102 protein-coding genes and 3 pseudogenes (1 of these 105 running past the window's edge) are annotated in these 113,252 nt (G+C 71.4%); 46 read left to right on the forward strand and 59 right to left on the reverse strand.

The window, feature by feature from the left end; translation table 11 throughout:
- Positions 1-99: 99 nt before the first annotated feature.
- The 4 genes and pseudogenes from ETD86_RS01270 to ETD86_RS01285 all read right to left on the reverse strand — a co-directional run bounded on the left by ETD86_RS01270 (position 100) and on the right by ETD86_RS01285 (position 2,859).
- A complete protein-coding gene (locus ETD86_RS01270; protein ID WP_138664206.1) occupies positions 100-996 on the reverse strand; it encodes an ABC transporter permease in 897 nt (298 codons plus the stop codon).
- Positions 997-1,083: 87 nt separating this feature from the next.
- Positions 1,084-1,671 carry a TetR/AcrR family transcriptional regulator gene (locus tag ETD86_RS01275; protein ID WP_138664207.1) on the reverse strand — a complete coding sequence of 196 codons (588 nt, stop codon included), beginning with the start codon at positions 1,669-1,671 and terminating at the stop codon, positions 1,084-1,086.
- Positions 1,672-1,829: 158 nt separating this feature from the next.
- A pseudogene (locus ETD86_RS59875) lies at positions 1,830-2,027 on the reverse strand (LysR substrate-binding domain-containing protein); the annotation flags it as partial.
- A 13-nt stretch (positions 2,028-2,040) separates the two neighbouring features.
- Entirely contained in the window at positions 2,041-2,859 is an 819-nt protein-coding gene (locus ETD86_RS01285; RefSeq protein WP_211369745.1) for a hypothetical protein, read from the reverse strand.
- 101 nt (positions 2,860-2,960) lie between these two features.
- Between ETD86_RS01285 and ETD86_RS58935 the strand changes: the two genes are divergently transcribed.
- On the forward strand, positions 2,961-3,083 hold the full coding sequence (locus ETD86_RS58935; protein WP_281286852.1) for a hypothetical protein: 123 nt from the start codon (positions 2,961-2,963) through the stop codon (positions 3,081-3,083).
- Between the two features lie 21 nt (positions 3,084-3,104).
- On the opposite strand, the gene ETD86_RS01295 is transcribed toward ETD86_RS58935, so the two are convergent.
- Complete coding sequence (locus ETD86_RS01295) at positions 3,105-3,689, reverse strand: helix-turn-helix domain-containing protein (protein WP_138664208.1); 585 nt, start codon at positions 3,687-3,689, stop codon at positions 3,105-3,107.
- Between the two features lie 92 nt (positions 3,690-3,781).
- Here ETD86_RS01295 and ETD86_RS01300 point away from each other — a divergent pair, with 92 nt between their 5' ends.
- Positions 3,782-5,434, forward strand: a complete 1,653-nt coding sequence (locus tag ETD86_RS01300; RefSeq protein ID WP_246147486.1) for an FAD-dependent oxidoreductase — start codon at positions 3,782-3,784, stop codon at positions 5,432-5,434.
- 83 nt (positions 5,435-5,517) lie between these two features.
- Here the strand turns inward: ETD86_RS01300 and manA are convergent, their stop codons facing one another.
- The 5 genes from manA to ETD86_RS01330 all read right to left on the reverse strand — a co-directional run bounded on the left by manA (position 5,518) and on the right by ETD86_RS01330 (position 11,271).
- Complete coding sequence (gene manA / locus ETD86_RS01305) at positions 5,518-6,681, reverse strand: mannose-6-phosphate isomerase, class I (protein WP_246147487.1); 1,164 nt, start codon at positions 6,679-6,681, stop codon at positions 5,518-5,520.
- Positions 6,682-6,888: 207 nt separating this feature from the next.
- Complete coding sequence (locus tag ETD86_RS01315; RefSeq protein ID WP_138664210.1) at positions 6,889-8,115, reverse strand: cytochrome P450 family protein; 1,227 nt, start codon at positions 8,113-8,115, stop codon at positions 6,889-6,891.
- Positions 8,116-8,118: 3 nt separating this feature from the next.
- Positions 8,119-9,207 carry an NAD(P)/FAD-dependent oxidoreductase gene (locus tag ETD86_RS01320; RefSeq protein ID WP_138664211.1) on the reverse strand — a complete coding sequence of 363 codons (1,089 nt, stop codon included), beginning with the start codon at positions 9,205-9,207 and terminating at the stop codon, positions 8,119-8,121.
- A 58-nt stretch (positions 9,208-9,265) separates the two neighbouring features.
- On the reverse strand, positions 9,266-10,210 hold the full coding sequence (locus ETD86_RS01325) for a cucumopine synthase-related protein (RefSeq protein WP_138664212.1): 945 nt from the start codon (positions 10,208-10,210) through the stop codon (positions 9,266-9,268).
- A gap of 53 nt (positions 10,211-10,263) precedes the next feature.
- Positions 10,264-11,271, reverse strand: coding sequence for a hypothetical protein (locus ETD86_RS01330; protein WP_138664213.1), 1,008 nt, complete (start codon positions 11,269-11,271; stop codon positions 10,264-10,266).
- A 243-nt stretch (positions 11,272-11,514) separates the two neighbouring features.
- Between ETD86_RS01330 and ETD86_RS01335 the strand changes: the two genes are divergently transcribed.
- The gene (locus ETD86_RS01335) at positions 11,515-12,684 is read left to right on the forward strand and encodes an SRPBCC family protein (RefSeq protein WP_170222817.1); all 1,170 of its coding nucleotides are present in this window, start codon (positions 11,515-11,517) and stop codon (positions 12,682-12,684) included.
- A 193-nt stretch (positions 12,685-12,877) separates the two neighbouring features.
- Positions 12,878-15,820 (forward strand): NB-ARC domain-containing protein, encoded by a 2,943-nt coding sequence (locus ETD86_RS01340; RefSeq protein ID WP_138664215.1) that lies wholly within the window; start codon positions 12,878-12,880, stop codon positions 15,818-15,820.
- A gap of 34 nt (positions 15,821-15,854) precedes the next feature.
- Here ETD86_RS01340 and ETD86_RS01345 read toward each other — a convergent pair whose 3' ends face one another.
- The 3 genes from ETD86_RS01345 to ETD86_RS58940 form a co-directional block, all read right to left on the reverse strand.
- The gene (locus tag ETD86_RS01345; RefSeq protein WP_211369746.1) at positions 15,855-16,280 is read right to left on the reverse strand and encodes a MarR family winged helix-turn-helix transcriptional regulator; all 426 of its coding nucleotides are present in this window, start codon (positions 16,278-16,280) and stop codon (positions 15,855-15,857) included.
- Positions 16,281-16,457: 177 nt separating this feature from the next.
- Entirely contained in the window at positions 16,458-17,624 is a 1,167-nt protein-coding gene (locus ETD86_RS01350) for an NAD(P)/FAD-dependent oxidoreductase (RefSeq protein ID WP_246147504.1), read from the reverse strand.
- A 5-nt stretch (positions 17,625-17,629) separates the two neighbouring features.
- The gene (locus ETD86_RS58940; protein ID WP_281286853.1) at positions 17,630-17,758 is read right to left on the reverse strand and encodes a hypothetical protein; all 129 of its coding nucleotides are present in this window, start codon (positions 17,756-17,758) and stop codon (positions 17,630-17,632) included.
- Positions 17,759-17,944: 186 nt separating this feature from the next.
- Between ETD86_RS58940 and ETD86_RS01355 the strand changes: the two genes are divergently transcribed.
- Positions 17,945-18,505 (forward strand): TetR/AcrR family transcriptional regulator, encoded by a 561-nt coding sequence (locus ETD86_RS01355; RefSeq protein ID WP_211369748.1) that lies wholly within the window; start codon positions 17,945-17,947, stop codon positions 18,503-18,505.
- Positions 18,506-18,532: 27 nt separating this feature from the next.
- Here the strand turns inward: ETD86_RS01355 and ETD86_RS01360 are convergent, their stop codons facing one another.
- Positions 18,533-22,696 carry an HAD-IC family P-type ATPase gene (locus ETD86_RS01360; protein ID WP_138664217.1) on the reverse strand — a complete coding sequence of 1,388 codons (4,164 nt, stop codon included), beginning with the start codon at positions 22,694-22,696 and terminating at the stop codon, positions 18,533-18,535.
- Positions 22,697-23,089: 393 nt separating this feature from the next.
- On the opposite strand from ETD86_RS01360, the gene ETD86_RS01365 reads away from it, so the two are divergent.
- Positions 23,090-25,006, forward strand: coding sequence for a S41 family peptidase (locus ETD86_RS01365; RefSeq protein ID WP_138664218.1), 1,917 nt, complete (start codon positions 23,090-23,092; stop codon positions 25,004-25,006).
- A 5-nt stretch (positions 25,007-25,011) separates the two neighbouring features.
- Here the strand turns inward: ETD86_RS01365 and ETD86_RS01370 are convergent, their stop codons facing one another.
- Together ETD86_RS01370 and ETD86_RS01375 are read right to left on the reverse strand one after the other, a co-directional pair.
- On the reverse strand, positions 25,012-25,818 hold the full coding sequence (locus ETD86_RS01370; RefSeq protein ID WP_138664219.1) for a peptidoglycan recognition protein family protein: 807 nt from the start codon (positions 25,816-25,818) through the stop codon (positions 25,012-25,014).
- A 91-nt stretch (positions 25,819-25,909) separates the two neighbouring features.
- Positions 25,910-26,908 (reverse strand): NAD(P)-dependent alcohol dehydrogenase, encoded by a 999-nt coding sequence (locus tag ETD86_RS01375; protein WP_138664220.1) that lies wholly within the window; start codon positions 26,906-26,908, stop codon positions 25,910-25,912.
- 156 nt (positions 26,909-27,064) lie between these two features.
- On the opposite strand from ETD86_RS01375, the gene ETD86_RS01380 reads away from it, so the two are divergent.
- On the forward strand, positions 27,065-27,751 hold the full coding sequence (locus ETD86_RS01380; RefSeq protein WP_246147490.1) for a DUF2306 domain-containing protein: 687 nt from the start codon (positions 27,065-27,067) through the stop codon (positions 27,749-27,751).
- Here ETD86_RS01380 and ETD86_RS01385 read toward each other — a convergent pair.
- From ETD86_RS01385 to ETD86_RS01415, 7 genes are all read right to left on the reverse strand, one after another.
- Positions 27,741-28,385: a response regulator gene (locus ETD86_RS01385; RefSeq protein ID WP_281286856.1), complete on the reverse strand. Its 645-nt coding sequence runs from the start codon at positions 28,383-28,385 to the stop codon at positions 27,741-27,743. The two genes, ETD86_RS01380 and ETD86_RS01385, sit on opposite strands and share 11 nt — an antisense overlap.
- Before the next feature lie 113 nt (positions 28,386-28,498).
- Complete coding sequence (locus ETD86_RS01390; protein ID WP_138664222.1) at positions 28,499-29,638, reverse strand: sensor histidine kinase; 1,140 nt, start codon at positions 29,636-29,638, stop codon at positions 28,499-28,501.
- Between the two features lie 109 nt (positions 29,639-29,747).
- Entirely contained in the window at positions 29,748-31,733 is a 1,986-nt protein-coding gene (locus ETD86_RS01395; protein ID WP_138664223.1) for an ATP-binding protein, read from the reverse strand.
- 68 nt (positions 31,734-31,801) lie between these two features.
- Entirely contained in the window at positions 31,802-34,114 is a 2,313-nt protein-coding gene (locus tag ETD86_RS01400) for an ATP-binding protein (protein ID WP_138664224.1), read from the reverse strand.
- Positions 34,115-34,233: 119 nt separating this feature from the next.
- On the reverse strand, positions 34,234-35,625 hold the full coding sequence (locus ETD86_RS01405; RefSeq protein ID WP_138664225.1) for an amino acid permease: 1,392 nt from the start codon (positions 35,623-35,625) through the stop codon (positions 34,234-34,236).
- A 202-nt stretch (positions 35,626-35,827) separates the two neighbouring features.
- Positions 35,828-37,006 carry a glycosyltransferase family 4 protein gene (locus tag ETD86_RS01410; RefSeq protein ID WP_138664226.1) on the reverse strand — a complete coding sequence of 393 codons (1,179 nt, stop codon included), beginning with the start codon at positions 37,004-37,006 and terminating at the stop codon, positions 35,828-35,830.
- Between the two features lie 115 nt (positions 37,007-37,121).
- Positions 37,122-37,901 (reverse strand): phytanoyl-CoA dioxygenase family protein, encoded by a 780-nt coding sequence (locus tag ETD86_RS01415; RefSeq protein WP_138664227.1) that lies wholly within the window; start codon positions 37,899-37,901, stop codon positions 37,122-37,124.
- A gap of 106 nt (positions 37,902-38,007) precedes the next feature.
- On the opposite strand from ETD86_RS01415, the gene ETD86_RS01420 reads away from it, so the two are divergent.
- Entirely contained in the window at positions 38,008-38,880 is an 873-nt protein-coding gene (locus ETD86_RS01420) for an AraC family transcriptional regulator (RefSeq protein ID WP_138664228.1), read from the forward strand.
- A 76-nt stretch (positions 38,881-38,956) separates the two neighbouring features.
- Positions 38,957-40,225: an ABC transporter substrate-binding protein gene (locus tag ETD86_RS01425; protein WP_138664229.1), complete on the forward strand. Its 1,269-nt coding sequence runs from the start codon at positions 38,957-38,959 to the stop codon at positions 40,223-40,225.
- A 5-nt stretch (positions 40,226-40,230) separates the two neighbouring features.
- On the opposite strand, the gene ETD86_RS01430 is transcribed toward ETD86_RS01425, so the two are convergent.
- From ETD86_RS01430 to ETD86_RS01440, 3 genes are read right to left on the reverse strand one after another with little or no spacing between them, the layout of a single operon-like run.
- Positions 40,231-41,445: a winged helix-turn-helix domain-containing protein gene (locus ETD86_RS01430; protein WP_138664230.1), complete on the reverse strand. Its 1,215-nt coding sequence runs from the start codon at positions 41,443-41,445 to the stop codon at positions 40,231-40,233.
- A gap of 37 nt (positions 41,446-41,482) precedes the next feature.
- On the reverse strand, positions 41,483-42,604 hold the full coding sequence (locus ETD86_RS01435; protein WP_138664231.1) for a retropepsin-like aspartic protease: 1,122 nt from the start codon (positions 42,602-42,604) through the stop codon (positions 41,483-41,485).
- Entirely contained in the window at positions 42,601-43,176 is a 576-nt protein-coding gene (locus ETD86_RS01440) for a helix-turn-helix domain-containing protein (RefSeq protein WP_138664232.1), read from the reverse strand. The genes ETD86_RS01435 and ETD86_RS01440 overlap by 4 nt, the downstream gene beginning before the upstream one ends.
- A gap of 111 nt (positions 43,177-43,287) precedes the next feature.
- Here ETD86_RS01440 and ETD86_RS54740 point away from each other — a divergent pair, with 111 nt between their 5' ends.
- The 5 genes and pseudogenes from ETD86_RS54740 to ETD86_RS01460 all read left to right on the forward strand — a co-directional run.
- Entirely contained in the window at positions 43,288-43,611 is a 324-nt protein-coding gene (locus ETD86_RS54740; protein WP_170222819.1) for a hypothetical protein, read from the forward strand.
- Positions 43,608-43,856, forward strand: coding sequence for a TetR-like C-terminal domain-containing protein (locus ETD86_RS54745; protein WP_170222820.1), 249 nt, complete (start codon positions 43,608-43,610; stop codon positions 43,854-43,856). Before ETD86_RS54740 ends, ETD86_RS54745 begins: the two co-directional genes overlap by 4 nt.
- Before the next feature lie 10 nt (positions 43,857-43,866).
- Positions 43,867-44,901 carry an alpha/beta hydrolase gene (locus ETD86_RS01450; RefSeq protein ID WP_138664234.1) on the forward strand — a complete coding sequence of 345 codons (1,035 nt, stop codon included), beginning with the start codon at positions 43,867-43,869 and terminating at the stop codon, positions 44,899-44,901.
- 78 nt (positions 44,902-44,979) lie between these two features.
- Positions 44,980-45,591: a carboxymuconolactone decarboxylase family protein gene (locus tag ETD86_RS01455; RefSeq protein ID WP_138664235.1), complete on the forward strand. Its 612-nt coding sequence runs from the start codon at positions 44,980-44,982 to the stop codon at positions 45,589-45,591.
- 181 nt (positions 45,592-45,772) lie between these two features.
- Positions 45,773-46,965 (forward strand): annotated as a pseudogene (locus ETD86_RS01460) (RNA-guided endonuclease InsQ/TnpB family protein); the annotation flags it as partial.
- Between the two features lie 35 nt (positions 46,966-47,000).
- Here the strand turns inward: ETD86_RS01460 and ETD86_RS01465 are convergent.
- The 14 genes from ETD86_RS01465 to ETD86_RS01530 all read right to left on the reverse strand — a co-directional run bounded on the left by ETD86_RS01465 (position 47,001) and on the right by ETD86_RS01530 (position 60,239).
- The gene (locus ETD86_RS01465; protein ID WP_138664237.1) at positions 47,001-47,303 is read right to left on the reverse strand and encodes a MarR family winged helix-turn-helix transcriptional regulator; all 303 of its coding nucleotides are present in this window, start codon (positions 47,301-47,303) and stop codon (positions 47,001-47,003) included.
- 32 nt (positions 47,304-47,335) lie between these two features.
- On the reverse strand, positions 47,336-48,157 hold the full coding sequence (locus ETD86_RS01470; protein WP_138664238.1) for an endonuclease/exonuclease/phosphatase family protein: 822 nt from the start codon (positions 48,155-48,157) through the stop codon (positions 47,336-47,338).
- A complete protein-coding gene (locus ETD86_RS01475; RefSeq protein WP_246147492.1) occupies positions 48,154-49,719 on the reverse strand; it encodes a glycoside hydrolase family 13 protein in 1,566 nt (521 codons plus the stop codon). Before ETD86_RS01475 ends, ETD86_RS01470 begins: the two co-directional genes overlap by 4 nt.
- Entirely contained in the window at positions 49,716-51,047 is a 1,332-nt protein-coding gene (locus tag ETD86_RS01480; RefSeq protein ID WP_246147494.1) for a Gfo/Idh/MocA family protein, read from the reverse strand. The genes ETD86_RS01475 and ETD86_RS01480 overlap by 4 nt, the downstream gene beginning before the upstream one ends.
- A 5-nt stretch (positions 51,048-51,052) precedes the next feature.
- Positions 51,053-51,892, reverse strand: coding sequence for a carbohydrate ABC transporter permease (locus tag ETD86_RS01485; protein ID WP_138664241.1), 840 nt, complete (start codon positions 51,890-51,892; stop codon positions 51,053-51,055).
- Entirely contained in the window at positions 51,889-52,845 is a 957-nt protein-coding gene (locus ETD86_RS01490) for a carbohydrate ABC transporter permease (protein WP_138664242.1), read from the reverse strand. Before ETD86_RS01490 ends, ETD86_RS01485 begins: the two co-directional genes overlap by 4 nt.
- Positions 52,842-54,206, reverse strand: a complete 1,365-nt coding sequence (locus ETD86_RS01495; protein ID WP_138664243.1) for an ABC transporter substrate-binding protein — start codon at positions 54,204-54,206, stop codon at positions 52,842-52,844. The genes ETD86_RS01490 and ETD86_RS01495 overlap by 4 nt, the downstream gene beginning before the upstream one ends.
- Positions 54,203-54,925 carry a GntR family transcriptional regulator gene (locus tag ETD86_RS01500; protein ID WP_138664244.1) on the reverse strand — a complete coding sequence of 241 codons (723 nt, stop codon included), beginning with the start codon at positions 54,923-54,925 and terminating at the stop codon, positions 54,203-54,205. The genes ETD86_RS01495 and ETD86_RS01500 overlap by 4 nt, the downstream gene beginning before the upstream one ends.
- 56 nt (positions 54,926-54,981) lie before the next feature.
- Entirely contained in the window at positions 54,982-56,100 is a 1,119-nt protein-coding gene (nagA, locus tag ETD86_RS01505) for an N-acetylglucosamine-6-phosphate deacetylase (protein WP_138664245.1), read from the reverse strand.
- Positions 56,097-56,990, reverse strand: a complete 894-nt coding sequence (locus ETD86_RS01510) for an ROK family protein (protein ID WP_138664246.1) — start codon at positions 56,988-56,990, stop codon at positions 56,097-56,099. Before ETD86_RS01510 ends, nagA begins: the two co-directional genes overlap by 4 nt.
- Before the next feature lie 234 nt (positions 56,991-57,224).
- On the reverse strand, positions 57,225-58,388 hold the full coding sequence (locus ETD86_RS01515; RefSeq protein ID WP_138664247.1) for a DUF5685 family protein: 1,164 nt from the start codon (positions 58,386-58,388) through the stop codon (positions 57,225-57,227).
- Between the two features lie 132 nt (positions 58,389-58,520).
- Positions 58,521-58,751, reverse strand: coding sequence for a hypothetical protein (locus ETD86_RS01520; RefSeq protein ID WP_138664248.1), 231 nt, complete (start codon positions 58,749-58,751; stop codon positions 58,521-58,523).
- A gap of 190 nt (positions 58,752-58,941) precedes the next feature.
- Positions 58,942-59,976 carry an NAD(P)-dependent alcohol dehydrogenase gene (locus ETD86_RS01525; protein ID WP_246147495.1) on the reverse strand — a complete coding sequence of 345 codons (1,035 nt, stop codon included), beginning with the start codon at positions 59,974-59,976 and terminating at the stop codon, positions 58,942-58,944.
- 26 nt (positions 59,977-60,002) lie between these two features.
- Positions 60,003-60,239: a hypothetical protein gene (locus ETD86_RS01530; protein ID WP_138664249.1), complete on the reverse strand. Its 237-nt coding sequence runs from the start codon at positions 60,237-60,239 to the stop codon at positions 60,003-60,005.
- Between the two features lie 98 nt (positions 60,240-60,337).
- Here ETD86_RS01530 and ETD86_RS01535 point away from each other — a divergent pair, with 98 nt between their 5' ends.
- From ETD86_RS01535 to ETD86_RS01550, 4 genes are all read left to right on the forward strand, one after another.
- Positions 60,338-62,518 carry a winged helix-turn-helix domain-containing protein gene (locus ETD86_RS01535; RefSeq protein ID WP_246147508.1) on the forward strand — a complete coding sequence of 727 codons (2,181 nt, stop codon included), beginning with the start codon at positions 60,338-60,340 and terminating at the stop codon, positions 62,516-62,518.
- A 487-nt stretch (positions 62,519-63,005) separates the two neighbouring features.
- Entirely contained in the window at positions 63,006-63,626 is a 621-nt protein-coding gene (locus ETD86_RS01540; RefSeq protein ID WP_138664251.1) for a TetR/AcrR family transcriptional regulator, read from the forward strand.
- Positions 63,623-63,814 carry a ferredoxin gene (locus tag ETD86_RS01545; RefSeq protein WP_138664252.1) on the forward strand — a complete coding sequence of 64 codons (192 nt, stop codon included), beginning with the start codon at positions 63,623-63,625 and terminating at the stop codon, positions 63,812-63,814. The genes ETD86_RS01540 and ETD86_RS01545 overlap by 4 nt, the downstream gene beginning before the upstream one ends.
- 10 nt (positions 63,815-63,824) lie before the next feature.
- On the forward strand, positions 63,825-65,096 hold the full coding sequence (locus tag ETD86_RS01550; RefSeq protein WP_138664253.1) for a cytochrome P450: 1,272 nt from the start codon (positions 63,825-63,827) through the stop codon (positions 65,094-65,096).
- Between the two features lie 12 nt (positions 65,097-65,108).
- Here the strand turns inward: ETD86_RS01550 and ETD86_RS01555 are convergent, their stop codons facing one another.
- The 3 genes from ETD86_RS01555 to ETD86_RS01565 all read right to left on the reverse strand — a co-directional run bounded on the left by ETD86_RS01555 (position 65,109) and on the right by ETD86_RS01565 (position 68,464).
- On the reverse strand, positions 65,109-65,885 hold the full coding sequence (locus tag ETD86_RS01555) for an ABC transporter permease (protein ID WP_170222821.1): 777 nt from the start codon (positions 65,883-65,885) through the stop codon (positions 65,109-65,111).
- 83 nt (positions 65,886-65,968) lie between these two features.
- Positions 65,969-66,895, reverse strand: coding sequence for an ABC transporter permease (locus tag ETD86_RS01560; protein WP_138664255.1), 927 nt, complete (start codon positions 66,893-66,895; stop codon positions 65,969-65,971).
- Between the two features lie 18 nt (positions 66,896-66,913).
- On the reverse strand, positions 66,914-68,464 hold the full coding sequence (locus ETD86_RS01565) for an ABC transporter substrate-binding protein (protein WP_138664256.1): 1,551 nt from the start codon (positions 68,462-68,464) through the stop codon (positions 66,914-66,916).
- A gap of 91 nt (positions 68,465-68,555) precedes the next feature.
- Between ETD86_RS01565 and ETD86_RS01570 the strand changes: the two genes are divergently transcribed.
- The gene (locus ETD86_RS01570) at positions 68,556-69,407 is read left to right on the forward strand and encodes a hypothetical protein (protein ID WP_138664257.1); all 852 of its coding nucleotides are present in this window, start codon (positions 68,556-68,558) and stop codon (positions 69,405-69,407) included.
- A gap of 3 nt (positions 69,408-69,410) precedes the next feature.
- Here the strand turns inward: ETD86_RS01570 and ETD86_RS01575 are convergent, their stop codons facing one another.
- Positions 69,411-69,596 (reverse strand): DUF5708 family protein, encoded by a 186-nt coding sequence (locus tag ETD86_RS01575; RefSeq protein WP_138664258.1) that lies wholly within the window; start codon positions 69,594-69,596, stop codon positions 69,411-69,413.
- Between the two features lie 79 nt (positions 69,597-69,675).
- The gene (locus ETD86_RS01580; RefSeq protein WP_138664259.1) at positions 69,676-71,274 is read right to left on the reverse strand and encodes an AMP-binding protein; all 1,599 of its coding nucleotides are present in this window, start codon (positions 71,272-71,274) and stop codon (positions 69,676-69,678) included.
- A gap of 85 nt (positions 71,275-71,359) precedes the next feature.
- Here ETD86_RS01580 and ETD86_RS01585 point away from each other — a divergent pair, with 85 nt between their 5' ends.
- A complete protein-coding gene (locus ETD86_RS01585; protein ID WP_138664260.1) occupies positions 71,360-72,205 on the forward strand; it encodes a LuxR C-terminal-related transcriptional regulator in 846 nt (281 codons plus the stop codon).
- On the opposite strand, the gene ETD86_RS01590 is transcribed toward ETD86_RS01585, so the two are convergent.
- Positions 72,171-73,148, reverse strand: a complete 978-nt coding sequence (locus tag ETD86_RS01590; RefSeq protein WP_170222822.1) for a serine hydrolase domain-containing protein — start codon at positions 73,146-73,148, stop codon at positions 72,171-72,173. The two genes, ETD86_RS01585 and ETD86_RS01590, sit on opposite strands and share 35 nt — an antisense overlap.
- A 163-nt stretch (positions 73,149-73,311) precedes the next feature.
- On the opposite strand from ETD86_RS01590, the gene ETD86_RS59560 reads away from it, so the two are divergent.
- From ETD86_RS59560 to ETD86_RS01660, 15 genes are all read left to right on the forward strand, one after another.
- Entirely contained in the window at positions 73,312-73,770 is a 459-nt protein-coding gene (locus tag ETD86_RS59560; protein ID WP_425465607.1) for an alpha-L-rhamnosidase-related protein, read from the forward strand.
- A 93-nt stretch (positions 73,771-73,863) separates the two neighbouring features.
- The gene (locus ETD86_RS01600; protein ID WP_138664262.1) at positions 73,864-75,099 is read left to right on the forward strand and encodes a Tm-1-like ATP-binding domain-containing protein; all 1,236 of its coding nucleotides are present in this window, start codon (positions 73,864-73,866) and stop codon (positions 75,097-75,099) included.
- Positions 75,096-75,917, forward strand: a complete 822-nt coding sequence (locus ETD86_RS01605) for a phosphoenolpyruvate hydrolase family protein (protein ID WP_138664263.1) — start codon at positions 75,096-75,098, stop codon at positions 75,915-75,917. The genes ETD86_RS01600 and ETD86_RS01605 overlap by 4 nt, the downstream gene beginning before the upstream one ends.
- A gap of 11 nt (positions 75,918-75,928) precedes the next feature.
- Positions 75,929-76,336 (forward strand): cupin domain-containing protein, encoded by a 408-nt coding sequence (locus ETD86_RS01610; protein ID WP_138664264.1) that lies wholly within the window; start codon positions 75,929-75,931, stop codon positions 76,334-76,336.
- Positions 76,336-76,944, forward strand: coding sequence for a gamma carbonic anhydrase family protein (locus tag ETD86_RS01615; RefSeq protein WP_138664265.1), 609 nt, complete (start codon positions 76,336-76,338; stop codon positions 76,942-76,944). The genes ETD86_RS01610 and ETD86_RS01615 overlap by 1 nt, the downstream gene beginning before the upstream one ends.
- A 74-nt stretch (positions 76,945-77,018) precedes the next feature.
- On the forward strand, positions 77,019-77,150 hold the full coding sequence (locus ETD86_RS58950) for a hypothetical protein (protein ID WP_281286854.1): 132 nt from the start codon (positions 77,019-77,021) through the stop codon (positions 77,148-77,150).
- 34 nt (positions 77,151-77,184) lie between these two features.
- Positions 77,185-77,505 carry a hypothetical protein gene (locus tag ETD86_RS01620; RefSeq protein WP_246147497.1) on the forward strand — a complete coding sequence of 107 codons (321 nt, stop codon included), beginning with the start codon at positions 77,185-77,187 and terminating at the stop codon, positions 77,503-77,505.
- Positions 77,506-77,632: 127 nt separating this feature from the next.
- Entirely contained in the window at positions 77,633-79,141 is a 1,509-nt protein-coding gene (locus tag ETD86_RS01625; protein WP_138664294.1) for a glycoside hydrolase family 43 protein, read from the forward strand.
- Between the two features lie 413 nt (positions 79,142-79,554).
- A complete protein-coding gene (locus ETD86_RS01630) occupies positions 79,555-81,984 on the forward strand; it encodes a beta-xylosidase/alpha-l-arabinosidase (RefSeq protein WP_138664266.1) in 2,430 nt (809 codons plus the stop codon).
- Between the two features lie 114 nt (positions 81,985-82,098).
- Positions 82,099-83,094 carry an ABC transporter permease gene (locus tag ETD86_RS01635; protein ID WP_211369750.1) on the forward strand — a complete coding sequence of 332 codons (996 nt, stop codon included), beginning with the start codon at positions 82,099-82,101 and terminating at the stop codon, positions 83,092-83,094.
- On the forward strand, positions 83,088-83,966 hold the full coding sequence (locus ETD86_RS01640; protein WP_138664267.1) for a carbohydrate ABC transporter permease: 879 nt from the start codon (positions 83,088-83,090) through the stop codon (positions 83,964-83,966). Before ETD86_RS01635 ends, ETD86_RS01640 begins: the two co-directional genes overlap by 7 nt.
- Positions 83,967-83,993: 27 nt before the next feature.
- Complete coding sequence (locus ETD86_RS01645) at positions 83,994-85,628, forward strand: ABC transporter substrate-binding protein (protein WP_138664268.1); 1,635 nt, start codon at positions 83,994-83,996, stop codon at positions 85,626-85,628.
- Between the two features lie 4 nt (positions 85,629-85,632).
- Positions 85,633-85,956, forward strand: a complete 324-nt coding sequence (locus ETD86_RS01650) for a GH39 family glycosyl hydrolase (protein ID WP_211369751.1) — start codon at positions 85,633-85,635, stop codon at positions 85,954-85,956.
- Between the two features lie 219 nt (positions 85,957-86,175).
- Positions 86,176-86,985 carry a GH39 family glycosyl hydrolase gene (locus tag ETD86_RS01655; RefSeq protein WP_138664269.1) on the forward strand — a complete coding sequence of 270 codons (810 nt, stop codon included), beginning with the start codon at positions 86,176-86,178 and terminating at the stop codon, positions 86,983-86,985.
- A complete protein-coding gene (locus tag ETD86_RS01660) occupies positions 86,982-87,668 on the forward strand; it encodes a DUF624 domain-containing protein (RefSeq protein ID WP_138664270.1) in 687 nt (228 codons plus the stop codon). The genes ETD86_RS01655 and ETD86_RS01660 overlap by 4 nt, the downstream gene beginning before the upstream one ends.
- Here the strand turns inward: ETD86_RS01660 and ETD86_RS01665 are convergent.
- From ETD86_RS01665 to ETD86_RS01680, 4 genes are all read right to left on the reverse strand, one after another.
- The gene (locus ETD86_RS01665; protein ID WP_246147499.1) at positions 87,665-89,680 is read right to left on the reverse strand and encodes an alpha-glucuronidase; all 2,016 of its coding nucleotides are present in this window, start codon (positions 89,678-89,680) and stop codon (positions 87,665-87,667) included. The two genes, ETD86_RS01660 and ETD86_RS01665, sit on opposite strands and share 4 nt — an antisense overlap.
- A gap of 113 nt (positions 89,681-89,793) precedes the next feature.
- Complete coding sequence (locus ETD86_RS01670) at positions 89,794-90,168, reverse strand: FixH family protein (protein ID WP_138664271.1); 375 nt, start codon at positions 90,166-90,168, stop codon at positions 89,794-89,796.
- An 8-nt stretch (positions 90,169-90,176) separates the two neighbouring features.
- A complete protein-coding gene (locus ETD86_RS01675; RefSeq protein WP_138664272.1) occupies positions 90,177-91,487 on the reverse strand; it encodes a hypothetical protein in 1,311 nt (436 codons plus the stop codon).
- Positions 91,484-92,617 carry a hypothetical protein gene (locus tag ETD86_RS01680; RefSeq protein WP_246147501.1) on the reverse strand — a complete coding sequence of 378 codons (1,134 nt, stop codon included), beginning with the start codon at positions 92,615-92,617 and terminating at the stop codon, positions 91,484-91,486. The genes ETD86_RS01675 and ETD86_RS01680 overlap by 4 nt, the downstream gene beginning before the upstream one ends.
- A gap of 288 nt (positions 92,618-92,905) precedes the next feature.
- On the opposite strand from ETD86_RS01680, the gene ETD86_RS01685 reads away from it, so the two are divergent.
- Entirely contained in the window at positions 92,906-94,219 is a 1,314-nt protein-coding gene (locus ETD86_RS01685) for an FAD-binding oxidoreductase (RefSeq protein ID WP_138664273.1), read from the forward strand.
- A 30-nt stretch (positions 94,220-94,249) separates the two neighbouring features.
- Here ETD86_RS01685 and ETD86_RS01690 read toward each other — a convergent pair whose 3' ends face one another.
- The gene (locus tag ETD86_RS01690) at positions 94,250-94,774 is read right to left on the reverse strand and encodes a luciferase domain-containing protein (RefSeq protein WP_211369753.1); all 525 of its coding nucleotides are present in this window, start codon (positions 94,772-94,774) and stop codon (positions 94,250-94,252) included.
- 35 nt (positions 94,775-94,809) lie between these two features.
- Positions 94,810-96,921 (reverse strand): carbohydrate-binding protein, encoded by a 2,112-nt coding sequence (locus ETD86_RS01695; protein ID WP_211369754.1) that lies wholly within the window; start codon positions 96,919-96,921, stop codon positions 94,810-94,812.
- Between the two features lie 292 nt (positions 96,922-97,213).
- Here ETD86_RS01695 and ETD86_RS58955 point away from each other — a divergent pair, with 292 nt between their 5' ends.
- The 4 genes and pseudogenes from ETD86_RS58955 (at position 97,214) to ETD86_RS01715 (ending at position 98,919) form a co-directional block, all read left to right on the forward strand.
- Entirely contained in the window at positions 97,214-97,870 is a 657-nt protein-coding gene (locus ETD86_RS58955; RefSeq protein WP_170222823.1) for a TetR/AcrR family transcriptional regulator, read from the forward strand.
- A pseudogene (locus ETD86_RS01705) lies at positions 97,867-98,277 on the forward strand (ATP-binding cassette domain-containing protein); the annotation flags it as partial. The gene ETD86_RS58955 and the pseudogene ETD86_RS01705, both read left to right, overlap by 4 nt.
- 1 nt (position 98,278) lies before the next feature.
- Positions 98,279-98,692 (forward strand): hypothetical protein, encoded by a 414-nt coding sequence (locus ETD86_RS01710; RefSeq protein WP_138664277.1) that lies wholly within the window; start codon positions 98,279-98,281, stop codon positions 98,690-98,692.
- Between the two features lie 29 nt (positions 98,693-98,721).
- Positions 98,722-98,919, forward strand: coding sequence for a hypothetical protein (locus ETD86_RS01715; RefSeq protein WP_138664278.1), 198 nt, complete (start codon positions 98,722-98,724; stop codon positions 98,917-98,919).
- Between the two features lie 30 nt (positions 98,920-98,949).
- Here ETD86_RS01715 and ETD86_RS01720 read toward each other — a convergent pair whose 3' ends face one another.
- Together ETD86_RS01720 and ETD86_RS01725 are read right to left on the reverse strand one after the other, a co-directional pair.
- Positions 98,950-99,612, reverse strand: coding sequence for a class I SAM-dependent methyltransferase (locus ETD86_RS01720; RefSeq protein WP_246147502.1), 663 nt, complete (start codon positions 99,610-99,612; stop codon positions 98,950-98,952).
- Between the two features lie 133 nt (positions 99,613-99,745).
- A complete protein-coding gene (locus ETD86_RS01725; protein WP_138664279.1) occupies positions 99,746-100,537 on the reverse strand; it encodes a hypothetical protein in 792 nt (263 codons plus the stop codon).
- A gap of 1,198 nt (positions 100,538-101,735) precedes the next feature.
- Between ETD86_RS01725 and ETD86_RS01730 the strand changes: the two genes are divergently transcribed.
- The gene (locus ETD86_RS01730; protein WP_138664280.1) at positions 101,736-102,167 is read left to right on the forward strand and encodes a hypothetical protein; all 432 of its coding nucleotides are present in this window, start codon (positions 101,736-101,738) and stop codon (positions 102,165-102,167) included.
- Here the strand turns inward: ETD86_RS01730 and ETD86_RS01735 are convergent, their stop codons facing one another.
- On the reverse strand, positions 102,168-102,959 hold the full coding sequence (locus ETD86_RS01735; RefSeq protein ID WP_138664281.1) for an ATP-binding protein: 792 nt from the start codon (positions 102,957-102,959) through the stop codon (positions 102,168-102,170). It abuts the gene before it with no gap.
- A 187-nt stretch (positions 102,960-103,146) separates the two neighbouring features.
- On the opposite strand from ETD86_RS01735, the gene ETD86_RS56630 reads away from it, so the two are divergent.
- A complete protein-coding gene (locus ETD86_RS56630; RefSeq protein ID WP_211369755.1) occupies positions 103,147-104,397 on the forward strand; it encodes a hypothetical protein in 1,251 nt (416 codons plus the stop codon).
- 22 nt (positions 104,398-104,419) lie between these two features.
- On the opposite strand, the gene ETD86_RS54750 is transcribed toward ETD86_RS56630, so the two are convergent.
- Positions 104,420-104,563 carry a hypothetical protein gene (locus ETD86_RS54750; RefSeq protein ID WP_170222824.1) on the reverse strand — a complete coding sequence of 48 codons (144 nt, stop codon included), beginning with the start codon at positions 104,561-104,563 and terminating at the stop codon, positions 104,420-104,422.
- Between the two features lie 181 nt (positions 104,564-104,744).
- Between ETD86_RS54750 and ETD86_RS01755 the strand changes: the two genes are divergently transcribed.
- Positions 104,745-104,924: a hypothetical protein gene (locus ETD86_RS01755; RefSeq protein WP_211369756.1), complete on the forward strand. Its 180-nt coding sequence runs from the start codon at positions 104,745-104,747 to the stop codon at positions 104,922-104,924.
- A 57-nt stretch (positions 104,925-104,981) separates the two neighbouring features.
- Here ETD86_RS01755 and ETD86_RS01760 read toward each other — a convergent pair whose 3' ends face one another.
- The 3 genes from ETD86_RS01760 to ETD86_RS01775 all read right to left on the reverse strand — a co-directional run bounded on the left by ETD86_RS01760 (position 104,982) and on the right by ETD86_RS01775 (position 109,556).
- Positions 104,982-106,481, reverse strand: a complete 1,500-nt coding sequence (locus tag ETD86_RS01760; protein WP_138664282.1) for an Ig domain-containing protein — start codon at positions 106,479-106,481, stop codon at positions 104,982-104,984.
- Positions 106,482-106,491: 10 nt separating this feature from the next.
- Positions 106,492-108,426, reverse strand: a complete 1,935-nt coding sequence (locus ETD86_RS01770) for an Ig domain-containing protein (protein ID WP_211369757.1) — start codon at positions 108,424-108,426, stop codon at positions 106,492-106,494.
- A gap of 98 nt (positions 108,427-108,524) precedes the next feature.
- The gene (locus ETD86_RS01775) at positions 108,525-109,556 is read right to left on the reverse strand and encodes a LacI family DNA-binding transcriptional regulator (RefSeq protein WP_138664283.1); all 1,032 of its coding nucleotides are present in this window, start codon (positions 109,554-109,556) and stop codon (positions 108,525-108,527) included.
- Between the two features lie 126 nt (positions 109,557-109,682).
- On the opposite strand from ETD86_RS01775, the gene ETD86_RS01780 reads away from it, so the two are divergent.
- The 3 genes in view from ETD86_RS01780 to ETD86_RS01790 are tightly spaced (at most 12 nt apart) and all read left to right on the forward strand, a layout consistent with a single transcriptional unit that may run on beyond the window.
- Positions 109,683-111,569, forward strand: coding sequence for a glycoside hydrolase family 127 protein (locus ETD86_RS01780; protein ID WP_138664284.1), 1,887 nt, complete (start codon positions 109,683-109,685; stop codon positions 111,567-111,569).
- A gap of 12 nt (positions 111,570-111,581) precedes the next feature.
- Complete coding sequence (locus ETD86_RS01785) at positions 111,582-112,949, forward strand: ABC transporter substrate-binding protein (RefSeq protein ID WP_138664285.1); 1,368 nt, start codon at positions 111,582-111,584, stop codon at positions 112,947-112,949.
- A protein-coding gene (locus ETD86_RS01790; RefSeq protein ID WP_138664286.1) for a carbohydrate ABC transporter permease crosses the window boundary here: on the forward strand, positions 112,949-113,252 show its 5' end (the start). The gene runs 578 nt beyond the window's last position; only the first 304 of its 882 coding nucleotides appear in the window; it begins with the start codon at positions 112,949-112,951; its stop codon lies beyond the right edge, outside the window. The genes ETD86_RS01785 and ETD86_RS01790 overlap by 1 nt, the downstream gene beginning before the upstream one ends.

The raw sequence follows: 113,252 nt of genomic DNA on the forward strand, positions 1-113,252 counted from the left end.
GCTCGTGACGGCCGCCATCACCGGCGGCTTGTGACAGCGGCCATCACCGGCGGCTCGTGCCGGCCGCCACGGACGGCGGCCGGTCCAGGCCGGTCGCCGTCACCCCCGGCCGTACCGGTCCTCGGCGCGCCAGAAGTACCAGAAGCCGGCGAAGAGCGCGAAGACCGCCCAGCACAGGCACGACACCCACACCATCCGCGGCGGGGTGTGGCTGCCGATGAGCAGGTCGCGCATCCACTCGATGTAGGAGGCGGCCGGGTTGAGGTACATGGCGGTGGCCACCCACTCGGGCAACCCGGCGCTGTTGACGACCTTGTCGTGGATGGCGAAGAAGACGCCGGACGCGTACAACCAGGTGCGCATGATGAACGGCAGCAACTGGTTGAGGTCGCGCATCGACGCCCCCAGCCTGGCCATGATGAGGCCCGCCCCGATGTTGAACATCGTCTGTAGCACCAGCACCACCGGGATCATGAGCCACAACCACGTGGGGAGCTCCCCGGTGATGACCACGATGACGAGGAGCACGCCCATGGAGATGACCAGCTGCTGCAGCTCCTGGATCGTGTACGCCAGCGGCAGCGAGGCCCGCGGGAAGTGCAGGGCCCGGATCAGCGACAGGTTCCCGGAGATCGACTTGGCCCCCGCGGTGACCGTCCGCTGCGTGTACGTGAAGACGAACATGCCCGTCAGGAGGAAGGCGGGGTAGTTGGGGATGTTCTTGCTGCCGCCCAGGATGAGGCCGAACATCACGTAGTAGATCGCCGCGTTCAGCAGGGGCGTGATGACCTGCCACAGCTGGCCCAGAGCCGAGCCGGAGTATTTCGAGACATTGCGCGAGGTGGCGTACGTCAGGATGAAGTGCCGCCGCTCCCACAGCTGGCGCAGGTAGACGCGGAAGCGCGGGCGCGCGATGGCGGGGCGGAGCCCGTGCTTCTTGGCGAGTTCGGCCAGCGACCCGCTGTCAGGTGAAGTGTCTTCCACTTGGCTGCTCATGGCACCTCGATGCTTGATGGGTCGTCAGCAGTCCGATCATCCCTTGCCGCCGCGGGCTTTGGTGGGCGTCCACGAGGTTTTCGCCCGTCAGCGTGGCAGGTGTGGCCGTAACGTCTCGTCGAGGGCGTCGCGCATCGCGGCCCCGAGCGGGCCGTCGCCGGTCAGCGCCCACAGGATGAGCACGCCGTTGTAGGTGATCTGGACCGCCTTGGCCAGCCGCCCGGCGTCCGCGCGAGCCGTCAGCTCGCCCGCCGCCACCGCGTCGGCCAGCAGGCCCGCGATCTCGTCCCGGGTGCGGCGGGCGTGCTCGGCGGCGTGGGCGCGGAACTCCGGGTCGGTCAGGTCGAGCTGCAGGAAGGCGAGGCTGTTGGCCAGCTCCTCCGGCGTCGACACGCCCGCCGACAACTCGGCGACGGCGGCGTGCAGGGCGGCCAGCGGCGAGTCGTGCGCCTCGCGGGCCCGCAAAAACGGCTCGCGTACGGTCTCGGCGGAGTGGCCGGCGAGCGCCAGCAGCAGCCCTCGCTTGGACCCGAACCGCTGCACCAGCGTGGCGGGCGACACCCCGGCCTCCTGGGCGACGGCGGCGAGCGTGAGGCCCTGCGGGCCGTGCCGCCCGATCGCGCGGGCGGCCGCCTGGAGTATCGCCTCGTCGCTGGTCGTACGCGGCCTGCCCATGACGGCCTCCCTCCCCGGTTAATGAATCGCGGTTCGTAAATTATCAGCCGAGGTCCGGGATTCGGCGCCGGGCGTGGCCGGGCAATGCCCGCGCGGCCGGACTCCTCGGCGCGTCCGACTGGCGGGATCCCCCTGCCGAGCCCGCGCGCCGCCGGCTCGTGATCCCGGTGTACGGCCGCCACGAGCGCCTGGTCCCCGACGACCTGCCCCGCCACGCCGCGCGGCAGCTCAGCGCCGAGCCCGAGCAGGCCGAGATGGTACCGGACGGTCTGGAGACCGTCGACGAGCGTGTCCGGCGCGGTCTCCACGAGCGAGATCTCCACGGGCGGGTGGAGCTCGTGGAAGGAGGCGAGCATGCGGCTTCTGGACTTACCGTGCCATGGTCACGCCTGTCACCGCGAAACGCTCCACCTCGGCGACATGGCCGCCGGTCGAGGCCACGATGGTCAGCGTCCGGCCCGGCGCCGGGGTGAACGAGACCCGGCCCGACCAGGGCGTGTTCTCGCCGCCGGCGGGCAGGCAGCACTGCTCGCCCAGGACGGACGTCCCGCGTACCTGGATTCTGATGCTCTCGTCCACGCCCGTGACGCGCCCGCCGACCGTCAGCGGCGAGACGACCGCGGCGCCGTACTTGGGGATGGTCAGCGTGAGCGAGGTGTCGTCGGTGCCGACCACCTCCCATGGCGCGTCCTGGCCGGAGCCGTATCTGACCAGGTGGACGACGGCGGCGACCAGCGGCCGCGGCCCCTCCTCGGCGCGGTAGCCGACGTGCACGCGCGCGTGCCGCCCCTCGCGCACGGTCTTCACGGCCCGGTCGATCTCTTTGAAGCCGAGATGGTCGCGGGTGAAGGCGAGCGCGGTACGGGCCGGGTCCAGATGCCAGGCGCCGCGGCCGTCCGCCCGGTGGGCACGCTGCCACTCCTGCGCCTCGGCCAGCGTGGCGAACGGCCACAGCGGCTGGTAGTGGCCGGCGACCAGCCGCTCCTCACTGCCGGGCGGCGCCGTCGTGCTGGGCGGCGCTGTCGTACCGGGTGGTGGCGAGGTCTCCGGCAGCGTGGGCGGCGGGGCGGTCGGCGGCGGGGAGGCCGTCACGGCAGGCGTCTCCTGTGGGGGCCGGCCGCCGCAGCCCGCGACCGCCAGCCCGAACGCGATCAGCAACGGCAGGGCGCGCTCGATGCGTGGTCTCATGCGGGGCCTCCTGGGGGTGAGGATCGCGTCCTGCTGAGAGTAGGACGAATCCGAAGCCGGCCGCGGACCATCGCGCAAGTCGCTCGCCGGCGAGCCGCCACATGGCCGAGCGGCGCGAGTTGCAGCGGTTCAGAACCGAGCAGCCGCCGTACTCGCCGCTCGCCCGCGGCATCGAGCCGTCCCGGTCAGCCGCCGGTACGGGGTGGGACCGCTCCGCCGCGTGAGCCGCCCGGGCGGCAGGAGAATTATTTGGCGGCGGCGGCGGGGCGGGCCCTGACGTGCATGCGCTCGCCCTGCAGCCCGAACAACCCCAAGACCTCGGCCGGCTCGTCGTCCGGGTTGACGAAGGCGTGCGGCGTGCGCGTGTCGAACTCCGCGGCCTCGCCCGGCTTCAGCACCACGTCATGCGTGCCGAGCAGCAGCCGCAGCCGCCCCGACAGGACGTACAGCCACTCGTAGCCCTCGTGGATCTGCTGCTCCGGCTCGTAGCCCGGCCAGTGCGGCGGATAGATCTGCTTGTACGCCAGCGGCCCGCCGGCCCGCCGGCTCAGTGGGATGAACGTCGTGCCGTTGCGTTTGAACGGCCGCAGGTGCACGCGCGGGTCGCCGGTCACCGGCACGTCGATCAGCTCGTCGAGCTGGACCTGGTGGGCGCGGGCGAGTTGGAGCAGCAGTTCCAGGGTCGGCTTGCGCTGCCCGGACTCCAGGCGTGACAGGGTGCTGACGGAGATGCCGGTGCTCTTGGACAGCTGTGCCAGCGTCGCGCCGCGCTCTTGGCGCAGCGCCCGCAGCCGCGGCCCCACCGACTGGAGTGTGGTCTCGAGGTCCATGCGGCCACTTTGCCATTACGGCAACGATATTTGTCAAACGAGCAGCAGACGACGCACAGTGGCGCATCGGATGGATGGAGAGGAGTCGCGCTGTGGACACGAAGTACGACGTGGTGGTCGTGGGCGGCGGGGCCGCAGGGCTGAGCGGGGCGCTCACCCTCGGCCGGGCGCGCCGCAAGGTGCTGGTGATCGACGCGGGCGAGCCGCGCAACGCCCCGGCGGCGGGCGTGCACACGTACCTGACTCGCGAGGGAACACCGCCGCACGAGTTGCTGGCCGCCGGACGCGAGGAGGTCATCGGGTACGGCGGCGAGATCGTGACCGGCACCGTCGTGGCCGCCGAGCGCGGCGCCGACGGCTTCCGGGTGGTGCTGGACGACGGGTCGGCGGTCGTGGCGGACCGGCTGCTGCTGGCCACCGGCCTGGTCGACGAGCTGCCCGACGTGCCCGGTCTGGCCGAGCGGTTCGGGCGCGACGTGCTGCACTGCCCGTACTGCCACGGCTGGGAGGTACGCGACCAGGCCATCGGCGTGCTGGCCACCGGGCCGCTGGCCGTGCACCAGGCGCTGCTGTGGCGGCAGTGGAGTCACGATGTGACCCTCTTCCTGCACACCGGGCCCGAGCTCGGCGCGGAGCAGCGCGAGCAGCTGGCCGCCAGGGACGTCACGGTGGTGGAGGGCCCCGTGGCCGGACTGGAGGTGACCGGGGACGGGCTCGCCGGAGTGCGGCTCGCCGACGGCACGGTGGTGGCCTGCAGGGCGCTCGCCGTCGCCACCCGCCTGACCGCCCGCACGGACCTGCTCGCCGGGCTCGGGCTGGAGAGCGAGGATCAGGAGATGGCCGGGCACGTGATCGGCACCCGCATCCCGGCCGACGCGATGGGCGCGACGAACGTGCCCGGCGTCTGGGTGGTGGGGAACGCGGCCAACGTGACGGAACAGGTCATCGTCGCGGCCGCGGGGGCCGTACGGGTGGCGGCGGCCATCAACGCCGACCTGATCGCCGAGGAGACCCGCCGCGCCGTCGAGGCCCGCCGCGCCCGCGCCACGCCCGGCGCCGGCTCGCATCATCACGGTGAGTCCCAGGGACGGCATGGGGCGTCCGGCTGGGTTCCCGACTCCCCGGAGGAGTTCTGGGACGCCCGCTATGCCGAGAAGGCGCAGATCTGGAGCGGCAACCCGAACGTCGCTCTTGTCCGTGAGGCCGCTGACCTCACCCCCGGCCGGGCGCTCGACCTGGGCTGCGGGGAGGGAGCCGACGCCATTTGGCTCGCCGGCCGCGGCTGGCAGGTCACGGCCGTCGACATCTCCCGCGTGGCACTCGCCCGCGCCGCAGAGCACGCCGCTGGGCACGCCAACGCCGCGGAGGTCGCCGGCCGCATCGACTGGCAGCGCCACGACCTGGGCACGTCCTTCCCGGAGGGCGTCTACGATCTGGTCTCCGCGCAGTATCTGCACTCGCCCGCCGAGCTGCCGAGAGAGAAGGTCCTGCGCGCCGCCGCCGCGGCCGTCGCGCCCGGCGGGGTGTTGCTGGTCGCAGGGCACGCGGGCTGGCCGTCCTGGGAGCACACCCCACCCGCCGACCTGCACTTCCCCACGCCGCAGGAGGTCCTCGACGCGCTGGACCTCGCGGAGGGGGAGTGGGAGGTGCTGCTGAGCGAGGAGTTCGAGCGCGCCCAGGCCGCCCCCGACGGCAGCCCCTGCATCCGGACGGACAACGTGCTCAAGCTCCGCAGGCTCCGCTGACCCCGCCCGCGGGTCGGCCGGCGGAAGCCCGGGCGTGCCCGCGGGCAGAGCCGCTCAGTGCGGCGAGCCCCGGGACCGTCGCCCTAGGCGGCGGCCCCGGGAAGCGCGCGGTAAGCGGTGCCCTTGCCGCCGAGCGGCGTCGAGGGCACGCTCGCCGGAATGAAGGCGGACTCTCCCGGCCGCAGCGTCAGCGCGTCGCCCAGCACGGCCTCGCCCTCGATGCACACGACGATCTGCGGCAGGCCTCCCGGCAGCTCGTGCGCGCCCTCCCCGTCCAGGTCATGACGGCTGAGTGCGAACTCGGGCGCGGGCGGCCGGTAGTGGTGCGCGCCGCGCCCCACGGGCTCCGGCCGGACGAGGTGCGGCTCGCCCGGAGTGAAGTCCACGACCCGCATCAGCTCGGGCACGTCCACGTGCTTGGTGGTGAGCCCGCACCGCAGCACGTTGTCGGAGTTGGCCATGATCTCCACGCCGACGCCGCCGAGATAGGCGTGCGGCACCCCGGCGCCGAGGTAGAGGGCCTCGCCGGGGCGCAGGCTCACGTGGTTGAGCAGGAGCCCCGCGACCACGCCCCGGTCGCCGGGGCAGGCGCGGGCGAGGTCGGCGTAGACCGCGAGATCCGCGTCGTCCGCGTCGAGCAGGGCCCGCTCGACCTCCGCGCGCAGCGCCAGGGAGGCGTCGTCGAGCATCTCGGCGAACACGCCGCGCAGCGCCTCCTCGGGCGGCCCGGTCATGAGCGTGTCGATCCAGGGGCGCAGGCCCGGCACGCCGAGCCGGTCGAGGAGGCCGGCGGTGGCGGCGGGGGAGCGGAAGCCGCACAACCCGTGGAACGGGGTGACCGCGCAGACCATCTCGGGTTTGTGTGAAGCGTCCTTGTACGTCCGGGCGAAGTCGTCGAGCGCGATGCCACGCGCCGTCTCGTCGGCGAACCCGGCCCGCGCCTGCTCGGTGGTGGGGTGGACCTGCAGCGACAGTGGCCGCGCGACCGCGAGGACCTTGAGCAGATAGGGCAGGGCGGGGCCGAAGCGGGCGGCGGACGCCTCACCGAGCGTGCCGGCGGGGTCGGCCGCGATGAGCTCGCCGAGCGGGACGCCGCCGACGGTCGACGGGGAGCCCGGGTGGGCGCCCATCCAGAGCTCGGCCTGGGGCTGCCCGGTCGGCTCGGTCCCGAAGAGCTCCGGCAGAGCGGTCACCGACCCCCAGGCGTAGGGGCGGATGGTGGTGGCGAGGCGCATAGGGGCGGACACGACGTAAGAATATCGGCGTCTCGCTCGGCCTGGTGCGCCACCACTTCGGCTCCGAGCAGGCCCTGCGCGATGCCTGCGACGCGCCGCTGTTCGACGAGATGGTGGCGGTCGGCGAGCACGCGGGAGGGCGAGGCCGAGCACCCGGGCGCTGAACGGGCTCGGCCTCGCCGTGCGCACCGGCGAGGCGCTCCACGTCCGGCGCGCGAGCTAGCGGGCCCGCGGGCCGAGAATGACGGGCATGCTGCGGGTGCTGTTGCCCAGCAGCGTGTCCAGCGGGCGCAGTTCCTCGGGCGGGGCCGCGGCCCTGATGCCGGGGAACGCCGTGAACAGCGCCTTCAACGCCACTTCCGCCTCGACCCTGGCCAGCGGCGCGCCCAGGCAGAAGTGCGGGCCGTGCCCGAACGCCAGGTGCGAGGCCGGCGGGTCGCTGATGTCGAAGCGGTCCGCGTCGGGCCCGTACTGGTCCGGGTCCCGCCCCGACGAGGCGAAACAGGCCAGCACCGGCTCCCCGGCCCGCAGGTGCACGCCGTCGATCTCGACGTCGCGCTTGGCGTACCGGAACGGGAAGTAGGCGATCGGCGAATCCCAGCGCAGCGTCTCCTCCACGGCCGCGCTGAACGGGCACTGGCCCGAGCGCAGCAGATCGAGCTGCCCCGGCACGTTGAGCAGGGCGCCGATGGCGTTGGTGATGAGGTTGACGGTGGTGACGTGCCCGGCGATGAACAGCAGGTCGATGGTGGCGAACAGCTCCGACTCCGACAGCCGGCCGCCGTCCTTCTCGCGCAGCGTGATCAGGTCGGTGATCAGGTCCTCGCCGGGCGTGCGCCGGCGCTCCTCGATGATCCGGTGGAGCAGCGCGTGCAGGGCGCCGCGTACCTCCGGGCCGTCCTCGAGGTCGCTGCTGACCTGCGCCACCGCGTCGGTGAGCTCGTGCAGCCGGTCCTGGTGCTCGCGCGGGATGCCGATCATCTCGGAGATGACCTCGCGCGGCAGCGGGTAGGCGAAGTCCCGGCGCAGGTCCACCGGCTCGTCCGGCGGCAGCTCCGCGAGCCGGTCGATCAGCTCGGCGGTGATCGCGGCGATCTTGGGCCGCAGCTGCTCGATCCGGCGCGGGGTGAACCCGGCGGCCAGCGGGGCGCGGAGCCGCCGGTGGTCCTCGCCGTCGGCGTTCAGCATGGAGATGTCGGTGACGATGCGGGTGATCGCGGTCCCCGGCGGGGCGTTGTCGCGTTCCATCGGGTCCCAGTACTGGATCTCCCGGGTCATGTCCGGATGGGTCAGCACGGTGAGCAGGGTCGCGTACCGGGTGGCGGCCCAGGCGTCCACGCCCTCGGCCGTCACGGGCACGAGCGGCCCCGCCTCGCGCAGCCGCTCGTTGTCGGCGTGCAGGTCGCGGGTCGCCGGGTCGATGATGAAGCGGATCAGCTCGGTCATGGGTCATCCCGTCCGTTGCCGGCCGACCGCGAACGCGGTCACGTCGATGCCGGGGTCCTGGTCGAGGTAGAGGTCGCGGACCAGCTCGCCGGCGGCCGGCGCGTTGCACAGGCCGTGGCCGGAGAACCCGGTCGCGTACAGGAACGCCGGAGGCCCCGGCAGGTGCCCGATGAAGGCCGTCTTGTCGGGGCTGGCGTCCCGCAGGCCGGTGACGGCCGTGTGCAGGGCCAGTTCGGCCAGGCTCGGGTACGTCACCGCCAGCTGGGCCGCCACGCCGCGCCGCCAGGCCTCCCTGTCGGGGCCCGGGTAGCCCATGCCGATGAGCAGCCGGTCGCCGCGCACCCGTACCAGCAGGCCGCTGGCGGCGTGCAGGGTGCACGGGATGTCCGGCGTGCCGGGCGGCAGCGGGTCGGTGACCAGCAGCTCCTGTTCGATCGGCTCGATCAGCGGCATGTCCACGCCCGCGCAGCGCACGAGCGAGGCCGACCAGGCGCCGGCGGCGCACACGATCGCGTCGGCGGTGAGCTCGCCGTCGGCCGTGAAGACGCGGCCGCCCTGTGCGTCGAGCCCGGTGACCGGGCAGCTGGTACGGAGCGTGGCGCCCGCCCGCTCGGCGGCGTCGGCGTAGGCGTTGACGATGGCGGTGGTGTCGGAGACGTAGGCCTGCGGCGAGTACGCGGCGGCCAGCAGTGGCAGGTCACCGATGAGCGGATTGTGCTCCCTGGCCTCCTCCACGCTGATCAGTCCCACGTCCACGCCGGCGTCGAGCTGGGCGGGCAGGTCTGCCTCGAAGGCCGTCACCTGCTCGGGCTCGCTGAACAGCACCAGGTAGCCGACCTGCGTCAGAGGCAGGTCGGCGCCCGGCCTGGCCGGGAAGGCGCGGTAGGCGTCGAGGCTGCGCACGGCCAGCGCCGAGCTGACGGCGTTGCCGGCGAAGTACGAGCGGACCACGTCGGCGGTGGCGCGCGAGGCGCCGGAGCCGAGCGCGCCGCGTTCCAGCAGCGTGGTCTCGACCCCGGCCTCCGCCAGGTGGAAGGCGATCGACAGCCCGATCACGCCGCCGCCGATCACCGCCACACGAGTGTCGCTCATGCGCCCTCCTTCGTCGGTCGCACGAGCGACAGGCGACTGTGGTGATTTGGTCGCCCGCTCATACCGCCGCCTCCACGCGGCGTAGGTCGTCCCCGGCCTGCCACGGGAACAGGTGCAGGTTCCACCCGCCGAGGCAGTTGCAGTAGAGCGCCATGTGCGCCATCGCCGAGATGAAGTCGGTGTGGCTGTTGAGGCGCTCAAGACCGTCCATGAGCCGCCTGGTGAAGCCCCACAGCGTGTCCAGGCCGCAGTAGCCGAGGAACTCCGCCGGGGTGTGGGCGAGCTGATGCGTCATCTGGCGCAGCCACGGCAGCGGCATGCCGTCCAGGGCGGCGCGCACCAGGCCGCCGTAGCAGCTGTAGCCGAGCGGGCGGGTCTCGCCGTTGACGAACAGCAGCGTGGTCAGGACCGTTTCGTAGCTGCCGGCCCGTGACGGGATCCGGCCCGCGTGCAGGTCGACCAGCTCGCGCGGCGGGTCGAGCCAGATGCGCTCGGTCTCGGCGTGCACGTCGCCGATCAGGTCGTTGAGTTGCGGATCGCCGACGGGCAGGCGGGGCAGCACGTGGCCGCCAGGCCCGCCGACCCTGCGCACCTCGGCGATGACCGGCTCCTTGGTGGTGTAGACGGACCGCCACACCTCGTGGCCGGCTTCGACCAGGGCGTCCAGGTCCTCCGGGACCACTTGGCCGATCGGCGTGGCGGTCATGGGTTCGGTCAGCTCGCCGTACTTGATGCCGAGATGCTGGAGCCGCGAGCAGAACAGGGTCCCGTCAGGGACGGTGCGCCGGTCCACGCGGTACGCCGCGGGTGTGTGCAGCAGCGAATGGACCGGTGCGACGTGGTAGAGGTGATTGCCCGCGACCAGGGCATGGCCTTGCAGGCTGCGGTACGGCAACGCGTCCCAGAAGCACTGGGCCAGGGCCGGGTTGCGCTGGTCGAGTTCGGCGCCCACCGTGATGCCGAGGGCGGGCCAGGCTATTTCCACACGCTTCGAGTCGTTCACACTTCGTCACTCTAACGTCACGCTTTGTGTGGATTCGGGCGGGGGTGGGTGCTTTACCAGCTCATGACCGCGTCTGGGGGATTGAGCAGGGCCCAGCTCCGGTCCTCGCCCCAGATCGAATCCTCGTCCACGTACGGGCGGAGCAGCGCGGTGAGCGCGGGGTCGCCGCGGCCGTTCAGCTCGTCGGAGGCGAGCTTGCGGGCCGCCCCGGCCAGCACGTCGGCCACCTGGACCCGGGCGTCCAGGTACGACTCCACGAGCCGCACCCCCGCCAGGCCGGGCAGGAGCCGCCGCAGCTCGGCGATCCGCTCGTCGGTCAGCGTCGTCTGGCGGTCGTGGACCACGGAGACGGACCGGCCGCCGCGGCCCCAGTGGCCGACGGCCTGGCGAATGCCCGGGATGAGCGGGTCGAGCGACGGGAACGCCTGGAGATCGGCCAGCAGGCGGGCGCGGAATGCCGCCACGCGCGGCCTGGCCGCCCACAGCAGCTCCATGATCTCGCCGGCCCGGCCGCCCGCCCGCCGCAGCTCGTCCACCAGGAGGAAGACGTCGTCCACGGTGACGGCGATGCCCTGGCCGTTCTTGGCGCGCAGCAGGTAGTTGAACGCGTCCAGGAAGGCCGCCCACCGGCCCGCCCCGAACGCGCGCGGCCCCTCACGGTAGAGCGCGACGGCCATGTCCCTGGCCTCGGGGCTCAGGTTCAGTCCCGGCCCCTGCGCGGCCTCCTCGGTCGTCAAGCCGACGACCTTGCCGACGACCAGGAACGTCTTGTCGGTCAGGTAGACGTGGACATGGCCGAGCACCGGACCCGACGGGCTCAGCAGCCACCGCAGCGCCGCCCGGTGCTTCTCCCGCAGGATGTGCCCGGCCTTGTACTGGGTCGCGGGGGACGGCGCACGGGCCCGCAGCTCCCGTATGCACTCCTCGGCCGCGGCGAGGTCCATCAGCACGCTGGCATGCGCGAACACGTCGGTGTTGCCGCCGACGAGCTTCTCGCCCTCCGCCCCCGACTCGTCGCACGCGATCTCGAGGGGTCCCTGGACGCCTGCTGACTGGCTCACTGGCTGCGAATCTAGCCAAGGCCCAGGCCTTCCGCGAGGCATTTTCCCGCGGGGCTCACGACGGCAGCGGGTGACTAGGGCGGTGGCGAGGCGAGCGCCCCATCCCATGGCCGAGTCCGCGCCGATCCCGCGAGGAGAAGGCGGAGCAGGTGGCGAGCCGTTAGGGGGCGAGGGCGACGGGTAGCCGACCTGCTCGAAGGCGATGACGAGGGGTAGATCGCTATGCGCGCGAAAAATGCGGACATGACAGCCGGAGAGCGGCAAACACATCTGGCGGAGGAAGCGGTAGCGGCCGGGTTGGGCTTCTGCGCCGGAGCCGCGATCGCGTACCTGTTCGACCCGGCGCGGGGACGCTCGCGCCGGGCCAAGGGCCGCGACAAGGCGGCGCACGCGCGGCACGAGCTGCGCGACGGCCTGGGCGTCCTCAGCCGGGACCTGACCAACCGCAGCAGGGGTTCGGCCGCGGCGGTGCGCTACCGCGTCGCCGGCCGCTCGGCCGACGACCGGATCCTGTACGAGCGCGTACGAGCCGAGCTGGGCCGCCACGTCAGCCACCCGCACGCGGTGGAGGTTCACGTCCAGGACCGGCACGTGACGCTCACGGGCGCCGTGCTCGCCGCCGAGGAGGAGCGGGCTCGGCGGGCCATCCGCCGCATCCCGGGCGTCAAGCACGTCGAAGGGGGCTGGGTCGTCCACGATGACGCGGCGGAGTCCCCGCGGCTCCAGGGCCCGGGCAGGCGCCGCGAGCCGGTGCCCGAGCTGTTGCAGCAGCAGTGGTCGCCGACCGCCAGGTTCCTGGCCGGCGCGGCCGCCGCCGGCCTGCTGGCGCTCCCGGGCGGGCTGCCCCGGCCGGTCGCCTGGGCCATCCGCGCCGCCGGCGCGCTGCTGGCCGCCCGCGTGGCGACGAACCTGCCGGTGCGGCGCCTGACCGGGCTCAACGCCGGCCGGCATGCGGTCGACATCACCGAGGGCATCTCGATCGACGCGCCCGTCGCGACCGTGTGGGCACTGGTGAGCGACTACTCGGTCTTCCCCCGCTTCATGCCGGACGTGCTCGAGGTACGCCGCTCCGCCGACGGCCGCACCTCGCACTGGACGATCAGCGGGCCCGCGGGGACGCCGATCAGGTTCGACGCCACCGAGACCGGGCGCGAGGAGGGCAGGGAGATCGCGTGGCAGTCGGCCGAGGGTGAGCTCATCGCCCACACCGGCGCGCTGCGCCTGGCCGAGCAGGACGACGGCGGGACCCGCGTCCAGGTGCGGCTCGCCTACAACCCGGTGGCGGGCGCCGCCGGGCACGCCGTGGCGCGGCTGCTCGGCGCGAACCCGGCTCGCAAACTCCGGCAGGACCTGATGCGGCTGAGGTCGTACGCCGAGAGCCGGCGTCAACCGGTTGGCTCGGGTGGCGTCTGACGCCTCACTACAAGAGGCGACACGTCACCATAAGATGCGGCGCGTCACCATAAGAGGCTGGGTGTAAGAGGGAGCGAAGCGATCAGCCCGCACCCGGCACGCACGGGGCGAAACTTTCCCCTCCGGTCTGACGTTCAGCGGTGCACAGGGGGATCCAGGGGGATCAAGGGGGCGCAGGTTGCATCGTGCGGACATGCTCGAGGATCTGGTCGCGGCGCTCGTCTCGGGCAAACACCTGATCGTCACGCTCGTGCCCGAGGTGGCGGGCGCTGAGGGCTTCGGCACCACCACGCTGGCCGCGGCCGCCTGCAGGCGGCCGGAAGTGCGGGAACACTTCCGCGACGGGATCGAGTGGGTGAGCCTGGGCGACGATCCGGTGCACCTGCTCAGGCACCGCGTGACCACTCGCCTGAGGCTGGATCCCGAGATCAGGGCCCGGGACATCCTCGCGCTGGCCGTGCCGCGGTGGATGAGGCCGGTACGCCGGCTGGTCGTGCTCGACGACGTACGGCCCGAGGCGGCGGAGCTCATCATGCGGGTGGCCGCGGACAAGGCCGTGGTGCTGGTGACCGGCGGCCAGGCGCCGCCGGCCGGCCACGTGTTCGAACTGCCCGCGAACGCCGGCGGGAGCCAGGGCTGGCCCCTGCTGCGGACCTTGATGCGGTCGCTCGACGCCGCCCCCGACGAGCCGGTCGACCTGACGGATCCCCGCGGCCGGGCGCGGGCCGTGAACCAGGTCCTCGGCTCCGGGCTGGCCGGGACACTCGCCCCCAGGACCAGGGAACGCCTGCTCGAGCTGGGTGCGTTCAAAGGGACCCGGCCGATCCCGCTCGAACTGACCGCCCGCCTGTGGTGGGAGACGGCGGGCCTGACGCGGGCGGAGAGCGAAAGCCTGCTGGCCGAGCTGGCCACGCTCGGCCTGTTGTCCCGCGCGCCCGACCGGGACGCCATCCTGATGCCCGGCGTCGTACGCGACCACATCCGCGCGGCCATGGGCCCGGCCCGCGCGAAGCGGGCCGACCTGGCGATCGTGGAGATCGGCCCTCCGGAGGGCGACGGCTGGTCCGACGAGGCGCTCGTGTACTTCTTCGAGTGGTTCGCCGACCATCTGGAGGCGGCCGGCGGCGACCTGGAAGAGCTGGTCTGCCGGGGATCGTGGCTGGCCACCAGGCTCCTGCAGGCCGGACCGGAGCCGGTCCTGCGCGAGCTGGCCAGAGCCGGCACGGACGAGGCCGAGCTGCTGCGCCGGACCCTCTCCCAGAGCCTGCACCTGCTCGGCCGGCCGCCGTACACCGACGTGACCGTCATCGCCACCCTCGCCTGCCGGCTCCACCACCTGCAGAAGACCGCTGATCAGCTGCGCGGCCTCCTGGATGATCTGGGACGGCCCTGGCTGGAGTGCCTGTGGACGCCGCCCGATCTGCCCCATCCCACCCTGCGGGCGACGCTGGCGGCGCACGAGGGGGAGGCGACCAGCGTCGCGATCAGCCCGGACGGCGCCTGGCTCGCCACGGCCGGCCAGGACGGCCCGGTCCGGCTGTGGAACCGCGACGGCACCGTACGAGGCGTGCTGGAAGGGCACCTGGGCCAGGTCAACCGGGTCGCCATCGCGCCCGACGGCACCTGGCTGGCCACGGGAGGCAGCGACGGCACCGTCTGCCTCTGGTCGGCCGGCGGCGAGCGGCTGCGGGAGCTCGCCGCCGGGTTCGGGGCAGGGCACGACGTGGCCATCGCGCCCGACGGCGCCTGGCTGGCCACGCTCGACCTGTTCGGGGGAGTGACCGCCTGGAGCAGGCGGGGGCGCCGGCTGTGGAGGGTGGAGGGGGACTCCGGCGACGTGTCGCTGTCCACGCTCGCCATCGCCGCCGACGGCTCCTGGCTGGCCCACGTCGTCGACGGCCACATCCAGGTCTGGAACGCCGACGGCACCGCGCGGGCGCGCTTCCCGCACGAGAAGCTGATGACCATGGTGGCCGCCCACCCCACCCGCGACGCGCTCATGACCAACGACGGGACGCTGTACAGCCCCGACGGGCGGCTCCTGGAGAAGGTCCCGATCGAGGACTCGCTGTACGCCCGGCTCACGGTGGCGACCGACGGCGGCTGGCTCGCCACCGGAGTCCACGACGACGTGCTGGTGGCCCGGCTGGACCGGCCCGCGATCGAACGGCTCGCCGGCCACGAGGACTCGGTCGCTGACGTGGCCATCAGCCCGGACGGCACGTGGCTGGCCTCGGTGAGCGCGGACGGCACCGCCCGCATCTGGACCCATGAGGAGCTGCCCAGACTCGACGACCGGTCGCCGCGCGGGGTGCAGACGTCACCGGCCGTGGCGCCCGGCGGCAGCGTGGTCACGGCGGGCGCCGAGCTGACCTACTGGGACGACGCCGGGAACCCGCTGCGTACCGTTCCGGGGATGTCCGGCGTCACGAGCGTGGCCGCCTGCGATTCGTGGCTCGCCGCCTGGGACGATCACGACCGGCTGTGGCTCATCGACGGCGACGGGACCGTACGCCGGAGGCTGCGGACCCACCACTCCCGGCCGTACGCGCTGGCCGTCGCGCCCGACGGGAGCTGGTTCGCCACCTGCGGCGAGGAAGGCACGATCGGCCTGTGGTCCGGCGACGGCGGCGAGATCGGCCGGCTGCGTCCCGAAGCCGGGCCGGTGCGATTCCTGGCCGTCTCCGGTGACAGCCGCACCTTGGTCGCCGCCTCCACGACGGCTGTCCAGCGGTGGACGAGACAGGGCCGCCAGACCGGCCGCGTCCGGCGGCTGGGGGCCACGGTCCGGGGAGTGGCCGCCTCGCCCGACGGGTCGCGGACGGCCGTCGTCCTCGCCTCAGGAGCCATCCGCCAGTGGGACGGCCGGGGGCGGCGGGTCGCCACCCTCATGGGGTCCGCCAACTACACGGCCGGGCTCGCCTACAGCCCGTCCGGCACGTTACTGGCCGCGGCCTACGATTCGACCCTGCAGGTGTGGGACGTCCCGGCCCGCCGTCCCATGGCCGGCCTCCGTCTCGGCGCCTTGCTCAGGGGCTGCGCCTGGTCCCCGGACGGCACCCGCCTGTACGCGGCGGGCGACGCCGGCCTGTACGGCTTCACCCTCCACGTCCCCATCGGACCGGCCCCCGCCTGACCGTCCCCTCACGGCGCCGCCGGCGGCCGGCCGGTCAGCGCTCGATGCTGGCGTTGAAGTGTGCCAGGCCCTCGGCGAACGACGTGAGCTCCTGCGGGCTCCAGTCCTGCAGCACCGTGGCCAGCCCGTCGAGTCGGTAGTCGCGCTCGGCCGCCACCCGCCGCAGCCCTTCCTCCGTGATGCGGAGCTTGCGCGCCATGCCGCCCTCGGGATCGGGGATGCGCTCGGCGAGCCCGCCACGCAGCAGGACGGCCGTCTGCCGGTTGACGGTGGACGTGTCGAGGGAGAACGCCTGCGCGAGCTGGCCGATCGACATCGGCCCCTCGGCCTCCAGCCGCCTGAGCAGGATGTAACTGCTGCGTTCGAGCCGAAGCTCCGCGGGCCCTCCGGCGGTCGCCAGCTCCTTGTAGCGCCCGATGAGCATGAGCTCGAGCTCGATGTCGGCGATCTCTTTGCGCACGAAAGCCTCCCGTCGGAGGTCAGAACAGCCCTCCCGACAACATGCATGATACACATCACATGCACCATGCATGTTGTCGGGAGGCAGGGGACCGGGGCGCGGAATCGCCGCCGGAACCGCCGGCGTCCCCGCCCGGACGGACGAGTAGGCCGCCGCCGGGGGCGGCGGCCTGCTCGTTCACGGTACGGGCCGCGCCTGCATGGCCTCGGCCACGCGCTGCCGGTGCAGGCGGGCGGCCTTGGCCATGTTCCAGCCCAGGACGCCGGTGACCGCGCCGCTCCGGCGGTAGAGGGCGACGAAGCGGTTCTGCTCCGGGTCGCCCTCGATCACCTCCACGTCGGCGTCAGGGTGCGGGAGCCCGTGGGCCTGGATCTTGACGTCGTACTGGTCGGTCCAGAAGTACGGGACCGGGATGTACGGCCGGTCGTCGCCGAGGATGTTGGCGGCCACGATCTGGGCCTGGTCGACGGCGTTGGTCCGGTTCTCCAGCCGCAGCCGGCGGCCGAGCGTCTCGTGGTGCCAGGAGGCGAGGTCGCCCACGGCGTACACGCCGTCCGCGGCGCGGCAGCGGGAGTCGCACTCGACGCCGTCCCCGACGGTCAGCCCGCTGCCCTCGAGCCACCCGGTGGCCGGGCGGGAGCCCGTGGCCACCACGACCGTGTCGGCGGGCAGCAACTCGCCGGAGGTCAGCCGCACGCCCGTGACGTGCCCGCCGGAGCCGGTCAGCTCCGCGACCGCGACGCCCAGCCGCAGGCGGACCCCGCGCTCGGCGTGCAGCCGGGTGAGCAGCGTGGACACCGGATCGCCGAGCTGGGCGGCCATGACGGCGGGCCCCATCCCGGCGAGGGTGACGTCGAGCCCCATGCCGCGCGCGGTGGCGGCCACCTCGGCCCCGAGCACGCCCTCGCCCACGACCACCAGCCGCGGCCCGGCGAGCAGGGCGGCACGCAGCGCGAGCGCGTCGTCGAGCGTCCGCAGCACGTGTACGCCGGCCAGTCCGTCCTGGCCCGGCAGCCGGGCCGCGGTCAGGCCGGTGGCCAGCACGACGGCCTGCGCGCGGAACGCCCGGCCTGAGGCGGTGACGACCTCGCGCGCCGCGGTGTCCAGCCGGACGGCGGCGTCCCCGAGGACGAAGGCGGCGTCCAGCTTGGCCAGCTCGCTCTCCGGCCGCAGGTGCGCCCGCTCGCGTTCCCAGGCGCCCGCCAGGATCTGCTTGGACAGCGGCGGCCGGTCGTACGGCGGGTGCGGTTCGGCGCCCAGCAGCGTGATGCCGCCCTGATGGCCCTTGCGGCGCAGCGCCTCCGCGACGGCGAGGCCGCCGGCGGAGGCGCCCACGATCAGCACGTCGCTCAAGGCCGCTCGCCCAGGGCGATCGCGCCGGCCGGCCGCACACTGGCGGACTCAAGGACAGCGGCGTGCGACTCCCCGGTGGGCGGGGGCTCCAGGGTGAGGAAGGGGTGATCCTGGATCACATTCACGTGGGTCTCCTTGGGTCGGTGAGGCAGGCGGCGGACCGGCCGCCGTGCACGGGGACGATCGCTCGAGAGCTCCTTCTTCCGGTCAGCGAGCCGCCGGCGGCGCAGGTGAACGACATGATCCCGGCCATGGCCAGGATGCCCCCGACAGCAACCGGACAACTCTGTCCGGTTGTTACGATACCCACCGTGCAGGAGTCGCGTAAACCGAACAGGGGCCCGAGCGCCGCCGCGGAGAACCGGGCGGCGCTGATCGCTGCGGCCCGTGAGGTCTTCGCGGGCGCCGGGTTCAACGCGCCGCTCAGCATGGTCGCCCGCGCCGCCGGGGTCGGGCAGGGCAGCCTCTACCGGCACTTTCCCGACCGGGTCAGCCTCGCGATGGCCGTGTTCGAGGAGGGCGTCGCCGAGCTGGAGGCGCTGGCGGCCGAGCCCGGCACGACCCTGGCCGACGTGCTGACCCGGATGACCGAGCAGACCGTCGCCTCGACGGCGTTCATCGAGATGGTGAGCGCGGCCCCGGTGGACCTCGACACCCGCATACTCGGCCTGCGTACGCGCGTGGCGGACCTGCTGGCCGGACTGCTCGCCGACCCCGGGAAGGCCGGCGGCTTCCGCGCGGACCTCACGGCCGACGACCTGGTCCTGGCCATCGGCATGCTCGCCGGCGTGCTCGCCAAGACCCCGGCCCCCCGCCGGCGCGAGACCGCCGCACGTGTGTGGACCCTGCTCCGGGCGGGCATCGAGGCCTGACCGGCCGCCCCGCCGAGCTCGGTGGCGCTACTTCTGCATGAACCTGTCCATGATGGTGTTCAACGGACGCTCGGCGACCTTGTCGAAGACCAGCGCCGCGGCCACCGCGAAGAGCGCGATCGGCCACGCCACCGGGCCGAGCGGCGTCGAGCCGAAGAAGTGGCTGACCCCGGGCGTCTGGACGATCGCCGCCAGCGCCGCCGCCGAGCCGAGCGCGCTGAGCAGCACGGTCCGGTCCCGTCCCGCGGTCTGCACCGTCTGGGCCAGCTGGGTGCCGACCAGGGCCACCAGCCCGACCGTACGCGCTCGCGCCGCCCTGCCGGTGAACGTGGCCAGCGTCCAGGCGAGCCCCGCGCCGAACGAGGTGACCACGGCACGCCGGACGATGTCCCGCGTGAGCGCCTGGCCCAGCGAGCTCTCCGGGCCCTCTTGCAGCAGGTTCGCCGCCTCCTCGGGCGAGGGCGCGCGCAGCGCGATGGCCAGCGCGGGCGCCAGGTCCGTGAGCAGGTTGACCAGCAGCAGCTGGCGGGCCGACAGCGGGGAGGTGCCCGTGGTGAGCGCGCCGACCACGGTGAAGCCGATCTCGCCCAGGTTGCCGCCCACCAGGATGGCCAGCGCCTCGCGGACCGAGGCCCACATGGCGCGGCCCTCGGCCAGCGCCGAGACGATGGTCTCCAGCCGGTCGTCGCTCACGACCATGTCGGCGGCGGCCCGCGCCGCCGGGGTGCCGACGCCGCCCAGGGCGATGCCGACGTCGGCCAGACGGATCCCGGCGGCGTCGTTCGCGCCGTCACCCGTCATCGCCACGACCTTGCCCAGCCGCTGGAACGAGCGCACGACCCGGACCTTCTGCTCCGGCGTGCAGCGGGCCACCACGTCGATCCCCGGCAGTCGCGCGTCCAGCCGGGCGTCGTCCAGCTCGTCGAGCTCGGCACCGGTGAGCACGCGCGGCTCGGCCTCGATCAGCTCGGCGGCGATGGCGCTCGCCGTGCTGGGGTGATCCCCGGTGATCATGACGATCTGCACGCCGGCCGCCCGCAGGCGGGTGACGGCCGGGCTGGCGGTGTGGCGCACCACGTCGGCCAGGCCGAGCAGCCCGACGAAGGTCAGGTCCGTGACGTCATCGTCGTCGAAATCGTTCAGCCCGGCGGGCCGGCGTTCGGCCACGGCCAGCACACGGTGGCCCGAGGCGGCCAGGCTTTCCACGCGCTCGTCGATGCGGCGGCGTTCCTTGTCGTCGAGGGGGCGGTCCTCGCCGTCCACGCGCACCCGGGAGCAGCGTGGCAACACGATCTCGGGCGCCCCCTTGACGCTGAGCAGCCGCGTCCGGCCGGACCGGCCGAGGGTGGCGTGGAATCCCCTGGACGGCTCGAACGGCAGCGCCGCCAGCTCGCGCCAGCCCGGCGCGCCCGTCTTGCGGCTCACTCCCGCGTCCTTGGCCCCGGTGGAGACGGCCGCGTCGGTCAGATGGCTGTGGACGCCGTTGCCCTCCCGGTGGGGCGTCGCGCGCTGTCCGGCGGCCAGCACCGCGGCGAGGTCGCCCAGCTTCCCCACCGGCACCTCGCGGCGGGCGTCGCAGACGCGGGTCAGGCGGATCTCACCGGCGGTGAGCGTGCCCGTCTTGTCGAAGCACAGCACCTCGACCCTGCCGAGCGCCTCGATGGTCCGCGGGTCGCGTACGTGCACGCCGTGCGCGGACAGGCGGCGGGTGGCAGCCAGCTGGGCCGCGCTGACCAGCAGCGGAAGTCCTTCGGGTACGGCCGCCACGGCGAGGTTGACGCCTTCGGCGAGCGTCTGGCGCAGGGGCCGGCCGCGCGCCAGGCCGGCAAGAGTCAGCGCCGCCGCCGCGCCGCCCGCGATCGGCGTGGTGGCCCGGGTGATCCGCGCCAGCCGGTCGGCCACCCCGCTGCGCGGGGCACGCTCCTCCGCGGCGGCCAGGGCCCGGCCCGTCTCCGTGGCCTCGCCCACGGCCACCACCACGGCCGTGACCTTGCCCGCCGCGATCGAGGTGCTCTCGTACAACATGGAGCGCCGCTCGGCCACGTCCCTGGCGAAGACGGGCGCGGCGTTCTTGGACACCGGCAGGGACTCGCCGGTCAGCGCCGACTCGTCGGCCTCCAGCCCGTCGGCCGCCACGATCCGGCAGTCGGCGGGCACCACCTGGCCCGCGGAGAGCACCACCACGTCGCCGGGGACCAGGTCGTGGGCGTCGACCTCGTGTTCCGCGCCGTCACGCAGCACGCGGGCGTGCACGCGTACGTGCCGGGCCAGCTCGGCCAGCGTCCGGGCGGTGGCCACTCGCTGCACGCCGCCGGCCAGCGCCGACAGCCCCATCACGCTGGACACCAGCGCGGCGTCCACGAGCGAGCCCACCGCGGCCGAGCCCACCGCGCCGGCCGCGAGCACCGGCGTGAACGGGTTGGCCAGCTCCGCCGCCGTCTCGCGGAGCAACGACAGCCGCCGGCCCTTGGCGGCGAGCGGCGTCCGCCGGCGGGCGGCCTCGGCCTCGCTCAGCCCGCCGGGGCCGGTGTCCAGCTCGCGCAGCACCGTCTCGACCGGCATCGCGTGCCACGGCCGCGGGTCGGCCGGGGTGAGGGCGGGCGTCAGCGTGGTACGCCAGGCGCGCCAGGCGCCGTGCGCCATCGACAGGCAGGTCGCGATGTGGAGCGCGGTCAGGGCGTTGCCCGCCGAGCTCGCGGCGGGGGAGGTGAGCGCGAACAGGGCACCCACGCCGGTGCCGCCGCGGGCCAGCCGCACCCCGCCGACGGACACCTCGCGTGCCGCCGGGATGGCGGCGATCAGCGCGACCAGGGGCCGCAGATCGTCGTCGAGCAACAGATGGGCCCCCCACGGTGGAGGACTGGGGGCTTTGCGGCCGTTCTGCGCGTCCGCGGTGACCCCGGCTCCGCAGTCGGCCTGGGCCAGGGCCTGGGGGGAGGAGGAGACCAGCAGCACCGCCGCCCCGCCCGCCTGCAACTCCCGCACCTGGTCCGCGTCCACACCGGGCCGCACGATCACGTTCAGCCCGCTCTTGTGCGCGGCGGCGACGGCGGCCTCCGCGTCGGGTGAACGCTGCCGCACCGTCTCGGCGGTCGCCTGCTTCTCGCCGTCGCGGGTCAGGGTGAGCCGCCGGCCGCGGGCTCGCAGCCGCCACGGCCCCTCCTCCTGCGCGGCCGCCGGCCGGTCGGGGTCGAACAGCCGGTACAGCCACGTGGCGATCTCCTCGTGGTCGGCGCCGGACGCGGGCCGTACCTGGCCGATCGCGCTGCGCGGCGACAGCAGGACGTCCTCGTCGAACACCACGGTGTCGATCCGGTCCAGCCGCCGCAGTGCCGCACGGTCGGCGACCACCACGCCCCGGCGCGACAACACGAAGCCGAGCTCGGCGGCGAACGTCTCACGTCCCGCGAACGCCGGCTTGGGCGTGCAGATCATCGCCGTCTGCAGACCGCGCCGCGCGTTCATGCTCATCAGCGCGCCGACCACGCCGCCCGCCGGCGCACCGGCGAGCAGTTGGTCGGCGTACCGGTCGGCGGGGCCGGGCGGCAGCGGGACGGGCCGCTCCGCGGGCACCGCCGAGGCCGCGGCCTGCTCCGGCGTCCCGGTCAGCCGCTCGTGCACCGCCTGCCACGCGCTGTCCGCGGCGTGGTTCTCCCTCAGTTGCACCAGACGCTGGGTCGTGTCGACCACCAGCCCCGTCAGGCCGGGCGCCAGTCCCTTCACGGCGGCGCTCGCCACGGGCAGCCACGTCCTCAGCGCGGGCAGGGGGATCGCGTCGTCGATCGCATCCCGTAGCCGCGGCAGGTTGTCGACCAGCGACACCAGGCCGGCGACCTCCGCGGGCAGCGGGGTGCGGTGGACGAGCCACTCCACGCCGGTCGCCACGATGCCGCCCAGGTCCGCCGCCAGGACCAGCCCGGGCGGCGGCTCGGCGGCCACCCGCGACTCGGCCTTGGCCTCCGCCTCGTCCAGGGCCCTCATCAGCTCGCCGGTGTCGGCCGGCGGGTCGTCCAACGCCACGATCGCCCGGCCCAGCGGCACGTTGACCCGCGCCCACCGCACTCCCGGCACCGCCTGCAGCCGGCTCTCGATCTCGGCCTCCAGGACCGGCTCGCGCAGCAGCTCCAGATGGATCCGGCCCGGATATTTCCAGGTGGAGCGCCCGCCGAGAGCGCCGACCGCGTCCGTCATGCGGTGCAGGGTACGGGTGATGTGTCCGAGCATGGGTTTTCCCGTACCCCGCCAGTCGGGATCAGTCGGTGGCGCTGCTTAAATCTCCATGAACATCTCCGTGAACAACGCCTTACCGCGTCATGCGGGAGGGCGGAAGTCGAGCATCCCCGCGGCCTCGCGTTCGCCGGGGCGGTGCTGCTGACGTTCCTGGCCAGGATCACGGGTTTGGCATCTTGCCGTACCTGATCCTGTGGTTGCATCCCGATCGTCGGGCGGCTGGGGGTCGCCTAGGGAAAGCCCTAGGGCGGATCCTGAGGCGGTCGGGGTCCCTTCCATGCCAGCCTGCGGGTAATCGGACCCGCGCGGCCGAAGGGGCGAGCCGCGCCATGAAGCCTGGGGGTGGGCAGAGGCATGACGGAGTCATCAGAGACGATGGCCAAGCGACTGGCCGACGCGGTGGAGCTGCGGGACTTCCTGCGCACGGCGGGCACGTTGACGCTCGCGGACCGGCGCGTGCTGGTCCAGCAGGCGCTCGTGCTCATCGAGCAGAACTACGTGCACCTTCCGCTCAAGGTCGCGATGCACGCCGTGCACCCGGTCCAGCGGCTCAGGCTGCTCGGCCTGCGGCTCAGCCGGCAGACCGAGCAGAGCATGGACCCGGAGTGGCGCTTCCACCAGGAACTGTCGGAGATCTTCCACTCCGTGCGCGACCTGCACACCAACTACCTGCTGCCGGCGCCGTTCTCCGGCAAGATCGCGTACCTGCCGTACCAGATCGAGGAGTACTTCGAGGGCGACGCGCCGCACTATGTGGTGACCAGGGTCGTCGAGGGGTTCTCCGCTCCGGGGTTCGGCCCCGGCGTGGAGGTGACGCACTGGAACGGCGTGCCGATCGAGCGGGCGGTGGCGGTCAACGCGACACGCTTCGCGGGCGGCAACGCCGCGGCGCGGCACTCGCGCGGCCTGCAGTCGCTCACCCTCCGGCCGCTGCGCATCCACGTGCCGCCGGACGAGGACTGGGTGGTCGTCACCTACGTCAACGGCGACGGGATCTCCAGGGAACTGCGCGAGAAATGGCGCATCACCGAGAACGTGCCGCCCTTCGTGGACGCGGACGAGCTCAGCACCGCCGCCATGGCCCAGGGACTCGACCTCGGCACGGACGAGATCGGCCGCGCCGTCAAGATGTTGTACGTGCCCGAGGCGGTCACCGCGCGGGAGTCCGTCGACGTCGCGGACCTCACGACCGAGCCCGCGGCGCCCGGAGCGGACGTCCCGACGTCCATGCCGGCCGTGTTCCGGGCCAGGAGCGTGGACACCGCGTCCGGCACCTACGGCCACATCCGCGTGTTCACGTTCAACGTCAACGACCCCGAGGGGTTCGTACTCGAGTTCGTCCGGCTCATCGGGCTTCTGCCGCAGAACGGGCTCATCGTGGACGTCCGCGGCAACGGCGGCGGGCACATCTTCGCCAGCGAGTTCCTCCTGCAGACGCTCACCCCTCACCCGATCTCCCCGGAGCCGACGCAGTTCATCGCGACGCCGCTCAACCTGCGTATCTGCGCGCAGCACAAGAACAACCCGACCGGCCAGATCGACCTCACCCCGTGGTGCAGGTCGATGGAGCAGGCGCTGGAGACGGCCGCCGTCTACTCCGGCGGCTTCACCATCACGCCCCTCGACGGCGCCAACGCCATCGGCCAGCAGTACCACGGCCCGGTCGTGCTGATCACGGACGCCCGCTGCTACTCGGCGACCGACATCTTCGCCGCCGGCTTCCAGGACCACAGGATCGGCCCCGTCCTCGGCGTGGACGACAACACCGGCGCGGGCGGCGCCAACGTGTGGACGCACGAGCTGCTCAAGACGCTGCTGGAGCTGCCCGAGCCGAACCCTGACACGCCGTACAGGCCGCTGCCGGGGCAGGCGAACATGCGGGTGTCGATCCGGCGCACCCTGCGCGTGCACGACCTCGCGGGCACCCCCGTCGAGGACCTCGGCATCGCGCCCGACCACCGCCACCGCATGACGCGCAGGGATGTGCTCCAGGGCAACACAGATCTGCTCGAACGGGCCGGACAGTTGCTGGCCGGTCAGCCGGCTCGCCGCCTCGACGCGGAGATCGCCGCGGCGAGCGGCGAGCTGACCCTGCGAAGCCGGCTCGTGGACCGGGCCGACGTCTACCTCGACGGCCGGCCGCGGTTGTCGGTGGACCTGACGCAGGAGTCGGTGACGTTCTCCGTCCCGGGGATCGGCGTCGCCGAGGTCGTCCGGGTGGAGGGCTTCAAGGAGGGGGAGCTCGTCGCCGCTCGTACGATCGTCCGCTGACCCGCCTACACGCGCAGCAGCGACGGCCAGGTCTTGGGCCCGACGAAGCCGTCTTCGTCGAGGCCCTCGGCCCGCTGGAAGCCGCGGACGAGCTCGACCAGGCCGGTGTCGCACCGAGTCGACTTCAACCAGCCCTCCAGCCCCTCCGCGACGCCGGCGTAGGCGGCCGGCGGCACGTGGCCGCGGGCGAACAGGCAGCCTCTCACCGTCTTGACGTCGAAGTTGTCGTCACCGAGGCGGATCTGCGGCAGGTTCTTCACGAGGTTCTCCGTCCAGGATGGGTCCGGTTCGCCCTTGACGGCAGCGGCGACGGACGCCCGGAAGTCGTTCATGTCGAGGGAGTGGGGGTCCGGCTTGGCGGTGTTGACCTCGCGGTGCGCCTTCACCCGCGAGGCCGGCAGCCCGAACTCGCGGCACAACTCCGCGCACAGCCGGATGTACGCCGCGATCTGCGCCGCGGGCCAGGGTTGGACGCCGTTGTTCTCGGCCTCGATGCCGATCGAGCTGGAGTTGTCGTGCCGTGGCGAGGTCGAGGGGGCGTTGTGCCAGCACCGTCCGGCGGCGATGACGTAGATCGTGCCGGATCTGCCGATCCCGAAGTGCGACAGCGGCCCGTCCAGTCCTGGGCGGCCGTCACGCACCACCGCCAGCGACGGGTAGTCGCCGCCGCCGGCCGGGCCGGCGGTGTGGTGGCAGACGATGCCCTGCACCTCGGGTTGCGGTCCGTGACCGCGGGTCTTCCATCCGGCCACTTCGGTCACCGGTCCGCCGGTGCGGCGGGCGACGTCGGCAAGCTGGGTCAGGAACGGCATGTGTCAGGAACCTTCATCACAATCGTCGCGGGCATCTGCTTACAGATCCATAGCATGCCCTATCGCTGCGTGATCGTGAGAATCAGACGATCTACGCCGCCACCGTGACGACGACCTTGCCCGGGGCCCGGCCCTCCTCCTGATACCTGACGGCCGCGGGGATCTCCTCGAACGGGTACTGCCGGTCGATGACCGGGCTGACCTGGCCGTCCTCGATGAGCTCGGTCAGCGTGACCAGGTTGCGCCTGTTCTCCTCCGCCGTGCACGCGACCACGTCCGCCCGGGCCACCTTGTGAGGCAGGAACGGACCGGCCGCCAGCGTCGCGAACATCCGCCCGGCCGGCTTGAACCAGCGGCCGCCGGGCCCGCCGACGAGAACGTGGACGCCCCTGGGCTTGAGGATCCGCCGGTAGTCGGACGCGCGCCGGCTGCCCGCGTTGTCCACCACGAGGTCGAAGCGGCGGCCGAGCCGGGTGAAGTCCTCCTTGGTGTAGTCGACGACCTCGTCGGTGCCGAGCGAGCGGACCAGGTCCACGTTCCTGGAGCTGCAGACGCCGGTGACGTGCCCGCCGAACGCCTTGGCGAGCTGCACGGCGAACGTCCCCACGCCGCCCGATGCCCCGTTGACCAGGACCCGCTGTCCGGGCTGGAGCCTGCCCTGGTCGCGGACGGCCAGCAGGGCGGTGTTGGCCGCCATCGGCACCGCCGCCGCCTGCTCGAACGACAGGTTCCGCGGCTTCGGCACCAGTTCCTCCGCCCTGACGCGGACGTACTCCCCGAACCCGCCCTGCTTGGACATCGCGAACACCTCGTCGCCGGGCGCGAACTCGGTGACGTCCTTCCCGACCGCCGCGACCTCCCCGGCCACGTCGGCGCCGAGGATGGGGATCGCCGGCTTGCGCAGCCCGAGGCCGCCGGGCATGACGCGCGCGACATAGGGCTCCCCGCGCATCCCATGCCAGTCGTAGGGCTGGACGGACGTGGCGCGCACCCGCACCAGCACCTCGCCGGGGCCGGGCTCGGGCCGGTCGACGTCCACGAGCTGGAGCGCGGCGGGCGGGCCGTACGAGTGTAGGACGTAAGCCTTCATCACAGTTCTCCTCCGTGAGTGGATGAACGCCAGTGTGGTCAAGGCCCGCCCGCCGGCCAACAGCCGAAAGTACGACCTTGCGATGGCTCATAGGCCGACCAGGAACGGGCCCTTCCGCCGATGAGCCGGGACCGCCCCGGCGGCCACGATCGACGCATGACGCTCGAGACCAACGGGACCGGGACAGGCCCCGAGAGCAGCGCCAGGCCAAGGCGTCAGTCCACCGGCGCCAGGGCGGGATGGCTCATCCCCGCCGGTCTCATCGCCCTCGGCTTCGTTCCCGTGCTCGCCGGCGCCCTCCGGCTGACCGAGCTGACCGGCGGCGCGGACGTCATGCCCGCGAACGCGCGCTTCGCCGCCATGCCCCTGCCGGTGGTGCTGCACATCGCCGCGGCCATGCTGTACAGCGTCCTGGGGGCGTTCCAGTTCGGCCGCCGGCGGCGCTGGCACCGTCCCGCGGGGCGGATCCTGATCCCGGCCGGGCTCGTCGTGGCGCTCTCCGGCCTGTGGATGACCCTGTTCCTGGACCGGCCGCCCGGCGACGGCGACCTGCTGGCGGCCTTCCGGCTCGTGGTCGGCACGGCCATGGCGGTCTCGCTCGTGCTCGGCCTGCGCTCGATCCTGCGGCGCGACATCGCCCGGCACCGCGCCTGGATGACCCGGGCCTACGCGCTCGGCATGGGCGCGGGCACGCAGGCGTTCACCCAAGCCGCCTGGCTCGCCGTGCACGACGGCGCGCAGGACGAGGTCACCCGCGCGCTGGTCTTGGGCGCCGGCTGGGCGATCAACCTGGCCGTCGCCGAATGGGTCATCCGCAGGCGGCGGGCCAGGGTCAGCGCTTGACGCGCTTGGTCTCGTACGCCCACATCGCGATCTCGACGCGGTTACGCACCGCCAGCTTCGTCATGAGGCTGGCGATGTGGCTCTTGACCGTGCTGAGCGAGATGTGCAGCTCGGCGGCTATCTCGCTGTTGGTCCGCCCGCGTGCCACGGTGAGCAGGATCTGCTCCTCCCGGTCCGTGAGCGCCTCGATGGGCTGCGCGGGCGGCGCGGCAGGACCGACGCCGGCGAACGCGCCGAGCAGCCGCGCCGTGATGCTGGGCGCGATGAGCGCGTCGCCGCCCGCGGCCGCCCGGATGGCCTGGCCGAGCAGCTCCGGGCCCGCGTCCTTGAGCAGGAAGCCCCTGGCGCCCGCACGCAGCGCGGCGTAGACGTACTCGTCGAGGTCGAACGTGGTGATGACGACGACCGCGAGCGGGTCGCCGACGTCCGGGCCGGCCAGCAGGCGGGTGGCCTCGATGCCGTCCAGGCGCGGCATGCGGATGTCGAACAGGCACACGTCGGGGCGCAGCCGCCGGGCGAGCTCGACGGCCCGCCGCCCGTCGCCGGCCTCGCCGACGACCTCGATGTCGGGCTGCGCGTCCAGGATCATCCTGAGGCCGGTGCGGGCGATCTCCTGGTCGTCGGCGACGACCACCGTGATGTTCTTGTCGCGGATGTTGTTGTCGCGGATGTTGTTGTCGCGGATGTTGTTGTCGCGGATGTTGTTGTCGCCGATGCTCTTGTCGCCGATGCTCTTGTCCCGCATGCTCATGTCACCGCCCCAGCGCGCGGCAGCACGGCCGTCACGGTCCAGCCCCGGCCCGGGTTCGGGCCCGCCTCGCAGGTGCCGCCGAGCAGGCCGGCGCGTTCGATCATGCCGATGAGCCCGTATCCCGCCGACGAGATCGTCCGGGAGGCGCTGCTGTCGCCGTCGTCGCTCACGCGCAGGCGCACCGACGTGTCGTCCGCGGCCACGCTCACCTCGATGCGCGTGGCGTGCCTGGCGTGCCGCCTGGCGTTGGTGACCGACTCCTGGGCGATGCGGTAGATCGCGGCCCCGACCGACGGCGGAAGGCCGTCGAGGTCGCCGCGGAGCTCCACGTCGACGGACGGGCCGACACGGGCCTGGCCGGCCAGCTGCTCGAGATCGGCGATGTGCTTGCCCGGCGCCAGCTCCGCGGGCTCGTTCCTGCGCAGGACGCGGACCATGGCCCGCATCTCGGCCAGCGTGCGCGACGCCTCGGCCTCGATCACCCGCAGCGCGTCGGCCGCGGCGCCCGGGTCCGCCGCCGACGTCGCCAGGCCCGCCTGCGCGCGGATGGCCATGGCCGAGACGTGATGGGCGACCGTGTCGTGCAGGTCGCGGGCCAGCTGCTCGCGTTCGAGCAGCTTGACCTGGTCGAACTCGCGCATCCTGGCCCGCGCCCGGAACCGGGCGGCCATGCCCAGCGCGAAGGCCGAGAACATCACGGCGAACGCGCCCACCACGTCGGCGGATCCGATGCGGCCGGCGGCGACCGAGAGGGAGACCGACGCCACCATGGTCGCGAACCCGATCGCAACCTCGCGCCCCGACCCCCAGCGGAACAACGCGTACAGCACCACCAGCACGTAGGCCAGCGTGTACGTCTCGACGGTGGCGCCGCCCGCGAACAACGGCGCCAGGCTCGTGACGGCGAAGACGATCAGGACCATGAGCAGCGGCCTGGTGCGCCGCCACAACAAGGTGAACACCAGCCCGGCGGTGACGACGACCGAGACGGCCCGCCACGGAAGGTCCGGCCGCAGGATTCCTTCGAGCACCGCGACCGGCACGAGCACCCCCACGAGCGCCCAGTCCCGCCACACGCGCCGTGGGGCGTCGGGGGGACGTGGCTCGTTCCATAAGGAGCGGAGAAGGCCGCGCACCCCATCATCGTACGAGACCCGGACCCTTGTGATCGCCCCCGCAGCGGTCCGGCCGCGCGATCGCCGGGAGCCTCGGCCGCGGCCGGTCGCGTGGATCATGGAGGCAGCCTCAGCGGCGGCCGGTCGCGTAGGCGACGGCCCGGTCCAGGCCGAGCCGCTCCCCGGCGCGGAAGGCCTCCGCGAACGCCCGCCCGCCCAGCGCCCGGCGGGTCTGCTCCGCGCAGTTCTCGTGCCAGCCCGCGTGGTAGCTCAGCCGCTCCGGCGCGGCGCCCACGGCCCGCCACATCACATGTGCCGCGCCCAGCAGCTCCGCCGACCGCTCGTGATCCCCGTGCACGCACGCCACCCACGCCAGCACCTCCAGGCATTGGGTGAGGCACCACTTGTCGCCGATCTCACCGGCGAACTCGATGGCCGCCGTCACCAGCGCCTCCGCCCGCGAGCAGTCGCCCAGGTTCCACCGCGCGACGCCGAGCGACATCTGGGCGTAGGCGCGGGAGACCAGCGCGTGGTGCCGCTCGCACAGGTCCAGCAGCTCCTCGGCGAACTCGGCGGCCTGGCGGGGGTCCTCGCTCGAGCCGTACGCGGCGCCGAAGTACAGGCTGTACAGCACGCCGTCCACGTCGTCCATGGCCCGGTGGAGCTCCAGGGACTCGCGCAGCAACTCGAGTCCGTGGCCGCGGTCGCCGGTGGAGAACGCGGCCACGCCCTCGGCCATGAGCGCGCGCGGCAGGATTCGCTCGTTCCCGGCTTGACATGCGAGGACGTGGCATTCCCCGAGCCGCGGCGCGGCCGCCGCCACGTCGCCCTGGCGCAGCGCGAGCAGGCCGTACGCCCACAAGGCATGGCCCCGCGCGCCGGTGTCGTCCGGCACCACCCGCAGGCCGCGTTCCAGCCAGTAGCGGCCCTCGGTGAGCGAGCCGGCCAGCAGCCAGTAGCACCACATGGCCGATGCGGTGCCCAGCCCCAGGGGTGCGAGCGCGGGCTCGCCCATGCACGCGTCGAGCGCCGCCCGGACGTTGGGCAGCTCCCCATGCAGCAGCCGATAGCGTTCGAGCTGGTCGGGAACCAGCCGGTCGAGCCGGTGCCGCTCCGCCAGGTCCCGATAGTGCCGGACGTACCTGGCGCGCAGGAGCCGCCGGTCGGGGGAGGGCAGCCGCTCGTTCCCGTACGCGCGCAGACTCTCCAGCATGCGGTACCTGAGCCCGCCCTCCCGCAGCTCGCCGGCCACGACCGACTTGTCCACCAACCCGGCCAGCAGGTCGAGCACCTCCATGTCGTCGATGCCGTCGCCGGCGCACACCGACTCGGCGGTGTGCAGATCGACCCCGCCGGGGAACATCGACAGCCGCGACCACAACCGCCGCTCGCCGGCCGAGCACAGGCCGAAGCTCCAGTCCATGGTGGCGCGCAGCGTGCGATGGCGCGGCAGCACGGCCGGGGCGTCGGCCGCCAGCACGTCCAGCCGCTCGTCGAGCTCGCGGGCCAGGTCCTCGAGCGACGACGTGCGCAGGCGGGCCGCGGCCAGCTCGATCGCCAGGGGGATGCCCTCCAGCCGCCGGGCCAGCCGCGCCACGCACGCCTTGTTCCCCGCGTGCAACGAGAAGCCGGGCAGGATCCTCGCCGCACGCTCCACGAACAGGCGGACGGCGTCGTGGCGGGCGGTCTCCCGCAGGCCGTGCCCCGGCTCGGGCACCGGCAGCGTGGGCACGGCCAGGACCTGCTCGCCGTACACGCCCAGGGTCCGCCTGCTGGTCACCAGGATCCGCAGCCGGGGAGCGGCCCGCAGCAGCCGGTCCACGAGGCGGGCGCAGACCTCGTGCACATGCTCGCAGTTGTCCAGCACCAGCAACATCCGCCGGCTCGACAGGTAGTCCACCAGCACCGTCGCGGTGTCGGGGCCCGCGTCGCGCAGCCCCAGCGTCGCGGCGACCGTCGGCTCCAGCAGGTCGCCGGTCTCCAGCGCGGCCAGCTCGACGACCTCCACACCGTCACGGAACCTGTCCCGCACGGTCTCGGCGAGCCTGAGCGCCAGCCGGGTCTTGCCGACACCGCCCGGGCCGGTCAGGGTGAGCAGCCGGCCGGTGCTGAGCATGCGCCTGCATTCGGAAAGCTCACGCCTGCGTCCGACGAAGGCGGATCTATCCGACGGCTGGGCAGTGGTCATGACGAGTCCCCCTGCTGCTCGCCGACCCAGGCGGCGATCTGGGTCCGCGAGGTGAACCCGAGCTTGCACAGGATGTGCTCCACGTGCGCCTCGGCGGTACGCTGCGCGATCACCAGGGAGGCCGCGATCTCCTTGTTGCTCATGCCCTGCGCGACGAGCGCGGCGATCTCCCGCTCGCGCCTGGTCAGCGGTGAGGTGTCGCGCGACTGTTTGGCACGCGGCGCGCCGCGGCCCATGGCGTACGCGAGCGCCTCGGCGGGGTTCATCTCGGTGCCCTTGTGGAAGGCCGCGTCGAAGGCCTGCGCGCCAAGGTGATCGCGCGCCACCGTCTCGGCGGTGTCGTGGTAGCCGGCGAGGTAACCGAACAGCGGCCCGCCGAACGAGCGCCAGCTCTCCTGCGAGGCTCCGAGCAGCACCGCGGCCCGCTCGGTCCCGTCGGCGGCGGCCATCCAGGCCAGCGCCTCCATGCACAGGGCGATGCCGAGGCGGTCGTCGAAGGGTTGCTTGAGCCGGATGGCCTCGCGCTCCATCTCGACGGCCCGCGCCGTGTCGCCCTGCTTCCACGTCTCGATCCCGAACATCCACAGCGTGTACGACCTGAACCAGTGCTCGAGCTGGGCCTCGCAGATCGTCAGGCACTCCTTGTACAGGCTCGCGGCCTGCTCGGCGTGGCCCAGCAGCGAGTGCGCGGTGGCGAGGTACATCAGCGCGTTGACGACGCCCATCTGGTCGCCCGCGGCGCGGTGGTTCTCGACCGCCTCGCTGAGCAGGGCCACGGCCTCGGCCGGGTCTTGCTGGATCAGGGCGGCCAGGCCGCAGACGTAGTCGGCGCCGGCGAGGACCACCGCGTCCGCGTGCCGGCGGCCCAGATCCTGCGATTCCCGCAGCATCGCCGCCCCCACCTCGAAGTCGCTCTGCAGGACCGCGAGCCTGGCGTTGACCAGCAGGGCTCTGGCGCGTGTGAGGGTGGGCGCGGGCTCGGCCGCCAGCAGGCGATCGAGCCAGCTGCGTCCCTCGCGCAGTGCGCCGGCCGCGATCCAGTAGAACCGCAGCGCCGTGGCGATGACCTGGCCGGTCTCCGCCTCGCCTGGCGTGGTGAGGCAGTAGTCCAGGGCCGTGCGGAGGTTGCCGTGCTCGGCGCGCAGCCGGGCGAAACAGTCCACCTGGTCCGGTCCGAACCACGCCTGCTGCGCGCGGGCGGCGAGGGCCCCGTACCAGTCGCGGTGGCGGGCCTTCAGCTCCGCCTCCTCGCCCGACTCCCGCAACCGCTCGCGGCCGTACTGGCGGATCGTCTCCAGCAGCCGGTACCGCACGCCGGTCTGCTGCTCCTCGCGGGCCAGCACGGACTTGTCCACCAGGCCGTTCACCAGGTCGATGATCTCTTCGGGGTCGATGCCGGGCCCGGCGCAGACGTGCTCGGCCGCCTCCAGGTCCAGGCCACCGGAGAACACCGAGAGCCGGCTCCAGAGCAGCCGCTCCTGATCGGTGCAGAGGGTGTAGCTCCAGTCGATCAGCGCCCGCAGCGTCTGCTGGCGCGGCATCGCGGTCCGCGACCCCGTCGTGAGCAGCCGGAAGCGGTCGTCCAGCCGGGCCAGCAGCTGCTGTACGGAGATCGCCCGCAGCCGCACGGCGGCCAGCTCGATCGCCAGCGGCATGCCGTCCAGCCGCCGGCAGATCCACGCCACGCTGTCCCTGTTGGCGTCGGTGATCTCGAAGCCGGGCAGTACGGCCTTCGCCCGCTCGATGAACAGCCGCACCGCGTCGGAACGCCCCATCGCCTCGGCCGACGGCGCCATCCCGTCGGCGTCGGGCACCGACATCGGCGGCACCGGCATCGACCGCTCGCCCTCGACGCCGAGCGCCTGCCGGCTGGTGGCCAGGATCCGCAGGCCGGGGGCGGAGCGCATCAGGGTCTCCACCATGGCCGCGCACTCGTCCAGCAGGTGCTCGCAGTTGTCCAGGAGCACCAGCATGTCCTTGTCACGCAGGTGTTCGATGAGCACCTCGATCGGGGATCGTACGGAACGGTCCTGGATCCCCAGGGTCTCCAGGACGGAGGAGACGAGCAGCTCGGGGCTCTCCAGCGCGGCGAGCTCGACCAGCCACACACCCGCGTGGAAGGAACGCCGCAGGTCGGACCCGACGCGCAGCGCGAGCCGGGACTTGCCGACGCCGCCCACGCCGACCAGCGTCACCAGCCTTGCCTCGGACAGCAGCCGCTTGACCTCGGCTATTTCGTGCCGGCGGCCCACGAAGGTGTTGAGCTCCGACGGCAGACAGCTCGAGACGTTCGGCGCGGCCATGGTCATGATTGCTCCAACGACTCAGGCGCCCGGGTCACCATGCCCCTTGTGCCGAGCCCCCACAACCTCAGGTTATGTCCGGACCCTTATGTGATTTTCGATCCTTGGTAAAACCCTGGCCGAGGTCAGGTGTTGAGCGCGGAATGCCGGCGGCTGTACGCGAAGTAGATGATCAGCCCGAGCGCGAACCAGATGGCGAAGCGCAGCCAGGTCGTCGGGTCCAGGAAGGTGATCAGCCAGAGGGAGAACAGCACGCCGATGGCCGGCACCACCGGCATGCCGGGCGTCCGGAACTCCCGGTGCAGGTCGGGGCGGCGGTAGCGGAGCACGATGACGGCCGCGCACACCACCACGAAGGCCAGCAGGATGCCGATGTTGGTCAGCTCGGCCGCCTCCCGGATGGGCAGGAACCCCGCGATCAGCGCGGAGGCGATGCCCACGATCCAGGTGACGCGCGTGGGCACGCGCCGCACCGGGTGCAGGCGGGCGAACCACTGGGGCAGGAGCCCGTCCCTGCTCATGGCGAACCACACCCGGGTGACGCCCAGCATGAACGTGAACATGACGGTCAGGATGCCGATGATGGCGCCCGCGGCGATCACACTGGCCAGCCCGGACAGCCCGACGGAGGCGAACGCTGAGGAGAACCCGCTCTCCGGGTCGATCTCCCGGTAGTTCTGCATGCCGGTGAGCACGAGTGTGGCGAGCACGTACAGGACCATGGAGATGGCCAGGGAGTAGACGATGGCCTTGGGCATGTGCCGCCGGGCGTCCTTGGACTCCTCGGCGGCGGTGCTCATCGCGTCATAGCCGAAGACGGCGAAGAACACGGTGGCCGCGCCGGTGATGGCCCCGCTGATCCCGAAGGGGAAGAACGGCGTGTAGTTGGCCGGGGTGATGTAGAAGAACCCGACCACGATCACCAGCAGCACGACGGCCACCTTGATGGCGACCACGGACGTCTCGAACCTGGCGGCCGCCCGGATGCCCAGGTTGAGCAGGTAGGCGATCAGCAGGCACAACACCACCGCGAACAGGTCCACCACGTGCCCGTCACCGGTGCCCGGCGCGCCGAGCATCCAGGACGGGAGGGTGATCCCCAGCTGCTGCACCAGGAAGCCGAAATATCCGGATATGCCGATGCCGACGACGGCGACGATGGCCGTGTACTCCAGCAGCAGGTCCCAGCCGATGAACCAGCCCACGAGCTCGCCGAGCACCGCGTAGCCGTAGGTGTAGGCGGACCCCGCCTTCGGGATCATGCCGGCGAACTCGGCGTACGAGAAGGCCGCCGCCGCGCTGGCCACCCCGGCCAGCAGGAACGACACGAGCACGGCCGGCCCCGCCGTCTGGTTGGCCACCGCTCCGGCCAGGGCGAAGATGCCCGCGCCGATGATGCCGCCGATGCCGATCGCGGTGAGCTGCCACAACCCGAGCGTCCGGGACAGCTCGCCCTCGTGCTCCTCCGCGATCTGCTCGACCGGTTTGCGACGGAACACACTCTGTGACGAAACCATCACGTCTCCTTGCTGCCCGCAGGTCTCCTCTACACGCCCCTTTCCTGTTCGGCCCGCGCCATACTGCCCGAGTCCGGGATTTGACGACTTCGAGAAGGTGGTGGCGGCTCTCAGGCAGGCGGCTGGGAGCGCATGGATCGCACGGGTCTTGGCGGTGCCGGGCGCGGACGTGCCGGCGAGCCGAAGGCTCTGGCGCCGATCCTCACGGACTTCCGGTGAGGCTCGCGGGGATCGGCCGGCCGCCGGCCAGCGCGGTGAACAGCTCCTCCCACAGCGGCATCACGACGTTCGGCGTGTAGGCGTGCGCCGTCTCCGCCGCGGCCGCCCCCAGGCGCGCACGCAGCTCGCGGTCGCCCATCAGCCGGGCGAGGGCCTCGCCCAGCTTCTCGACGTCGCGGGGCGGCACCAGCACCCCGTCCTGGCCGGGCGTCAGCACGTCCGCGGGCCCCGTCGGGCAGTCGAAGGCGACGATCGGCAGGGCATGGCCCATCGCCTCGATCATCGCCATCGGCAGCCCCTCGATCCGCGAGCTGAGGGCGTAGATCGAGGCTTTGGCCAGCTCCTCGTGAATGCGGTCGGTGCGGCCCATGAGCCGGATCCGCCCGCCCATCCCGTGCTCGTCGATCCGCTCCTGCAGGCGCTGCTGCGACGGCCCCGTGCCGAAGATCCGCACCGTCCACTCCGGGTAGGCGTCCGCGACCTCCGCGAACGCCGGGATGAGCATGTCGAAGCCCTTCTGCGGCACGAGCCGGCCGACCGCGATCACGATGGGGTTGTCGTGGTCGGAGTGCTTGCGGTGCTCCATGTGCACGGCGTTCGGGATGCGCACGATCGGCGTGCGGTTCAGCAGCGCCCGGTACTCGGCCCGGCTGGTCTCGGTCAGCACCGCGATCGCGTCGAAGGCGCCGTAGTGGCGGGCGATCTGCTCGCGGACGGCCGGATGGTAGGCGGCCAGGTTCATGTGCTCCTGCGCCACCCGGATGACCTTGCCGGACGCGCGGCGGGCGGAGATGAGGTTCAACGCCGGGCGGGTGGTGACCAGGATGCCGTCACGCAGCTCGGACACGTAGTCCATGGCCGCGGCCTCCACCCGTTCCGTGAAGTATTCGGCGGCGAACTCCCCGTACGGGACGATCTTGCCGCGGGCTCGCCGCCACACCTTGCGCGCCAGCGAGTCGGCCGCGACCCCGTCGCGCTGGTCCACCAGCGCCGACAGGCGCACCCGCGGGTCGATGGCGAACTGGGGCTTGGTGCGGCGCCGCACCAAGCTGACGATCTCGACGTCGTGACCGGCTTCGGCCATCGCACCGGCCTGATTGACCACCGTGCGGATGGTGCCGCCCATGCCGTAGGCGTGCAGCAGCATGTACCGGATCTTCACGTCTGGTACTCCCACTTCATGGTGGCTGAGAGTACTGGCCAATTCTGGGGATTGACTGGGAATGGAACATCCTCGGCATCAGTGGATGCGGCGCTCCTGACCGGCCCTGGCCGGGTCAGGTCCACTTCTCGGCGTCGGCGAACCGCATGTGCTCGCCGTCGACGTACCTCGGGAACGGCTGGTAGACGTTCACGCCCGGGGCGCCGCGCAGCAGCAGCGCCGACACGAACGGCTGCTGCTCGCTGGTGATCCGGGTCGACGTCGGGATGTACCTGATCGTCAGGCCGCAGCGGCGCCGGGGCGAGGTGTTGGCGTTGGAGGCGTGCAGGATGTTCGGGTGGTGCACCTCGACGTCGCCGGGCGAGAGCACCAGGTCCACCGCCTTCGACTCGTCCACCGTCACCGCGCTCTCCGAGCCGAGCACGTTGTCGATGTCGTCGCGCTGCCGCAGCGCGTGCAGGTCCTCCTGGTGCGAACCGGGGATCACCCGCACGCAGCCGTTCTCCGGCCTGGACTCGTCCACCGCCAGCCACAGCGTGACGACCCGCATCGGCTCCAGCGGCCAGTACGCCCCGTCCTGATGCCACAGGACCGGCATGCCGGAGAACGGCGGCTTGCTGATGTAGTGCGAGGCGAACAGCGCGATGTCCGGCCCGACGAACAACTCGGCGATGTCCAGCAGCCGTTCGTCGCTCACCAGCCGCACCCAGAACGGGTCCCCGGCGACCAGTTCGGTGGCCAGGTCCTCCCCGAGCCGGTCCGGATGCTTGGCCTGGAGCCAGGCGACGTGCTCGCTCGCCTCGGCGATCAGGTCGCGGCCGATGACGTTCCGGAAGATCGTGTAGCCGTCTCGGTCGTAGTCCTGGAGGGTCCGGTCGACTTCCGTGATCACCATGTGCTCCTCTGCGGGGGCGGCGGGGGAAGGGCGTCGATCCGGATTCTTCGGTCTCCGTGCCCCGAGTTACTAGTACTCGCCACTCCATAACTATTAATTTTCTGACATGCCGACCATCCTGCGGTGGGTCGAGTTCGCGGCCGGGTTGCCGTACCACGCGGCCCTGGTGCCGGTGAGCGGCAGCCGCCGCGACCGGCCCGAGCCGCACACCCACGCCGACTTCCACGAGCTGGTGTTCGTCACGGCGGGGGAGGGCACGCAGAGGGTGGGCGACACCGAGATGCCGCTGCGGGCCGGTGACGTGGTGCTGGTACGGCCGCACGACCGGCATGAGTTCGCGGCCACGACCGCCAGAGGCATGCGGTTCGTCAACATCGCCTTCCCGAGCGAGCGCTGGCGGGCCTTCGCCGACCTCGCCGGGCTGGCCGGCACCGTGGACTGGGACCGGCGCGAGCTGCCGCCGGCGGCCCGTGCCGACCTGGACGGGCCGGTCGCGGCCGAGTTCGCCCGCGTGCTGGGGGCCGGTTCCGGCGTGCCTCGCGTGCTCGACCTGGTGCGGCTCTGGACGGCGGTCGTGCCGATGCTGGAGCGCGCCGACGGCACGGCCGTGGACCGGCGGCCCGGCTGGCTGGTGTCGGCCTGCGTCGCGATGAGCAGCGAGGAGAACCTGCGCGAGGGGCTGCCCAGACTGCTCGCGCTGGCCGCGGTGAGCTCCGGGCATCTGGCCCGCTCGATGCGTACGCACTACGGCTGCACGCCGGTCGCGTTCGTGGCGAGGCGGCGGCTGGAGCACGCCGCGCTGCTGCTGACCACGACGACCGAGGGCATCGGCAGGATCGCGCAGCGGTGCGGGTTCTCCGGGCAGTCGTACTTCGGGCGGCTCTTCCAGCAGAAATACGGCATGGCGCCGCGGGATTACCGGGAGGCCACGCGGCGGGCTGTGGTCCCGGCGGCTATGGACACCCAAGATATCAAGTGATTAGATGACTCGCCTCGGGGCCGAGTTCATTCATCTCACCGCCAGCAGGACCACAAGTGAAACAGGAGGGCCGGGCATGATCCGGTCGCGTCCACTGCTCATCGCCGCCGTCACCTCCCTCTTACTCGCCGGCTGCGGCTCCGGCGGCGACAGCGCCGCGCAGCAGCCCGCCAAGACCGAGCTGAAGCTCTACAACGACAAGGGGGCCTGGAGCAAGTACTTCGACGAGATGGGCGTCCTGTCCAAACAGCAGATCGGCCTGTCGATGAAGTCGGTCGGCTACACCGACGAGCCGACGTACCAGGCGTTCATCAAGGCGTCCTTCCGCACCGATGTGAAACCCGACCTGTTCACCTGGACGACGGGCGGGCGGCTGGCGGAGATCGTCGCCCAGAAGCAGGTGGCGGAGACGACCGCGATCTGGCAGGAGGCCATCAAGAACGGCGACCTGTCCGCCGACCTGGCCCCCTACTACACCATTGGCGGCAAGCAGTATTGTGTGCCGCTCAACGCGGCCTACTGGGGCATGTTCTACAACAAGAAGCTCTTCGACGAGCACGGGCTGAAGCCGCCTGCGACGTGGGACGAGCTGATCGGGATCGCCGACACACTGAAGAAGAAGGGTGTCCCCGCCTTCTACCACACCTCCGTGCTGTTCTCCTTCGTCTGGTTCGAGCAGCTCCTCGCCGGCACCGACCCCGACCTGTACGACCGCCTCTCCACCGGCCAGGCCAAATACACCGACCCCGGCGTGGTCGAGGTGATGAAACGCTGGAAGTCGATGATCGACGCCGGCTACTTCAACAACCCCGGCGACAAGACGGACCCGGGCGACGTGCTCAAGACCGGCAAGGCGGCGATGGTGTCGTTCGGGACGTGGTTCAACACGAGCATGACGCAGCGCGGCATGAAGGCGGGCGCCGACTACGGCTTCTTCGTGATCCCGAACGTCAACGCCGCGCTCCCCAAGACCTCGATGATCTTCGAGAGCGGCCCGCTCTGCTCACTGGCCAAGGCGCCCGACCCCGAGGCCAGCATGAAGTACCTCAAGTGGTGGGTGGGGGCCGGCGCGCAGGAGAAGTGGGCCACCGCCAGGGGAGACGTCTCGGCCAACCCCAAGGTCGCCATGGCCGACCAAGCCATCGCGGAGGTCGGCAAGGCGGCGGGCAGCGGAGAATACCGCCTGGTCAACCGATATTTCGAGGCCACGCCGCCGCCCGTGCTCACCGCCGCGCTCGACGGCTTCAGCGGCTTCGTCGCCAAGCCCGACACCTACGAGAAGGTGCTCGCTGACATCCAGGCGGCCGCCGACGAGTACTGGGCCACGCACAAGCAAGGAGACTGAGCGCGTCACGGGGACAGGGCGGCCCGCCACGGCTCAGGCACCTTGTCCCCGCAGGCGATCTCGCGGGCCCCGGCGAACGCGGCCAGCTCGGCGACCGCCCGGCCGACGGCGGTCGCCGCGCCCGCGGGCGTGCCCGGCTCGGGGAACAATCCCTCGATCTCCAGCCGCGCCCGGCGCCGGTCCAGGCGCGGCACCAGCCTGCCGGCCAGCCGGTCGCCGTGCAGGATCGGCATGATGTAGTGCCCGTACTGCCGCTTGGCCTTGGGCACGTACATCTCCGTCCGGAACGTGAACCCCCACAGGCGCTCGGTCCGCTCCCGGTCGCAGATGAGGTTGTCGAACGGCGACAACAGCGTGGTGCGCGGCTCCCAGGCCCGCTCCAGCAGCCCGAGCACGTCACGATGCACGTACCACCGCTCGGCGCCGCCCTCGACCTCGGCCGGCAGCACCCGGCCCGACGCCTCCAGCCCGGCCAGCACCTCGGTGAGGCCGGGGTAGCGGTCGCGGATGAAGTGCCGCTCGACGTCGGCCGCGCGGGCCACGCCGAGCGCGCGCAGCGCGTGCTCGGCCGCCCGCGTCACCGCCTCCTCCCGCGGCAGCGGCTCCGTCTCGGCCCACTCGGGAAGCCGGCGCTCGGGCAGGTCCCACAGACGCGTACGCCCCTGCCGGCCCGCCACCATGACGTGGCCCTGGAACCACAGGAAGTCCAGCATCCGCTCGACGTTGCGCCCGTTGGTCCACCCGCTCGACCGCCACGCCACCGCCGCCAGGTCGTCGAACCCGCCGACCGGCAGCGGACCCTTCTCCCGCAGCCGGTCGAGCACGTGCTGCCGTAACGCGGCGTTCGCCGCCAGCCAGTCGCGGACCTGCCGCGCGTAGCCGGACTCGCCCCCCGGATAGACGCGCATGGTGACCTGGTGGATCGGGTAGTCCTCGGCCAGCACGATCGACGCGGCGTGCGCCCAATACTCGAACAACCACCGCTCGTGCCACAGCAGCACGTCCACGTCGGCCGGATCGTAGCCGCCGACCCTGCTCCAGAGCACCAGCAGATGACTGCGTGCCACCACGTTGACCGGGTCGAGCTGCAGGCACCGCAACGTCCGCAGCACCTGCCGCAAGCCGTCGAGGTCGTTGCCTGGGCGGGGACCGGCCAGATGCTGGCAGGTCAGGGCCAGCCGCCTGGCGGACTCCAGGCTGAGCGTCAGGGGGCGTGACATGGTCGTCAAGCGTACTCGAAAAAGAGTTCGACCGGAGCTATTGAAAAGTGTATTCCTGGCGGTCGAAGTCCAGCGTCCAGGCGTACTCGGAGAGGAAGGCCTGCGAGATCAGCCCGTCGATCCTGACGCCGCCGAAGTCGGACCACGGCGCTGTCCTGCCCGGCGCCACGGACAGAAGGTGCGCCGGCTGCTCCAGCGGTCCGAGGCGCAGCGGGTGCGGTGCCGTGAGGTGAGTGGCCGCGAGATCGGCACGGGGGATGCCCCAGGTGCGGTACTGGGACCTGGTCGCCAGCACGGCCGCCTGCCTGATCCTGCCGTCGTCCTCGATCAGGTGCACCAGGCCGGAGTCGACGAAGAAGGTGAGATCGCGCGGGCCGTGGCCGCCCTTCGCGAACATGTAGTGGTCGGCCCAGAGGCAGAACGGCACCCGGACGCCGTCCGGCGGAGGGTGGTGCCCGCGCGGGGCCAGGAGGAGATGACCGGCCGGAACGTCGATGGTGGCCAGAAAGCGCCGCAGCAGGCAGGTGCCCATGATCACGATGTCCTGGGGGCCGGTCAGCGTGGGGAGGACGTCCACCGGCACGTTCGTCAGCGCCGCGCCCCCGAGGTCCAGCTCCCGGACGAGGCCGGTGCGGACCGGTGTGCGGGTGACGCCGTGGAAGCGGCGGCCGGCCGGCACGGCCTCGAGGCCCACCGCCGCCGCCCGCTCCAGGCCCATCACCAGGAACGCGCCTCCGGTGTCCAGGTGGATGAGCGTGTGGCGCCCGTTCAGCGTGCCCTCGACGGCCGGCAGGTACGGCGCCAGCGGATGGTCGGCGAACGGCAGCTTGACGGGCCCGTCCGCCTTGACCGTCATCGGGTGGTCGCGCCGCAGCGCCAGACCGGGCGGAAGGCGGCGGCGCCGGCGGCGTAAGTGCTCGCACGCCTTGTCCACCTGGTCCAGGTGCACCCAGGCGTGCGCCACCGGCACGTCCAGCGCACGCGGCGGGCGCCGGAGCGCCTGGTAACGGGCCAGCCCCTGCTCGAACCGCCCGCGCACCAGGTCGGCCAGGACGAGTAACCGCTCGGCACCACGGTGCGGTCGCGCCAGGCGGGCGGCCTCGTCCACGTCTCCCGATCGCCAGGCCCGCCACGCCGCGCGGTGCCGTGGCGTGATCATTCCGGCTCCGTCTCGGACGGTGGGGCGGGGTCGTCGACCCCCGGCGAGCCGGGGCCGACGTCGAGGGCGGCGGCCAGGATGGCGAGGAGCGGGATGAGGGCCCGCCCCACGATCTCGTACGTGCCGCGCCGCGGCTGCCGGATCAACCCGCCCCGCTGCAGCTCGCGCAGGTGGTGGTACAGGTGCCCGGTCGAGCTCTCGCCGCCCAGCGCTTCCTGCAGCTCGGCCCGCCCGCGCGGCCCGCCGGCGAGCGCCGCGAGCAGCGCCAGCCTGGCCGGGCTGCCCATCGACTCCAGAGTCGCCGCCGCGGCCGTCCAGTCGGCCGCCATCAGGTCGTCGACCTGGTGCTCGCCGGTCCACAGGAACTCGAACCCGCAGACGAACGCCGCCCCGCCGTACGCCACCGTGCCCCCCGTGCCGCCTTCCGCGGCCTGGTTCCGATAGTGGTGCACCAGGTCCAGCGCCGCCGACCCCACGCCCCGCCGCCCGAGGGCGGGCGTGCCGGCGGACGCCGCCCCCTGCTGCTCCAGTTGATCCATCCGCCGCTCCAGCGCGGCCAGACGCTCCTCCACTGCACACCTCTCATCTTTCCGGAATTACGGAAAAGCGTACGTATGTGGGGGGCGGAACGTCAATGGGCCATCTCGGCGGCCTGCGTGGCGCCATGCTCGGTGGCGCGGGGCGTGCCGGTCCTGGCCGCCGAGGTCTACGAGCGGGGGCGCAAGGCCGCTGAGTTCCCGCCGGCGGCCGGTCCCGCGGCCACGCCACTCGCCCTGAGCCAGGACCGTACCGAGCGGCTGCTCGTCGAGGGCCTGGCCGACCGCGGCCACGCCCTGGAATGGAACACCGAGCTGCTGTCCTGGGACGGCGCCGCCGCCGTCCTGCGCGGGCCGGACGGCGCCGAGGAGCGTCTGGCGGTCCGCTGGCCGGTGGAAGCCGGCCGCCTGCGGCTGTTCGGCGCGATCCCGCCCGGCATGACGGTCTCCCAGGACGCGTACGCGCGGTGATAGTGCACGAGCTCGCCGAGTTCGGGGACGTCATCGTCGGCCTGCTGGGCGAGCTGCGCCGCACCCCCCTCCTCGCCACCGCGATGGAGGAGCACTTCATCGCCTCGCGACGTGCGGCTGTGACGAGCGTGTTCGAGCGGGCGCGCGACAGGGGCGAGCTGACCCGGCGCCTCGTAGACTACGTGATCATGCCGCTGGGAATCCCGGCCCACCCCGCACGCGAGCCTGATTCCGGCGCACGATAGAAGAGGGGCCATGCCGTTCGACCCCTACCTCGCCGACAAGCTGGCTTTGGTACGTGGCCTGTCCCGGGAGGACCTTGCGACCGACCCGGCGGCCCAGCAGAAGATGACCGACTACCTGCGGGATCCGGCGGAGTGGACCCTGCCCCCGGATGTGGTGGTCGAGGATCTCTTGATCGCCGGCCCGCACGGCGACATCCCCATCCGCACGTACCGGCCGCGCGACACGTCTGCGACCGTCGCCCTGCTATGGGCGCATGGCGGCGGCTTTTCCGGCGGCGACCTGGAGATGCCCGAGGCCCACGTCGTGAGCGCCGAACTGGCCGCCCGGGCCGGCGCCTTCGTCGCCTCGGTCGGCTACCGGCTGGCCCGGAACGGGGTGCGTTACCCCGTACCGCTGGACGACGTCGACGCGGCCTGGCACTGGCTCACGGCGGAGGCCGTGCCAGGTCGGCGCGCCGCGCTAGGCGGCGCCAGCGCGGGAGCGGCCCTCGCCCTCGCGACCGCCCTGCGCGCCCGCGACCGTGCCCGGGACCGCGCCCACGACCGCGCCCGCGACCGTGCCATGGACCGGGACCGCGACCGTGCCCGGGACCGGGCTCAGGACCGGGGCGGTGATGGCGATCGCGACCGGGGGGCCGTCGACCTGCTCCTCCTGGCCTATCCCTTCACGCACTACCCCAACCCTGCCCTCGACGACGCGACCACCGCCGAGATGGCCGCGTTGCCCCCGTTCATGCGTTTCCCCACGGCGGCGATCGAAGGCATGGTCCGCAACTACGTGGGCCGGATCAGCGACCTGCCGCCCGACGCGCTCCCCGGCGCCGCCCGCCTTGACGGCCTGCCGGCCACCCACATCCTGCTGTCCGAGTACGACGACCTCCGAGCGTCCGGCGAACTCCTCCAACGCCAGCTATGCGAAGCCGGCGTCACGGTGAGCACGTTCCTGGCACGCGGAATGCCACACGGGCACCTCAACCGCACCCCGTCCCTCCGCGAGGTGGACGCCTCGCTCGACTACTTCGCCACCGCCCTCGGCACGCTCTGACCGCCGCCTGACGCGGGCGGGACGGCAGGCCAGGGCCGAGCTTGACCATGGTTCACGTCACTGAAAGCGTTAGCGACCATGAACCCAGCGAAAGAGCGCCTGCCGCAGCTCACGCCGGGCGACCTCGACGAGGCTCAGCGCGCGCTCTACGACCGCATCGCAGCTGGCGACCGGGCCAAAGGTGTCCAGCACTTCCCGCTCACCGCCGAGGACGGCTCGCTCAACGGCCCCTTCGGCGTGATGCTGCACGCGCCGGACGTCGGCGCGCCGCTGCAGGAACTCGGCGCGACCATCCGGTTCCGCACCGCCCTGTCGGCTCGGGTCCGCGAGATGGCGATTCTGCAGGTGGCACACGCCGTCGGCAGCGAGTTCGAGTGGTGGGCCCACGAGCGGGTCGCCCGCGCGGTAGGCCTCACCGATGCGGAGATCACCGACCTTGCCTCGGGCTGTTTCCGCAGTGAGGATCCGATCGAGGCCGCGAGTGCCGCTTTCGTCGCAAACCTGCTGAACTCCAGCACGGTGACCGACGAAGAGTTCGCTGCGGCCTCGGCCGTGCTCTCCGACCGGCAACTGATCGACCTGACCGTGTTGGTCGGGTATTACCGCACCCTGGCCCAGCTGATGAGCGTCTTCGACATCGGCGTTCCGGACGGCGGGCGGTCCCTGCCAGGGGAACATCGGCACGCGTAGTGAGCGCCACCGGCCCGCGCCGACGGGTCCGCGGCAAGATGGGCGGCTCGGACCGGCCTCCTCATCGAATTTCCTTGAGCGTGGAGACCCCGTCCTTGTGGGCGGGGAGGAAACGCGGCACGGTGCCGCAGGATCGAACAAACGCACGACGCTTAGCTGATCCTCCGGCAAAATGTGAGACGTGGCGCAGATCGTGAAGCGGGCGTACAAGTACCGCTTCTACCCGACCCCCGAGCAGGCCCAAGAGCTTGCCCGCACCTTCGGCTGCGTCCGCCTCGTCTACAACAAAGCCCTGGAAGAACGCACCCGCGCCTACACACTGCACGGACGTCGCGTCTCCTACGTGGAGTCCTCCGCGGCCCTGACGGCCTGGAAGCGCAGCGCAGAATACGATTTCCTGTCCGAGGTGTCGTCGGTGCCATTGCAGCAGGCACTGCGGCATCTGCAAGCGGCGTTCGCGAACTTCTTCGCCAAGCGGGCCAAGTACCCGACCTTCAAGAGCAAGAAGAAGGCGCGAGCGTCGGCGGAGTACACCCGCTCGGCGTTCCGCTGGCGAGAGGGCCGGTTGACGTTGGCGAAGATGGACGCGCCGCTGGCGATCGTGTGGTCGCGTCCCCTTCCGGAAGGTGCGCAGCCGTCCACGGTCACGGTGTCGAGGGACGCGGCCGGGCGCTGGTTCGTTTCCCTCCTCGTGGAGGAGAAGATCAGTCCACTGCCTCCGGTCGAGCAGCGCGTGGGTGTGGACGCGGGCATCACCGCCCTGGCGACGCTCTCCACCGGGGAGAAGATCGTCAACCCGCGGCACGAACGCCGGGACCGGCGCAAGCTGGCCAAGGCTCAGCGGGCCCTGGCCCGCAAGGAGAAAGGGTCGAGCAACCGGGCCAAAGCCCGGCTGAAGGTGGGCCGCGCCTACGCCCGGATCGCCGATCGCAGGAGGGATCACCTGCACAAGGTCACGACACGGCTTGTTCGCGAGAACCAAGTGATCGCCGTGGAAGACCTGACCGTCCGCAACATGGTCAAAAACCACTCGCTGGCCCGCGCCATCTCGGACGTGTCCTGGCGGGAGTTGCGGTCGATGCTGGAGTACAAAGCACAGTGGTACGGCAGGGAGCTGGTGGTCGTGGACCGCTGGTTCCCCTCCTCGAGACTGTGCTCGGCCTGCGGGACTCTGCAAGACAAGATGCCGCTGAACGTGCGGTCGTGGGAGTGCGCCTGCGGGGCGGTCCACGACCGGGATGTGAACGCGGCCAAGAACGTGCTCGCCGCCGGGCTGGCGGAGAGCTGAAACGCCTGTGGAGCTGGTGTAAGACCTCAACGAGAGTCCTCTCGGACGGGCGACCGGCGGTGAAGCAGGAAGCCCCACGGGCGACCGTGGGAATCCCCCTCGTTTACCGAGGGGGAGGATGTCAACCCCGTTGGTGGTGCGTGAGCAGGCGGGTCAAGATCTGCTTGTCCTCGGCTGGAAGCGGTCCGAGTAGGTCGTCCTGCACCTTGTCAAGTGCCCGGTCCATCCGTCGCAGTTGCCGATCACCCGCTTTGGTGAGGGTCACCATGTTGCGCCTTCGGTCGTCCGGGTCCGGCGTGCGCTCGACGAATCCCTGCTCGGCCAGTTCGTTGATCGCCGCCACGACGTCGCTGCGGTCCATGTTGCACCGGCGGCCTAGCTCGGCCTGACTGGCCACTCCGAACTCGTCCAGCGTGGACAGGATGCGGTAGTGGTACCCCGCGCGTCACCTGGACATCAAGCAGGTGACGGCAGCTCGACGTCGACCACGACGGGGAAGTGATCCGAGGCGTCGGTGTTCACCACGGTGGCCGAGGTCGCCCTGACGTCGCGCGAGGACATGACGTAGTCGATGCGCGTGCGCGGGTTGTCCGTGCTGTAGGTGAGACCGTCGCCCTGGCCGGCCATGTCCCAGGCGTCGGCCAGGGACTCCTTGAGCGTGACCATCTCGGCGGAGCCCGGCAAGGCGTTGGTGTCGCCGGTGAAGATGATGGGGTCGGGCGACCCGGCGAGCAACTCCCGGATGGCGGCCACCTGGGCGATGCGCTCGACCTGGGAATTGTGCTGGAGGTGCGTGGTGAGGACGCGGACGTCGACGCCGCGCACCTTGATCCGCGCCTCCAGCAGACCCCGCTGCTCCCCGCCTTCCGGCCGGGGGAGCAGGGTGTTCCGCCAGTCCCGGATCTTGTAGGTGGACAGGATGGCGGTGCCGTACTGCTGCCTTTCCGCGCCGGGCTCGGGGGGATCGCGGTCGATGTTCGCGCCGAAGACGGCGTGCATGCCGAGCCGGGTGCCCAGCCACTTCGCCTGGTCCACGAAGTCGGAGCGCACGCTGTGGTGGCGGTCCACCTCCTGGAGGCCGATCACCTGGGCGCCGGAGTCCTGGAGGACCTGCGCGATCCGTTCGAGGTCCAGCTTGCCGTCGTTGCCCACGCCATGGTGGATGTTGTACGTGGCGACGCGTAACGGCCGGACGGTGTCGGCGTGGGACGGGATGGCGCCGAGGGACAGGACGGCGATGAGCACGACGATCAGGGCGCGGACGCGGGAGTGTGTCACGGTTCTCCTTGTTGGAGCCAGGCCGCCGTGTCGGGCGGGAGCAGGCCGTGGGCCAGGTCGCCGCTCAGCAGCAGCACCCGGGTGTGCGGGGGTAGTTCGATCGGCGCCCGCGACAGGTTGACCACACAGGCGAAGCCGGGGTCGCGGGTGAAGGCGAGCACGTCGGGCCCCGCGGGCAGCCACGTCATCGTGCCGTCCCCGAGGGCGGGCTCGTCTCCGCGGATCCGCAGCGCGGTCCGGTACAGCGACAACATCGAGTCCGGGTCACGCTCCTGCGCCGCCACCGTGAGCGCGCGCCACTCCGGCGGCTGCGGCAGCCACGTGCGTCCCGGGCCGAACCCGAACGGCGGGTCCGCCCCCTCCCAGGGAATCGGCACTCTGCACCCGTCGCGGCCGAGCTCCGCCCCGTTCGTACGGCGGGTCACGGGATCCTGTCGCAGCTCCGCCGGGATGTCGAGGACCTCCCACAGGCCGAGCTCGTCCCCCTGATAGAGGTAGACGCCGCCGGGCAGCGCCATGGTGAGCAGCGCGGCGGCCCTGCCCCGCCGGGTGCCCAGCGCGAGATCGGCGGGCTCGTCGCGGGTCCGCTGGGTGTATCCGGTGTCGCTCCGGCCGTAGCGGGTCACGTGCCGGGTGACGTCGTGGTTCGACAGCACCCAGGTGGGAGGCGCCCCTGCGGGCCCGTGCGAGGCGAGCGTGGAGTCGATGACGGCGCGCAGCCGGTCGGCCTCCCACGGGCTGCGCAGGAAGGGGAAGTTGAACGCCGTGTGGAGCTCGTCGGGGCGCAGGTACAGGGCGAAGCGGGCGGGGTCGCTCACCCAGATCTCGCCGACGAACATCCGTTCGCCCGGATAGGAGTCGAGCAGCTTGCGCCACGAGCGGTAGATCTCATGGACCTCCGGGCGGTCGGCGTGCGGCAGGTCCATCGGATCGGGGCCGGGACCGAGGTCGGGCAGGCCGTCCGCCTTCACCAGCCGGTCGGCCACGTCGATGCGGAAGCCGTCGACGCCGCGGTCGAGCCAGAACCGCAGGATCGACTCGAACTCCGCCCGCACGTCGGGGTGTTCCCAGTTGAGGTCGGGCTGGGACGAGTCGAACAGGTGGAGGTACCACTCGCCGTCGGGCACCCGGGTCCAGGCGGGTCCGCCGAAGCGCGACGGCCAGTCGTTGGGAGCGTCGCGGAAGTGGTAGCGCTCGCGTTCCGGCGACCCGGGTCCGCCGGCCAACGCTGCTCGAAACCATGGATGCCGGTCGGAGGTGTGGTTCGGGACGATGTCGACGATCACCCGCAGCCTGTGGTCGTGGGCCTCGGATATGAGGGCGTCAGCCTCCGCCAGCGTCCCGAAGAGCGGGTCTATGTCGCGGTAATCCGCGACGTCGTAGCCGGCGTCGGCCATCGGCGACACGTACCAGGGGCTGAGCCAGAGCGCGTCCACCCCGAGCTCGCGCAGGTACGGCAGGCGAGCGCGCAGCCCCGCGAGGTCGCCCACGCCGTCGCCGCTCCCGTCCGCGAAACTGCGCAGGTACACCTGGTAGATCGCGGCGCCCCGCCACCAGCTCACACCTCCCCCCACAACACCGTGCGGCCTTCCAACCGCGATCTCTCGGCCGCGAAAGCCATCCGGTGGCTGTCGAGCGACGCCTCAAGAGAGGTCGACGGAGCGCCGCCGCCGGTCAGCGAGGAGACGAAGGCGTCCATGAGCCCGTCGTCGCCGCCCGAATGGCCGCGGTGATCCTTCGTCTCGCCCTCGGCCGGACCGGCGAGCAGCTCGATCGTCTGGTGCCGCATGGGGCCCCGCCTGCGGCGTACGACGTCTCTGGCGTGGGGCAGCTCCGGCAGGACCGCGGTGGGGGAGAAGAGGTCGATCTCCACCGACCCCGACCGAACATGCCCCGCGATCTCCCCGCTGCTCCCCGTCAGCCGCACCGTCCGGGTGTTCTGCCCGGTGAAGGCCGAGGTCGACAGCGTCGCGGTGAGACCGCCGGGAAAGGACATCACGGTCTGCTGGTGGTCGACGACGTTGTTGCCGCCGGCGAACACGCATCGGCCGTACGGCCCGTGTTCGAGGGCTCGCAGCCGTCCCTCCGGCGAGGTGTCGGCGCCCAGCAGCGCCACCGGGGAGCCGTGCACGTCGCGCAGCGCGTCCACGTAGTAGCGGGGGGCGTAGAACGGGCAGTCGTCCGCGTGCGGGCAGCCGTCCAGGCATCGCTCAGGAGCGCCGGGCGGCGCGTTCTCCGGACGGAAGTAGGTCAGCTCGCCCACGCTGGACACGCTCACCGGAGGGGAACCGGCGAACCAGCGGATCGCATCGAGGTCGTGACAGGTCTTGGCGAGCACCATCGGGCTCGACGTCGAGGAGTTTCGCCAGTTGCCGCGCACGTAGGAGTGCGCGAAGTGCCAGAAACCGATGTTCTCCTCGATGCGCATGGTGACCAGGCGTCCGATCGTGCCGCTCGCCACCAGCTGGTGCAGGGTCTGCCAGAACGGCTGGTAGCGCATGACGTGGCCGACGGAGATGCGCGCGTTCAGGCGGCTGCCGCCGTCGGCGAGCTGCTCCAGCTCCGCCGGCGTCGACGAGACGGGCTTCTCCACGAGCACGGCCAGGCCGCGGCGGGCCGCCTCCAGCGTCGGCGCGACATGGTCACGGTCGGGCAGAGCGACGATCACCCCGTCCAGGTCCAGGTGCTGGGCGTCGGCCAGCAACGGCTTCCAGTCGTGGTAGCGGCGCTCGTCCGGAACCCCCGCCGCGGCCGCGAGGCCGTCCCGGCGATCCGGGATCGGGTCGGCCACGGCCGCGATCTGCGCCCGCTCGGGATGCCGGACGATCCATCGCCCGTAGGAATCCCTCCCGCGGCTCCCGGCGCCGAGGACGCCCAGCCGAACCGGCATGTCTTTCATCCCTTCTCCGCTCCGGCGGTGAGCCCGGAGATCAACAACCGCTGCGCAAGGAAGAACCCCGCGACCACCGGGATGGTGACCGCGATGGACCCGGCCATCAGCACGGTGGCCGGCACCGAGAACTCGGTGAGCTGCGAGATGCCCAGCGCCACCGTCCAGCGCGGCCGCTCGTGCACGAGGAACAGCAGCGCGAACAGGTACTCGTTCCAGGCGATCATGAAGACGTACAGGGACGTGGCGGCGATGCCCGGCAACGCCATCGGCAGCACGACCCTGCGGATGAGAGCCAGCCGCCCGCAACCGTCGATCATCGCCGCCTCCTCCACGCTCGCGGGCACGGCGATGAAGTAGTTGCGGAGCATGTAGAGCGCGACCGGCACGGTCTGGGCGATGTAGACCAGCACCAGCCCGACCAGGGTGCCGGTCAGCCCCACGCGGCTGAGCAGCACGAACAACGGAACGGCCAGGACGATGCCGGGGAGCATGTAGACGCCCAGGAAGAGGACGTTGACGGAGCGGCGCCCGAAGAAGTCCAGCCGGACGGCCGCGTACCCGCCGAGCACGCTGAACAGGACGGCCAGCACCACGGTCGCCAGAGCGACCTGCAGCGAGTTGAGCATGAAGCCGCCCAGTCCGAACTCGCCCATCGCCCGGGGGTAGGCCTCCAGCGTCACCTCCTCGGCCGAGGGGATCAGCGACAGCGGCGCCGCGGCGACCGACGCGAACGGCCGCAGCGACAGCAGGAAGCCGTAGATCAGCGGGCCCGCGCACACGATGACCGTCAAGGTGATGACCAGCCATTTGAGCACCCCGAGGACGCGGTCTCCTCCGTTCATGCCCGCTCCCTCCTGATCATCCAGCCGTACACGAACAGCAGCACCAGGAGCATGGCGGTCATCAGGAGCCCGGTGGCCGAGGCCGTGCCGATGTTGGCCCTGGTGACCAGCTCCTCGTACACCCGTACGGCCAGCACTTCGGTGCCGCCCGCTCCTCCGGTGAGCAGGTAGATGTCGTTGAAGTTCTGGAAGGACCAGATGAACCGCAGCACGATCAGCAGGGCGATCACGCCGCGCAGTTGCGGCAGGACGATGTGGAAGAACGCTCTGACCTTGCCCGCGCCGTCGATCGCCGCCGCCTCCTCCAGCTCCATCGGCGAGACCTGCAGCCGCGCGGTGATGAAGAGGAAGGCCAGCGGGAACGTCTTCCACACCTCGAAGGCGATCACGGTCACCAGCGCGACCGGGATCGGGATCCCGCCGAGCTCCTGGCTGCGGGTGGTGAGGAAGGCGATCGGGTTCTCCCAGCCGATCAGCTGCCTGCCGACGGCGTTGACCAGGCCGTACTCGGTGTTGAGCAGGGTCTTCCAGATGGTGGTGGCCGCCACCACCGGCAGCACGTACGGGATCAGCACCAGGGCCCTGACCAGCCCACGACCACGGAACGGCCGGCGCAGCGCCATCGCCACCACCAGACCGGCCGTGATCGCCCCCGCGGTGGTGCAGGCCGCGTACGCGAGCGTGGTGCCCAGCGCGGACCAGAACCTGTCGCTCCCCCAGGCCGACCGGAAGTTGGCCAGGGTCAGCGTGAGCCGGTCGAGCGACAGCCGTGGGATGTCGACGAGCCGGACATCGGCGAACGCCAGCACGAGGACCGCCAGGAAGGGCAGCACCACGAAGGCCAGCACGATGAGCATGGTCGGGGTGACCAGCAACCTGCCGTGCAGGTCATCCCGCTGGGACCGGTTGAGCGGGCGGCCCCAGCGGGTGAACACCAGCCGTTTCGAGGTCATTCACCCAGGTCCTGCTTGACGGAGCCGACCTCTGCCGCCATCTTCTTCGCGACGTCGGCCGGCGACGTCCCGCTGAACAGCGGCCCGAGCTCCTTCGACAGGGTGCCCTGAGAGAACACCACGCCGGCCAGGGTGGCGTCGTCGGTGCCCCATCCCCAGCGGGCGAACGACGCGGCGCCCTTCGCGAGCTGGTCCACGACATCCTCGCCGTAGACCGCCTTGATCGATTTCTTCGTGGCCGGGTCGTTGCCGACCGGGAGGTCGGCCCACGCGTCGAGGTACTCGGTGGACCCCTTCGCCGGTCCCGGCCGCATCGGGATCCGGCCCTCGGCGGCCGTCGACAACATCTCCACGTATCCCTCGGACATGGCGAAGGAGATGAACTTCTTGGCGTTCTCCACCGACGCGCCTCGGGGGATGGCGTAGTTGGACGTCTGGCCGTACTGCGGAGCCGTGCCGAGAGCCGTCACGAAACCGGTGTTCTTCGCCAGGTACGTCGGGTCCTTCTTGCATTCCTCGCACGTGACCGGGTTGTCCTTGTCCAGGCCGGCGACCTCGTCCACGATGTGCGAGGAGAACAGGAGCATCGCCGCGTCTCCGGCGAGGTAGGCGGCTCGTGCGGCGCCGACGTCGAGCTCCCCGGTGCCCGCTGCGGCGCCGAGCTTCTGGACGGCGTCCAGGCCGGTGACGCATTCCGGCGAGTCGATGGCGACGGTGCCGTTCGTCACGAGCTGGCAGCCGGCGGCCTGCAGCAGCGACTCCAGGCCCTCGCCGGTGTAGCCGTCGCCTGGCTGGGTGCCCATCGCGATGCCCCGCACACCGTCCTTCGCCAGCTTCTGCGCCGCGGTGACGATGTCCTCGACCGACCCGGGGGCCTCCAGGCCCGCGCTCTTGAACAGGTCCTTGCGGTAGGAGATCACATGCCCCCAGCCGTCGCTGGGCACAGCGCCGAGCTTTCCGCCGACCGTGGCCATCCGGATGGCGCTCTCGGTGAAGGTGTCGGCTCCCAGCTCATCGACGATCTGCTGTGGCGCCTCGGTGTCCATGAGGCCCTGGGCGTTCCAGGCCGCGATCAGGTTGGGGCTGTAAAGGATCACATCAGGCAATGTGCCGGAGGCGGCGCCGGTCACCAGGCTCTGGCTGGCCTGTTTGGACTCGAGCGGCACGACCTCGACTTTGATGCCGGTCTTGCTGGTGAACTTCGCCGCGACGGACCGCTGGATGGCCAGCCGGTCCGGTGTGGTGTGCGGCGTCCAGAAGGTGAGGGTCGCCGGGGCGGACGACTCCTGAGGTTCCGCGCCGCCACAGGCTCCCGTTAGCAGCAGAGCCGTCGTCGCCACGCTTAAGGTGACTTTCCTCATGGGTTCGTCTCCCGCAGATAGGTCACGCTGGAAAACTCGTACCGGTCACCGCGGTACAGCGCGTGCACCTGCTCGACCCGGCGACCGTTCTGGTCGTAGCCGATGTGGGGCACGCAGAGGGCCGCGGTGCCCTCCTTGACGCCGAGGAGCTCGGCCTGTTCCGCGTCCACGTTGACAGCGGTGATCGTGCGCTCGTGCCGGGTTATCCGGATGTCGTAGCGATCGGCGAGCAGCTGGTGGAGCGAGCCGGTGAGGTCCTCGTCGATCAGTCCGGGGACGAAGGCGGCGGGCAGGCACACCCGCTCGTAGCTGAGCGGGGTGTCGTCAGCCGTCCGCACCCTGCCGATCTGGTAGACGGCGTCGCCGGGCTTGATCCCGAGGGTGGCGGCGAGCCGCGCGTCGGCGTCGAAGGCGGTCCGCTCGATGACCCGGGATCCCGGCCGCCATCCGCGCTTCTGCGCGTCCTCGGTGAATGACGACAGGGTCGGGCCCTTGGACACCTGCGGAGGAACCACCATGTAGCTCGCCCCGGGCGCCGAACGGATCAGCCCGTCGGCCTCCAGCAGCTTCAACGCGGCGCGAACGGTCATCCGGGCGACGCCGAACTCCTCGGCGAGCCGGCGCTCCGAGGGAAGCACGGTGGCGGGCCCGGGAACGGCGATGAACCTCGCCTCGATCAGGGTCCTGACCATCTGAGCCTTGTTCGCCGTACGCGCCACAGAACCCCTTCCCTCGTCTTAAGTAGACCATTGGTATACCAAAGGCCGTGGCCGAGTCAATGGGCCAGCACCTCGCGCACCTCGAAGTCGTCGGTCATGACCACGAACTCCGCCGCCCGGCCCGCTTCGATGCGGCCGCAGTCCAGGCCGAGCAGCCGGGCGGGCACGGCTGAGGCCGCGGCCGAGGCGACGGTCACCGGCAGCCCGACCTCGCGTACGGCCCGCCGTACCGCCTGCGCCATGGTGAGCGTGCTGCCGGCCAGCGATCCGCTGCCGACCAGCTCCGCGCGCCCCGCGCTCACCTGCACCTGCCGGGCGCCGCGCGCGTACCGGCCGTCGCCCATGCCGGCCCCGGCCGACGCGTCGGTGACGAGGGCGACGCGATCGGGCGCCTGGCGCACGATGAGCCTGACGATGGGATCGGCCAGATGGATGCCGTCGTTGATGACCTCGAGAACGACATCCGGCGACTCGCAGGCCGCGAGGAACGGCCCGGGCTCGCGGTGATGCAGCCCGCGCATGCCGTTGAAGGTGTGGGTGAGCACCCGCGCGCCCGCCTCGAAGGCCGCGCGGCACGTGGCGTAGTCGCCGTCGGTGTGGCCCACGGCGGCGATGACGTCGCATGCCACCAGCTCCCTGACCAGATCCAGGCCACCGGGAAGCTCGGGGGCGACCGTGACCATGCGGACGCCGCCCCGTCCGGCCTCCAGGAGCCTGCGCAGCTCCGCCGTCGCCGGCGCACGCAGATGATCAGGATCATGGGCCCCGCAACGCAGGTGGGACAGGAACGGCCCTTCGAGATGGACCCCCGCCAGGCCGGGCTCGCGCGCCATCAGGTCGGCCACCCAACCGGCGGCCCGGGCCATCTGTTCCACGGGAGAGGACACCAGGCTGATCAGGGTCCGGGTGGTTCCGTGTAAGCGGTGGAAGGCCACGGTGGCCGCCAGGTCGGCCGGTGAGTCGATCGCCGACACACCGCCTCCGCCGTGCGCGTGGATGTCCACGAACCCGGGCAGGAGCCAGCCACCGCCGAGATCACGGATCGCGGTGCCATCGCGCGGCGGCGCCCCGGCCCCGACGCCGGCGATGCGCCCGCCCCTGATCTGGACCCAGCCTGGTTCGAGTACGTCCGAGGGGGTCACCACGCGGGCGCCGGCGAGAATCTGATCGGTCATTCCACCACACTCCAGGCAAGAATTCCGGCACCGAGCGTGGACGCGCGGATTCCCAGCGCCCCCCGCGAGATGGGCGGCGGCTCCCGGAACGACAGCCGGGCCGCCAGACCCTTCGCCAGCGGATCCAGGAGCCGTTCCCCCGCGCCGGCCAGGCCGCCGCCGATCACGATGAGCTCGGGGTCGAGCAGGAGCGTGCACGTGGCCAGACCTGTCGCCAGCGCCTCGATCGCCTCGTTCACCACCCGCTTCGCATGGTCGTCGCCCTGATCGGCGCGGGCGAGGACGTCTTCCGTCCGCAGGCGGTCCTTGCCGTAGCGGCGGACGATCGCGGCGGCCGAGGCGTAGGTCTCCAGGCATCCACGTCGCCCGCACGAGCAGGGCTCCCCATCTGGACGGACCGGGATGTGGCCCGCCTCTCCCGCGTGGCCACCGGCGCCGGCGTACAGCCGGCCCTCCAGGATCATCGCGCCCGCGATGCCCGTGCCGATCGCCAGGAACAGGAAGTTCCGCGCATGCGCCCCGGCGCCGTAGACGTTCTCGGCGAGGCCGCCCGCCCGCACGTCGTGCCCGAGGGCCACCGGAATGCCCAGCCTCTCGCCGAGCATCGCGGAGATGGGCGCGTTCCGCCAGCCGAGGTTCGCCGCCCGGGAGGCGACGCCCGCCTTCTCGTCCACCAGGCCGGGAACCGCCACACCGGCCGCCGGCGGCGGCACGGGCGCCTGCGCCGCCAGGTCTGCCGCGAAGTCCCCGAGCCTGTCCAGCACGTGCTCCGGCCCTCGCTCGCGTCCGGTCGGGCGTTGCTCGAAGGCCTCCACATCGCCGTCGCGGGTGACGAGTGCCCCCTTCATCGCCGTCCCGCCCACGTCCACAGCGATCACATGGCTTGTCATGCGCCGATCGTAGGTCCTGCCGATGATCTCGTCCGCCGGGGTCGTGACCTCGCGGGGCTACGCCGCTATCCCATGAACCCCCAGATTCGGTCTGATGACTCCTGTCTGACGACACTGAGCATGACGGCTGGCGAAGCTGAGTTCGTCGACGATGAGCATCGCCGCCGAGCTGAGCAGCGGTCCGGGCGGGCAATCGAGCAGTCGCGGCAGAACTGGCGGGGGGGAAGGCGGCCGTCAGTCGCAGCCGCAGCCGTCGCAGCCACAGCCGTCCTCGCCCGAGCAGCATGAGCAACAGTCCCCGCAGTTGCCGCAGCAGTCGTAGCCGGAGCAGTCGAAGCGCTCGCAGAAGGAGCCCTCGCGCTCCTCGTCCCAGGCAGGCCGGTACAGGCCGCACGTGCAGCAGGTCAGCGCGGTGCACGCCAGCGACAGCAGCCCGCCGGGATCCCGCTTCGGCGGCCGCCCTTCCGGCGGCGCGCCGGGGTCGCCGGGCGAGTGGCCAGGGGAGTGGCCGGGGCCGTGCGTCCCGGCGGTGGCGAAGGCTCGGGACACGGCGCTGCCGGTCTCGCGCACCAGCAGGGCGCGCGTCAGGCCGGGACGCGGCAGGTCCAGCCCGTCCACGGCGGCGCGCAGCTCGGCGTGCGCGGCGTCGCAGTGGCGGCGCGCCTCGTCCAGGCCGGTGCCGGTGGCGGCCAGCGGGTTGTACGCTCCGGACGCCCGGTCGTCGGCCAGGTCCTCCACCGCGTCGATCAGGTGTGCCAGCCTCCCGAATCCGCGCCCGGCCGCCTCCAGTGCTTCCCGGTTGTGCGGCTTCCCCGCGAGTACCGCGGTGTGCGCGAACGCGGCGGCCACGGCGTCCTCGGTGGGTCCCGTCAACTCCCGTAAACCGGGCCCCGCGACGTTCCTCGAGGGCGCCTGGGCGGGGGAGTGTTCCAGGAGGGCCTGGCGGTCGGCCGCCGCCGTCAGCGGGCTGGGGTCGAACCCCAGCGTGCCGGCCATGGCCGTGCCGGCCGAGGACCAGCGGCCCGCCAGGCGGGTGGCGCCGGCGGCCACCGGGCGGCGGGCGTACACGCCGTCCCCGTCCGCCACGTGGTCGCGCACTTTGCCGGCCGCCAGGAGCAGCGACACCGAGGCCGCCAGCCGTACCCCCTCAGACTCCACCACGTCGGCGCCCTTGAAGCCACGCAGCGCGCATGCGCCCGCCCGCCGGCGTGGCGCGGACGCGGGCGACTGGGCCTCGGTGAGGACAGACACGAGCAGGCCGTCGTAGTTGGTCACCAGGCGGGACAGGTGTCCGTGCTCGTCGCGGAGCGCCAGGCAGAGCCCGCACAGGTGGCCCATCCAGTCCGCGTAGAGCCCCTTGCACATGGCGTGCCGACACGGGCGGACAATGCCGAACATACGTCCCCTTACATGCGTATTACCGAGCGAACCGTAGCACCGGACCGCCAGAAGACACGCCAAGTCTGTGAGACGCACGCCCGGTTCCTGAGACAGGACAGTCGTAAAGGGGCTACTGCCATCTAGCGCGGCTCACTGCCAACTTCCGTGCCGTACCGCCAACTTCAAGGCGGTCAGATACACACGAGGTGTCTGGCGACGCCGAACAGCGCCTGCACCCCCGTCGCGTCGATCGGCGCCGGCGTGTGGAACAGCGACGAGCTCGTCGATCGTCTTGGCGATCACCTCCGCGTCGCCGCTGTTGATCGCCTCGTGGAAACGGCTGAACAACGCCTTGTTGCCGGTGACCTGCTCTGCTGACATGTGGCTTCTCCTCGTCCAGATGGCCGACGGCCGGCGGCGGCCGTCGCCTGTACGACGAAAGTGCGGCCACGAATGTGACACCCGTCGATGCCGCCCCGGCGGCGGCTCCGCCGGGCCCACCATGAGCAGGGCGTAGCCGACGAGCCGAGCGCCGCGATGGGCCCCGGGTCTCGTTGATGACAGGACGGGCTCAGACGGTGATGACGATCTTTCCTCGCGCGTTTCCCGCGACGAGGTGGCGCATGGCCTCCGGCGCCTGCTCCAGTGCGAAGGTTCGGTCGATGCTCGGCGTCACCTTGCCCGCCTCGATGAGGTCGCCGAGCCGTTCGATGTCACTGGCACGTTCGCTGGCGATGAGACCGGTCAGCCGCTGGCCGACGAAGCGTGACAGGACCAGGGCGCGCAGTTGCCGGTCGATGCCTCCCGTCAGCCGGCCGCCGTCCTCGCCGCCGACGAAGACGGCCGTCCCGGTGGGCGCGAGCGCGCGGCGCAGCCGTGACAGGGTGGGGTTTCCCGCGATATTGATGATCACGTCGTAGCGCTGGGCGCCGTCGGCGAAGTCGTCGCGGGTGTAGTCGATGACATGGTCGGCGCCGAGCGAGCGCACCAGGTCGAGCTTGGCGGGGCCGCACACGCCGGTGACCTCCGCCCCGGAGGCCTTGGCCAGTTGCACGGCGTAGCTGCCGACCCCGCCCGACGCGCCGATGATCAGCACCCGCTGCCCTTGCTGGACCCGGCCGACGTCGCACACGGCCCTCAACGCGGTGACCCCCGAGATCGGGGCCGCCGCGGCCTGCTCGAAGGTGGCGTTCGCCGGCTTGCGGACCAGCTTGTCCTCGCGGGCCACGGCGTATTCGGCGAACGAGCCCGGGGCGACCCCGAACACCTCGTCGCCCACGGAGAACCTGGTCACCGCCGAACCGACCGCGACGACCGTGCCGGCGACATCACGCCCGGGCACCGGATTCCTCGGTCTGCGGAATCCGAAGGCCAGGCGGATCAGATACGGCAGGCCCGCCATCACATGCCACGTGCCCCGGTCGAGCCCGGCCGCGTGCACCCGCAGGAGCACCTGGTTGCCGGTGACCTTCGGCCGGGCGATCCGCGCCAGGCGCAGGACGTTCGCCGAGCCGTAGGCGTCCTGCACGATCGCCCGCATCGTGCCACCCGCCGTGCTGCCGCTCTGGCCGTCTGTCGCGGCGTTGCGCTGCTGAGATTCCATCATCGTTTCCCTTCGTGTGCCGGTGGTCTTCACGCGCGCCGTCCCGGCCCATCAGCGCCGAGGGGCGCGATGGAGATCACTTCGATGTTGACCGAAATCAGATGGGCCAGGACGCCGTGCAGGTGTGAGCTGTCACCGATGTCGCCGACCAGGCGGGTGACGCCGTCGCCGGCATGGTCGAGGGTGAAGTCGTCGAGCAGCGGCCGCAGGAGCCTGGCACTGACCCGGCCCCGGATCACGATCTCGTAAGTGGTCGGCTGACGCATGGCCCGATCATCACGGTGAGCGGCATGACGCGGCCTCACACCGCCGGCCATCTCACCCGGGTGAGATCCGGGGCGGTAGGTTTTAGAACGTGAGCACGATGGGGGAGACGAGCCTGGCGGCCACCAAGCTGCGCCCGCCCCCGCCGCCCGGTCAACTCGTCCGCCGCTCCAGGCTCGACGACCTCCTCGACCGCGGCGTCGGCGGCCAGGCCCGCCTGGTCCTGGTGAGCGCCCCGGCAGGCTCGGGCAAGTCGACCCTGCTGGCGTCGTGGCTGGCCGGCCGGCCAGAAGCCGTCGCGTGGCTGCAGGTGGAGGAGAGCGACTCCGACCCGGTCAGGTTCTGGTCCTATCTGGCCGAAGCCATCGGGCAGGCGCACCCGATCGCCGCGAACGACCTGAAGGCGATCGTGGTCGGCTCGAACGGCGACGAGTTCGTGGTCGTGACCGCTCTGGTGAACCAGCTCGCCGCCGTCGCCGGCCCGCTCGTCGTCGTCATCGACGACTACCACCTGATCGACACCGCCGGCGTGCAGCGCGGTGTGGAACGCCTCATCGAGCTCTGCCCGCACCAGGTCACCATCGTGCTGTCCACCCGGATCGACCCGCCCTTCCGGCTCGGCCGGCTACGCGTACGCGATCAGCTGGCGGAGGTCCGGGGCGCCGACTTACGTTTCGACGCCGACGAGGCAGCCGGTCTGCTCGGCTCGCCCGCGCTCGACCGGGCTCTTCTCGATCAGCTCTGTGGCCGGACCGAGGGCTGGGCCGCCGGACTCGTGCTCGCGGGCCTGTCGCTCGAACGGGCCGCCGACCCCGGCGGGTTCATCGAAGCGTTCCGGGGCGACGATCAGTTCGTGGTCGACTATCTCCGCGACGAGTTCCTGGCCGCGGTCGGCGCCGACGATCGGCGGCGCCTGCTGGAGACGTCGATACTCGACCAGTTCAACGGCGCCCTCGTCGATGCCGTCACCGGCGCGTCCGGGGGTGCGGCCTGGCTCAACGACACCGCGAGCGCCAACCAGCTCCTGATCGGTCTCGACCGCACCCGCACCTGGTTCCGCTACCACCACCTCTTTCGCGATCTGCTGCGGCTCGAAGCGCACCAGGCCTTCCCTGAGCGCGTCCCCGGCCTCCACGCCCGCGCCGCGGCGTGGTTCGAAGCCCAGGGCGATCACGGTCAGGCGATCGTCCATCGGCTCGCCTGCGGTGACCTCCACAAGGCCGGCCGGCTGCTGCTCGTGCACGGACCGCGGCTGATCGCCGGCGGCCAGACGGAGACCCTGCGGGGGTTGCTCGACCGGCTCGGCGAGGTGGCGAAGAAGCTGACGTGGTGCGCTCTGATGTACGGCTGGTGCGAATACATCAGCGGTCGTTACGCGCGCGCCGAGGAGTGGCTCGGCATCATGCTCGACGCGGCGCCCGAGGGCTTCGACCAGACCCCGTCGATCTCGCTGCGCGTGAACATCCAGCTCGCCCGGGGTGACGTCGCCGCCGCGCTCGGCACCGCCCGGCAGGTGAGCGCGTCCCTGATGGCGTACTCAAGCGATCTCACGACCGCGGCCGGCGCGGCCTACGCCTGGGCGGGGCAGGCCGGCGAAGCCAGGCGGGCCCTGCGGCTCGCGGCCGAGATGGCCGCCGCCGACGAGATCAGGACGGCGCAGGTCCTGGCCCTGGTGTACCTGGCCGTGGTGGAGTTCGACGACGGCCACGCGGCGAGCGCTCAGAGCGCCGCGTGCACGGCGGTGGACACGGCGCGGCGGTTCGGGCTGGCCTCCTATCACGGAATCGCGCCCGCCTACGCGATCCGAGCCAGAACCGGCGAAGACCCGGCGCGCGCTCACGCGGACGCGACGCACGCACTGAGCCTGGCCAGACGGGCCTCCACCGATCTTGCCCTGGGCTTCGTCCTGACGGCCTGCGGCGACACGCTCATCGGCTTGGGCGATCCGGCCGGAGAGCCGCTCCTGGCCGAGGCCCGGGCCGTCTTCGCCCGCTGCCCCGACCCCGGCATCGCCGGTCGCTACCTGGCACGTACGCAGTCCCGCCATGGCGTCGCCGAGGCGCGGGCCGGTCGCGTGGCCGTGCTCGCCGAGCAACTGACCGAGCGGGAGCTGGCCGTGCTGCGGTATCTGCCGGCGAACCTGTCGCAACGCGACATCGCGTCGGAGCTGTACGTGACGCTCAACACCGTGAAGACCCATTGCCGGGCGATCTACCGCAAGCTCGGCGTCGGCGACCGCAGAGCCGCCGTCCAGGCCGCACGCGACCTGCACCTGCTGTAGACCGTCACCCCTCCGCTCGATCAAGGTTCTCCCCGCTGCTCACGGCCGCCGCCCTGACCCTGACGGCGAAAAGCCGTGCGGTGAGCTCAGGCCTGTGGCAGCCTCGACAGCTCTGCACGTCTCCGGCATCGTGACGACACCGTACGCCAGTGAACGGACGTCACCTGACCTGCGTACATCCAGCCCCAACGCCTCGACCATCGTCGACGCCGGACATCCGTTCCGCAGGGCCATCCGATCAACCCACGACGCGAACGACTCGCCGTACGCCGGTGCCACCACCAACGCCAACCGCCGGGGCCAGACCGTCATCATTTCCCTGGCCGAACCTCCTGCTGTACACGCGCCTACTGACATCTCCGATAACCAGCTGCCAAGTCCACTGACACCTCCTGTGCCGTTCTGACATCTGCAAGCGCGCCAGACACCGAGGCTTGGGGTCGCGTCCGCTCTTGACGCAACAAATGAACGGTCTTTTAATTCACCTATGGGGCGGATCGCCGGCGTTACCGCCGCCGAGACCCGCGAGCGGCTGCTGCGGGCGGCCGCCGAGGTGTTCGCCGAGCGCGGCTATGACGGCACCCGCGTGGCCGACATCGCCGCGGCCGCGGGCGTGAGCAACGGGGCGCTGTACGCGCACTTCGGCTCGAAAGCCGACCTGATCGTGACGGCGTTGCGCGCCCACGGGCCACGGCTGCTGGCCGACCTGTTCGCCGCCGACCCGGACCGGTCGATCACCGACCTGCTCCTCGTCGTCGGCCGCTGGTTGCCCCGCCGCCGCGAGGCCTGCGGTTATCTCATCGTCGAGGCGCTGGTCGCGGCCCGCCGCGACGAGGACGTCGCCCGGTCGATGCGCGACTACATGGGGGAGCGCTCCGGCTGGCTGTCCGGGCTCGTCCGCGTCGCCCAGAACGACGGGGACCTCGACCCCGCGCTGTCGCCGGACGCGCTGGCCCACTTCTGCATGCTGCTGGCGATGGGCAGCGCGCTCGTCACACCCGACCTGCACGCGGTTGGCGACCGGGAGTGGACCGCGTTGCTCTCCAGGATCGTCGGCGCCTTCGCCCCCGCCGGCACCCCAGCGTCACAGAGCGGAGCGTCACAGTGAAAGTGGAGATCAACTTCGAGCGTTGCCAGGGACACGGCCGCTGCTACGACCTCGCTCCCGGACTGTTCGGCGAGGACGAGGAGGGCTACGGGCAGGTGCTCGGCGACGGCGTCGTGCCGCCGGAGGAGGAGCAGGCGGCGCGCCTGGCCGTATCGAACTGCCCGGAACGAGCGATCGAGACCCTCTAGGAGACGTGACATGGCCGTCGACGACCGCTTCACCCAGTTCTTCCGTGAGGGGCGCGACGACGAGCCCTTCGGTACGCGCAACGAGATCATCACCGGCCCGGTCGCGGACTGGGCGACGGACTTCTCGCATGTCGAGCCCGAGTGGGCGGCCGACCCGTACCCCATCCAGGACGACCTGCGGCAGCGTTGCCCGATCGCGCACACCGGGCGGTTCGGCGGCGGCTGGCTGCCCACGCGCTACGAGGACGTCGCGGCCATCGCGTACGACACCGAGCGGTTCTCGTCGCGGTCGATCATCATGAGCAACTTCCGGCCGCCCCGCGAGCTGGCGCCGGTGGGCGGCACGCCGCCGATCTCGTCCGACCCGCCGTTCCACCACGACGCGCGCAAGCTGCTGCTGCCGGCGTTCACGAAGAGCGCGGTCGCCACGCGGGAGGCGGCGACCCGGGCGTTCTGCCACGAGCTCATCGACGCGATGGAGGGGCAGGACGTGGTCGACGCCGCCGCCGACTACGCCCAGCACATTCCGATGCGGGTCATCTCGGACATGCTGGGCTTCCCGCCTGAGGACGGACCGCGCTTCCGCGAGTTCATCGAGAACGCCCTGGAAGGCGTCAACCTCCCGCCCGAGGAGCGCATCGAGCGGATGGGCCGACTGTTCGACTACCTCTATGCCCAGATCCGCGACCACGTGGACCACCCGCGTGACGACCTGACGACGTACTTGATCAACGTCGAGCTGTATGGCCACAAGCTCGCCCCAGACCACGTGGCCGGCACGATGGCGCTGCTGCTCATCGCCGGCATCGACACGACGTGGAGTGCGATCGGGGCGTCGTTGTGGCACCTGGCCAAGACTCCGGCCGACCGGGAGCGGCTGGTCGCCGAGCCGGGGCTGCTGCCGACCGCGATGGAGGAGCTGCTACGGGTGTACGCGCCGGTGACGATGGCGCGGCTGGTCAAGGAGGACATGCGCTGGAACGGCGTGGACATGAAGGCCGACGATTGGGTGCTGCTGTCGTTCCCGGCCGCCAACCGCGACCCCGCGCAGTTCGACCGGGCGGATGAGGTGGTCATCGACCGCGAGGTCAACCGGCATGTCGCCTTCGGCCTGGGCATCCACCGCTGCGTGGGCTCCCACCTGGCCCGCATGGAGCTGCGGGTCGCGCTGGAGGTCTGGCTGGAGCGCATCCCGGCCTTCACCCTGGCCGACCCGGAGGCGGTGACCTGGGCTGCGGGCCAGGTCCGCGGCCCGCGTACCCTTCCCCTCCGCGTCGGCTGACCGCGACCGCCCCTATCGGAGCCGGCGGGCGTCGACGATGAGGGTGACGGCCACGCCGGTGAGCGCCAAGGCGATGGCGGGGGCGATCGCCAGGCGAGGGGCGGCGATCAGCAAGGGCACGGCGTCGTTCACCAGGCCGCCCCAGTCGGTCACCGGTGGGGGCAGGCCGATGCCGAGGAAGCTCAGCGAGGTGGCCGCGATCAGCGTACGGGCGAAGTCGGCGGTGGCGACCGTGAGCACCGGGCCGGCGATGTGCGGCGCGATGGTGCGGCGCAGCAGGTAGGACGGGGAGGCGCCGAGGGCGCGGGTGGCGAGGACGAAGTCCGATGCGGCCACGCGCCGGGTGGCCGTGTGGGCGATGAGGCCGCAGTTCACCCAGCCGAACGGGACGAGTGCGGCCACCATCGTGCCCGGCCCCGGCGGCAGGACGCCTGCCAGCGCCAGGGCGAGCGTGAGGCCGGGGAGCGCGAGCGCCACCGTGGCCGCCTGCCGCAGCAGCCGTTCCGGCAACCCGCCGGCCAGTCCCGCCGCGGTGCCGGCCAGAGTGCCGATGGTCGTGGTGATCGCCGTGATGGCGAACGCGGTCAGCAGGGAGATCGTGCCTGCCGCTGCGGTTCTGGTGAGGAGGTCGCGGCCGAGCTGGTCGGTGCCGAGCCAGTGCCGCGGGCTGGGTGGGAGGAGGGCGAGCGCGGGATCGGGCAGGTACGGGTCGTGGGGGGAGAGGAGCGGCGTGAGGCCGCAGAACGCCACGATCGCCGCCAGCAGCACGATTCCGCCGCGGCCCCTCACGAGCGGCGGCGCACCCGTGGCTCGACGCGGGTCAGGGCCGGGCGCGTTCAGGGGCGGCGCAAGCTCGTCGCGGTCGGATCGGTTCACGGGCGGCGCACCCGTGGGTCGGCCACTGCCACGCACAGGTCCGCCAGTGCCAGGAGCAGGACCGTCGCCGCCCCGATGACCAGCACGTACGCCTGGACGACAGGCAGGTCGCGCTGCCGGATCGCCGAGATCGCCAGCTGTCCCACGCCCGGCCAGGAGAACAGCGTCTCCACCACCACGGCACCGGCCACCAGGTCGGCCAGCGCCGCGCCCCCGGCCATGATCGCGTTCGGCGCGGCCACCCGGAGCGCGTGCACCGTCACGGCACGCCGCGGGCTCAGCCCTTTGGCGGCGGCCAGCCGGACGAACGGCAACGCCAGCGCCTGGGCCAGATCGGCGCGCAGCAGCCGGGTCAGCGTGGCGGCGCCCGCCAGCCCCAGCGTCAGCGCGGGCAGCACCACGGCGCCGGCCGCGGTGTCGCCCCCGGTCGGCAGGGCACGCAGGCCGACCGCGACCACGCTGATCATCAGGACCCCGACGATGTACGGCGGCACGCTCGCCACCACCACCGTCACCGCCGTGACCACCCGGCCGCCGAGCCCCCGCGGCCGGAGCGAGGCGAGCAGGGCCAGCCCGGCCGCGACGAGTGCCGCCGCGCCCGCCAGCCGGAGCGTCGCCGGCAGCCGCGAGACGATCTCGGCCGTCACCGGCGACCGGTCCACGTAGGAAAGCCCGAGGTCGCCGCGGACCACATCGGACAGCCACTGCACGTACCGGACCGGGAGAGGCAGGTCGAGGCCCAGCTCGGCACGGAGTGCGGCGACGCTGCCCGCCGTGGGCTGGATCCCGCCCCGGCGCAGGATCTCCTCGGCCGGGTCACCGGGCGCCAGCGAGGTCAGCAGGAAGACCAGCACCGACAACACCAGCAGCACGAGCAGCGTCTCCACGGCACGCCGCAGCACGACGTTCAGCACGAGGTCCACACCGGAATCGGCCCCACCTCAGCCCGACGGCGTCAGCTTGCCGAGATCAACGACATACGCCGCATTCTGCACCACCCCGCCGACGCCGGTGATCGTCACGACGGGATTGTCCTGGTAGGCGATCGGGATCATCGGCCGGTCGGCCGCGAGCAGCCGCTGCAGCTGCCGGTACAGCTCCCGCCGCCGGGCGGGGTCGGTCTCCGTCGAGGCCTGGTCGACGAGCGTGTCGAACTCCTTGTTGCGGTAGCCGAGCCGGCGTTCGACGTTCCACGGCGCGTCGGAGCGCAGGAACCGGCGGAACAGGTAGTCGGCGTCCCCGTTCGGCACGCTGTACGCGCTGAGGAAGACGTCGTAGTCGCCGGCCTCCATGACGGCCTTGGTCGCCTCGGCCACGGTCACCTTCGCCGGCAGCCCCGCCTGCTCGAAGGCGGCCCGCAGCACCTCGGCGACGTCGGTGTACGGGAACTGCCCGGTCTCGGCCGACGAGATCAGGATGGTGACCGGCGACGCGGGGCGACCGGCCGCGCTGACCAGCGCACGGGCCTTCGCCGGGTCGTAGGCGGCGGCGATGCCCGGGTCGGACAGGTCGCCGAAGACCGGTGACAGGAACGCGGCGCCCGGCTTCGCCGTGCCGGCGAGCAGCTTGCCCGCGATCGTCCGGCGGTCGATGGCCAGCTCCGCCGCCTCCCGTAGCCGCGGGTCGGAGAAGGGCTCACGGGAGCCGTTGAAGGTCAGGTAGTGCGTCAGCGCCGACGGGCTGCGTACGACCCGGAACCTGCTGTCGGCGGCGACGGCCGCGACCTGCCCGGACAGCAGCGCCCCCTTGTCGATCAGCCCGTCGACCTCGCCGGCGCGCAGCGCGGCGACCCGCGCGTTGGCGTCCGGGATCACCTTGACCACGATCTTCTTGTACGCCGGCGGCGTGCCGTAGTAGTGCGGGTTGGCCGCCAGCTCCGCCTGCTGCCCCTTGACCCACCGCGCCAGCGTGTACGGGCCCGTCCCCACGGGGTTCGCGGCAAAGTCCCCGGACGCGGCGAACGCCTTCGGCGACTGCACCATGCTGTAGAACCCGGCCAGCCGCCCCGGCAGATCCGCCACCGGCCGCCGCAGCACGAACGTCACCCGCCCGCCGTCCGCGCGTACCTCGTCGAGCTGCCCGTAGGCCGCCTCCATCCCGGCGTCGAGGCTGAAGAACGCCGACTGCCGAGGGGCGATCCGCAGGAACCGCCGGACGCTGGCCACCACCGCCTCCGCGTTCAGCGCCGTCCCGTCGCTGAACCGCACCCCCTCGCGCAGCGTGAACGTCCACCGCCGCCCACCGTCCCCGCTCTCCCAGGCGGTCGCGAGGGCGGGCACCGGCCGCAGCTTGTCGTCCACGCTCACCAGCGGCTCCCAGACCCGGAGCGTCTGGTGCGTGAAGTACGGATCCTGCGGTCCCGCGACCAGGTCACGGGGAGCCGCCAAGGTGAGCCGGTCGGCGTCCTGCCCGCCCTCCGCCGTGTCGCCGCACCCCGACAGGACCATTCCTAACAGCATGGCCGGCACCACGACCGCGGCTCTTCTCCGCACCCTGTTCTCCCCTCAACCACCTAATCTTCCGCAACGATAATGGTTTTCATCATGGGTGGAAAGCGGAGCGACCGTTTGACAAGATCCGCATATGCATGCCTTAGGCAAGGCCGCGGTGGTGGGGGCGGTCATCGGGATGGCGGAGGCTCTCCTCCAGCTCCACGGGCCGGACGACTTCACGGGCGTAGTCTTCATGCTCCTCACGCCTGTCGTGCTGGGCCTCCTCCTGAACTGGGCGATCGCGCTGCCGCGCTGGGGAGCGGTGGCGGTCGTGGCGCCGTTCGTCAACATCGCACTCATCCTCGTCGGATTCGGCCGGATGACGTTCGTCGAGGTCATGGATCTCGGCGTGGGGGAGGGCAACGCGATCTTCATGATGATCGGGGCCAGCGGCAACGTCGTCGCGGCGGCCCTGGTGGGTCCGGGCTCCCAGGTGTTGCGGAGCGTCGCGGCCGGGGCGGTGGCCGTCGGATTCCTGGGTGTGACGAGCCATCAAGGGACGATCGCCGGGACGGCACAGGTGCGCAGGCTGGAGAGCTCGGACGTCCCGCTCATCGCGCTCAGGGCCAAGGACTACGAGCTCACGACGATCGCCGAACAGCCGGCGGGCTGGGCGCCGCCCACGATGGAGCTGCTCTACGAACGCCTTTCCGATGGTGCGGAGCTGGAGGTGTACGTCATGCCGCCGGGAGCGGCCACGCCGGAGGCGGCGTGCCGGGAGCCCGTCCCGCACTTCAGCCACGTGTTCGGCGAGGCCGGGACGTGCAGGAAGGTCTGGTCCGATGTGTGGGTGCGCACCGAAGACACCTACGCGCGGGTGTTCGCCCTCCGCGAGGGCGGGCTGGTGCAGCTGGCGAGCCAAACGGTGCCCGAGAACGACCTGATCACCCTCGTGGGGGCGTTCCGCCAGGTCATGGCGGAGGAGCTGGCCGCGGTGAAATGACGGTCAATCGCTCCGCACGGTCTTGTACACGCCATAGAGGGTCTCCACCCCGCCCACGACCATCAGGATCAGACCGATCTTCGACGGTGTGAAGATGAAGATCTCCTCGTCGAGGCCGAACAACCACAACGCCAGCCCGCCGACGAAGGTGGCCAGGCCGGTGAGGAGTGTCCTGCGGGCGGAAGTCATGCCGGAAACGCTAGTGAAGCGCCAGGTCGCGGGGCTTCCTGCGCGTTGAGGAGATCGGCGTACATCTTTCGTCTGACGTTCAGGGGCCGAGGAGGCGGGCGGCCTGTTCGCGCATCTCCACCTTGCGGATCTTCCCGGTGACCGTCATCGGGAAGGAGTCCACCACGTGCGCATATCGGGGGATCTTGTAGTGGGCGAGGCGACCCGTGCAGAACTCCCTGATCTGCTCCGCCGTCAGGGGCTCGGCGCCCGGCCGCATGACGATCCAGGCCATGAGCTCCTCGCCGTACTTCTCGTCCGGTACGCCGATCACCTGGACGTCACGGATGTCCGGGTGGCCGTACAGGAACTCCTCGATCTCGCGCGGGTAGATGTTCTCGCCGCCGCGGATCACCATGTCCTTGATGCGGCCGACGATGTTCACGTAGCCGTCGCCGTCCATGGAGGCGAGGTCGCCGGTGTGCATCCAGCGGGCGGCGTCGATGGCCTCGCCCGTCGCCTCCGGCTGGCCCCAGTAGCCGAGCATGACCGAGTAGCCACGGGTGCACAGCTCGCCTGGCGCGCCCCTGGGGACGGTCAGCCGGGTCTCCGGGTGCACGATCTTCACCTCGATGTGTGGCATCACCCGGCCGACGGTCTCGGTACGGCGGGCCAGCCCGTCGTCGCCGCGGGTCATGGTGGAGACGGGCGAGGTCTCGGTCATCCCGTAGCAGATGGCGACCTCGGCCATGTTCATCTCGCTGACCACGCGCTTCATGACCTCGACGGGACACGGCGAGCCCGCCATGATGCCGGTTCTGAGGGTGGAAAGGTCGAAATTTCCGGACATGGCGAGTTCGGCGATGAACATCGTCGGCACCCCGTACAGGGACGTGCACCGCTCGTCCTGCACGGCCCGCAGCGTCGCCTCCGGGTCGAAGCCGGGCGACGGCAGCACGATGCACGAGCCGTGCGAGGTCGCGCCGAGGTTGCCCATGACCATGCCGAAGCAGTGGTACAGCGGCACCGGCAGGCACACCCGGTCCCGCTCGCTGTAGCCGAGGAGCTCGCCGACGAAGTAGCCGTTGTTGAGGATGTTGTGGTGCGACAGCGTCGCGCCCTTGGGGAAGCCGGTGGTGCCCGAGGTGTACTGGATGTTGATCGGGTCGTCGAAGGTCAGCTCCGCCGCCCGCGCCCGCAGCGCCGCCGGGTCGCCGCGCCGGCCGTTCTCGATCAGCTCGTCCCAGCCGTCCTCGCCGATGAAGATCGCGTCCGCGAAGCCGATCTCGCTGATCATCGCCCGGTAGTCGCTGGTCTTGTGCGTGACCGCGCTGATCAGCAGCCGCATGCCGGACTGCTGCACGACGTAGGCCAGCTCGTGGGCACGGTAGGCGGGATTGACGTTGACCAGGATCGCGCCGATCTTCGCGGTGGCGTACTGGACGAGCACCCATTCGGCGCAGTTGGGCGCCCAGATGCCGACCCGGTCGCCCTTGGCGACGCCCCGGGCCAGCAGGCCGAGCGCCACCCCGTCGACGGCGGCGTCCAGCTCGGCGTAGGTCCAGCGGCGCCCGGCCGCCACGTCCACGAGCGCTTCCTGCTCGCCGAACCGTGCCACGGCGCGCTCGAAGTTCTCCCCGATCGTCTCGCCCAGCAGGGGCACGTCCGACACGCCTGAGGCGTACGAGAGGTCAGCCATGCACGCAGCATCCCCCCGGGCCGGTGCCGCCGCCACCCCCGTTCGGGGGTAGCCCGGCGCGGCGGGACTCGTCCATGCTGGGGACATGGCCGTACCGCACGAGGCGCTCCAAACCGCCGTTGGACGGCTGCGCCGGGCGACCGGGCTGCCCGTCGCGTTCGGCGGGCTGGTGGCCCGTGGACGGCACGGCGTCACGCTGTCCGAGTTCAGCGGCACCCTGACCGGCGCGCTGCGCGGCCTGGTCGTCAGTGAGGGCAACGGGCTGGGTGGCCGCGTGATCACCACGGCGCGGCCCGGCGCCGTCGACGACTACGCCGCCGACCCCGGCATCAGCCACGAGTACGACAGGCCGGTGATCGCCGAGGGGCTGCGGGCGATCGCGGCGGTCCCGGTCACCGTCGACGGCACGGTGTCCGGCGTCCTGTACGGCGGGATCCGCGAGCCCTTGTCGATCAGCGACCGCGCGGTGGACGCCATGACCCGGGTCGCCGCCCGGGTGAGCTTCGAGCTGACCGTCCGCCGCGAGGTGGAGCGCCGGCTTGCCCAGCTGGAGACGGCGGCCATCACCCGGGCCGCCCGCGAGGCGCCGAGCGCGGGGGAGTGGGAGGCGGTCCGCCAGGCGCACGCCCAGCTCAGGGCCATCACGCAGGAAGTCGCCGACCCCGGGATCCGGGCGCGGCTGGAGGACGTGTGCGACCGGCTGGCCCGCCCCGGCGATCTCCCCTCCGGCCAGGCGAACCCGCTGTCGTCGCGCGAGCTGGACGTGCTGGCTCTGGTCGCGGTCGGCTGCGGGAACACCGAGACGGCCGGCCGGCTCGGCATCCGCCCGGAGACGGTCAAGAGCTACCTGCGCAACGCCATGCGCAAGCTGGGCACCCACACCCGCATGGAAACCGTCATCGCGGCCCGCCGCCAGGGCTTTCTCCCTTGAGCGACGTGACCTCGTCGAGAAGGCCGCTGAAGAGATCTCCCCGGCGTTCGGTGTCGTCGGCGATGGCGATGAGCACGATGTTCACGCCCAGCTCGGGCAGCCGGGCTTGCAGGGCTCGCAGGCCCGGCCAGCCGCCGCCGTGACGGTAGACGCGGTGCCCGGCATGCGTCCGGACACCCATCCCCCAGGCGTAGTCGATCGGCGTCCCGTCCTCGAGGCGGCCGGGGGTTTGCAGGAGGGGCGAGATGCCGAGTTCGTCGGCATTGAGCGCCTGGCTCCACCTGACCAGGTCGCGAGCGGTGGTCCACACGCCTCCGTCGCCCAACGACAGCGGCGCGGGATGCGCCGGTGACAGGGGTGCCGCGCCGGGAGGTGCTGGGGCGGGTCCTGGCCAGTAGCAGGTGTCGTTCATCGCCAGGGGAGCGAAGAGCCGGCGGCGCGCGAAGGCGGGAAGGTCCTGATCGGCCGCCCGCTCCAGTACGGAGGCCAGGCAGACGTACCCTGCGTTCGAGTAGACGTACTCGCTGCCTGGTGTTCCCTGCACGGCGGGGAGACGGGCGAGGGCCCGGATGACGCCGTGGCTGGTCCGGTCGCCGTCGATGAGGGCGTCGACCTCGGCATCAGGGGGCAGGGCGGCGGTGTGGTGCAGAAGGTGACTGAGCCGGACGGTGTCCGCCCATGCGGGCAGCCGGGGCAGCCACTCCGACAGGACGGATTCCAGGTCGAGCACGCCCTGCCGGACGAGCAGCGCCGCGCAGGCAGCGGTGATCTGTTTGGACAGGGAGGCCGCGTAGACGAGGGTCGTCGCGGTGAGCGTCTCGCCGGTGGCCGTCAGTCCCTGCGCATGGAAGACGGGCGGACCGCCGCGGTGCCGCAGCCCGAGCACGAGCGGCTCGTCAGGGCGGTAGCCCGCTTCGGCGATGCGCCGCCGCAGCCACGACACGCTCAGGTCTCGTCGTCGTGGAGTGAGCGGTGCAACCGGCCGGCCGCCGCCTCGATCAGGTCGAGCACCTGCGGCTGGCCCAGCACCAGGCCCACTCGATGGCGCTCGGCAGCAGGCTCGACGTGCTCGGCAGCGCCCCCTCACGAACCGGCTGCACGAGAACATCCGCTGGGGCCAGCGCGGCAACTTCGTCTCCGTGCCCACCGACTGCCGGCAACGCGGCCAGCGCCTCGGCTGGCTGGCCGACGCGCAGGTCTTCCTGCCCACGGCGGCTCGTGGCGCGGACGTGGCGGCGTTCTTCGCCGACTGCCTGCCCGCGATGACCGCCTGGGTGGACGGCATCGAATGGCACAATCCCAACCTATCTGGCGAAACCGCACCGGCCGCAACTACGGCGACTGGCTGCAGGCGCGATCAGGCAGGCCCCGTACTCACCGGGATCGGCCGCGCCGACCTGGCCTACCGCCTCCTCCACCTGGAGACCTTCCCCAGCCTGGCTGTTCTCCGTGACGCACGGCTCCACGACCATCTGGGAACGCTGGGACGGGGCGGCGTGGAACCGCGGCTGACCGGGCACATCAACGCCGGGCTCAACGTGGGCCCGAGGAGATCGTGGAGGTGATCATCCACTGCGTGCAGTACGCGGGGTACCCACGGGCGATCAACGCGCTCACCGTGGCCAAGAAGGTCTTCGAGCAGAGAGGTGTGGCATGACATGCCGTCCGTCGTACTGATCGGCACCCTCGACACCAAGGGCGAGGAGTACGCGTGGCTGCGTAACCGGCTGGTCGAGCTGGGCAGCGACGTGATCGTGGTCGACGCCGGCGTCGGCGCGCACGAGGCCCTCGTCGACTTCTCCAACCAGCAGGTCGCCGTGGCGGCCGGACAGGACGTGGGCGCGCTGCGGGAGGCGGGCGACCGGGGCGCCGCCGTCACCGCCATGGGCGAGGGCGCGGCCGCGATTCTGGCCGGGCTGCACGCCGACGGCCGCGTGGACGCCGTGCTGGCGCTCGGCGGCAGCGGCGGCTCGTCCATCGCCGCGCGGGCCGTGCGCGACCTGCCCATCGGCGTGCCCAAGCTGATCGTCTCCACGATGGCCGCCGGCGACGTGTCGCCGTACGTGGGGGCCAAGGACGTCACGCTCATGTACAGCGTGGTCGATATCGCGGGCATGAACCGGGTCTCGCGCGCCATTCTCGGCAACGCCGCCGCCGCTGCCGCCGGCATGGCGTCGGCCCACCAGCTCGCCAAGGCCGCGCGGACCGCCGTCGGCAAGGACCGGCCGCTCATCGGCGCGTCCATGTTCGGCGTCACCACCCCGGCCGTGGACGCCGCCCGCGAGCGGCTCGGGGAGCTCGGCTACGAGGTGCTGGTCTTCCACGCGACCGGCTCCGGCGGCCGGGCCCTGGAAGGGCTGGCGGCCAGCGGCATGCTGGCGGGCGTGCTCGACCTGACCACCACCGAGCTGGCCGACGACCTCGTGGGCGGCGTGTTGTCGGCCGGCCCCGAGCGGCTCACCACGGCCGGCGCGCACGGCGTGCCGCAGGTGGTGGCGCCCGGCGCGCTCGACATGGTCAACTTCGGCCCGCGCGACACCGTGCCCGCCGCGTTCGCCGACCGCCTGCTGTACGTGCACAACCCGACCGTCACGCTCATGCGCACCACCGCCGAGGAGATGCGCGAGCTGGGCCGCCGCGTGGCCGCCAAGCTGCGTGAGGCGAAGGGGCCGGCGGTGTTGTTCCTGCCCCGGGGCGGGGTCTCCGCGCTGGACGCGCCCGGCGCCGCCTTCGCCGACCCGAAGGCCGACGCGGCCTGCTTCGAGGCCATGGAGGAGGGGCTGCGCGGCTCCGGCGTCGCCGTCGAGGACCTCGGCCTGCACATCAACGACCCCGCCTTCGGCCGCGCCATGGCCGACAGGCTCCACGACCTGATCTCCGGAGGTGCCTCGTGACCAGGCAGGATGTTCTCGACAGGCTTCGCGCCACGGTCACCGCGGGCCGGCCCGTCGTCGGCGCGGGCGCCGGCACCGGCCTGTCGGCCAAGTGCGCCGAAGCCGGCGGCGTCGACCTGATCATCATCTACAACTCGGGCCGCTACCGGATGGCCGGACGCGGCTCGCTGGCCGGGCTGCTGCCGTACGGAGACGCCAACCAGATCGTCGTCGAGATGGCCTCCGAGGTGCTGCCCGTCGTCCGCGACACGCCCGTGCTGGCCGGGGTGTGCGGGACCGACCCGTTCCGGGTCATGCCGCTCTTCCTCGACCAGCTCAAGGCCATGGGCTTCGCCGGCGTACAGAACTTCCCGACCGTGGGCCTGTACGACGGGCTCTTCCGGCAGAACCTGGAGGAGACCGGCATGGGCTACGACCTGGAGATCGAGATGGTCCGGCTGGCCCACGAACGCGATCTGGTCACCGCGCCCTACGTCTTCGACGAGGACCAGGCGCGGGCCATGGCCGAGGCCGGCGCCGACGTGCTCGTCCCGCACGTGGGGCTGACCACCAAGGGCAGCATCGGCGCGGGCACCGCACTCAGCCTGGACGAGGCGGCCGAGCGGGTCCAGGCCATGCGGGACGCGGCCGCCGCCGTACGGCCCGACGTGCTCGTGCTCTGTCACGGCGGGCCGATCGCCGAGCCCGAGGACGCCGCCTACGTGCTGTCGCGGACCAAGGGTGTCGTCGGGTTCTTCGGGGCGTCGTCCGTCGAGCGGCTGCCGACCGAGCGCGCCATCACCGAGCAGGTCCGAGCCTTCAAGTCACTGAGCTTCTGAGGAGAGTCGCCATGCACGTCAGCCCCGACAACGTGCCCACGATGGCCTTCGACTGGGGGTCCATCAAGTGGTTCGTCACCCCGTCGGCCATCCCGGGCGCGAGCAGCAGCCTGGGTGAGGTCATCGTCAACCCCGGCAAGGGGCACGCCCGCCACAACCATCCCAACGCCGAGGAGGTCATCTACGTGATCTCGGGGGAGGGGCGGCAGATGGTGGACGACGGGGAGGAGTTCACGATCAAGGAGGGCGACACCGTGCACATCCCGGCGGGGGCCTACCACTCGACGTACAACACGACCTGGCGGCCGCTGCGGCTGATCGTCACGTACACGCCCGGGGGAGAGGAGAAGGCGCTCGAGGCCGCTCCCGATCTCACGCTGCACGAGGCGGGCAGCGTCGCGGAGTGGCGCCAGGCCTGATGCTGATCGAACATCGGGGCAAGCGCCCGGTCGTGCCCGAGTCGGCATACGTGGCGCCGACCGCCGTCCTGTGCGGCGCGGTCGTACTCGGCGAGCACGCCCGCGTGCTGCACGGGGCGGTGCTGACGGCCGAGGACGGCGAGGTGCGCACCGGCGCGGACGTCGTGATCATGGAGAACGCGCTCGTCCGCGGCCGGGCCCGGCACCCGGCGCTCATCGGCGACGCGGTGCTCGTCGGCCCGCACGCGCACGTCAACGGGGCGACGCTGGAGGACGAGGTGTTCGTGGCGACGGGCGCCTCGGTCTTCCCGGGCGCGGTCGCGGGCGCCGGCGCGGAGCTACGCGTCAACAGCGTCCTCCATGTCAACTCCCGGCTCGCCCCCGGGGCTGTCCTCCCGATCGGGTGGATCGCCGCCGGGGACCCGGCCGAGCTGTTCCCTCCGGACCGGCACGCCGAGCTGTGGGAGGTGCAGCGGGGTCTGGACTTCCCCGGGACGGTGTACGGGGTGCCGCGTGGCACCCCGATGGGCGAGATCATGGCCCGTCAGGTGCGCTTCTACGGCACCCACCAGACCGACCACCCACTGGACCCGCCCCCGCCGGCCTGACCACCGCCCAGGCGAGCACCCGTCCGGGCGAGCCGACGCTCACCATCGACCGTCTGATCGAGGAGGGTGACACCGTGGGGGCGGTCGGCGGCGGCAGCGCCGTCATGAAGGAAGGCGGCACGTTGCGCTTCGTCTGCTGCGACGTGTTCACCTTCACCGGCGAGGCGATCAGCCGGCTGGAGACGTGCCAGGTGAACCTCAGCTGATCTCCTGCAGCTGGCGGCGGAGCTCGACGGCGCGGTGGAAGTAGTGGGCGGCCAGCGCGGTCTGGCCGGTCGACCGGTGCAGCTCGCGGCGCTGGGCACGGCGGGCACCGTCTTCCTGCTGTACAACACCGCCAACGGCAACAACTGCGTGGCGACGCTCAAGAAGACGTCGCTCGGCACGGCCACCGCGACCAGCGCGTACCTGGAGGTCGAGGGCAAGACGCGGGTGACCGACAGCGGCAACTTCGCCTACTACGCCGGCCCGGTACGCGCGTCCGCGGCGGACAAGTGCGTCAGATGGGGCGGCAAGGCCGGATCGGCCGTCTACACCAGCCCCTTCGAGCACTGCGGTTGACCCTGGGTCCCGGCGGACGTTCCCTTTGACGAGTGTCGAGCAGCGCGCCTAGAGTCCCGACCTGATGATCGGCTCCTGACCGAAAATTTTCGGCGAGGCCGGGCGGAAAGGACACCCTGACGTGCGCATGTACGACAACCCGGTGATCGGCGGGTTCCATCCGGATCCGAGCGTGTGCCGGGTCGGCGAGGACTACTACCTGGCGTGCTCCAGCTTCGAGTACTTCCCCGGCGTGCCGATCTTCCACAGCCGCGACCTGGTGCACTGGCGGCAGATCGGCAACGTGCTCGACCGGCCCGCGCAACTCGACCTGCCGCCCGAGGCGTCCGCCTCGGGCGGCGTCTACGCGCCCACCCTCCGGCACCACGACGGCCGGTTCCACCTGATCACGACGAACGTCAACGGCGGCGGCACCTTCGTCGTCACCGCCGACCGTCCAGAAGGTCCCTGGTCGGACCCGGTGTGGATCGACCTGCCCGGCGTCGACCCGGACCTGGCCTGGGACGAGGACGGCTCGTGCTGGAGCGCCGTCTCCGGTAACCAGGTGGCGCGCATCGACCCGTCGGAGGGCAAGGTCCTGGAGGGCCCGTACCCCATCTGGTCGGGCACCGGCGGGAAATATCCGGAAGCGCCGCACCTGTACCGGGTGGACGGCTGGTGGTACCTGCTCATGGCCGAAGGCGGCACCGAACGCGGTCACGCCGTCTCCGTCGCCCGGGCCCGCTCGCCGCGCGGCCCCTTCGAACCCGGGCCGGCCAACCCGATCCTCACCCACCGCGGCACCGACCGGCCGATCCAGAGCACCGGGCACGCCGACCTCGTCCAGGCGGCCGACGGCGGCTGGTGGATGGTGCTGCTGGGCACCCGGCCGCGTGGCCACAGCCCCGACTTCCACGTCCTCGGCCGGGAGACCTTCCTCGTCCCGGTCACGTGGGCGGACGGCTGGCCGGTCGTGGGTCCGGTGGAGGAACGCCATCCCGCGCCGGCCGCCTGGCACCCGTTTCCCGGCGCGCCGTCCCGGGACGACTTCGACGGCGAGACGCTGGCGCCGTACTGGGTCTCGCCGCGCAGCCGCCCCGACGGCTCCTGGTCGCTGGCCGACCGCCCCGGATGGCTCACCCTGCACGCCACCGGCCCGACCCTCGACCGGCCCGGCCACACGTTCGTCGGCCGCCGCCAGCAGCACCACGACTGCCGCGTCACCGCCCGCCTCGATCCCGGCTCGGCGCGGGCGGGACTGTCGGTGCGGATGGACGAAGCCCACCACTACGACCTGGAGGTGGGCGACGGGCAGACGCGGCTGATCGCCAGGATCGGACCGCTCCGCCAGTGCGTGGCCCAGCACGCCGTGCCGCCGGGGCCGCTCACGCTCGCCATCGACATCCGCACCCGCGACATCCTGCCGCCGTCCATGACGGGGCCGGTCACCGGACCGGTGGGCGTGGAGGCGCGAGGGCCGGACACCATCGCCTTCTCCGCCGCCGGGGTGCTGCTGGGCGAGCTGGACGGCCGGTACGTGTCCACGGAGGTGGCCACCGGCTTCACGGGACGGGTCATCGGCATGTACGCCACCGAGGGCAGCGCCTCCTTCGACTGGTTCGACTACGAGCCCGGTGAGGGTGCGGACGGTCCGTGACAGCCCGCCGGCGAGGCGCGGCGGCGGGCTCGTTGCGCAGGCGGGGTCGCGAGGGGCACCGGTCGTCGCCGTGCTCGTGACGATGTTGCTGATCGACCGCCGTCACCACACGCCGGCGTAATGCGGCCGGTTGAGGCCTTCGCACGTTCGCCGACCACCCGGCAACGTGTCATCCCGATCGCCGAGCGGCAACTTGTCCCCGGCATGTCCCGGCCATATTGCCGGAAAGTTTCCGGAAATTTGCTGGTGTCGGTCCCTCCTATTGGGCCTGTGACCCGCGCGAACGTCGCAAATTGCGTTAACGACACAGCAGCCTGGAACCCCTTGACACGATTCCATGCGCCCCATAAGTTGCCGCAATATTAACGGATCTTCTCGAAAGTTTCGGTGGCATCACCGGTCGAAGGGACGGCATGAGGGGCCAGGTACCAATTGACACGAGTCCGGCGACCGGTGAGTCAGCGCCGTGGCGGGACACGCGGCTGTCGCCCGCCGAGCGGGCCGCCGCGCTCGTCCCGCTCATGACGCTCGAGGAGAAGGTGGCTCAGCTCGTCGGCGTCTGGGTCGGCGCCGATGCCTCAGGGGGAGGCGTCGCGCCGCACCAGGCCGAGATGACGGGCGTGGAGTGGAACGACGTCATCCGCCACGGGCTGGGCCAGCTGACCCGTCCGTTCGGGACCGCGCCGGTCGATCCCGTCGCCGGCGCGCGTTCGCTGGCGGCGTCCCAGGAACAGATCATCACGGCCAGCCGGTTCGGGATCCCGGCGCAGGTGCACGAGGAGTGCCTGACCGGGTTCGCGGCCTGGAAGGCGACCGTCTACCCGGCGCCGCTCAGCTGGGGCGCGTCCTTCGACCCCGAGCTGGTCGAGGAGGTGGCCGGGCAGATCGGCCGGTCGCTGCGGGCCGCGGGCGTGCACCAGGGCCTCGCCCCCGTCGTCGACGTGACCAGGGACTACCGCTGGGGCCGTACCGAGGAGACGATCGGCGAGGACCCGTACCTCGTCGGCACCATCGGCGCCGCCTACGTGCGCGGCATCGAGGGCGCCGGCGTCGTCGCCACGCTGAAGCACTTCGCCGGGTACGCCGCCTCCCGCGGCGGCCGCAACCACGCCCCCGTGGCGATGGGGCGCCGCGAGCTGGCCGATGTCGTGCTGCCGCCGTTCGAGATGGCCCTGCGGCTGGGCGGCGCCCGGTCGGTCATGAACTCCTACGCCGAGATCGACGGCCTGCCCGTGGCCGCCGACGAGGAGTTGCTGACCGCGCTGCTGCGCGGTGACTGGGGGTTCTCCGGCACGCTCGTCTCGGACTACTTCGCGATCCGGTTCCTGGAGCGCCTGCACGGGGTCGCCGCCGACGGCGTGGACGCGGCGCGGCTGGCCCTGCGGGCCGGGATCGACGTCGAGCTGCCGACGGTCGACACGTTCGGCGCCCCCCTGATCGAGGCGGTGAAGGCCGGCGACGTCGACGAGGCGCTCATCGACCGCGCCCTGCAGCGGGTGCTCACACAGAAGGCCGAGCAGGGCCTTCTCGACGCCGATTGGAAAGCGCTTCCCGAGGACGTGGAGGGGCTCCGCCTCGACGACGAGACCGGCCAGGACCTCGCCCTGCGGCTGGCGCGGGAGTCCGTCGTCCTGCTCCGCAACACCGGCGGAGTCCTGCCGCTGGCCGCAGGCCGGCGGGTCGCGCTCGTCGGCCCGGTCGCCGACGACCCGATGGCGATGCTCGGCTGCTACACCTTCCCCGCGCACGTCGGCCCGCACCCGGAGCATGGCCTCGGGGTGGACATCCCCTCGCTGCGCGAGGCCCTCGGCGAGATGGTCCCGGACCTCGCGTACGCGCCCGGCTGCGACATCACCGGCGACGACACCTCCGGCATCGCCGCCGCGGCTGCGCTGGCGGCCGAAGCGGACGTGTGCGTGCTGGCCGTCGGCGACCGGGCGGGGCTGTTCGGGCGCGGCACCTCGGGCGAGGGCTGCGACGCGACCGACCTGCGGCTGCCGGGCGTGCAGCCCGAGCTCGTGCGGGCCGTGCTCGCCACCGGCACCCCCGTGGTGCTGGTGTTGCTGGCCGGCCGCCCGTACGCGCTGGGCGCCGAGGCCGACGAGGCCGCGGCGATCGTCTACGGCTTCTTCCCCGGCCAGCGCGGGGGCCAGGCCCTCGCCGAGGTGCTCACCGGCGCGGTCAACCCGTCGGGGCGGCTGCCGGTCAGCGTGCCGCGCGACGCGGGCGGGTTGCCGTCGACCTACCTGTCGCCGCCGTTGGGCCGCCGCTCGGAGGTGTCGTCCGTGGACCCGACGCCCGCGTACCCGTTCGGGCACGGGCTCGGCTACACCACGTTCGACTGGAGTGACGCCGCCCTGCTAGGGGCGGCGGAGTGGCCGGTGGACGGCGAGGTCACCGTCGAGATCACGGTGCGCAACACCGGGGCGCGGCCCGGCACGGAGGTCGTGCAGCTGTACCTGCACGACCCTGTCGCGCAGGCGACCAGGCCGGTGGTGCGCCTGGTCGGTTACGTCCGCGTCCCGCTGGAGCCGGGCAGGGCCGCCCGCGTGTCCTTCACGGTCCCCGCCGACGTCACCTCCTTCACCGGGGTACGCGGCAAGCGCGTCGTCGAGCCCGGCGACGTCGAGCTGCGCTTCGGCCACTCCAGCGCCGAGACCGCGGCGACCGTGCCGCTCCGCCTGACCGGCGCCGAGCGCGAGGTCGGACACGACAGGAGGTTGCTGGCCATGGCCGGCGTAACCCGCGAGGGAGTGCCGGCGCCTGGAGGAGCGGCGGGAGCGGAGCGACCAGAGTGGGGGAAGGCGGTGGCATATGGCGACCGAGCCCGCCTCACGGAGTGAGGCCAATAAACAGGGTGGGAGTGCCGTCGTCTGGAGGAGCGGCGGGAGCGGAGCGACCAGAGTGGGGGAAGGCGGTGGCATATGGCGACCGAGCCCGCCTCACGGAGTGAGGCCATGAGCACGCGCGGGATGAGCACGACCCTGGACGACCCGCCGCCGGGCACCCGGCCGGCCAGGCCGGACCCCGGCCGGCGGCGGCGCGCCAAGCCGGGTACGTGGCGGCACGCACTGCGCCGCGACTGGCAGCTGTACTCGCTGGTGATCCTGCCGCTGCTGTTCTTCCTGATCTTCCGGTACGCCCCGATGCTCGGCAATGTGATCGCCTTCAGGCGGTTCGAGCCCGGCGGCAGCATCTTCGGCGAGTCCTGGGTGGGCCTGCGGTACGTGGAGATGTTCCTGAGCGACCCGACGTTCTGGACCGTGTTCAGCAACACGCTCATCCTCGGCGGGCTGACGCTCCTGTTCTGCTTCCCGCTGCCGATCGTGCTCGCGCTGCTGCTCAACGAGGTACGCAGCCGGCGCATGAAGCGGTTCCTGCAGTCGGTGTCCTACCTGCCGCACTTCCTGTCGATGGTCATCGTGGCCGCCCTGGTCATGCAGATGCTGGCCATCGACGGGCCGATCAACCAGATCGTGAAGGCGTTCGGCGGGGAGGCCACCCCGTTCATCCAGAAGGCGGAGTGGTTCCGCACGATCTTCGTCTCGTCGGAGGTCTGGCAGACGGTCGGCTGGGGGACCATCCTCTACCTGGCCGCGCTGACGACCATCGACGAGCAGCTCTACGAGGCGGCCAGGATGGACGGCGCCGGCCGGTGGCGGCAGATCTGGCACGTCACGCTGCCGGGCATCCGGCCCACGGCCGTCACGCTGCTGATCCTCAATCTCGGCACGTTCATGGCCACGGGCTTCGAGAAGGTCCTGCTGCTGTACAACCCGCTGACGTATCCGACCGCCGACGTGATCACCACGTACTTGTACCGCATGGGCGTGGAGTCCAGCTCCATGAGCTACGCCGCCGCCATCGGCCTGTTCGAGGCACTGGTCGGCGTGGTGCTGATCGTGTCGGCCAACTTCATCTCCCGCCGCACAGTAGGGACGGGCCTGTGGTGACGACCGTGAAGAGCCGGGGCTACCGCGTCTTCCAAGGGATCAACGCCGTCATCCTGACCGGCGTCGTGATCGTGACGCTGTATCCCTTCGTCAACATCATCGCCCGCTCGTTCAGCGACGAACGACACATCGTCGCGGGCCAGGTCAACTTCTTCCCGCGCGGGTTCAACGTCAAGACGTACCAGCTCGTGGTCTCGGACCCGATGTTCTGGACGAACTATCGCAACACCGTGGTGTACACCGTCGTGGCCACGGCCATCGCGATGGTGCTGACGACCTGCTACGCGTACGTGCTGTCCAAGAAGCACCTCAAGGGCCGCACAGGCCTGATCTGGGTGGCCATCTTCACCATGATCTTCTCCGGTGGCCTGATCCCCCAGTACGTGCTGGTCAACAGCCTCGGGCTGACGAACTCCATCTGGGCCATCGTCCTGCCCAACGCCATCAGCGTGTTCAACCTCCTGGTCATGAAGGCGTTCTTCGAAGGCCTGCCGAGGGACCTGGAGGAGGCCGCCGCCATCGACGGCCTCAACACCTACGGCATCCTGTGGCGGATCGTGCTGCCGCTGTCGAAGGCGGTCATCGCCACGATGGTGCTGTTCTACGCCGTCTCGTTCTGGAACTCGTGGTTCACCGCGTTCCTGTACCTGAACGAGCAGGACCTGTTCCCGGTGACCATCTACCTGCGCAACCTCATCGCCGGAGCCACCGGCGCCGAGTCCGCCGGGGCCGCGCTCTCCGAGGTGTCGGCGGCCGCGGCCAACATCCAAGCGGTCACGATCATGCTCACCGTCCTCCCCATCCTGGCGGTCTACCCCTTCGTCCAGCGGTACTTCGTCTCCGGAGTCATGCTCGGCGCGGTCAAGGGCTAGCCGATGTCCATCCGAAAGGAACCCCCCATGCAGCACATCTCCCGCCGGCAGGCACTCATCGGGCTCGGTGCGCTCACCTTCGTCGTCGCCGGCTGCGGCGAGGACGAGGCCCCGAAGAAGGCCGCCGATTCGGCGAACAAGGCCGGCGCGATGGCCGGCTACGCCGCCGGCCAGCAGTTCAAGGCCACCCAGCCGGTCACGTTCGACATACTGCACCTCAACAACCCGTTCTACCCGCTCAAGAAGGACTGGCTGCTCTGGCAAGAGATCACCAAGCGGACCAACGTGACGCTCAAGCCGGTGGAGGTGCCGCTCAGCGACTACGAGAAGAAGCGCGGCCTGCTGGTCGGCTCCGGGCAGGCGCCGCTCATCATCCCGAAGACCTACCACCCGTCCGAGGAGGCGTTCGTCGCCTCCGGCGCCATCCTGCCGGTCAGTGACTACCTCGACCTGATGCCGAACTTCAAGGACAAGATCGCCAAGTGGAAGCTCGAGCCCGAGCTGAACACGCTCCGGCAGGCCGACGGTAAGTTCTACCTGCTGCCCGGCATCCATGAGAGCCCTTGGGTGGACTACTCCCTGGCGGTCAGGACCGACATCCTGGACAAGCACGGCCTGGAGATCCCGACGACCTGGGACGAGCTCTACACCGTGCTGAAGGCGCTGAAGAAGGAGTACCCCGACCTTTACCCCATGACCGACCGGTGGGGCGTGCCCACGCCAGGCGGTAACCTGCTCAAGATCGTGGCCCAGGCCTACGGCGCCAAGGGTGGCTGGGAGTACCAGCACGCGACCTGGGACTCCGCCGCCGGCAAGTTCGCCTACACCGGCGCCATGCCGCAGTACAAGCAGACGATCGAGTACCTGCGCAAGCTGGTGGAGGAGAAGCTGCTCGACCCGGAGAGCTTCACGCAGCAGGACGAGCAGGCCAAGCAGAAGTTCAACTCCGGCAAGTCCTTCGTCATCAGCACGAACGCGCAGGCGATGATCAACGACTACCGGCCGACGCTCACCAAGCTCGTCCCCGACGCCAAGATCGTCAAGATCCCGGTGCCGATGGGACCGGTCGGGGAGTACAAGATCCAGACCCGGCTCGAGAACGGCGTCATGATCTCCAAGAAGGCCCTGGAGAACGAGAACTTCGTCGCCATGATGCAGTTCATCGACTGGCTCTACTACTCCGACCAGGGCCAGGAGTTCGCCAAGTGGGGCGTCGAGGGCACGACGTTCACCAAGGACGCCTCCGGCAAGTACACGCTGACGAAGGACGTCGACTTCCTCGGGCTCAACGCCGGTGCCTCCAAGCACCTGCAGAAGGACTTCGGCTTCTCCAACGGCGTGTTCGCCTACGGCGGCCCCCTCAAGCTCGTGCAGTCCACCTTCTCCGAGGAGGAGCTGGCGTTCCAGAACGTGATGAACGCCAGGCAGCTCTGGCCGGTCGAGCCGCCGCGCCCGTTCAACGACGTGGAGCGTGAGCAGGCCACGCTGTGGGAGACGCCGCTGAAGGACTTCGTCACCCAGCAGACGCTGAAGTTCATCCTCGGCGAGCGCGACCTGAGCGAGTGGGACGCCTACGTCAAGGAGCTCGAGGGCAAGAACATGACCGCCTACATCAACCTGGTCAACACCGCCTACGACCGGTTCAAGAAGCAACACGGCTGATCTGATGCGGATCGTGGTTCCGGAGCGGTCCTCGGGGCGGCTGGCGGAGGCCTGGCGTTTCTGCGTCGGCACCGGCCGCTTCGAGCTCGCGCTCCGGCGCGACCACCAGGAGCCGCTGGCGCTGGTCCAGCGGGAGATCGGCTTCCGGCACATCCGGGGCCACGGGTTGCTGAGCGACGGGGTCGGCGTCCACCGCCCGTACGAGTACGGGGGCACGCGCCACGTGCGGCACTCGTTCACGTCGGTACGGGCTCGACGAGGTGCGCACCTGGCCGATCGAGGTGTGGAACGAGCCCAACGTCAACGGCTCGGGCCCGAGGGCCCATAGCTTGCAGCTCTCGCTCCCGTCTGGCGGACAGGCACAGGCCGCACTGCGGAACGACGACGCCCCGCTTTGGGCTGGTTGACGGCAGCCCCGGCATGGGCGAACCACGCCTGACACGGTTCCGATAGCAGATCACAAGGCCGTACCCCGGCATGGCCGGGTGCGTTCGATCCCGTAACAGCATCACCAAGGGTAATGCATTGACCACGGAGAGGTAAACACATGCCGTTCGGCGTGCACCAGACGCTGCGGCCCGCGTCGGACCTGCTGGAGCAGTTCGCCATGCCGCGCCGCCAGCTCGCCGGCAGCGCGCTGGACGGGCTGCCGGTGCACATCACGGAGTTCAACTCCTCCTACCGGCCCGACAACCCGATCCACGACACGGCCTTCAACGCCGCGTACCTGGCTCCGGTGCTGGCGGCCGGGGGAGAAGTGGCCGACTCCTTCTCGTACTGGACCTTCAGCGACATGTTCGAGGAGGTCGGGATCCCGACGTCGCTCTTCCACGGCGGCTTCGGGCTGCTGACCCACCGGCAGGTCAAGAAGCCGACCTACCACCTGTACGCGTTCATGGCCCGCATGGGCGACCAGGTCCTGGCACGCGGGGACGGCCATCTGGTCACCCGGGACGGCGCCGGCCGGGTGAGCGTGCTGGCGTGGGCGCCGGTGGACGTGACCGGCGCGGCTCCCGTGGACGGGCACTCCGTGCGGCTGTCGATCCCGATCGGGGAGGTCGCTTCGGCGTTCATGCTGCGCTCGTCGGTGAGTGAGGAGCACGGCAACGCCTGGGCGGCCTGGTGCGAGATGGGCCGGCCCCGCTCGCCCCGGCCCAGGGAGCTCGACGTGCTGCGGGAGGCCGCCGAGCCGGTCCGCGCCCACCGGAGCCTGCCGGTGGCCGGCGGTAGGGTGGATCTCGATCTCACGCTCGGCCGCCACGAGGTCACCCTGGTGGAGCTGACGCCGGTGGTGGACGAGACGCCGCCGTGGTGGGACGCCGGGCGGCTGCTCGGTCTGGGAGAGGAGAGGCGATGAGCGAGGTGACGGCCGGGCGGCGGTTCGGTGAAGGGCCGCTCTCGCGGGCCTCGGCGCTGATCTACACCCTGCTGGTGGTCGAGGGCATGTTCCTGGTCGCGGCCGCGCCGGGGCTGGTCGCGCTGCCCCTGCTCGGTCAGGACGTCAGTAACGTGCCGCTGGCTGCGCTCTGCGCGCTGCCCCTCGGGCCCGCGCTGTCCGCCGCGCTCTACGCGTTGCGCCATCGCAGCCGGGACCTGACGGATCTGCACCCGGCGGCGGCGTTCTGGCGCGGGTACAAGGCCAACGTGCGCGGGGTGCTGAAGATCTGGATCCCGTGGCTGGCCGGAGTGGCGATCATCGGGATGAACTTCGCGAACTTCGCCGCAGCCGGGGTGCCGGGGTGGTGGGCGGTGCTGCTGGGGCTCGTCGCGGTGGCGGCGATGCTCTGGGTCGCCAACGCGCTGGTGATCGCCTCGTTGTTCGAGTTCCGGGCGGTGGACGTGGCCCGCCTGGCCGCCTACTTCCTCATGCGCCATCCCAAGGCGACCCTGGGCAACGTGCCGCTGCTGGTCGTGGCGGGCGGCGTCACCCTGATCGGGACCGAGCTGGCGGCGGCCGTCCTGGCCTCGGCGTTCGCGGCGGTGCTGTTGTGGAACAGCCGGCCGGTGATCGCCGAGGTCCAGGAGGAGTTCACGGCCTAGGGGATGCGCCGGCCGCGCGCGTCCGGCACCCCCGACTTGCGGAAGAAGTAGGCGTTGATCTGGTCGCGCCACTCCTCCGCGCAGCGGAGCTGTTCATCGAGCAGCTCCTGCACCCGGGTGTGCAGCGCCGGGTCCATCAGCCCCGCTGTCTTGTCCCAGTGTGCGCGCATCTCGGCGGCCTCCTCCGCCCCGGCGAAGTGGGTGTCGTAGATGTGCTGGATGACGGTCGAGCCGCTGTGCAGCAGGTGCCCGTACGGCACGTGGTGGAAGAACAGCAGCAGCTCGTCCGGGCACTGCTCCAGGGACTCGTAGACGTCCGACCAGGGCTCCGGATACTGGCCGGTGTAGCCGGTGCCGGTGGCGCGCGTGCGGTCCACGCCGACGCCGTCCCGGTCCGCGAAGTGGTACGTCCCCCACGGCGTGTACTCGTACCCGTCCACGTCGGGCCCGTAGTGGTGGCCGGGCCTGACCATGAAGCCGACGCCCAGCGGCGCAGTGTATCGCTCGTAGGTCCGCCAGGAACCGTCCATCATCGTGTGCAGCGTTCCCCGGAGCGGCTCCGGGGACGGGGCGAACGTCAGGTCGATCCACTCGTCCAGGACGGCGGCGGGGTCCAAGCACGGGTCCCAGGCGAGCCGTCCGAACGCGTACAGGTTGGCCTGCGCGAGAGGATGTCCGGTCCAGTAGTGGTCGTCGCCCACGTTGGAGACCGCGACGAGCTCGGTGACGACCCCGGCCACGTCGCGGCCGTCCTGACCCCACGGTCGGAAGCCGAGCAGCTCACGCCACATCGGGGCCAGGTAGCAGACGTGCTTCTGCTGGCCGGTGTACTCCTGGGTCACCTGGAACTCCACCGCCAGGCGGGTCGCGGGCATGGCCGCGATCACCGGCGAGACCGGCTCGCGCGGCTGGAAGTCCATGGGGCCGTACTTCACCTGCAGGATCGCGTTGTCGCGGAAACTCCCGTCGAGCGGGGCGAAGTGGTCGTAGGCCGCGCGGGCCCGGTCGGTCGACCGGTCGCGCCAGTCCTGCCGATGGTTGTAGACGAACGCCCGCCAGTGCACGACGCCGCCGTGCGGGGCCAGCGCGCCGGCCAGCATGTTGGCGCCGTCGGCGTGGCTGCGCCCGTACGCGAACGGGCCCGGCTGGCCCTCCGAGTCGGCCTTGACCAGGTAACCGCCGAAGTCGGGGATCGTCTCGTACACTCGCGCGGTCGTCGCGGCCCACCACTCCCGCACGTCCTCCTCCAGCGGGTCGGCCGTCGGCAGGCCGCCGAGCGCGATGGGGGAGGCGAAGTTGACCGACAGGTGCACGCGGATGCCGTAGGGGCGCAACTCGGCGGCGATCGCGGCGACCTCGCCGAGGCGGTCGGTCAGCAGGCGGGCCTCGGTGGCGTGCACGTTCACGTTGTTGATCGCGACCGCGTTGACGCCGGATGCGGCCAGCAGCCGCCCGTACGCCCGCACCCGCGTCAGGTCGTGGCGCAGGACGCCGTCCCGCCAGAAGATCGATCCGCCCGCGTAGCCGCGCTCGACCTGCCCCATGACCGGGTGCACGTCGATGTTGTCCCAGTGGTCGAGCATGCGCCGCCGCATCGCCGGCTCGTGCCGCTCCACCGGCCGCGCCGGCCCGAAGGCCGCCTCGCCGAGCCTGACCAGGTGGAACAGGCCGTAGAGCAGCCCGGCCGGGCCGCCCGCGAGCACTACCGTGACGCCGTCGCGGCGGGCCAGCCCGTAGCCCTCCTCGCCGATCGGGCCGGCCTCGGCCAGGACCGCCGCCGCGACCGGCGGCAACGGGCCGGCCGTGGTGAGCGCGAGCACGAGGTCGCAGGGGCCGTCGCCGGTCCGCTCGACGCTGCCGCCGTACCGGGCGCAGGCGGCGGCGACCTCGTCGTGCACGGTCTCGGCGAGTGCGCCCCCGCCCAGCACGCGGGCCCGGCGCGAGCCGATCGCGCGGAACGCCTCCGGCGGCAGCCACGCCGCGTGCACGTCGGTCAGCTCTGGAATGGTCACGAGGCTCCTCCGGCCGTCATGATGATCGGTCGTGGACGAATCTATCGAAACCGGTCAGACCGGCGGAGGTCAGACCACCCCACGGCCCAGGGGCCGCCCTGCGGGCGCCGGTCTTACCCGGTGATCAGCGCGTTGACGACCAGCACCTCTTCGCCCGCGGACCCGTCCAGCCGGATCGACACCTCCCAGGCACCGGTCATGGGGAACAGCTCGCCCTCGGCCACGAAACGGCCGGGCGCCGCCTTCCGCGCGGTGAGCTCGGGGGTGGAGTGCCCCATGCCGGGCATCACCGCCGACACGGCCACGTCGTCCGGATCGCCCGACGTCACCAGCACCTCGACCGAGACGCGGCCCGTCGTCGGCTCGTCGCTGACGACCGTGACGGCGTAGCGGGTCCCCGCGCTGCTCACGCGGAGCGGCTCGGCGGCCAGGCCGCGGCCGACGATGAAGATCACGGCCGCCGCGACGACCAGGGCGACGGCGATCATGATCCGCTTCACTGAACGGTCTCCGAGACGTCCACGGTGAACGGCACGGTCACGATCCGGTCGGCCAGGGCGTACTGGGCCCAGGCGAGATACCGTCCCGGCTCGGGAAAGCTGAAAGTGAAGCGCAGCCGGGGACCGCCGGAACCCATCTCGTGCACATGGCCGAGGAAGTCGCCGTCCTGGCTGCGGACGATCAGGTGACCGCTCATGCCGAGCCACGGCCTCACCGGTCCTGTGGCGTCGAGCTCGACGGTCGCCGGCCGGCCCGCGACGGGAGCGGCGGGCCGCATCCGCGGTGGCGCGGCGGGCTCCGCGTCGCCGGCCCCGAAGGCGGCGCCGGCGGGCTCCGCGCCGCCTTCGGGGCTGCCCATGTCCACCTCACCATCGATCCTGAACCGTCCGGTGAGGAGCTGTCCGCCGGAGTCCTCCCGCTCCAGCTCGACATGCGTCCGGTAGGCGCCTGGCCGGTCCGCCCGCAACCTGACCTCCAGCCGCCCTGCCGCCGTGCGCAGCGGGTGCAGGTGCCGGAAGAACCTCCCGTCCTCGCTGGTGACGACCACGTGGGCGAGCGCCTCGTGGTGGATCGCGAGATCGTCAACGGGCCGCCCGGTGGACCCGTCGACGAGATCAACCCGCACGGTGAACTCCTGTCCCACCGCCGGCCGCGCCGGCACCGTCTCCACCCGCCCCTGCACGAACGGACGCCCGCCCGCCTGCGACGTGACCACGGGCGCGGCGCCGTCCGGCGGCCCGGCAGGGAGCATCGGCTCGAACACGATGGCCATGACCGCGACCGTCACCCCCACGGCCGCGCCACCCGACACCGCCATGGCGCGGCCCGGCCGGGCCACCGCCCCGGTGAGCAGGCCGCCCACCAGCAGCAGCCCGGCCACGAAGAAACCGCCGTAGATCAGGAGCTCCGCGCCTGTTCCGCGCTCCACGAGCACGCGGAACGGCACCACGGCGACCTCGTTCCCCGCCCGCAGCGTGAGCTCGTGCGGCCCGGTCCGCTCCACCCTGAGCTCGGTGTACTGCGGATCCCGCAACACCGGACGCGCCACGCCGGTCACCGTGCGGCCGTCCTCGACGGACCGGACGGCCAGCTCGACCGGCGGGCCGGTGACCGGCTCGAAGGCGATGACGCCGATCCGCAGAGGACCGGGCACCCGCGTGGTGCCCTTGACCACCACGGTGACCTCCATGCCGGCGATCGTCTGGGCGATCCGCAGGTCCGCGCCCGCCGAGACGTTGTGCGCCGCGGCCGGCGCGGCGCACAACAGCACCAGCACGACGACCAGACAGAGCAGCCGCCGGATCATGCCCTGTCGTCGACGGGCGTATCGACCGGGCCGGCCCTGTCGGCCTTGTCGGGCAGGTCAGGAGCGCCGGGCAGGCTGACCTCGTTCGGCAGGAACAGCGCCCCGAGCAGCAGCCCGATCAGCCCGGCCACGATCGGTGCGCCGGTCCACAACTCCGGCGTGTCGGGCAGCCCGCCACCCGTCGCCGCCGCGAATCCGATGTACAGCGACCAGGTGGCGAAGCTCGACAACCCGGCGAACGCCCAGAAGGCGAAGCGCCGGCCGGCCGACGGGCGCAGCCAGAGGATCAGCACGTCGGCGGCGAGGCCACCGGCCACCACGGACACCAGGATCGGCACGTTGTCGAACGCCGTCTGCGCGCCCGGCATGAGCACCGCCAGCGCGTACATGATGGTCACGCTGCCGAACGGCAACCGCCACCGGCGCACCAGCAGCAGCACGGGCGCCAGCAGGACGATGTTCGTGAGGGCGATCGTCGTGGCGAGCCGGTCCGCGCCCCCGTCGTCCAGGAGGGAGAACGCCTCGACGATGCGGCCGGCGCGCCACTGCAGGGCGTCGCCGTACGACAGGAACAACGACACCAGCGTGGTCGCGAACGCCAGCCCGATCAGCGCCGGCAGCAGGCGTCCCAGTGTCGGTCCCGCGCCCACGTCGGGGGCGTTCCAGGCCGAGCGGAGCGGCGTGGTGATGATGAGCAGCATCGACGTGACCAGCCCCAGATGCGACGGGCTGAACAGAATGTCGATGCTCGTCTCGATGCCGAGGATGGTGTGCCACATCATGTCGGCGAAGCCGAAGGCGGCGAACGCGGGCACCGCCACGAGTCCGGCCAGATATCCCTGGGGCACCGCCGCCAGTCCCTGCCGGCCGGCGCGGACGTTGCGCCACACCTGCCAGATGATCCAGCCGGATACGGCCGCGAATCCCGAGTAGAACGCCGCGTGCCATGGCGTGAAGAACGTCTCCAGCTCGCTGTCGAGGTTGGAGTGCGCCCAGGCGTCGATCATCAGCCCGATGCCGAACCACACCCCCAGCAGCGCGGTGACGAGGTCGGTGCGGACCGACACCCACGTCCGCGGCTCACCCGTGTCCACCAGTAATCGTCGAATTCCGTCATTCGCCAAAGCCACCTCGAGCCTCCTTCGCCTGACTTCGATCTTTCCAGACTTGGAATAAGGACGGGGTTGCGAATTTCCGCCGAATGTGGCGTTGTGTAATGGCCATTTCGCGCTGCGTCTTTAATGTGACTGTTTTCGAAGGGACAATGCACAGCCGGTGATCGATATTCGGCGGAGTCGGCGTGTGACATGTATCACGCTCATTTGCTCGGTCCGGCCCGTCACCTCTTCGCGCGCCAGGTCGTCATAGGGGTGGTCCCGGCGGAACGGGACCCCAGCACCTGAAAGGGAACGCGAAAGATGACGAACAACGACCTGCGCGGCGCCGTCGGCGGCCGCGTGTTGCTGCCCGGCGACCACGGGTTCGAGCAGGCGGCCAAGGCATGGAACCTGTCCGTGGAACAACGGGTGGCCGCCGTCGTCGAGGCCGCGGGCGCCGGCGACGTGGCGGCCACCGTCATGTACGCCCGCCGCTCCGGCCTCGCGGTGACCGCCCAGCCGAGCGGGCACGGCGCCTCCGGCGACACCGACGGCGTGATCCTCCTGCGTACCGGCAGGCTGGACGAGGTGCACGTGAATCCCGGCGAGCGCACGGCGCGCGTCGGAGCCGGCGTTCAATGGGGGAAGGTCCTGGCGGCGGCCGGACCGCACGGGCTGACCGGCCTGGCGGGCAGCAGCCCCATCGTGAGCGTGACCGGCTACACCCTGGGCGGCGGCCTGAGCTGGTTCGGCCGCAGGCACGGCTTCGCCGCCGACAGCGTGCGGGCCTTCGAGGTCGTCACCGCGGACGGCGAGCAGGCCAGGGTCACCGCGGACACCGACCCCGACCTGTTCTGGGCGCTGCGCGGCGGAGGCGGGGACTTCGCGCTGGTGACGGCCGTCGAGTTCGGCCTGCACCCGGCCCCGAGCCTGTACGGCGGCCGCGTGCTGTGGCCGGGACACCGCACGCGCGAGGTGTTCGACGCCTTCCTGGAGATCACCGCCGAGGCCCCCGACGAGCTGTCCGTCTGGTTCACCCGGCTGCAGATCCCGCAGGCGCCGCCCATGGTCGGGATCGACAGCGCCTTCCTCGGCGGCGAGGCCGAGGGGCAGGCGCTGCTCGCTCGCCTCGACAAGATCGGCGACGTGATCGCCGACAAGCGCGGCCCCGTCGCCGTCGCGAACCTGGGCGACATCACCGCCGACCCCACCGACCCGGCGCCTGGCCGCGCACGGAACGAGCTCCTGACCGGATTCGACGACGCGGTGATCGACGTGTTGATCAGCCGGCCGATCGAGCCGGTGCTCGGCGTCCAGATCCGGCACCTCGGCGGCGCGCTGGCCGCCTCCCGTCCGGACGCCGGGCCGAGCGGACCGCTGGCGGAGCCCTACCTGCTCTCCCTGGTCGGGCTGGCGCTCAACCCCGAGCTGTCCGCGGCCGTGGGCGCCAAGCAGGCCGGCATCGTCGAGGAGCTCGGCGCGCGGGTCAGCGGGCGCAAGCCGTACACGATGCTGGCGCGGGGCGAGCGGGCGGCGGCGGCCTTCTCCGCGGACACGATCGCCCGGCTGCGGGAGATCAAGCGGGCCCGCGATCCGCAGGGCGTGCTGCGGGCCAACTTCCCCGTGCTGGCGTAACCGCGTCGCCGGGAGGGGCAGAGCCTCCGGTCAGAGGACCTGGCCGGAGGCGAAGGCGTGGCTGCGGCGCACCAGCTCCCAGACCGTCTCCAGCTCGTCCTCGTCGCGCGGCCCGTACACCATGACCAGCGTCGGCGCGTGCCGGCCGTCGCGGACCACAGGGTGCGGCTCGCCCCAGCCCTTCTCCACCACCTCGGCGGCGTCCCGCTCGGGCAGCAGCAGGTGCAGGCTGCCGTCGAGGGGGCCGTGCAGGTGGGCGAACTCGGTGCTCTCGCGGGCGACCATGGTGGCCGGTCCCTTCGCCGGCGCCATGGCCGGCCCCGCGGCGTGCGCCGGATTCATGTGCAGGGCGCGGGTGTCGGCCAAGGAGACGACGCTCGCGCCGGTGCGGATGTGATCGAGACCGATCATGCGCTGCCACAGCTCTTCCTGCAGCTCGGCCGGTGCGATCTGGTCGAGCTGCTGGTGCGGGATCTCAGGGTAGGTCGCCGGGCGGGGACCTACCCGCTCCGGCAGACCTACCATGACCGACATTTCGCTCTGTTTAGTGCTCACAGGTAGTTATCATACAATTACTCTCTGGCATTGCCTCAGCCGATCGGTGCCGCGATCTGGATGAGGTCGATGTCGGGGGCGTAGCCGGCGGAGGCGTTGCCGAACGTGATCGTGTTCGCGCCCGCGGCCAGGGTCACGTCGACGACCGTGGTGCGGTAGTTCGACCAGCCCAGCGTGTTGCGGAAGTAGTGCCTGGCCCCCGGTCCGCCGTTGACGGAGATGTCGGCGTAACGGTCGACGATGTTGGAGTTGTAGTTGGTGGCGCCCTCGCCCAGCTCGCCGTTGGCGTAGGTGACGACCATGCGGTAGCGGCCGGCGGCCGGGGCCGTGACGTTGTTGAAGCGCAGCGTGTTGGCCGCGCCGGCACCGATGTAGCCGACGTACGAGCCGCCCGACGCCGCGGAGTTGGACGCGACCCTCGCGGCGCCGCTCAGCGTGTTGGTGGGGGATTCAGCCTGGTACGAGGTGATCGTCCCGGTGGTGGGCGTGACCTCGATGTAGTCGATGTTGACCGCGTCCCGGTCGTCGGAGGCGTAGGCGTTGACGTCGACGCGGTTGATTCCGGCGGTCAGGAACACCTTGGTGGTGACGGTGTTCCAGGTGTTCCAGTCCGCGGTGCCCGGCAGCGTCACGGTGGTGAGGTCGGCGCCGTTGAGCCGCATCCGGATCGAGCGGGTGGCCGGGGCGCCGCTGTACGGGCCCGCCGAGTAGCGCAGGGCGATGGTGTGGTAGCCGTCCGCCGGGGCGGTCACCACGAACTTGGTGCTCGCGCTGGTGCTGGCGCCGTACCCCTCGGAGAAGGACGTGCCCGAATAGCCGGTGTTCGAGCCGTACGTGACGCGGGCGGAGCCGGCCAGGGCGGCGTACTCGGCCTCGTACCGCTGTGCCGAGCCCACCTGGGACAGGTCCTTGTTGGGGGTCACGATCACGTGGTAGGCCGACGTTCCCTTCAAGCCGGTCAGCGGGATCGTGATCTGCCCGCCGGAGGCCGTGTAGTCGCTCTCGCTCACCCGATACGGGCCGGGGGAGGGGTTCAGGCCGGTGCTGTCGACGCCCCACACGGTGGCGTGGACCGTCGTGCCCAGGTAGGACGGGATGCCCTTGACCACGACGTTCGTGTCGTACGTGCCGCTCGCCGGGTTGTTGCCGCCGAAGATCACCCGAGCCTGCTTCGTGGCCGGGTCCAGCGCCGCCACGCCCTGCAACGGGCCGCCGGGCGCGGGCGGGGTGACGGCGACCGTCGTGCCGGTCAGCTCGCCGTACCACTTGTACAGCCACCAGCCGCCGGTCGCCTGGTTGTTCCCGGTGACGAGGTCGTTGAGCCCGCCGGCCGTCGTCCAGTACGCCAGGCAGCCGTCGACCTTGCTGTTCTCGAACTTGGCCACGAACTGCACCAGATTCCCCGGGACGCCGAGGTCGCCGGAGAACCGGCCGTACTCGTTGATCGAGATCTGGCGCGGGGAGACGCCCAGGCTCGACTCGATCGCCCGGTAGTCGTTGTAGTGCTCGTGCCAGCTGGTGTAGAAGTCGTCGCCGAGCTCGTGCCACGTCGTCACGTCCGGGAGCACGTTGTTGTCGCGGGCGAACGTCATGAACCTGCGCAGGTCGGCCGAGCGGTAGGAGGCGAAGTTCGGGCCGGCGATGCGGGCGCCGGGGTCGATGGAGCGGATGCGCTGGTAGACGGTCCTGTAGTCGTTGAGGAAGCCGGTCAGGTTGCCTGCGTACCAGATCTGGTCGGGCTCGTTGAACGGGACGTAGACGTAGGAGGTGCGGTACGGGTCGGCGACGACCTTCCTCGTCATCGTGTCCACCTTGGCCAGGTAGTCGTTGATGCCGAGGTTCTCGTACGGCCACTGCTTGTAGATGTCCTGCATGTAGATCTGGATGTCGCGGCCGCCCGCCCGCTTGAACATCGGGGCGACCTTGAGCGCGTCGCCGTTCGGGTGCTGCAGGCCGTCGGGGGCCTTCTGGGCGGTGACCTGGGGTTTGAGAGCGGCCAGCATGGTCTCGTTCGGGATGCCCTCGTCGCCGAGCCCGTACAGGAAGCCGGTCGCGCCGTAGCGCAGGGGGCCGGTATGGGTGGCGAGGTCGACGACCAGCTGGGACGGCGCGGCGGCGCCGGGAGTCGCGGGTACCACACTGATCACGAGGGCCGCCGCCAAGGCTGCGGACCAAACATTTCTCCTCCTCATGGCGCTCCTCACAGCGCTCGATGTGATCGGTCACATCTTTCTGATGCCTGAGTGTGATCGGTCACATCGATCAGGAGAAGAGGTGTTTCCAGGTTGTTACCGAAGTGGCACGGCAGTCGCGGCGCGGGCCCGTAAGGCACGTGGCCACCCGTGGAAGGATGACGTGTCTCCACGGACTACCCAAGCGGATAGTTTTATGCACGACCGGGTAATATGCTGTACAAGTGAATCGAAAGTCGGCAACAGGGTGAGAGCAGCGGCTCCCGAGGACCTGACCGCGCGGGCGCGCATCAGAGACGCGGCCATGCAGCACTTCGGCGACCTCGGCTACGAGGGGGCGACGCTCCGCGGCATCGCCGAGACCGCCGGCGTCTCACCTGGCCTGGTGCGTCACCACTTCGGGTCCAAACAAGGGTTGCGCGAGGCCTGCGACGAGCACCTGATCAGAATGATCAGGCAGGTCAACGACCAGACCAGGGCGGGCATGGCCTCCGGAGCGCTGACCTCCGTGCTCGCCGCGCGGTCCGCGCTCGTCGGGCCCTACCAGCGGTACATGACGCGGGCCCTGGCCGAGGGCGCGGCGGGCGCGCTGTTCGACGAGCTCGTACGGCTTTTCGTGCCGTGGCTGAACGACGCCGACAAAAGCCGCCCGGATCCCCCCACGGTGGACGTCAAGATCCGCGCGGCCATCGGCGTGGCGATGGGCTTGTCCATCGGGGTGTTGCACGGGCACATCTCGCGGACGATCGGCGTCGACGTGTCCAGCCCCGAAGGTGACCGCCTGCTGGCTCGCGCTCTCGTCGACATCTATTCGCATCCCATGCTCAGCATCGAGGACGCGGGCCGGATCCTGCGTGCGCTCGATGAGGCTGAGTCCTCATCCCCTCAAGGAGAATCACGATGACTGACGCCATCGCGGTGTCCGGTCTGGTCAAGACGTTCGGCACCAGCCGGGCACTGAACGGCCTGAATCTCACGGTCGGCACCGGCGAGGTGCACGGCTTCCTGGGGCCCAACGGCGCAGGCAAGACGACGACCATCCGCGTGCTGCTCGGCCTGCTGCGGGCCGACGGGGGACAGGTGCGCCTGCTGGGCGGCGATCCCTGGCGCGATGCGGTCAACCTGCACAAGAGGCCGGCCTACGTGCCGGGCGATGTGAGCCTCTGGCCGAACCTGACGGGAGGTGAGGCCATCGACCTCTTCGGCGACCTGCGCGGCGGGCTGGACAGGACCCGCCGGGCCGAGCTCGTGGCACGATTCCAGCTGGATCCCACCAAGCGGTGCCGCACCTACTCGAAGGGAAACAGGCGCGATGACCGGCAACGCGGGCGCCGCCAAGATCCTTGATCAGCTCGCCGGCGCGGATGTCGCGAACCTGGTGAACACCTTCTACGCGGCAATGATGAACGTGTACGGCGTCCTGGCGGCAGGCTTCGTGGTCCAGGCGCTGCTGCGGCTGCGTACGGACGAGGCGGGCGGAACGGCCGAAGCGGTGCTGGCCACCGCCGTGGGCCGGGTCCGCTGGGTGATCGCGCACCTGGCCTGCGCGGTGATCGGCGCCACCGCCCTGCTGGTGGCGGCGGGCGCGGGCATGGGGCTGGCCGATGCCGCCGTGGGCGGCGTCACCGGCGTGGGCCCGCTGATGGGCGCCGGGCTGGCGCAGCTGCCCGCCGCGCGACCCTGGCCGGCTTCGTCGTTCTCGCTTTCGGCCTGCTGCCCCGGCTGACCGTCACGCTCGCCTGGGCAGCGCTTGTAGTGAGCATTGTCTGTGGGTTGCTCGGCGAGGTGTTCGGACTGCCCCAGACGGTGCGGGACCTGTCGCCGTTCAGCCATGTGCCGCCGATCCCGGCCGCCGAAGTGACATTCGCGCCGCTCGCGGCGCTGGTGCTCACGACCGCCGGGCTGGCGGCGATGGGGCTGGCCCTGTTCCGGCGCAGGAGCCTGGCACTCTAGGCGCTCGGCTGCCTGCTCACCACCGCCCGCTCACCCTCGCCTGCTCACCCTCGCCTGCTCACCCCCGCCGGCGGCCCGCTCTCCGGCCGTGCGCCGAGGACGGCGGGCCACGTAGACCACCGCGGGAGGCAGGTTACGCCAGACCGTCATGCTGGTCACGACCTCCTCGAACTCGGTCCGCAGGCCACCGATCAGCCGCCTCGCCGGGGCGGCCCAGCGCGTCCAGTTGTAGGCGAACTGCGTGTAGACCCCGGCGGGGGACAGAACGCGAGCCACCGACTCGACCAGTGGGGGCTGCCCGGCGTAGGCGACCCACGGCAGGCCGCTGACCACGACGTCCACCGGCCCGACGCCGAGCCCGGAGAGCAGGCCGGGCAGGCGTGCGGCGTCCTCGCACACCACCTCGACCGACGGGTACGCCCGCGCGATCTCCGCGGCGAACCTGTCATTGAGCTCGACCACGACATGCCTGCCACGGCCGCCCAGCCGTCGCTGGATGGCCGAGGTGAAGGCGCCCGTCCCCGCGCCGAGCTCGACCACGACCGGCTCGCCACGCTCCGGGACGCCCACCACCATCCGCGCCGCCAGCCACGGCGAGCTGGGCAGCACCGAAGCCGTACGCATGGGCGACCTGACGAATTCCCACAGGAACCGGCCGCTGCCGCCGCCACGACGCGCCTGATCGGTTGTCACAGTCCTTCTCCCCGGGCCGGCTCCGCCATCCGCTCAAATCCTTGCTTACGTGCGACGGCGCGACGTAGCGCGGGCGTGGCTCACAGATGAACACCAGGGCCTGTGACCGAAGATCGAGACGCCGGCCCGCCGCCTACCGCAGGGCGGGTGCGGGCGCCGGAGAGGCCGGTGCGCTCTCCCGAGACAGGTCCTCAGAGGGTGACGGGGTGGATGGGGTCGCCGGTGGCGACCCCAGCGTGGCCGGCGGACTGTACGGAGCGGGTGTGACGGACACCGTGCCGCTCGGGGCCGGGGTCGCGGTGACCTGCCCGCGGATCGAGGACGGCGTGGGTGAGGGAGCCGGTGATCCGGCACCGGCCGGCGCCGGCGAGGCCGAACGGGAGCGCGGCTGCCGCAGGGCGGGCTCGGCTCGCCGCTCCTTGGGGCCGTGCCGCCTGCCGGGCTCGGCCTTCCTGAGGGTCTTGCCGTTCACCTGGTCGGCCACCGTCTGCCCGGCGAGGATCTGGTAGATCAGGATGCCGCCGAAACTGATCGTGAACACCAGCGCGGCGGCCGCGCCCACGCGCAGCCACCCCAGCCGCCCGCGCGGCGGGTGCGGCAGCGTGACGGGCGGTGTCGCGGCTTCGGACTGGGCCGGGCGCTTGCGCCAGCTGGTCGTGGTGTGCTGCCTGACCTTGTCGCCGGTACGCCGGAGATAGTGGGTGTAGATGTCGGTGCCCACCATGGTGGCCACGCTCATCAGCGCCGCGCCGATCACGGTCCCCGCCATGCCGAGATAGGAGGCCGCGATCGCGGCTGTGAGAGCGGCCAGGGCGCCACCGATGATCTGCGTGACGCTCAGTCGCACGTGGCGCCGCTTCCCGCGCCCGGTTCGGGTGGTGATCGTGCTCTTGCTGCTGGTCGGGGTCTGGTGCCTGCCGGTCATGGCTCCGCTGGCCAGCCTTCCTCGTGATCGGGCGCGAGTGCGCCCCTGGCGTGTTCGTGGTGCTCGCGCCCGGCTGGTAGAGAATCCATCGGGTCGGAATCGGGGCCGGGCCACAACGGGACAACAAGGGTGATGTGTGGCGCGCCGACCATGGCCGTGACGGCCGAGCGGCGGCTCCCGGGCGCTGCTGGGACCAGCCACGATGGCATACTCGGGCAAAGCCGTCAGCCCCGACGCGCGGCGCCTGGCCTCCTCCTGATCAGGACGTTGCCATCTTTGGGACATTCGTCGCCCACACCGGCACCCTGAGCGCGACACCGGCGGCGCGTGCCGCTGCGGCGCCTCGCCCGTCAGCCGGCCAACCGCCCGAGTCCGCAATCCTCCCAGGTCAACCTGCCGCCCTCGTCCCGCGCGAACGCGCGCCGGGGAAGCCGGCGTCCGGCAGCAGCCCGCACATACGGAGCCACCGGCTCCCCGGGTCCTGGCGGCTTCGGCGGCGATCGCGGCCCTCAGATCGGCGGCGACCCGTCGACGGCCGTGCGCTGTCACGGCGGCGAGGCTGGGCTCTCCGGCGCCGCCGTGGACGGGGGATTTGCGGCTCGCCGAGGTGCCGAGCCGTCGGCGACACGGCTCGGCGAGCTGCCGCCCGATGGTGGAGGCCGGCCCGTACAGCCTGGTCCGCGATCTCGGGCCGGTGGTGCAGCGCCAACCTGACGGGCTGACGGGCTGACGGGCTGACGGTCGAGCGGGCGCTATTTCCCATGTAGCGCCTCCTCATCGAGACGTTGAAACCGTTCGATCAGGAGTTCTTTGATGACGATTCTCGGGACCGGCGCGACCGGGACGGTCGGCCGCCAGATCGTGGCGCAACTCGGCGGGCGCGGCGCGCCGGTCCCCGCCCTGACCAGGAACCCCGCCGCGGCCCGGCTGCCGGCCACTGTCGAGGTGGCCTGTGAGGACCTGACCGCGCCACTTCGCCGCCGAGCAGCCCGCGCTCTTCGTGCAGGACGTCACGGCGTTCTTCGCGAAGCTGCGCTGAGGACCGGAGTCTGCGCGCAGCGTCAATGGCGGTGCGCGCACGGCCAACGCCAGGCAAGGGGCCGCCGTCCCATCATGGAACCCGATTCCGGCGAAGCCCACTCATCGGGGAACGGGCTCAGGGCTGAGCGACACGACGAACAGAGTCCGCCGTTACATCATGATCAAGTCACCCATCACGACCATCGTCAAGGCGGGATCGGCCGGCGTCATGGCCGCTGTCATGGCCGCCGGCCTGCTCGGCACTCCGGCCTTCGCCGCCCCCGGCACGACCGGAGAGAGCACGATCGCGGGTGCCGCCTGCAGGAACATCTCGGGCAGCCCGAAGGGCGCCGCCAACGCGGACATCTCGGTCCGCGTCTGCTGGCACCCGCGCAAGCGGGTCACGTGGACGGCCTACTTCTATCCCAGGGGCACGCGCATCGCCCTCGAAGGGACCGTCGTCCGCAAGGGCGTCGTCAGCACCTACAAGTCACGCACCAGGGTGTCCTACAGCACCGCGCGCGGGACGTACCGCAAGGTCGACCACGTGTGGTTCAAGGCGTGCAAGGTGCGCGGCAACGTGTTCTACGCCTGCGCCGCGATCCGCTGATCAAGCCCAGCGAGGCGCCGGAGCGGCAGGAGGCGGCCGGTAGCTGCACGTGGCGCCGGTGGAGACCGACGCCCGCAGGTGGGCGGCCAACTCGGGGTGGCGCTGGTCGAGCTGGCGCAGCGCGTTGCGGATGCGGTCGGTGACCGCCTTGCGGGCACGCTCCGCCTCGTCGCCCAGCCTGCGGGGCCGCCCGCCGAGACCGGCGGCGGCCCGCAGCTCGCCGAGCAGCGCCTGCCGCTCCGCGTCGAGCTCGGCCGCGCGTCGAGCTCGGCCGCGCGTCGATCGCGGCCGAGCTCGACGGCACGGCCGATCTCGTCGTCCGAGCTGCTCCAGCCGCTTCCGGTAGCGGGTCCTGGCCTCCTCGTCGAGCACGTCGTCGCCGCCGAGGCGGCCTGCCGCCACCACCACCTCGCCTCCCGACGGGTTGAGCAGCTCGACCGCGGACACGTCCACGCCCAGGCGCTCCAGCAGGATGCGCAGGTCTGCCAGACCCCTTGGAGTCGGGCAGGTGCACGGTGCGGCCGGCGAAGGCCAGGGTCCAGACCTCGCCGTCGAAGCGGAAGGCGGCGGCTCCGGGGCGCGGCAGGCGTATGGGCATGCCGACCAGCAGGAGCCGCTGAGCAGCCGCGCCCCACCGTGGACGGCCTCCTGCGCCGCGCTCGCCACCAGCGTGGACTTGCCGATCCCTGCCTCGCCGGTGACGAGCACCAGCGACCCGTGGCTGACCAGCGTGCGCTCGATCTCCCCGCGCAGGACCGCCGCGGGCCGGTCCCGTCCGATGAGCATCGCCATGCGGGCACCTTACGCGGACGCATCGACAACGCCGCGGCACCGATCGGGCAGCTGAAAGTTTCACCGGGAAGCCGCAGGTCGGTCACCGGCCCATCCAGGGGCGAGTTGACGGACGTCCCCGCACATGCGATCAAGGCTCGGACAGCGAAAGGCAGGAAATGCTAGCGCTACCACGCGGAGGCCCCCTATGAAACGCCTGGCCATCCTGCCCCTCCTATTGATCACCTGGCTGCTCTTACCCCTCGACGAAGCCCTGGCCGACACGAACGTGGCCCGATCGGCGACGCCGTCGGCCTCGTACACCTCGCCGTGGGAGAGCGTCGCGGCGATCAACGACGGCATCGACCCGCCCAGCTCCAACGACACCGTCAACCGCCGCTGGGGCACCTGGCCCAACACCGGAACCCAATGGGCCGAGCTCACCTGGAGCTCATCGCAGACCATCAGGTCCGCCGACGTGTACTTCTTCGACGACGGCGGCGGCGTGCGCGTACCCGCCTCGTGGAAGCTCCAGCGCTGGACCGGCAGCGCCTACGCCGACATCCCCGGCACGTACCCCATCGCGGTCAACGCCTACAACACGGTCACGTTCTCGCAGGTCAGCACCACGCGGTTGCGCGTGGTCCTGCAGAGCGGCCAGGCGTCGGTCGGGCTGCTGGAGATCAGGGCATGGGCGCCGGACTCGGGCCCCGGCCCGAGCGGCTGGAACCCGCCCGCCAACCTGGTCACCCCGCTCAACGAGGTGTGGCAGCACCAGGAGAGCACCTACCCCAACCTGTACGGGTTCCGCAACTACGGGTGGGACCAGGTCATGGCCAACGGCGGCTCGATCAACTACTGCGTCCGCTGGGACACCAGCGCCACGGTGACGGCCGCCCAGCGTGACCAGATCCACGCCGCGCTGGCCCGCCAGTTCAAGAAGTGGATGGACGTCATGGTCGGCCACAACGGCTGGCCGTACACGAACGTGCCGGTCAAGGTGGTCGGCTGGGCCGTGCGCGACCGCGCCCAGCTCCAGTGGAGCGACACCTCCGTCGACATCTACGTCAACAACATCCGCGAGAACGCGCCGCAGTGCGCCGAGCCGTGCGGCCGCTTCTTCAACCAGAGCGGCAACTACCCCAACTGCCCGGGCGGCGCGTCACACCACTACGACATGTCGCTCTGGCTCACCGCGGGCTTCAGCGGTGGCGCGGGAGGCGACTGGGGGCAGCGGATCGGCAGCGAGTACTACATGAGCAACCTCAACGCCGACAACATCCACATCCTGCTGCATGAAATGGGCCACTCGTTCGGCCTGGACGACTTCTACGACTGGACCCCGACCGGCCAGTGCTGCTTCCTCATGAAGGCGGGCAGCGCCGCGTCGATCACGGAGTTCGACGCGTGGATGTTCCGGGACTGGTGGCGGCACCTGAAGAGCCGCTACGGCCTCTGAGCAGGCAGACGAGGGCCGGCCGCTACACAGGCGGCCGGCCCTGGGTACCCACGGCGATCGTGTACTGGCGGGTGACGGGAGCGTTCAGCAAGGCCGGCGTGCACACCGGGTGGGTGCTGGTGCGCTCGTCGGGCTTCTTCGACATCACCACCCGATTCGGCCGCACGGGGTGGCATCCATCACAGGCACGTCCGCCTGCTCCAGCGCGCCGACGGCTACGCCTACACCCTCCAGGAGGAATCATGCTGACCGTACGTCGTTTGCGCCCGGCCTGCTGAAGACCAGGCATCCACAGTGCAAGTTGGAGTACCGCCGGGTTCGGCGGCGACCGGGGCAGCGAGTACTACATGTCCAACTTCAACACCGACAACATTCACATCCTGCTGCATGACATGGGGCATTCGTTCGGCCTGGACGACTTCTACGACCGGACGCCGACTGTGGTGTGCTCCTTCCTGATGAGGGCCGGCAACGCATCCAGATCACCGAGTTCGACGCGTGGATGCTGTGCGACTGGCGCCACCTGAAGAGCCGTTACGGCCTGTGAGCCTTGGGCGCGACGCGGGTTCGCGTCGCGCCCCGAGTCAACCTACGGTGAGGGTGTACGCGCGGGTGACGGGCGTGCTCGATTTGTCGTAGTCCCGGAGCTGCACGGTGACCTCATAGGACCCGGCCGTGACCGGCTTACCGGTGATCGCGCCGGTGAACCGGTCCAGGCTCAGCCCCTCGGGCAGCTCACCGCGCACGACCTGCCAGTCGTAGAACGGCACACCTCCCTTGGCCTTCAGCCGCTGGTCATACGCGGCCCCGGCGGTCGCCGCGGGCAGCGAGGCGGTCTCGATCGAGGGCTTGAGGAACGGGGTCAGGTTCCGGTTGAGCTTCCAACCGGCGGCCTCCGCGATCAGCAGCGTGAGCTTGGTCAGCTCCCACCGCCTGGTCGGGAAGTGGTGCCGCCAGCCGCCGTTCTGACCGCTGAGCCGGTCCCAGTACGGTTCGTCACCGGGCACGTGGTAGCTGGTGTCGAGCGGCACCGGGTAGCCCTGGTAGTCGATGACGTCCTTGTAGCCGGCGCCCTTGGCGGCCACGTAGTCGGCCATGCCCTTCCAGTCGCTGTGGAAGGCGACCGCGTGGCCGTACTCGTGCATGACCAGGCCCTGCACGTCGATGTACTGGCCGAGGTCCGTCTTGTGCCAGTCCTCGTCCTCCAGGGACGTGAACAACTTCATGAGCTGCTCGTCGTACTCCAGGATCATGCTGGTGGAGCGGTGGTAGGGGGTCGGCTTGCGGTCCTGGGTGTGGAACTTGCCGTTGACCGTGGGGTAGCCGGTCGAGTACGGCGTCTGGATGCCGCGGAACCACACGTACATGCCGTTGTACGGCTTGGCGTTCGTGACCTCGACCTCGTTCTGCCAGTCGTTGCCCGGCAGCCGGTTCACCTCGTCGCCGGCCGGGACCGTGTCGAACGGCTCCAGGTCGAAGAAGGCGAACCAGTTCCTGACCGCCTTCTCGGCGGCCTTGCGCACGCCGGGGTCGGAGAAGTAGCCGGTGATCGTGTCGTGCGTGTAGTCGAAGTCGATCGGGATGGTCGGTTCGAGCGGGGTCTTCTCGTCCTGCTGAACCCGGATCGGCATGGTCTGAGTGCGTTTGGCGCCGGTCGCGTCGGTGGTCTTCATGACCCACTGATGCAGCTCGTCGCTGCCCGCGCTCTGCTTGGAGTGGATGGCCAGCCGCACGACCTCCCGGTCGAACGGCCCGGTCAGGGTGAACGACTTGGTCGCGCCTGTGGCGGTCAGCTCGCTGGGCATGTTGAACATGAGCCGGGAGGTGCCCTTGGCGTGCAGGTCCACCTTGAGCGGATAGGTGATGCCGGGCACCCGCGGCGCGCGGACGGTGAGCTCGACGTGCGGGTTGGCGAGGTAGCCCTGCCAGTCCACGAGCTGCACGCCGTAGTCGTTGACCTTGCGGAAGAAGATGTCGTAGACCTCCAGCTGGGGCGCCTCCTTGGGGGCGGCGAGGCTGGGGGAGGGGAGGGACAGCGCGCCCGCCAGGGCGGCGAGCGCGCCGAACATCGCGATCTTCCTCATGGAAGCCTTTCTACGAGAATGCCTTCGCTTCCAGCAGCCCGACCGAGGCCTGGCCGCTCTGCAGCGCGACCCGGAGCCTGGTCGTGGTCACTGGGCTGAACGTGACCCGGTTGTAGGCGTTCAGCGCGGTGGGGTAGGTGCCGGGGACGTCGGCGTAGGCGCTGCCGTTCCAGTACTGCAGCTTCCAGGAGGCGGGCAGGCGCACGCCGCCGCCGTCGTCGAAGAAGTACACGTCGGCGGATCTGATGGTCTGGGCAGAGGTCCAGGTCAGCTCGGCCCACTGCGCGCCGGTGTTGGGCCAGGTGCCCCAGCGGCGGTTGACGGTGTCGTTGGAGCTGGGCGGGTCGATGCCGTCGTTGATCGCCGCGACGCTCTCCCACGGCGAGGTGTACGAGGCCGACGGCGTGGCGGTCCGCGCCAGGTTGGTCGGCGTCCCGCCGTTCCCGACGGTCAGCGTGAACGTCCTGGTCACCGGCGTGCTGAGCCGGTCGTAGTCGCGGAGCTGAACGGTGAACGTGGACGTGCCCGCGGTCGTCGGCGTGCCGGTGACGGCGCCGGTGAAGCGGTTGAGGCTCAGGCCGGCCGGCAGCGAGCCGCTGGTGACCTGCCAGTCGTAGAACGGCACTCCGCCCTTGGCCTCGAGCGTCTGCTGGTAGGCCGTGCCGGGCGTGGCCGACGGCAGCGAGGTGGTGACGATGGACGGCGGCAGGAACGGGGTGAGGTTGCGGTTGAGCTTCCAGCCGGCGTTCTCGGCCACCAGCAGGGCCAGCTTGGTCAGCATCCACCTGCGGGTGGGGAACAGGTGGGTCCAGCCGCCGCTCTGCCCGCTGATGCGGTCCCAGTAACGCTGCTCGCCGGGGATGTGGTAGCTGCTGTCGAGCGGCACGGCGTAGCCCTGGTAGGCGACCACGTCCGGATCGTTGCCGCCGCCCTGCACGTACGAGCGCATGCCGGCCCAGTCGCTGTGGAAGGCGACCGAGTGGCCGTACTCGTGCATGACCAGGCCGTGCACGTCGAGCACCGAGCCCTGGATCTCCGTCCGGTACCAGTCCTCGTCGGCGAGGGAGGTGAACAGCTGCTTGTTCGCCTCGTCGTACTCGAAGATCATCGCCGTGGAGCGGTGCAGCGGTCCTGGGAGCTGCTGGCCGCCCCGGGTGCTGTAGCGGCCGTTGTTGGCGGGGTAGCCGGTCGAGTACGGGGTCTGGATGCCGCGGAAGAACACGTACATCCCGTTGTAGGCGGCGTTGTTGGTGACGTTGATCGTGTTCTGCCAGTCGTTGCCCGGCAGGTGGTTCGGCTCGGCTCCGGCCGCGACGGTGTCGAACGGCTGCATGTCGAAGAACCGGAACCAGTCCTTCACGGCCTCTTCCGACGCCGTCCTGAAGGCGGTGTTGCCGAAGTAGCCGGTGATCGTGTCGAACCGGTAGTCGAAGGCGAGCGGGAGGGTCGGCTGCAGCGCGGTCTTCTCGTCCTGCTGCACCCGGATCGGCAGGGACTGCGGGTACGTCGTCCCGTCCGCGTCCCTGATGTTCAGCCGCAGCGTGTAACTTTCATCCTGACCGGGGCCGCGTTTGGAGTGGATCGCCAGCTTGAACGTCTTCTGCTCGGAGGCGGCGGCGAAGGTCAGGGTCTTCGTCGCGCCGGTGGCGGTGAGCTGGCTGGGCAGGTCCATCATCAGCCTGGAGGTGCCCTCGGCCTTCAGATCGACGGTGACGGGATAGCGCACCTCGGGCGGGGGTTTGACGGTCAGCTCGACGTAGGGATTGGCCAGGTAGCCCTGCCAGTCGACGAGCTTGACGCCGTAGTCGTTGACGGTCCTGCCGAACATGTCGACGACCTGGGCGGTGGGGGCGGCGGCGTGCGCGGCCTGCGGCACGCCGGTGAGTAAGGAGCTGCATAACAGCGCCGCGACGATCAGACGCGTGCGGCGGAACCCACGGTTCATCAGGACTCCTCCAACCGGTGGATTGGGAATACCTTTTCCCACGCGCACAGTAAGGTGTTACACAGCACCGGTCAATCGTAATCTACAATGTAAAGGCGTCAGGAGGTTGCACGCCGGGTCGACTCCCGCAGCACCAGGCTGGCGGGGACGATCGTCACCCCGCCGCCGGACGGCCGGCCCGCGATGGCGTCGAGGATGTGCCGGGCGGCCAGGCGCCCGATCTCGCCGAGGTTCATGTCCACCGTGGTCAGGGGCGGCCGGCAGCCCAGCGCCAGCGGCTCCCAGTTGTCGAACCCCACCAGCGCCACGTCCTCGGGCACCCGCCGCCCCCGCTCGCGCAGCGTCTCGGCCACCCCGCGGGCGATCTGGTCACTGCCGCAGAAGACGGCGTCCACGTCGGGCGCGGCGTGCAGCAGCACGTCGGCGCCCTGCCGTCCCCACTCCTCGCTCCACTGCCCGAACAGGACCTCCCCGGCCGGCTCGAGCCCGGCCTCGGACAGGGCTGTGGTCAGCCCGTGCGCCCGCCGCCGCGCGGCCTCGAACCGCTGCGGCCCCGTGACGTGCCCGATGCGGGTGCGTCCGGTCGCCAGCAGGTGCCGGGCGGCCAGCGCGCCGCCGCCCTCGTCGTCCGGGATGATCGACACGTCCGACTCGTCGGTGGACTGGGTCATGGCGTACACGACGGGAACCGGCAGGTCGCGGCCGATGCCCGGGCGTGGCTCCGTGCGCCGGCCGGTGACGATGATGCCCTCGACGCGCCGGGCCAGCAGCCGCTCGACGTAGTGGCGCTCCCGGATCGGGTCGTCGCGCGTGTCGCACATGAACACCGAGATCTGCCCGGCGCCCAGCGCGTCCTCCGCGCCCAGCATCACCGGGATGCTGAAGCGCCCGAAGCTGTCGCCCGTCACCAGGCCCACCGTGTACGTGCGCCCGGCCAGCAGGCCCTGGGCGAGCGGATTGGGCCGGAAGCCGAGCCGCTCGGCGGCGGCCAGGACCCGGCCGCGGGTCTCGTCGCGCATGCGACCGCGGCCGTTGAGCGCCTTGGACGCGGTGCCGATCGACACGTCGGCGGCGGCCGCGACGTCCCTGATCGTGATGCTCTTCGCCGTCCGTTCCGAGGGGTTGGCCAACCGACTCCCCTTTCGCGGTCATAGATGACACGCACAGTCTTACTCTTGACCAGTGATGTATCACACCTTACTCTCCGATTGAGCAAACCTATTCCCAAGTTTTCTCACCCAGAGGTCAGGAGCTCAATGCAGCAGATCCCCGGTCCCGCCGTACCCTCAGGCCGGGCCGTGTTGCGGCCGATCGGTGTCAGGGACGCCGTCATCACGGGCGGGCCGCTCGCTCGGTGGCAGGAGATCAACCACGAGGCGAGCATCCCGCTGGGCCTGGAGCAGATGGAGCGCTCGGGAGCGCTGCCGAACCTCCGGCGTGCCGGAGCTCGGGCGGGGGAGGGCGATGGGCCCTTTCAGGGGTACCGGTTCCAGGATTCCGATCTTTACAAGCAACTCGAGGCCGTTTCGTGGGAGCACGCCCGCGCCCCGGAGCCCGGCTACGCCGCGTTCGTCGAGCAGGCGTCGGCCGTGCTGGCCAGGGCGCAGCGGTCCGACGGTTATCTCAATTCGCACTACCAGGTGGTCAAGCCGGACAAGATCTACGCCGAGCTGGAGTACAGCCACGAGATGTACTGCGCCGGCCACCTGTTCCAGGCCGCGGTGGCGGCCGCCCGGGCGGGCGTCGGCGACAGCCTGCTGCCGATCGCGCGCCGCCTGGCCGACCACCTCGTCGAGGTGTTCCTGACCGGCGGCAACGACGGCATCGACGGCCACGCGGAGGTCGAGACGGCGCTGGTCGAGCTGTACCGGCTGACGGGCGAGCGCGCCTATCTCGACCTGGCGGCCAAGCTGATCGACAACCGCGGCAAGGGCCTGATCGCCGACAGCGGCATGGGGATGCTCTACGCCCAGGACCACCTGCCGGTACGCGAGGCCGACACCGCGGTCGGCCACGCCGTGCGCCAGCTCTACCTCGACGCCGGTGTCGTCGACGTCTACCTGGAGACGGGAGACGAGTCGCTGCTGGAGTGCTCGGTGCGCCGCTGGGAGGACATGGTCGCCACCAAGACGTACATCACCGGCGGCCACGGCTCGCGCCACGACGGCGAGGCGTTCGGCGAGCGCTACGAGCTGCCGTCGGACCGTGCCTACAGCGAGAGTTGCGCGGCGATCGCGAGCATCCACTGGAACTGGCGGCTGCTGCTGGCCACCGGCCAAGGCCGGTACGCGGACCTGATCGAGCGCACGCTCTACAACGCCTTCGCCGCCTCCACCTCGGCCGGCGGCACCCGCTTCTTCTACGTCAACCCGCTGCAGCGCAGGGACGACCTCGTCGAGGACGCCTACCTGGGGCGGCGCAGGGAGTGGTTCGCCTGCGCCTGCTGCCCGCCGAACATCATGCGCCTGGTGGCCTCGCTCGGCGGCTACCTCGCCACCGAGACCTCCTCCGGCCTCCAGCTGCACCAGTACGCGGCGGGCCACATCGAGGCGGCGGGCGCCCGCGTGCGCGTCGAGACCGGCTACCCGTGGGACGGCGTCGTCCGCGTCACCGTGGAGGAGGCTCCGGAGGGCGACTGGGAGCTCGCGTTGCGCATCCCGTCCTGGAGCGAGTCCACGTACGTCGACGACGGTCCCGCGCGGGCCGGCGAAGACGGATATTTCCGCATCCGCCGCGCCGCCTGGCACGCGGGCGACACCGTCGAGCTGCGGCTCGACCTGACGCCCAGGCTCATGCGCCCCCACCACAGGATCGACGCGGTCCGGGGCAGCGTCGCGCTGCAGCGCGGCCCGCTCGTCTACTGCTTCGAGCAGGCCGACCAGCCCGAGGGCGTCGAGGTGGACGACCTCGCGATCGCCCCCGACGCCGTGCCGCGCCCTGTCGCCCGCGAGATCGAGGGCGTGGGCCGGACGGTGCTGCTCGAGATCGACGCCGCCCGCACCCTCAGCCAGCCGCGCGGCGGACTGCCGTACACCGACACCCCCCTGACGACCAGCACCCGCGCGACCGCGACGGCCGTCCCCTACTTCCAGTGGGACAACCGCGACGGTGGCGCGATGCGTGTCTGGATCCCCCTCGCGTAAGGAAGCACGCCGATGAAGAGACGTGATCTGTTGAAGCTGGGCGGGCTCGCCGCCCTCGGCACCGCGGCGGCGGCCTGCGGCAGCGGCGGCGGCTCGGCTCCCGCCGGGAGCACGCAGCTGCAGTTCATGTTCTGGGGCTCGACGTTCGAGAAGAAGGCCGTCGAGAGCATGCTCAAGCAGTACGAGCAGAAGAACCCAGGTGTCACGGTCAAGCCGCTGTTCACCCCCGACGAGTACGACGTGAAGCTCAACACGCTCGTCGCCAGCAACAAGCTGCCGGACGCCGGCTACGTGCCGATGTCGATGTCCTTCCGCCTCGGCGAGCAGGGCAAGCTCGTCAACCTGTTCCCGTACCTGCAGAAATACCCGCAGCTGGCCGGCTACCTGCCGGAGGCGTACCTGTGGAGCGGCCCGGACAAGCTGCACGGCATCGCGACCGCGAACGAGTCCATGATGGTGTGGTTCAGCAAGTCCGCCGTGGCCGCGGCGGGCGTGACGCCGCCGGCCGACGCGGCCTCCGCCTGGACATGGGACCAGTTCGTCGAGAACGCCTACAAGCTCACCCTCGACCAGAGCGGCAAGCGCCCGGACGAGTCCGGCTTCGACCCCAAGCAGATCAAGCAGTTCGGCATCTCCAGCAGCATCACGTACGGCGCCGCCTGGTACGGCTTCCTGCGCAGCAACGGCGGCGACATCGCCGACGAGTCCGGCAAGAAATGCACGCTGGATTCGCCGGAGGCGATCGAGGTCTTCCAGAACCTGCAGGACCTGATCTACAAGCATCGGGTCGCGCCCGGCCCCGGCCAGCTCGCCGCCACCGGCGACGAGGTGCCCGGCACCAACATCCTGCTCAAGACCAAGCGCGTGGCGATGGTGGTGGACGGCCACTGGAGCCTGCTCGACATGAACGAGAGCAAGGTCGACTACGGCATCGGCGTGCTGCCGAAGTACCAGGAGCCGTTCACCGCCACCCAGGTGGCCGGCGCGTCGGCGGTGTTCGCCGGGAGCAAGCACGAGCAGGAGGCGGTGGAGCTGTTCGCCTTCCACAACGACCCCCGCTATGTCGACCTGTTCAAGCAGGGTCTGTGGATGCCGCAGGAGAAGAAGTACTACGAGGACCAGGCCGCCATCGACTCCTGGACCAAGAACGCCGAGCACCCGCCGGAGTTCCGTACGGCCGTCGTGGACTACACGCGCCAGCACGGCGTGCCCGACTTCCGCAACCGGGTCAAGAACATGTCCGCGATCGCCAGCGACGTGCTCACCCCCGCCCTGCAGGAGCTCGAGACCGGCAAGCGCCCGGCCGCCGAGATCCTCAAGGAGGCCGCGCCCAAGATCACCAGCATGCTGCAGGGCTGGCACCACACCCAGGACGTCTGATGCGCCGTCTGGAGACCCGCTGGGGCATCCTCATGGCGATGCCGGCCATCCTCGGGTTCCTGATCTTCACGATCGGCCCGATGGTGGCCTCGGCCTTCTTCAGTTTCACCGACTGGACGATCGGCGCGAGCCCGTCGTTCGTCGGGCTGGACAACTACGCCGCCATGGCCGGCGACGAGCTGTTCTGGAAGTCGCTGACCACCACCACGTACTACACGCTCGGCTCGGTCCCGCTGGTGCTCATCGTCAGCTTCGCCGTGGCCATGCTGCTCAACGAGAAGGTCCGCGGCCTGGCGGTGTGGC

Origin of the sequence: Nonomuraea turkmeniaca, from assembly GCF_005889735.1 — a bacterium.
Taxonomy (GTDB): Bacteria; Actinomycetota; Actinomycetes; order Streptosporangiales; family Streptosporangiaceae; genus Nonomuraea; species Nonomuraea turkmeniaca.

Excerpts from the sequence above, each read along its gene's own strand:
- ETD86_RS01270 (WP_138664206.1), bottom strand. The coding sequence starts at position 996 with ATGAGCAGCCAAGTGGAAGACACTTCACCTGACAGCGGGTCGCTGGCC.
- ETD86_RS01275 (WP_138664207.1), bottom strand. The coding sequence starts at position 1,671 with ATGGGCAGGCCGCGTACGACCAGCGACGAGGCGATACTCCAGGCGGCC.
- ETD86_RS01285 (WP_211369745.1), bottom strand. The coding sequence starts at position 2,859 with ATGAGACCACGCATCGAGCGCGCCCTGCCGTTGCTGATCGCGTTCGGG.
- ETD86_RS58935 (WP_281286852.1), top strand. The coding sequence starts at position 2,961 with ATGGCCGAGCGGCGCGAGTTGCAGCGGTTCAGAACCGAGCAGCCGCCG.
- ETD86_RS01295 (WP_138664208.1), bottom strand. The coding sequence starts at position 3,689 with ATGGACCTCGAGACCACACTCCAGTCGGTGGGGCCGCGGCTGCGGGCG.
- ETD86_RS01315 (WP_138664210.1), bottom strand. The coding sequence starts at position 8,115 with ATGACCGAGCTGATCCGCTTCATCATCGACCCGGCGACCCGCGACCTG.
- ETD86_RS01320 (WP_138664211.1), bottom strand. The coding sequence starts at position 9,207 with ATGAGCGACACTCGTGTGGCGGTGATCGGCGGCGGCGTGATCGGGCTG.
- ETD86_RS01335 (WP_170222817.1), top strand. The coding sequence starts at position 11,515 with ATGACAGCCGGAGAGCGGCAAACACATCTGGCGGAGGAAGCGGTAGCG.
- ETD86_RS01340 (WP_138664215.1), top strand. The coding sequence starts at position 12,878 with ATGCTCGAGGATCTGGTCGCGGCGCTCGTCTCGGGCAAACACCTGATC.
- ETD86_RS01360 (WP_138664217.1), bottom strand. The coding sequence starts at position 22,696 with ATGACGGACGCGGTCGGCGCTCTCGGCGGGCGCTCCACCTGGAAATAT.
- ETD86_RS01365 (WP_138664218.1), top strand. The coding sequence starts at position 23,090 with ATGACGGAGTCATCAGAGACGATGGCCAAGCGACTGGCCGACGCGGTG.
- ETD86_RS01370 (WP_138664219.1), bottom strand. The coding sequence starts at position 25,818 with ATGCCGTTCCTGACCCAGCTTGCCGACGTCGCCCGCCGCACCGGCGGA.
- ETD86_RS01375 (WP_138664220.1), bottom strand. The coding sequence starts at position 26,908 with ATGAAGGCTTACGTCCTACACTCGTACGGCCCGCCCGCCGCGCTCCAG.
- ETD86_RS01380 (WP_246147490.1), top strand. The coding sequence starts at position 27,065 with ATGACGCTCGAGACCAACGGGACCGGGACAGGCCCCGAGAGCAGCGCC.
- ETD86_RS01395 (WP_138664223.1), bottom strand. The coding sequence starts at position 31,733 with ATGCTCAGCACCGGCCGGCTGCTCACCCTGACCGGCCCGGGCGGTGTC.
- ETD86_RS01400 (WP_138664224.1), bottom strand. The coding sequence starts at position 34,114 with ATGACCATGGCCGCGCCGAACGTCTCGAGCTGTCTGCCGTCGGAGCTC.
- ETD86_RS01405 (WP_138664225.1), bottom strand. The coding sequence starts at position 35,625 with ATGGTTTCGTCACAGAGTGTGTTCCGTCGCAAACCGGTCGAGCAGATC.
- ETD86_RS01415 (WP_138664227.1), bottom strand. The coding sequence starts at position 37,901 with ATGGTGATCACGGAAGTCGACCGGACCCTCCAGGACTACGACCGAGAC.
- ETD86_RS01420 (WP_138664228.1), top strand. The coding sequence starts at position 38,008 with ATGCCGACCATCCTGCGGTGGGTCGAGTTCGCGGCCGGGTTGCCGTAC.
- ETD86_RS01425 (WP_138664229.1), top strand. The coding sequence starts at position 38,957 with ATGATCCGGTCGCGTCCACTGCTCATCGCCGCCGTCACCTCCCTCTTA.
- ETD86_RS01430 (WP_138664230.1), bottom strand. The coding sequence starts at position 41,445 with ATGTCACGCCCCCTGACGCTCAGCCTGGAGTCCGCCAGGCGGCTGGCC.
- ETD86_RS01435 (WP_138664231.1), bottom strand. The coding sequence starts at position 42,604 with ATGATCACGCCACGGCACCGCGCGGCGTGGCGGGCCTGGCGATCGGGA.
- ETD86_RS01450 (WP_138664234.1), top strand. The coding sequence starts at position 43,867 with ATGCCGTTCGACCCCTACCTCGCCGACAAGCTGGCTTTGGTACGTGGC.
- ETD86_RS01455 (WP_138664235.1), top strand. The coding sequence starts at position 44,980 with ATGAACCCAGCGAAAGAGCGCCTGCCGCAGCTCACGCCGGGCGACCTC.
- ETD86_RS01480 (WP_246147494.1), bottom strand. The coding sequence starts at position 51,047 with ATGCCGGTTCGGCTGGGCGTCCTCGGCGCCGGGAGCCGCGGGAGGGAT.
- ETD86_RS01485 (WP_138664241.1), bottom strand. The coding sequence starts at position 51,892 with ATGAACGGAGGAGACCGCGTCCTCGGGGTGCTCAAATGGCTGGTCATC.
- ETD86_RS01490 (WP_138664242.1), bottom strand. The coding sequence starts at position 52,845 with ATGACCTCGAAACGGCTGGTGTTCACCCGCTGGGGCCGCCCGCTCAAC.
- ETD86_RS01495 (WP_138664243.1), bottom strand. The coding sequence starts at position 54,206 with ATGAGGAAAGTCACCTTAAGCGTGGCGACGACGGCTCTGCTGCTAACG.
- nagA (WP_138664245.1), bottom strand. The coding sequence starts at position 56,100 with ATGACCGATCAGATTCTCGCCGGCGCCCGCGTGGTGACCCCCTCGGAC.
- ETD86_RS01510 (WP_138664246.1), bottom strand. The coding sequence starts at position 56,990 with ATGACAAGCCATGTGATCGCTGTGGACGTGGGCGGGACGGCGATGAAG.
- ETD86_RS01515 (WP_138664247.1), bottom strand. The coding sequence starts at position 58,388 with ATGTTCGGCATTGTCCGCCCGTGTCGGCACGCCATGTGCAAGGGGCTC.
- ETD86_RS01520 (WP_138664248.1), bottom strand. The coding sequence starts at position 58,751 with ATGTCAGCAGAGCAGGTCACCGGCAACAAGGCGTTGTTCAGCCGTTTC.
- ETD86_RS01525 (WP_246147495.1), bottom strand. The coding sequence starts at position 59,976 with ATGATGGAATCTCAGCAGCGCAACGCCGCGACAGACGGCCAGAGCGGC.
- ETD86_RS01530 (WP_138664249.1), bottom strand. The coding sequence starts at position 60,239 with ATGCGTCAGCCGACCACTTACGAGATCGTGATCCGGGGCCGGGTCAGT.
- ETD86_RS01535 (WP_246147508.1), top strand. The coding sequence starts at position 60,338 with ATGGGGGAGACGAGCCTGGCGGCCACCAAGCTGCGCCCGCCCCCGCCG.
- ETD86_RS01540 (WP_138664251.1), top strand. The coding sequence starts at position 63,006 with ATGGGGCGGATCGCCGGCGTTACCGCCGCCGAGACCCGCGAGCGGCTG.
- ETD86_RS01550 (WP_138664253.1), top strand. The coding sequence starts at position 63,825 with ATGGCCGTCGACGACCGCTTCACCCAGTTCTTCCGTGAGGGGCGCGAC.
- ETD86_RS01570 (WP_138664257.1), top strand. The coding sequence starts at position 68,556 with ATGCATGCCTTAGGCAAGGCCGCGGTGGTGGGGGCGGTCATCGGGATG.
- ETD86_RS01575 (WP_138664258.1), bottom strand. The coding sequence starts at position 69,596 with ATGACTTCCGCCCGCAGGACACTCCTCACCGGCCTGGCCACCTTCGTC.
- ETD86_RS01580 (WP_138664259.1), bottom strand. The coding sequence starts at position 71,274 with ATGGCTGACCTCTCGTACGCCTCAGGCGTGTCGGACGTGCCCCTGCTG.
- ETD86_RS01585 (WP_138664260.1), top strand. The coding sequence starts at position 71,360 with ATGGCCGTACCGCACGAGGCGCTCCAAACCGCCGTTGGACGGCTGCGC.
- ETD86_RS01600 (WP_138664262.1), top strand. The coding sequence starts at position 73,864 with ATGCCGTCCGTCGTACTGATCGGCACCCTCGACACCAAGGGCGAGGAG.
- ETD86_RS01610 (WP_138664264.1), top strand. The coding sequence starts at position 75,929 with ATGCACGTCAGCCCCGACAACGTGCCCACGATGGCCTTCGACTGGGGG.
- ETD86_RS01615 (WP_138664265.1), top strand. The coding sequence starts at position 76,336 with ATGCTGATCGAACATCGGGGCAAGCGCCCGGTCGTGCCCGAGTCGGCA.
- ETD86_RS01625 (WP_138664294.1), top strand. The coding sequence starts at position 77,633 with ATGTACGACAACCCGGTGATCGGCGGGTTCCATCCGGATCCGAGCGTG.
- ETD86_RS01630 (WP_138664266.1), top strand. The coding sequence starts at position 79,555 with ATGAGGGGCCAGGTACCAATTGACACGAGTCCGGCGACCGGTGAGTCA.
- ETD86_RS01635 (WP_211369750.1), top strand. The coding sequence starts at position 82,099 with ATGAGCACGCGCGGGATGAGCACGACCCTGGACGACCCGCCGCCGGGC.
- ETD86_RS01645 (WP_138664268.1), top strand. The coding sequence starts at position 83,994 with ATGCAGCACATCTCCCGCCGGCAGGCACTCATCGGGCTCGGTGCGCTC.
- ETD86_RS01650 (WP_211369751.1), top strand. The coding sequence starts at position 85,633 with ATGCGGATCGTGGTTCCGGAGCGGTCCTCGGGGCGGCTGGCGGAGGCC.
- ETD86_RS01655 (WP_138664269.1), top strand. The coding sequence starts at position 86,176 with ATGCCGTTCGGCGTGCACCAGACGCTGCGGCCCGCGTCGGACCTGCTG.
- ETD86_RS01660 (WP_138664270.1), top strand. The coding sequence starts at position 86,982 with ATGAGCGAGGTGACGGCCGGGCGGCGGTTCGGTGAAGGGCCGCTCTCG.
- ETD86_RS01670 (WP_138664271.1), bottom strand. The coding sequence starts at position 90,168 with ATGATCGCCGTCGCCCTGGTCGTCGCGGCGGCCGTGATCTTCATCGTC.
- ETD86_RS01675 (WP_138664272.1), bottom strand. The coding sequence starts at position 91,487 with ATGATCCGGCGGCTGCTCTGTCTGGTCGTCGTGCTGGTGCTGTTGTGC.
- ETD86_RS01685 (WP_138664273.1), top strand. The coding sequence starts at position 92,906 with ATGACGAACAACGACCTGCGCGGCGCCGTCGGCGGCCGCGTGTTGCTG.
- ETD86_RS01710 (WP_138664277.1), top strand. The coding sequence starts at position 98,279 with ATGACCGGCAACGCGGGCGCCGCCAAGATCCTTGATCAGCTCGCCGGC.
- ETD86_RS01725 (WP_138664279.1), bottom strand. The coding sequence starts at position 100,537 with ATGACCGGCAGGCACCAGACCCCGACCAGCAGCAAGAGCACGATCACC.
- ETD86_RS01730 (WP_138664280.1), top strand. The coding sequence starts at position 101,736 with ATGATCAAGTCACCCATCACGACCATCGTCAAGGCGGGATCGGCCGGC.
- ETD86_RS01735 (WP_138664281.1), bottom strand. The coding sequence starts at position 102,959 with ATGGCGATGCTCATCGGACGGGACCGGCCCGCGGCGGTCCTGCGCGGG.
- ETD86_RS56630 (WP_211369755.1), top strand. The coding sequence starts at position 103,147 with ATGAAACGCCTGGCCATCCTGCCCCTCCTATTGATCACCTGGCTGCTC.
- ETD86_RS01755 (WP_211369756.1), top strand. The coding sequence starts at position 104,745 with ATGTCCAACTTCAACACCGACAACATTCACATCCTGCTGCATGACATG.
- ETD86_RS01760 (WP_138664282.1), bottom strand. The coding sequence starts at position 106,481 with ATGAGGAAGATCGCGATGTTCGGCGCGCTCGCCGCCCTGGCGGGCGCG.
- ETD86_RS01770 (WP_211369757.1), bottom strand. The coding sequence starts at position 108,426 with ATGAACCGTGGGTTCCGCCGCACGCGTCTGATCGTCGCGGCGCTGTTA.
- ETD86_RS01780 (WP_138664284.1), top strand. The coding sequence starts at position 109,683 with ATGCAGCAGATCCCCGGTCCCGCCGTACCCTCAGGCCGGGCCGTGTTG.
- ETD86_RS01785 (WP_138664285.1), top strand. The coding sequence starts at position 111,582 with ATGAAGAGACGTGATCTGTTGAAGCTGGGCGGGCTCGCCGCCCTCGGC.